Below are 115343 nucleotides of genomic sequence, written 5' to 3' on the forward strand. Positions count from 1 at the left end.
AGCAAGCGGTGGTAGAATCGCGAGTGGAAGAAACACCTGTACAGCAAGTGGTAGTAGAACCGCAAGTGGAAGAAAAGCCAATGCAGCAAGTGGTGGTAGAATCGCGAGTGGAAGAAACACCTGTACAGCAAGTGGTAGTAGAACCGCAAGTGGAAGAAAAGCTAATGCAGCAAGTGATGGCAGAATCACGAGTGGAAGAACAACCAGTGCAACAAGTGACAGTAGAACCACAAGTAGAAGAACGCCCAGTGCAGCAAGTAGTGGTAGAGCAAGTACAAAAGCCAATTTCAAGTACGGAAGTACAAGAGAAAGCATATGTTGTAAATCAAAGAGAGAACGATATGCGAAATGTATTGCAAACACCACCGACATATGCAATTCCGCCATTAACATTGCTATCGATTCCGCAGCAAGCAGCGTTAGATAATACAGAATGGTTGGATGAACAGAAAGAATTATTAGATACAACGTTTAATAATTTCCATGTTGGCGCACATGTTATTAATGTATCGCAAGGTCCAGCAGTAACTCGTTTTGAAGTACAGCCAGACCCGGGTGTGAAAGTAAATAAAATTACAAATTTAAGTGATGATATTAAATTAAGCTTAGCAGCGAAAGATATTCGTATTGAAGCACCGATTCCAGGGAAGAGTGCGATTGGAATCGAAGTTCCAAATAAAGAAAGTAAGCCAGTATTTCTTCGTGAAATTTTAAGAAGTCCTGTGTTTACAAAGAGCGAATCACCGCTTACGGTTGCGCTAGGGCTTGATATTTCAGGAGATCCAATTGTAACGGATATTCGAAAAATGCCACATGGACTTATTGCGGGTGCAACAGGTTCTGGTAAAAGTGTGTGTATTAACGCAATTTTAACGAGTATTTTATATAAAGCGAAACCACATGAAGTGAAGTTAATGTTAATCGATCCGAAGATGGTTGAGCTTGCACCATACAATTCTGTTCCGCATCTTGTCGCACCTGTTATTACGGATGTAAAAGCAGCGACAGCAGCATTAAAGTGGGCGGTTGAAGAAATGGAGCGCCGTTATGAATTGTTTGCACACGCAGGTGCTCGTGATTTAACTCGTTACAATACGATTGTAAGTGAGCGAGAAATTCCGGGAGAGACATTACCTTATATCGTTATCGTTATTGACGAGTTAGCTGACTTAATGATGGTAGCACCTGGTGATGTTGAGGAAGCGATTTGTCGTATTGCACAAAAAGCACGTGCTTGTGGTATTCATTTATTAGTAGCGACGCAGCGTCCATCTGTAGATGTTATTACAGGTTTAATTAAGTCAAACATTCCAACGCGTATTGCGTTTACTGTATCATCTCAAGTTGATTCGCGTACGATTATCGATATTGGTGGCGCGGAGAAATTACTTGGCCGCGGTGATATGTTATTCTTAGGGAACGGTACATCTAAGCCTGTTCGTGTACAAGGTGTATATGTATCGGATGATGAGATTGAAAAGACAGTTGATCATGTGAAAAAGCAAATGAAGCCGAATTACTTATTTAAGCAAGAGGATTTATTAGCGAAAACAGAACAGGCTGAGTCGGAAGACGAATTGTTCTTTGATGCATGTCAATTTGTTGTAGAACAAGGGGGAGCGTCCACATCTTCTGTACAGCGAAAATTCCGCATCGGTTATAATCGCGCGGCACGTCTCATTGAAGAGATGGAATCGCAAGGGATTATTTCTGAGGGAAGAGGAACGAAACCAAGAGATGTCCTTATTTCTGAGGATGAATTCGCTGCTATGCAGGAAACAAATGTATAGTAAACGGTTTTGCTGTATACTAAGAGAAAATGTTGGATAGTAAAGTAGGGAGTAAAGCGACATGAAAGAAATTGAATTAAAATTAAAAGGTGAAATAAATAGACTAACAAATAGAACATTTAAATTTGACGAACGCGTTGGAGAAGGTTGGTTCTCTGCCGTTTACTTTTTAAAGACTAGAGAAATCATTGAAGAATTTCGCCCGAAAAGTGTTGTGACGATGCAATTTTTCCAAAAGGAAAATGCAGTTCTTTGTGGAACAGATGAAGTGATTGCATTGCTACAAACATTCGCTAAAAATCCTGAGGAACTTGAAATTAACTCTTTAAAAGATGGCGATAATATTAGTCCGTTTGAAACAGTGTTAACAATTCATGGCCCTTATGAAAATTTCGGATTTTTAGAAGGTGTCATTGATGGGATTTTAGCTCGTCGTACATCGGTTGCGACAAACGTATATAACGTTGTCCAAGCTGCGCGTAGCGTAGATAAAGAAAAACCGGTTATTTTCATGGGAGACCGTGACGATCATTATACACAACAAGCTGGTGATGGTTATGCAGCATACATCGGAGGTATGAGCGCACAAGCGACGCATGCGATGAATGAATGGTGGGGCAAAAGTGGTATGGGGACAATGCCTCACGCATTAATTCAAATGTTTAATGGTGATGTTGTGGAAGCGGCGAAGGCATATCATAAGAAATTCCCAGAAGATGAACTAGTTGTATTAATTGATTACAACAATGATGTCATTACAGATGCACTTCGCGTAGCGCGTGAATTTGGATCAACATTAAAAGGTGTACGTGTAGATACGTCACGCACGATGATTGATCAATACTTCATTCGTCACCCAGAAGTACTTGGAACATTTGATCCACGTGGTGTAAACCCATCGCTTGTATTCGCACTTCGTAAAGCTCTTGATGAAGAAGGATTCCAGCATGTAGACATCGTTGTAACCGGTGGATTTGATGAGAAGCGTATTCGTGAATTTGAAGCTCAAAACGTACCTGTTGATATATACGGAGTAGGAAGTAGCTTATTAAAAATGAATATTGGCTTTACTGGTGATAACGTAGAATTAAATGGAAAACCAGAAGCGAAAGCTGGTCGTAAATATCGTCCAAACCCACGTTTAGAGCGTGTTCAATTAGAAAAAAGAGAAGATATGTAAAAGAGAGAGAAACTGATAGGTGATTGACCCTATCAGTTTTTCTGTTATCATAGTATAGCGGCTTCTTTTTTGCTATAATGGATTTGTTATGGACATAAAAAAGAAGTACGTACGAGTTTATCCTGATAAGTGAAGGGAAGAATAACTTCACTACATCAAAAATGTATGATGATTACCAAAATAAGAAAAGATTCATATACTGTCTTATAGATAGGCCGTTGTATTAGTTCGAAATGTTGGAGGTTCTTTAAGATGACAGTTTACCATTTTGTAGGAATTAAAGGAACAGGAATGAGTTCATTAGCGCAAATTCTTCATGACATGAAGCATACTGTTCAAGGGTCTGATTATGAAAAGCGTTTCTTTACACAAACAGCGTTGGAAAAGCGTAATATCTCGATCCTTCCTTTTGATAAAAGTAATGTAAAAGAAGGACAAGTGATTATTGCAGGAAATGCATTTCCTGATACGCATGAAGAAATTGTAGCAGCAAAAGAATTAAACATCCCAGTACATCGTTACCATCACTTCTTAGGTGATCTTATGAACCAATACACAAGTGTTGCTGTAACTGGTGCGCATGGAAAAACATCAACAACTGGTTTGTTAGCCCATGTAATGCAAGGTGCACACCCTACATCTTACCTTATTGGAGATGGAACAGGGCATGGGGTAGAAAATAGTAAGTATTTTGTATTTGAAGCTTGTGAGTATCGCCGTCATTTCTTGTCTTACAATCCAGACTATGCGATTATGACAAATATTGATTTTGATCATCCAGATTATTTCACAGATATCAATGATGTATTCAGTGCATTCCAAGAGATGGCATTGCAAGTGAAAAAAGGCATTATTGCATGTGGAGATGATGAAGAACTTCAAAAAATTCAAGCGAAAGTACCTGTTATTTTCTATGGATTTGGAGAAGATAATGATTTCCAAGCACGTAACATTCAAAAGAGAACAGATGGTACTATTTTCGATGTATTTGTTCGTAATACGTACTATGACACGTTCAAAATTACAGGATACGGCAACCACAGCGTATTAAATGCATTAGCAGTAATTGCGCTTTGCCATTATGAAAACGTTGATGTAGAAGCAGTTAAGCATCAACTAACAACTTTTGAAGGCGTAAAACGTCGCTTTAATGAAAAGCCGATGGGAGAGCAAGTTATTATCGATGACTACGCACACCATCCGACAGAAATTAATGCAACGATTGAAGCAGCTCGTCAAAAACATCCAGAGCGTGAAGTTGTCGCTGTATTCCAGCCACACACATTCTCACGTACAGAAAAGTTCTTAGATGAGTTCGCTGAAAGCTTAAGTAAAGCTGACCAAGTATACTTATGTGATATTTTCGGATCAGCACGCGAAAACAAAGGTGAATTAACAATCGAAGATCTGCAAAAGCGTATTGACGGTGCAGAACTGATTACAGATACAACAACGGATGTATTAAAGAAACATAAAAACGGCGTTCTCATTTTCATGGGCGCAGGAGACATCCAAAAATTCGAAGCAGCTTACGTAAAAGAAGTTCAAGTTGCAGAGAAGTAATAGAAAAGACGCATAGCTTAGCTGTGCGTCTTTTTTTGTTGTGTTCGATATATTTTAAAAAGCGTTGAGCTGTTGATATTGTTTATTCTTTTTGTATAGTTGCTTTAATAAAAAGATATATAGTGAACTAAAAAGTACATATCCAATTAAATAATAGAATGAAAACATATCGAATTGTTTTGTTATGATGATGCGAATTGCGAAAAAAGTAAACGGAAGGGCGATTAAAAGCCTTGAGCTAATGGAAATTATTGTTTTAAAGTATTTTAATAAGTCTGTATTCCAATGGTTTTCTCTACAGATGAACCAAATGTTACTTGCTATAAAAGCTAGTACAAATGGCAAATTAGCTGAAATATTGATGAAGCCTAGTACAATAGGCACTGATAGAGCGCCAAGTGGACCGATAGATAGGCCAGAATAATATTTAATAAATGTATTTGTAGATTGCTGTGCTTCTTCAATAACGCCTGTATATTCTACTGCAATTTCCTTTGCTAATTCTTTTGGAGGAAGAAATTCTTCAATCACTTGTGAAGGAATGGCTTCTAATGGTATTCCTTCGCTTTCTTTACGTAATGCATTTTCATATAAATCGGATTTGATTTCTAGCACATGTTGTTCTCTTGCTGGCGTAGGTAATTTCATTAAACCTTTGTGAAGGTCATGTAAGAAAGAAGCTATGAGTTCATTTGCAAAGAATTGTTCTTTGTTCATTTTTTATCCTCTCCTTTAGCTAGTAACATTAGAGCTTGATACACGGCATCATAATCATGTAAGCGATTATGTAAAATTTCTCTCCCTTCGTCTGTAATACGATAGTATTTTCTTTTTGGGCCATCACCAGACTCTTCCCAATAGGAAACAGCCCAATTGTTTTTCGTGATTCGATTTAATATAGGATAAATCGAGCCATTGGGGATATGAAATACAGGGATTTCTTGTAATGCACTTGTAATTTCGTATCCGTACATAGGTTGTTTACCTATTAAGGACAAAATAGCGAGATCAAAAACACCTTTACGTAATTGAATTATAAAATTATCATTTTTTTCCATACTTTAACTATATATGATTCATATCTAGATATCAATCATATATAGTAGTTGTTCATATATAAAATTTAAAATAAAGTGTGAATATTTAACAATTTACATCTGTAAGTGTTAGAATAATAAGAAAACTAAAAGGGAGCTAAAAAACATGTTCACACTTCAAGTAGACGATGAAATCGAATTACAGTTATTAGAGAAGCATCATAAAGAGGAACTATATCAATTAATAAACCAAAACCGTAATCATTTACGAAGATGGCTTCCTTGGGTGGATGGGATGAAATCTGCTGGTGCGTATGATGAGATTTGTCCGATGTGGTTAAAGAAGTTTGCAGAGGGAGACGGTTTTGAAAGTGGCATACGCTATAAAGGAAAGCTTGTTGGGATGGTAGGCATTCATCCGGTAAGTTGGGGGAAGAAAGCGGCGAGTCTCGGATATTACCTTGCAGAAGATGCTGGCGGGAAAGGCATTATGACGCGTAGTGTGAAGGCTGTACTTCACTATGCATTTGATAATTTAAAATTAAATAAAATGGAAATTAGATGCGGTGTTGAAAATGTGAAAAGCCGTGCTATTCCAGAGCGTTTAGGATTTAAGTTAGATGGTATTTTAAGAGATGATGAATGGCTATATGATCATTTCCATGATATCGCTGTATATAGTTTACTAGCTTCAGAATGGAAGGAGATTCGATGAACGAGAAGATACGCATTATTCCGTATGAAAGTGCGTTTCAAGATGAAGTAGTAGATCTTATCGTTCATATTCAGCAAAAAGAGTACAATGTTCCCATTACGAAAGAAGAGCAGCCAGACTTACTTGAAATAGAAACGTTCTATCAAAGAGATTATGGAAACTTTTGGGTTGCAACTCATAATGGGAAAGTAGTTGGAACAGTAGCTTTATTAGATATTGAGAATCAGCAAGTAGCGCTAAGAAAAATGTTCGTGAAACAAGAATTTCGCGGAAAAGAGTGGGGTGCATCACATAAGTTGCTCCAAACAGCAATTTCGTGGGCTGAGAATAAAAAGCTGAAAGATATTTACTTAGGAACGACAGTGAAGTTTTTAGCCGCGCATCGCTTTTATGAAAAGAATGGTTTTGAAAGTGTTGATATAGAAGATTTGCCAAAAAGTTTTCCAGTGTTACAGGTGGATAAGAAATTTTATAGATATATTGTTTAAGAAGGTCATTCCGAAATGGCCTTTTTTTATGAACTAAAATGGAAAAAGTGGTGTAATTTAGGTTAGGGGTGCGTGTATGAACATTCCGATTCAAAGAAGTAAATCGGTAGTCATTTTCGTTTGTCTCACGTTAGCTTTTATGTTTGTATATCCGCTCGTCATGATTATCGCAAATAAAGAACAGTGGATGTCAGCGTTAATTGGAATGGGTTTATGCTTCCTTGTAAATGTACCACTCGTTTGGGAAGTATTTATTAAACAGCATAAAGTAGAAAATGGTGTATTAAAGTATGGTATTTTAAATGACGATATCGTATTGAAAGAGATAAGAATCATTCGCCAAGTTGGGAAAAATCTTGAAATTACGACGAATGCGTATAAAGTACATATGGTTGCGATGCCGCAAGATATGAATGAATTTTTGGGGCTTATTGAGAAAGAGAATCCAAATGTAAAAATAGAAATGGCAGGTAAGAAATGAAATATGTAAAACCTTTGTTTTGTTTGGAAATATTGCTGGTGATTGTTATTTGCACTAGGGGATATATGAAATGGGATCTGCCCTTATATGTACCGATATTAATAGGTACTATTGCAGTGGCGCTTTTATATTATTTTCATTTTTAGCAAACAAAAGGTGAGAAAAGTAGCTCTATGTAGTACAGGAGGATTAAAAATGAAAAATAAGAAAATGAGTTTTAAAGTGCCAGAAGGTGTGGCGAAAGATTTATTACAGTATTAATAGAAAAACGCTCGGAGAACATCCCGAGCGTTTTTATTATTATTTTAAGTTCTCTGGATTTAAAGCTTCTAATTCAGGCACAACGAAGCGTCCGTCTTTACGGATTAGTACGTCGTCGAAGTAAATTTCGCCGCCGCCGTATTCAGGGCGCTGGATGCATACTAAATCCCAGTGAATGTTCGAGTTGTTGCCGTTCCATGCATCGTCGTAAGCTTGTCCAGGAGTGAAGTGGAAGCTGCCATCGATTTTTTCATCGAATAGGATGTCTCCCATTGGATGTAAGATGTATGGGTTTACGCCGATTGCGAACTCACCAACGTAGCGTGCACCTTCGTCTGTATCGAAAATTTTGTTAATGCGTTCTGTATCGTTTGCAGTTGCTTCAACGATTTGACCGTTCTCAAACTTAAGTTGTACATTTTCAAATGTATAACCGTTGTAAGGAGATGGTGTGTTGTAAGAAACTGTACCGTTAACAGAATCGCGAACTGGTGCAGAATATACTTCACCGTCTGGAATGTTTAAATGACCAGAGCATTTAATAGCTGGAATGTCTTTAATAGAGAATGTTAAATCAGTTCCAGGACCAGTTAGGCGAACTTTGTCTGTTTTATTCATTAATGTAACAAGGCTATCCATCGCCTTATCCATTTTGCCATAGTCTAAGTTACAAACTTCGAAGTAGAAGTCTTCGAAAGCTTCAGTGCTCATTTTAGCAAGCTGCGCCATAGAAGCATTTGGGTAGCGAAGCACAACCCAGCGTGTTTTCGGAACACGGATGTCTCTATGAACTTTTTTACCAACTGTTTGACCGTGAATTTGCATTCTTTCACTTGGTACGTCAGCTTGTTCGTTAATGTTATCGCCAGAGCGAAGACCGATATAAGCGTCCATATCTTTCATTACGCTTGCTTCATATGCAGCGATTTGTTCAAAATGTTCTTCAGTAGCACCCATTAATAAAGAGCGATCTACTTGATGATCTTTTAAAGAAACGAATGGGAAACCACCAGCTGCATATGCTTCTTTTACAAGTGCAGTTACAAGTTCTTTTTGTAAGCCAAAGTTTTCAATTAATACTTTTTCGCCTTTTTGTAAGCGGATAGAGTAGTTAATTAAATTGTATGCTAACTTTTCAATGCGTGGATCTTTCATATGTAAAGCCTCCCTACTAATTATGTATCCTCCTCTATTGTAACCTACTTAGTGGAATTTGTTGAATCATTTATGTTAAAGTTAACGAATAAGTATGAAAATTCTAATGAAAAGATAGGGATTAGAACGAAACGGAAAATGATTGTATAATAGGAGAAAGTAAGAAAAAGATAAAGGAAGTGATGAAATGCAAGTTCTTTTATATGTAAGTGCGGCTATTATCGCGGTTGCTTTCGCTGTATTAGTAGTGTATGTATGCAGAACGTTGTTATCGGTTCAGAAGACGTTAGAAAACGTTGCAAGCACGTTAGAAGGTTTAGAAAAGCAAATGCAAGGGATTAGCGTAGAGACGGAGCAATTATTACATAAAACAAATGCGTTAGCTGATGACATTCAACAGAAGTCACAATCGTTAAATAAAGTAGTATCTGGTGTAGATGGAATTGGAACGACAATCCATTCTTTAAATACGAAACTTCGTAATGTATCAGAGTCTGTTACGGACGAAATTGAAAATAATGCGGATAAAGTAGCGCAAGTTGTACAGTGGAGTAGCGCAGCAATTGAAGTATACAACCATTATCGTGCGTCAAGACAAGAGAAAAAGGTTGAAAAAGAAGAGCGTAAATTAGAAAGACTTGAGAAAAAAGCTGAAAAGAAAGAGAAGCGCTCTAAACTTCGTATGAGAGGTGAATCGTGATGAATATGACAAAAGTTGAAACAATTGAAGAGCTTGAAGTATTAGTAGAAAAAAACGAACCTTATGTTCTTTTTAAACATAGTACGACATGCCCGATTAGTCATGGTGCCTATACAGAATTTCAAGCGTATTGTAGTGAAGAAAGAGCGGTACCAGCGTATTACTTATACGTACAGGATGCGAGAGATGTTTCGAATCGTGTTGCGGAGCAGTACAGCATTAAACATGAATCACCGCAAGTGTTATACATAAAAGATGGGATGGTAGTATGGAATACGTCTCATTGGAACATTAAAAAAGCCGCTTTAGAAGAGAATATTAAGTAAAAAGAAGCAAGCTAAAGGTGCTTGCTTCTTTTTTTTGTTTTTGTTGAAATATATTTAATGGTACACTGTTATTAGTTCAAATTAAATAACTAGATTGTTGAAAGTAGGTTTTAAGTAATGAAGAAAATGGCATTATCCTTCGCGGTCGTAAGTTTATTACTAGGAGCTTGTAGTAATGATACGATTAGTAAGAAGGATGAAGTTATACAGAAAGATACGAAAGAAAAAAGTATGATTCCGAGAACTGCTGTTTCTAAAGATTATTATAGAACTGTAATTCCTTTAAAAGAACAAAAGGTTATCAATACAGCTAATATAAAAACAAATTCTAAATTAGATTTAGCAGAGTATGAAAATGGTTTAATGAATATTGCAAAAGAGAAATTTGATACAGAAAATCACGTACTACAATTAAATCAGTATATCCCTGAGAAGTTAGTTGATGAGCTAGTCGCGAAAGTGGAAGCGCCAGTTTTGACAAATATTATAGAGCAAGACTATTTCGGGAAACAGAATTCAAATGAATTAAGTTTATCTGGTGTTGTGATTGGGTTAGCAATGTCGTCAACTGTATCAAATGAAGAAGCAATGTCTAAGGGTACTGAAGTTGCTGGACAACTTATAGAAGCTATCAATAAAAATGACAAGTATAACAAATCTCCAATTACGTTTGCGATCTTTAAGCAAGAAAGTACGAGTTCTTTAAAAAATGGTACATATATTGCTAGTGCTACCGTTCAAAAGAACGATACGAATCTTGGAAATTGGAGTACAATCGATGAGCAAGCATATTCATATCCTTCTGATGAATTTACAAAAACACATGGAGAAGATAATACAAAAATAACTGAATTCGCTGAGGCAATAAAAAAGTTTTCTTCTGGAGATTACATTCCAGTCAATGCTAAAGTGTCTTATAAGAAAAATCAAATGGATACATTAAATATGAATATTGTTATTAAATATAATGGTAAAACAGAATTAATGGCTCTTACCCAATTGGCTGCTCAAAGTATGTTAGAAAAATTACCTAAAGATGCGAAAGTACAATTGCAGATAAAGTCCGAGAATAAAATTGAGGCAATTATTATAAAAGAGAAAAACAGCGATAAACCGTTCGTTTCCTTCTTGTAAAAAAAGACAGTGCTTAAACTGTCTTTTTTTATTGGAAATGCTTTTATGAAGGGTAAGCCAAATAAAATTCCAAAAAGTAAGAGGGAAATCATATGAACTTAAAAGATTTAAAAAATAAACATATTAAGTATGATTGGAAAACTATTTTTGTAGGCATCCAAGGAAATTATTTTAGTAAAGACGTTATTTCTGATTATGCGGTAGAATTGATGGGAATTGGTGATGAAAGCGGGTTTGTTAGTGAACTTACATGGGGAGTCTCTAATGAAGATTTAAGTAAGGTGTTGTTAGAAATAAAAACTAATTATTTTCCTCAATTAGATGAAGAAAGCACAATATTAATAGAGGAGAAAAGAAAACTAATATTTGTTTGTTTATCTGAAATAAAAGAAAGATGTAAAGAAGATAATGAATTATTAAATGAAATTGCAGAGTTTTATGGAAAGCATCACTACCCAGAAGATATGGTGAGTTTTGTTAATTATATGCCTCAAGAAGTTCCAACTACGAAAGAAGATATAGTAAATAGGTTTGAAAAATTTTTAAAATTAGAGGAATCGAGATTTAAATGCTAATATATACAAAATATCAATAAATAGATCGTGACTTACAATTAGTTTCTGAAACGGGAAGGTAAGTTATGCTATATGTAGTCGCAGAGAATAATAATGGACCATTTGAAGCCTAGATGTTATAACATACTTTCCAAGCTCGTTTAGAGTCACAAGAAGATACGATTGTTGAAATTAATGGTGATGGAAACCTGCTTTTTATTATGGGACCATGCACAGTAGAAAGTTATGAACAAGTACATCAATTTTCTGAAGCAATGAAAAATCGATGTGTAATACGCTTCATGTTTCCGCTGTGCCGATTTTAAAGAAAGACACATATTTACATCTGTCTTTGTCGATATAACGCATTCTACAGGGCGATGTGACTTTCTATTGCCAGCTCAAATCCAGAGCACATCAAATGACTATCATTGTCGTTTTCTGTCGGTAAGTCGATATAATTGGAAAATCGCTCATATATTTTGAGTTGCGGTCGATATATTTGAAACATCTCTAATATAAATTTCATTTACTAATGTACCGCTTAAAATAAGGTTTCTACATATGAGATATCTATATTTTTACAAAAAATGCCCTTTTTTTCATAAAAAATACGAAAATACGAGAAAAGAAGCGAATTTTTTCGAAACTTTTGCGGGAAAATATTGTATGAGCCTGCGTTTTTATCGTATCATTAGTAAAAGGAAGAACTCGGGACGATTGGTGGCATCTGCAAATAGAGTTGATGTCTTTTTTTCATTCAAGTAACCGATACATAAAAATAGATAACAAAAATAGAAGGAGTGTGCGATGAGATGAACGTAACAATATATGATGTAGCGCGTGAAGCGAACGTTTCAATGGCTACCGTATCACGCGTTGTGAACGGTAACCCAAATGTAAAGCCTACAACAAGAAAGAAAGTATTAGAAGCAATTGATCGTTTAGGATACCGCCCAAATGCGGTAGCACGTGGACTAGCAAGTAAGAAGACAACTACAGTAGGTGTTATTATTCCTGATATCTCAAATACGTTTTATGCAGAACTTGCTCGTGGAATTGAAGATATCGCAACAATGTATAAATATAACATCATTTTAAGTAACTCTGACCAAAACAAAGAGAAAGAGTTCCATTTATTAAATACGATGCTTGGAAAGCAAGTGGACGGAATTGTTTTCATGGGTGAAGATATTACAGACATTCACATTGAAGAATTCAAAAAGTCTCCAGTACCAATCGTATTAGCAGCGTCATTTGATGAGCAAAATGAAACGCCATCAGTAAATATTGATTATACACAAGCAGCTTACGACGCAATGAAGCACTTTATTGAGCAAGGACATAAGCGTATCGGTTTCGTCTCTGGTCCTTTCATTGATAAAGCGGGAAGCGCGAAGAAGTTACAAGGTTATAAAAAAGCTTTAGAAGAAGCAGGTATTTCATATGATGAAAATCTTGTAATCGATGGAGATTACACATATGATTCAGGTATCGAAGCATTTGAAAAGCTTTGGAGCCTTGATGAGAAGCCAACAGCGATCTTCGTATCTTCTGACGAAATGGCACTAGGTGTAATCCATGCAGCACAAGACGCTGGATTAAACGTACCAACTGATGTAGAAGTACTTGGTTTCGATAATACACGCCTTGCATTAATGGTTCGTCCACAGCTTTCAACAGTTGTACAACCAATGTATGATATCGGTGCAGTAGCAATGCGTCTATTAACAAAGTATATGAATAAAGAAAAAGTGGAAGATCACACTGTTATCTTACCTCACCGTATCCAATTTAGAGATTCAACGAAGTAAGTATAAAAAAGCTCACAGCGATTGCTGTGAGCTTTTATTCGTATTCAGGATAGTATTTTTGTACGACTGTATCTACTGTTTCGTTTTTCTTAACGTGTAAAAATCTTCCGTATAACTCTTTTCCAGTTTCAAATGGTGTATCGTCTAATTCAAACACATGCAACACTTTTCGAAACGTCCATGTGACTTGCTCACCGTACACATTGTCGTACGGTTCTTCAGATTGCATAGCTATTTTTTCACCTAGTTCATAAGCTTCTTCTAAACTGTTTGCTGTAACAAGAATAATACTTTCTTCAAAAAGTGTATTTTGATTTTCTTCATAATGCTCATCAATTTTCGTGGGATCAGGCTCACCAGAATGAACAGATTCAAACAATAACTTTACAGCGTACATATTATGCTGCATGTTTCACTCTATAAATAATACTTGCGACAAGTGAAGCAGGTATTGTAAATACGTTACTTTGATAATGATAGTGTATTTGAGATTCTTCATAAGACATATTGTCGTATAGTTCGTTTTGTGACATGTTCATTTTTTTCTGCTTTGTCTTGAGCATTTTAATATAGTTATACTGTATTGGGACGAGAATGATGAAATAGGCTAATACGATTAGTGAAATCCAAATCATTATGAACACTCCTTTATAAAGAATATTTATATATGGTAATTATATTAATTAACTCTAGAAATATCTATTTATTTCTAACGTTCAAATTCCTTTCCAAAATGCAAAAAGTTCTTCAGGACTTCGTAAGTTATGTTCAAGGCATGTTTGTGCAGTACGTTTAAAACTTTGTATTAGTTGTTCTAATCTAGAAGGATCGTATTGTTTCACATTGCCCGCAATAATAGTTTCATCCTTGTCTAAGTTAAGTGATATTTTTAGCAAAGTTATATTTGTTTCTAATTGCACAACTTCAATATAAAAAAACTTTTTGTCTAAGTCGATTGTAATATAATCGAATCGCTCTACTTGTTTAAAGTATCCTACAATATCATCTTCCAATTGAAATCCTCCCGAGTATATAGCTTATCTGGAAGACTTCTCTATAGATTGTATGATTCCTTGTTATATGTCACATAAGTGCAAATTTAACTATTGTAGGGCAATGTCATGTATAATAGAAAGAAAAGGCTTGTGAGGGGGGAGAAGAGATGATCGTTCTTTGGATAATTACGCTTTGTATGACTGCTATTTTTGCATATATGACGTTAAAACAAAATGGCTTAAAGCGATTAGTTCCAGGAAGTATTCTTGCAGGAATTGCCCTTATCACGTATGTAATTTCTATTTTTATTGAAAGTGTATCAGTGGACATGAGCACGAGTTTAATGTTCATCGGTATTACACTGTTTGCAGGTAGTATTATGGTACTTATGGTTGCAGGTATCATTTTATTTATTCATATGAATTCGGAAACGTTATAGCATATAGAAAAGGCATGTCCCCTTGGGACATGCCTTTTTATCCGTTCAATTATGCTCTATCTTTAGAAGAATTTTGTTGTTTTAATAAGTCTCGAATTTCGCCAAGAAGTTCTTCTTCTTTTGTTGGTTCTGGAAGTTCTTCCTCTTTTTCTTCTTCTTCTCTTTTAGAAGTTAGTTTGTTGAATACTTTAACGAACATAAAGATAGCCGCTGCAATAATTAAGAAATCAAAAATAGTTTGGATGAAGTTACCATACATAATAGATGATTTACCGAATGTAATTTTTAAATCTGTAAAGTCAACGCCACCTAATACCATACCAAGTAATGGTGTGATGATATCTTTTACTAAAGAACTAACGATTTTACCGAATGCAGCACCGATTACAACCCCGACAGCTAAATCGATTACATTCCCTTTGAAGGCGAATTTTTTAAACTCGTTCCACATGTGTTAATCCCATCCTTTCCACGATTCAATATGAAATTTATAATTCCTATCAACATATTCTATAGAAATTTGCGACAGAAATAAAGGGGAAATGGGAATGAAAGTAAATTCTGAAAAATGTATCCGTTTTAATTTTTATTTACATCATCTAGTAGAGATTGCAGCAGTTGCTGTGTTTTTAATCCTTCTAATCCATCTACAACAGGCTTTGTATCTCCTTGTACACATTCAATAAAATGATGAACAGCATCTTCAAAACCGCGTTGTTTTAACGTTGTATCCCATGATGGTGAACCAATTTGAGAAACTGCATTTTCCTGCTCAACTTCAAATGTGTTCATATTTTTTACGCGAATGATTTTCCCTGTCGTTACAAGTTCAATTTGCTCTAAATTTGTACCAGCATGGCGATGCATCGCAGTAGAAAGCAACAGTCCACTTGGCGTTGTATATGTATGATGTCCGTAAAGAAGTTCATTCTTTTCATTCATTTGCATCATATTATGAACGACGTTAAGATCATCGTTAGCTAACCAGCGAGCAGTATCTACAATATGTAAGTAATCATCTAACATAGTAAAGTCGTACGTATATGGCCCGACTTTATTTGTGCGGTGCTTTTCAATTCGAACCCATGAAATATTATGAGTTTGCTCTTTTGCCGCAACGTACATAGGAACGAATCGGCGATTAAATCCGACCATTAATTTTCGGTTATGTTTTTCGCTCAACTCGACTAGTTTCTCAGATTGTTCTACTGTAGCTGCTAGCGGCTTATCAACATAAACGTCGATTCCTTTTTTCAGAAGTTCAGAAACGATTTCATAATGTGTAGCAGTTGAACTATGAACGAAGATTGCATCGCATTCTGAAGCTAACGTTTCAATAGAATGAAAGTCTTGAATGCGGTATTGCTGGCAAACTTGTTTTCTTTTCTCAGCGTTAGGTGTAAACGCCCCTACAAAATTCCAATCTGTTTCTTTTGTAAGTGTTGGAAGATAGGCCTTTTGCGCAATACTTCCAAGTCCAATCATCCCAATTTTAGGTTTGTTCATGTGTATTCCCACCCTAGTAATAGTAATGTAACGGGTTAAATGTAGCATAGGGTGGGGGAGGAAGGCAAAAAATAGCCTTTTACTTATTCCCTTCTAACAAAATCTTCTCTATCTCTTCAAAATTATGAGCGCGAGCATGCTCTAGCGGGGTAACGCCATCGTTGTCGGGAATATTTACATCCGCACCGTGCTCAATAAGAAGGCGAATGACTTGTTGTTGTGTTTCGTTTCCGTTACTTAGTACGATCGCTTCCATTAAAGCGGTCCATCCGAGATTATTTACATGGTTAACATCAACAGATGTCCGGGTGAGGAGTTCGTTAATAACATCGATATAGCCATGTTCTGAGGCAGGGATAAGAGCTGTTCCGCCGTAACGATTCGTAAGTGATGGATCTGCGCCAGCATCAATCGTTAGTTTTAAAATATGTAAGTAACCTTCTGCACCGGCGTATAGAAAGGGATTGTTTTTCATATCGTCTTGGATATTTACGTCAGCACCTGCTTCAATAAGCGCTTTTGCAGTTTTTACATCATTTTTGTATGTAGCAATCATAAGAGGAGTACGTCCTTTACTGTCCGTTATATTTATGTCAGCCCCTTTTTTGAGTAACGATATAACAGTATTCGTTTCTTGTTTCTCAGTAGCTGCTAGTAGCGATGTCTCCATGTTTGTCATCTCCTTTTTAACTTCTTGTTCTTGTGAGCAACCTTGCAAAAAAATTACGCAACAGATCATACTTACTGTTTTTTTGAACATGGAATTTCAACCTCCTCATTTCAACTGTAAAAGAAGAACATTAAATTTTTATAAACTGACGCTAAAATTACTATAAAATCGCTTGAGTATTTGAACATATATTTTTATGCTTAGGAATAACAAGGTTTGTTAAAGTGAGGATGTAACATATGTCTATTAAAACAAGATTTTTATTCTCTTATATCGCTGTTATTCTCGTTTCCATCACGCTCATATTAGTCGCAGGATTTTTAATTGTTTTTTCCATAACAGGAGACTTGGAATCAGTGAAAAATTTCTATAAAAGTTCCTATATTCAAAAGCCGCTTACGCCAGAAGAAGAGAATACGTATATTGAATTGAAATTAGCGGCAAAGAAAAATCAATCACAACTATTAGATGAATCGTTCGTTTCATCACTTGAAAAAGAAGGTGTGAAAATAGTTGTAAGAAAGGGAGAAACCATTTCTTATGCTACAAAAACATTTGAAAGTGTATCTTTAAAAGAAGCCCTTCCGAAATTTGAATCAGCAAATATTAATAGTCGTGGTACAACGGAACTAGGCGATACATTTTATCGATATGTAAAATTTGATTTTTATTTTCCCGGAGATGAAGAAGGGAGTATATTTGTACTAAAAAGACAAAGTTCATTTGTAGATCTTACACAAAAGTTATTTCCGATTTTGTTCGTAGCGCTTTTACTGTTAGCTATTTTGCTTATTGGATTATTAAGTTATCTCGTCTCAAGAAGTGTAATAAAACCAATCTTTGTATTGAAAGATGCGACTGAGAAAATAAAAGAAGGTGATTTAAATTTTCAAATTCCAGTTACATCGCATGATGAAATCGGGCAATTAAATCAAGGATTTGAAGAAATGAGGAAGAAGTTAAAAGAATCGATTGAAGTGCAAACACAGTATGAAGAAAATCGAAAAGAGCTCATTTCAAACATATCTCATGATTTAAAAACACCAATTACTTCTATTATCGGATATGTGGAAGGTATAAAAGATGGGGTAGCAAATACGCCAGAAAAAATGGATAAGTATTTAACGACCATTCATACGAAGGCAAAACATATGGATACACTCATTGATGAGCTCTTTTTGTTTTCGAAGCTAGATTTGAATCGAGTTCCCTTTCAGTTTGAAACGATAGAATTAAACGTGTTTATGCAGGAATTATTAGAAGAGATGCAGATGGATTTAAGTGAGGAAGGTATAGAAGTACATTTACAATTACATTCATCACCACTATATGTAACGGCCGACTGCGAAAAGATAAATAGAGTGATATCCAATTTAATTCATAATAGTGTGAAATACATGGATAAAGAAGAGAAGAAAATTACTGTAACAGTATTGAGTGATAACGATACTGTTATTGTGAAAGTAATGGACAATGGATCAGGTATAGAAGCTGATACATTGCCGTATATATTTGAGCGGTTTTATCGCGCAGAGCAATCGCGAAATTCTAACACAGGTGGAAGTGGACTTGGCTTAGCGATAGCGAAGCAAATTATTGAAGAACATGGCGGGGAAATTTGGGCGGAAAGTAAGCTTGGGGAAGGTACAAGTATTTTCTTCTCATTGAAAAAAGTACAGGAATGTGGTGAATAGAATGAAGAGAATTTTACTAGTAGAAGATGAAATAAGTATTGCAGAATTACAGCGAGATTATTTAGAAATTAGTGATTTTCAAGTCGATGTAGAGCATTCCGGAGAGACAGGTTTACAAATGGCTTTGCAGGAAGATTATGATTTAATTATTTTAGACATTATGCTTCCGAAGATGAACGGTTTTGAAATTTGTAAACAAATACGTGCTATAAAAGACATTCCGATTTTACTTGTTTCAGCAAAGAAGGAAGATATAGATAAAATTCGCGGACTCGGTTTAGGGGCGGATGATTATATAACGAAACCGTTTAGCCCGAGTGAATTAGTCGCAAGGGTAAAAGCGCATATTTCTCGTTATGAAAGATTATCAGGAAATGTGAGTAAGCAACGCGATACGCTATACATTCACGGGATTTCTATTGATCAGCGAGCGAGAAAAGTTTTTATAAACAATGAAGAAATCGCGTTTACAACGAAGGAATTTGATTTATTGACATTCTTTGTAACGCATCCAAACCAAGTATTAAATAAAGAACAGTTATTTGAACGTATTTGGGGACTAGACTCAGCTGGCGATTTAGCCACTGTCGTTGTTCACATTAGAAAGCTACGTGAAAAAATTGAAAGAGATCCTGCTCACCCGCAATATATTGAAACGGTGTGGGGAGCTGGTTATCGTTTTAATGTGTAATATACCTGCCGAGTAATTGGCAGGTTTTTTATGTTATTTGAACGAAAGGAAATAATAGGTAATTCGTGTTAAAATATAAAGAAAGATAAAACATAGTTGAGCATGAGAGGGCGTGCTACATTTTGGGAGATACATTAAAAGATAATAAATCACACAAGGCTTTAAAAATCGGGACTAATATTATACTTATCTTATTAATTATTGGTGCAATACAAATGTTTTATGATGAAGATTATACAAATGATCATTTTGGTTGGTTATTTATGATGGTCTTTTTTGCAATTAAAATAGTTTCTAGTTTTCTAATAAGTTTAAAAGAAGGAGATAAAAAGGCAGTATTTATTGATTTAGGTTTGGTGATTTTGTGTGTTCTTCTTTTAATTGTTACTAGTTGAAATATTTCTTTTGAAAAAAGCTCATAGTCTTATAGAGACTGTGAGCTTTCCTTAATAATAATGGTACTAATGTAACGATTTATAAAATGTTCGAGTAGTAGAAGTAAACTGAGCAGTTTCTTCCAAAAAGGGATAATGGTTACTCTCCTCAAATGTCACAAAGATAGAATTACGTATACCCTTATGTATCTCGATAGAATATTGAATCGGGCACTGTACATCATGTCTTCCGCATATAATAAGAGTCTTTGTTTGGATGGAAGGTAAATGATCTCTTAAATCAAATGATGGATATTCATTGACGAAAACGTTCATCCGGCTAGCGGACATAGTTTTTTCGATTGGTTTACAAAAATAAGAGTTGTAGTTTTCGGGTTTATGCAGTGATAATTTTGTTCTCTCAGTAGATAGTTCTTTTCGCTCTTCACTTGTAAGGTGAGGGCGTTTCAAGTTTTCTATGAGTTGTTGCATATAATGAAACTTTGGATGTGCTGGGTGATAAATGCAAAATGGTGTTTCGGTATAGTTACTTGCTGCGGCTCCAACGATGACTAATGATTGTAAAGAATTTGGATACGTAATTGCGTATAGAAGTCCAAGCATACCACCTGTTGAGTGGCCAGCGAAATGCCATGTTGGAAGTTGTAAAGCTTCTCGTATAGCTTCTAAATCGTGAATCGTTTCAATCATACGTAATTCTTTTTCTGGATTAGCTTTTACAGAGTTACCAGCGTCTCGTAAATTAATGAGGAATACACGATGCGTAGAAGTGAAAACATCCGCAAAGTAATCACCCGTTTCATTAAATTGTGAATAGTGATGTGTAATACAAAGTGGTTCGCCATTTCCTTTTGTAAAAAGCTCGAATGTGCCACGTTTCGTGTGAATCATTTTTTGCTTCCACATAATATCACGACCTTTTCTCATAAAAGTTGTACCACTTAATTATGAAATAAAATATATCAGCGATTATCAAAATATATCGACTTACCGATAGAAACCGACAATAAGTAAAAGGAGGCTATTCAAAAACGAGCCTCCTTTTCGTTTAGTACAGAGATTTTTTCATATTATTCCGAATAATTTCAAGGGATTTCGCTACAGTTAATGCATTCTTTTCTTCAATTTCTGGTTTGCGAGGGATAGGTTTATACATGTTGTCTGGATCTTCCCATGTGAGGGGAAGTTCTGTTTCGGCTTGTCCTTTCCAAGCGTCAATCCATTCTGGAGGGAGATAACCTGAGATGTTTTGGATGTTGTTCATTTCGAGCCAAATGAGTGCCCAAGCTCTTGGGACGACGCGCCAGTGGTCATAGCCACCGCCGCCGACAGCAATCCAGCGACCTTCGCAATATTCGTTAGCGATTTCGCGAGCGAGCTTCGGTATTTCACGGTAAATATTCATCGTTGCGCAAAGGTGTGTAAGTGGGTCGTAATAATGTGCGTCAGCACCGTTTTGCGTTAAAATAATATCCGGCTTAAAGTAGGCGGCAACTTCTTTTACGACAGTTCGATAGGAATCTAAGAAAGATTCGTCTTCTGTAAAAGCATCGAGTGGAACGTTAAAAGAATAACTATAGCCATTGCCTTGTCCGCGTTCATTTACAGCGCCAGTTCCAGGGAATAAATAGCGCCCAGTTTCATGTAGTGAAATGGTGCATACGTTAGGATCGTCGTAAAAAGACCACTGTACACCATCACCGTGATGAGCATCTGTATCAATATATAAAACACGTAAACCGTATTTCTTCTGAATATATTTCATAGCGATGGAACTATCGTTATAAATGCAAAAACCGGATGCCTTGCCGCGGAAGCCGTGATGTAAGCCGCCTCCTAAGTTAAGCGCGTGTTTTACTTTCCCGGAAAGAACAGCATCGACAGCAGTTAATGTACCGCCAACGAGTAATGCACTTGCTTCATGCATATTTGGAAACATCGGTGTATCTTCTGTTCCGAGTCCATATGTCATCGCAATTGATTTTTCTAATTTACCTTCTCCAGCACGTTTTACCACATTTATGTACTCCTCTGTATGAACGTAGGCAATCTCTTCATCTGTAGCCATCCGTGGTGAGATGATTTGAGAAGGAGAGATAAAGCCACCCTTTTGTAATAAATCATACGTAAGTGTGACGCGCAGTTGGTTAAAAGGATGATCAGGGCTAAACGAATAGCCCCGAAAGTCATCCGAATAAATAAACGCGCTACTCATGCTTGCATCCCCATAATGTTCGGCCATAATACGCGGTAGCCTTCTGCTTCAAGTGCATCGATCACTTTTAACGGATTCATCGTTTGAATGCGGAAAACGAGTACTTTATCATTCTCATCTTTTGCTGGATAGACGAGAACGCTCACGATATTAATTTGTAACTCACTAAAAATGGCAACGACTTTCCCGAGAATACCAGGTTCGTTTTTTACTTGAATTTCAATTTGTGAACTCGGTTGATGTGCTCCTGTTAATTTCACTAACGTGTGTAGCACAGTAGATTCAGAAATGATTCCAACTAACTTTCCAGCCTTTGTAACAGGAAGACAGCCAATTTTATTTTCAAAAAATAAAGTAGCAATTTCCTCAACGAAATCGAGAGGATGGCAAGTCATAACAGGATGTTTCATAATAAGTTCAAGTGGTTGCTTCAGCATATCGAGTGAAACTTGTTCATCTAAAATAGACGGACTTGCATCTCTTACATCCCGATCAGAAATAATGCCTACGACATGATTATTTTGATCGACAATTGGAATGTGCCGAATGCCTTTCGTACGTATCGTTCGGATTGCTGTTTCGATTGTATCGTTTGGATGTAATGTCACCACATCTTGATTCATAATTTCTTCTACAATCATTCCAGTTGCCCCCTTTATTAATACATAAAACGATTGTGAAAACGTAGACGATCAAATGCTTGAATAGATTCCGTATCAACGCGTTTACCGATGCGGACCATTAAACAGTTAGCAGGATGCGAACAAATTTCAGGATCATCTGTAGCCATCCATTGTAATCCACCAGCATTCATCATTTTTTCCATTACTTTTCGGTACTCCCAAACATTTAAGCCTGTTTGTTTTAAATCCCAGTGCCAATAATATTCAGTCGTCAATATAATGTAATCTTCCATATAATCGTCCATCATTGAAACTTCTAATAAGTTCTTTCCAACAGCGCAACCGCGGAAGGCAGGGACAACTTCAATCGCCCCAAGTTCAATTAAGTTTTCCATTTTTCCTTCTGACCATCGTTCAAGTGGATCAGGATACAAGTATGTAACATATCCAACAATCGTTTGGTCATGTCTAGCAATAATGAGACGAGCTTCTGGCAATTTAGAAATTTCGACAATTGCTTTATATTGCTGCTCGGCAGGACGAAACGCAACTAAATCTGGATGGAATTCATACATTTCTAAGTTATGTGTAGAGACAGGACCTTCAATAATTAAAGTGCCCTTCGCTGTTTTTAAATTTCTAGCATTATATATTTTTTTATGAATCAATGTATTGCTCACCACCTTGAGGGTTTGTGAATCTATTAATATCGTACTTTATAATATATGCGATGTGAATCGAAATTTGTCATTAAAAATTTGTCTAAAAATCAACAAATATACTGAAAATTTTAAATAATGTTATTATAATAGATAATAGAATACATAGGAGGGGGATGTAAAGTATGAAAGTAGAAACGCTTCCTGTCATTAAAGGAGAAAATAATTTGCCGAATTATGATGAGGCATACGCGAATTTTAACTGGGAAGAGGTTAATAAAAACTTTACTTGGAATGAGACAGGCCGAGTAAATATGGCGTATGAGGCAATTGATAAGCATGCGAAATCCGATCGAAAGAATAAAGTAGCCCTTTATTATCAAGATGGATCGCGAAAAGAGAAGTATACATTTAAGGAAATGAAGGATTTTTCTAATAAAGCAGGAAACGTCCTGAAAAATTATGGCGATGTAGAAAAGGGCGATCGCGTTTTTATTTTTATGCCGCGTTCTCCAGAATTATATTTCGCACTTCTTGGTGCAGTGAAATTAGGGGCAATCGTTGGTCCGCTATTTGAAGCATTTATGGAAGGCGCAGTTCGCGATCGTTTAGAAGATAGCGAAGCAAAGGTGTTAATTACAACGCCCGAATTGCTAGAGCGCGTACCATTAAATGATTTACCAGCTTTAAAAACAGTCTTCCTTGTTGGAGATAATATAGAAGAAGGCGGTAAAACGGTAGCGTTCAATCCTTTATTTGAACAAGCTTCAAAAGAATTACATATTGAATGGTTAGGCCGTGAAGACGGTTTAATTTTGCATTATACGTCTGGTTCTACCGGTAAACCAAAAGGTGTTCTACATGCGCAGAACGCAATGGTTCAGCACCATCAAACGGCGAAATGGGTATTAGATTTAAAAGAAGACGATGTATATTGGTGCACAGCTGATCCAGGCTGGGTAACTGGAACGGCTTACGGTATTTTCGCACCGTGGTTAGTTGGGGCATCAAATGTTGTTTTAGGTGGCCGCTTTAGTCCAGAAGCGTGGTATGAAGCGCTGCAAGATTACGGTGTAACAGTTTGGTATAGTGCACCGACAGCGTTCCGTATGTTAATGGGAGCTGGACAAGACGCAATTAAAAAATATGATTTATCACAAGTTCGTCACGTATTAAGCGTGGGTGAACCGTTAAATCCAGAAGTAATTCGCTGGGGTATGAACGCATTTGGACTTCGTATTCATGATACGTGGTGGATGACAGAAACAGGTGGACAAGTTATTTGTAACTACCCTTGTATGGAAATCCGTCCAGGTTCAATGGGGAAACCAATTCCAGGTGTGAAAGCAGCGATTGTTGATAATGAAGGAAATGAAGTGCCTCCATACACAATGGGTAACTTAGCAATTGGTAAGGGTTGGCCAGCGATGATGCGTGGAATCTGGAATAACAAGCAAAAGTATGAATCTTACTTTATGCCGGGAGATTGGTACGTATCGGGTGACTCTGCTTATATGGATGAAGATGGATACTTCTGGTTCCAAGGACGCATTGATGATGTAATTATGACGTCAGGTGAGCGCGTTGGTCCATTTGAAGTAGAAAGCAAATTAATCGAGCATGCTGCTGTTGCAGAAGCTGGTGTAATTGGTATTCCTGATCCAGTGCGCGGCGAAATCATTAAAGCATTTATCGCGCTTCGAGCAGGATACGAACCATCTGATGAATTAAAAGAAGAGATTCGTCAATTTGTAAAGAAAGGCCTAGCGGCTCATGCAGCGCCAAGACAAATTGAATTTAGAGATAAATTACCGAAAACGAGAAGTGGTAAAATTATGCGCCGCGTATTAAAAGCGTGGGAATTAAACTTACCAACAGGTGACTTATCAACGATGGAAGATTAAGAGAGGAAGGTCTGAACGAAACAACGTTCAGACCTTTTTTTATGTTATTATAAACTTATATATATAAGTTGTAGGGGGATAGTATGATGAAAACAGAAAAAGAAAAGATGATACTTGGGGAAATGTACATACCAGCTAATCCTGTTTTGATTCAAGAGAGGGAGCAAGCTCGTATATTAACGAGAAAATTAAATGATACGCCAGAAGTACAATTAAAAGAGCGTAGCGAAATCGTAAAAGAATTATTCGGAACGACTGGAGATAACATTCATCTTGAATCTTCTTTCAGATGTGATTACGGCTATAACATTCACGTGGGTGAAAATTTTTACGCGAACTTTGACTGTATCATTTTAGATGTATGTCCAGTAACAATCGGAGTGAACTGTATGTTAGCGCCAGGTGTTCATATTTATACAGCAACACACCCGCTTGATCCAGTAGAGCGCATAAGTGGATCAGAATACGGAAAACCAGTTACAATTGGTGATAACGTATGGATTGGTGGGAGAGCGATTATTAATCCGGGTGTAACAATTGGAGATAATGCGGTCATCGCATCTGGTGCTGTCGTAACGAAAGATGTGCCGGATAATGTAGTAGTTGGTGGGAATCCTGCGAAGATTATTAAAAAAATTAAATAATATTTGAACGAAGCGCCTTCCTCGTCTGTATATATTTATGAAAGAATAGATGAGGGAGGCTTTTATATGTCTAATAAATTACTTCTTGCTTTTGCTTTACTTGGAATTATAGTCGTATTTTCTTGTGGTCTTTTCTTACCGATGCCAATCGGATTTAAAGTATCAATGATTACAGCTGGGGTCATGATGATTGTTATGTTTTCAATCATCATTCCGTTTGATAGAAAACATATAGTACGGAAACATGGATATAAAATTGATTTTACAAAAACAAAAGTGTATTTTCGCTGGAATGTATTTGATACGATTTCGGCTTGTCTTGCGGTGTATGCATGTATATGTGTGCAGGTATTAAATATTTTAGTTTCAACAGGCCATACAATACAAAACCCGTATGTTCAATTTTTTACGAATCAATCGCAAGTATGGATTATTGTCGCAAGTGCATATTTAATTTCCCGTATTTCATTAACGTTAAAAGGAATAAAGGAGATCAAAAATTATGGCGCAGATTGGGATTGAGGAGGAACTCATGCTTGCGTATCAAAGTGGAGATAAACAGGCGGGAGAAAAACTATATGTTTTAATCAAACCAGCGCTATACACATTTTTGTATCGATTTAACCGAGATGAACAATTAAGTATCGACCTTGTGCAAGATACGTTTTTGACGTTAGAGCGTAAGAAACATATGTATGAACCTGAAAAAGGCAAAATAAAAACGTATTTATTTCAAATTGGTTATCGTCTTATGATTAATAAATTAAATAGAAGAAAAAAGTGGCGTACGCTTTTACCATTTTTAGTGCCGATTCAGGAAAAAGAATTTTCTCACGAAGATCGGCTCACCGTAAGAGAAGCAATTTTGAAAGTTCCGGAAGAGCAACGAGCTGTCCTTATTCTTTCTTATTATCATGATATGCAGCAAAAAGAGATTGCGGAGATACTAAATATTCCGATTGGAACAGTGAAATCGAGACTCCATAACGGGATAAAGAAATTGAAACAATTGCTGGAGGTGGATGAAATTGAGCGAAAATCCCTTTAAGAGTGAATATAAATTAAAGCAGCATTTAGATAGTGATCATGTAGAAATACCAGATTTTCCAAAAACGGTCAATCGCTTCGATCGATTAATTGGCTTTCTTGGTTCTCCAGCGAAAGACCCTGTGGAGGCGACGATTGGGAATGATTTATCGGTTGTGTTTCACGTATCGTTATTAGTTGGGGTTCCAATTCTTTCTCTTGTTACGATACTCTTTGTGACGTTGTAAAGGGTTGGTAAGAAGAGAAATCCGACCCTTATTTGACACGCCTATATAAATGATGGTATAAAGAAAAGTATATGAATAATTGAGCGTGGAAAGGGAGAAGTAGTGATCATTTCCCTGTTTTAGAGAGCTGATGGTCGGTGAAAATCAGCACATAGATGATCGCGAATTACGCCCCTAGAGCATCTTTTTTCGATTGAATTGTATTCAAAAGGGAAAAGACGGTGCTAAGCCGTTATGTAAATAAGGTGGTAGGCTTTTTTGGCCTGCAACTAGGGTGGTAACGCGATAATCAAAATCGTCCCTTATTTCAAGGGGCGATTTTTTTATGTTTTCAACCTTCACGCCAGTAATGAACTTAAAGGAGAGTATGTAGGATATGGGTATTTTACAAGATCTTGAATTTCGCGGTCTAATTAATCAGCAAACAGATGCTGAGGGACTTGAGCAATTATTAGAAAAAGAAAGCGTTAAATTATACTGTGGTTTCGACCCGACAGCGGATAGCTTACACATCGGTCATATGTTACCAGTATTAATGTTACGTCGTTTCCAATTAGCTGGTCACCAACCAATCGCACTTGTTGGCGGTGGTACTGGTATGATCGGTGACCCAAGTGGTAAAAAAGCAGAACGTACATTAAATACGAAAGATACAGTTGCTTACTACACAGAAAGCATTAAAAACCAACTTTCAAACTTCTTAGAGTTTGAAAACGTGGACAACCCAGCAACAATGGCTAACAACTATGACTGGCTTGGTAACTTAGATGTCATTTCATTCTTACGCGATATCGGTAAAAACTTCGGTTTAAACTATATGTTAGCAAAAGATACAGTAGCATCTCGTTTAGATACTGGTATTTCATTCACTGAGTTTAGTTATATGATTTTACAATCATACGACTTCTTAAACTTATACCAAAACCATAATTGCCGCTTGCAAATCGGTGGTAGTGACCAATGGGGTAACATTACAGCTGGTCTTGAATTAATCCGTAAATCAGAAGAAGATGCGAAAGCATTCGGTTTAACAATTCCACTAGTTACAAAATCTGACGGTACGAAGTTTGGTAAAACAGAAGGCGGAGCAATTTGGTTAGACCCAGAGAAAACAACTCCTTACGAGTTCTACCAATTCTGGATTAACACAGATGACCGCGACGTTGTTAAATACTTAAAATACTTCACATTCTTATCTCATGAAGAAATTCTTGAGCTTGAGAAGCAAGTAGCTGAAGCACCAGAAAAACGTGCAGCACAAAAAGCATTAGGTTCTGAAATGACTAAACTTGTTCACGGCGAAGAAGCATTAGAGCAAGCGATTAAAATTTCAGCTGCATTATTCAGCGGTTCTGTAGCAGAACTGACTGCAAGCGAAATCGAACAAGGATTCAAAGACGTACCATCTGTAGAACGTACTGCAGAAGATACAGTATTAATCGACTTACTTGTAGAAAGCAAAATTTCTCCATCAAAACGTCAAGCACGTGAAGATGTAACGAATGGTGCAATCTACGTAAACGGTGAGCGTACACAAGCATTAGACTATGTTGTAACAGAAAACGACCGCATCGAAGGTAAATTCACAATCATTCGCCGCGGTAAAAAGAAATATTTCTTAATTCGTTACTAATCAGAAGCGAATATAAAACAAATAGTACCCCGAATTGCAGGCTGAAAAGTTTATGATTCGGGGTTTTTATGTATGAATTTAGATTACCTTACGAGTTCTTGTAAATAGAATATGAAGAATTAATACGAGCATATAAAGTAGACTAATAAGCATAACAATAAATGCTGTTGGATAAAATTTTGCTGCATATATAAAGAAATCGATTTGATAAATATCTTGGTAATTTGAAACGGTACCTTTAAAGTAATTCGTAAACTTAGCGCTATATTTCCATTCATCAGGATAATCTATTAAATTACTCCCCTGATACCAACTCATAAGTGCTGAAGTAATAAACAACATAAATGAACTTCCGAGTTGAACCATTTGGTTTATTGTCAAAAAGAATCCACCTCCTATTTTATGGTTATTATAGCGTGCATTCATATTTCTGTAACCTTTTTGTTGTAATCTCCTTTTCGAGTTCATACGGAAATCACATGTAAGCGGTATGATAAATGTATAACAACTAGAAAGGAGTGGTAAAACAAAATGTCACTAGAAGCGCTTATTATTTTTTCTTTGCTAAACGCGGGTCAGCTTGCAGAGAATTCGAAGGTGGATGTACATAAAGAGCAGAAAGATGCTTATGTATATGTTCAGAAAGAGGAAAATAAATAATTTTATTTTATATATAACGAAAAAAGCCAATCCACAGGATTGGCTTTTTGTCATTAACGAGAGTAGAACTCTACGATTAATGCTTCGTTGATTTCAGCTGCTAACTCAGAACGCTCAGCGTGACGAGTGTAAGTAGCTTCTAATTTATCAGCATCGAAAGTTAAGTATTCTGGTACGAAGTTGTTAACTTCGATCGCTTCTTTAACAACAACAAGGTTGTTAGATTTTTCGCGAACGCTGATTGTTTGACCAGGTTTTACACGGTAAGATGGGATATCTACGCGAGCGCCATCAACCATGATGTGACCGTGGTTTACTAATTGGCGAGCTGCGCGACGAGTGCGAGCTAAGCCCATACGGTAAACTAAGTTGTCAAGACGAGCTTCAAGAAGGATCATGAAGTTTTCGCCGTGCTTACCAGGCATTTTACCTGCTTGGTCAAATGTGCGACGGAATTGACGCTCAGTCATGCCGTACATGTGACGAAGTTTTTGTTTCTCTTGTAATTGTAAACCGTATTCTGAAAGTTTCTTACGTTGGTTAGGACCGTGAGGACCTGGTGCGTAAGGGCGTTTTTCTAATTCTTTTCCTGTGCCGCTTAGAGAGATTCCAAGACGACGAGACAGTTTCCAAGCTGGACCTGTATAACGAGCCATAGTTGACTCCTCCTTTAAAAATGTTTTTATTTACGTAAAATAAAAACAGACGTAATCGATATTTACGGGCATTTTGTTTTCATGTACCTTCGCTCCAGCAGCAGGGAGTTACGAGATACACCTCCGTAGAGGAACAAAATACAAACGATAAACTCACATTACAAGGCTGCCTTTTTATTTTACACAAACGCTATTATATCTTTTACCTAGAGTTTCGTCAAGTAAGTACGTTTTTGTTTTATGCATATAAATTTTGGAAATGAACAAGAAGGAATTTAAAACGATATAAAAGAAGTGATAGAAACACAAATAAAACGCTTACATAAAATGTAGTAAAAAATGTTCATTAATTTTTTGTTGATGAATATGCGGCAGTAAAAACATAAAAGGGGATGTTTTTATGAAAAAGAAGCATATGGAGACAGCGTTAATTCATCATGGGTATACATCTGAGGAACATAAAGGAAGTTTAACACCACCTTTATTTCAAACGTCTACATTTACATTTGAGACTGCGCAGCAAGGAGAGGCGAGTTTTGCGGGAGTGGATCCATCTTATATTTACTCAAGACTTGGAAATCCAACTGTAAAATTATTTGAAGAACGTATGGCTGTGTTAGAAGAAGGAGAAGAAGCACTTGCTTTCGGATCCGGTATGGCAGCTATTTCTGCAACGTTAATTGGCTTTTTAAAAGCTGGAGATCATATTATTTGTTCAAATGGATTATATGGGTGCACGTACGGATTTTTAGAAGTGTTAGAAGAGAAATTTATGATTACGCATTCGTTTTGTGATATGGAGACAGAGGCTGATATTGAAAATAAGATTCGTCCAAATACAAAGCTTGTTTTCGTTGAAACACCGATTAATCCAACGATGAAATTAATCGATTTAAAACAAGTAATTCGGGTTGCGAAGCGAAATGATTTACTTGTTATTGTTGATAATACGTTTTGTTCACCTTATTTACAAAGACCGCTTGAACTTGGTTGTGACGCGGTCGTTCATAGTGCGACAAAATATATTGGCGGTCACGGTGATGTTGTAGCGGGTGTAACGATTTGTAAAACGAAAGCGTTAGCTGAAAAAATTCGCCCGATGCGAAAAGATATTGGCGGTATTATGGCTCCGTTTGATGCGTGGTTATTGTTACGTGGATTAAAGACGCTAGCGGTAAGAATGGATCGTCATTGTGATAATGCAGAAAAAATTGTATCGTTCCTAAAAAATCATGATGCGGTAGAAGGTGTTTGGTATCCAGAAGGGGAGTTAGCATCTCGCCAAATGAAACGGGGCGGCGGTGTGATTTCTTTTTCAATTAAAGGCGGAAAAGAAGAGACGCAAACGTTTATCAATGACCTTCACTTTATTACGATTGCGGTAAGTTTAGGGGATACAGAAACGTTAATTCAGCATCCGGCAACGATGACGCACGCTGCGATTCCAGCTGAGTTAAGACAGGAAATGGGTATTTATGATAATTTAATACGTTTATCTGTCGGTTTAGAATCGTGGGAGGATATCGTTTCTGATTTAGAGCAAGCGTTAAAGAAAATATCTACTGTTAGTAATCAATAAAAAAAGAGCTAGCTATCGGTTTCGTACGTGATGTACGCAATTGATAACTAGCTCTTTTCCTTTTACATATGTTTTAGGAGTGTTTCCACAAACTTTTCTAAATAGCGCTGATCTACTTCGTCGAATCGATTTTTTTCAGGACTATCAATATCAAGTACACCAATGACAATTCCTTCTTTCACGATTGGTACGACGATTTCTGAATTTGAAGCACTGTCGCAAGCGATATGTCCAGGGAATTGGTGAACGTCTGCTACAAGCTGCGTTGTTTTCGTTTCAGCTGCAACGCCGCAAACGCCTCGTCCAAATGGAATGCGCACGCAAGCAGGCATTCCTTGGAATGGTCCAAGAACAAGCTGATTTCCTTCTGTTACATAAAAGCCAACCCAATTTACACGGTCTAAAAATTGGTTTAATAATGCGGACGCATTTGATAAATTTGCGACTACGTTTAATTCGCCAGTTAATAACGCATCCAGTTGTTTAATTACCGTCTCATATTGTTCTTCACGAGATCCTGCATAACTTTCTTTAGTAAACATGGAAACAGCTCCTTTTTTATCGAGATGTGTAAAATATTAGCAAAATACGATGTATTTCACATGACTTTGTCGATAGAAAATTAAAGGAATTTGTCTTAAAAGTCAAGAAATTTAAACTATAGCTGTTCAGTGAGAGGAAGTGAGCGCATGAAACAGACGAAACAAAAAGTAATTGATGCGGCAATATCGTTGTTTAACACAAAAGGTTATGATGGAACGTCGGTGCGAGACATTGCAAAGCGAGCGGATGTGAATGTAGCGAATATTTCATATTATTTTGCTGGAAAGCAAGGCCTATTAGAGCAGCTTATTACTGATTTTTTAGAAGGGTATATTCATGTGATTGAAACGTCCTTTGAACAGAGGGAATATTTGTCGGCTAAAGATGTGATGGTGCAAATGGTGCGTGGGATTTTACGATATCAATTTGAAAATAGGGAACTGACACGTTTCTTCTACCGAGAGCTTTCACTGGATACGACATTAATTCGCGAAGTGATGACCGTTTATTTTTCTAAAGAAAGATATTATATAGAGCAAATCATAAAGCAAGGACAAATGAAACGAGAGTTTAAGAAGGTATCTTTTACAATGTTTATGACGCAATTAAAAGGCATGATGAATATGCCGTTCTTATATCCGCAATATATATCAGAAGTGCTGCATTCTTTTCCATCTGAGACATTTTTCTTAGAAATGTACACGAAAGAAATTGAGCAATGGATGGAACAAACATTATGTATAACGAATATGTATCAAGAATGGCCAAGAGCTGTTCATATGTGAAAAATCCCCACCTAACGAACTGAGGTGGGGATTTTTGTGCTTTCTTTTCTTTGCCATACATTGTTGCATAATAGCGCGATAATTGTTAATGAAGCTCCAGTAATTTCGATTTTGTCGACTGTATAACCTCGAAAGATGGAACCGATAAGTGCAAGTACAGGAACTAAATTCATAAATAATATGCCGTTAATAGATGAAATATAGCGATTTCCTGTGTTCCAGCAAAATACAGCGATAACACCTGCAATGATCGACATATAAAGGAGTTCAAAACGAACGTTCATAATTGTACGAAGTGACGGCACAGTAACGATGTTTGTATAAGTGAAGAAAGTGACAATAACGATGAGTGAAATGGAGCCGAATAAACAAGTTAACGTCGTATATCGAAGTGGTGACCAAGATTGAAAACGGGCACCGCCGTTCGTGTAAATCACCCAGCAAGTAACGCCGCATAGCATAAGTATATTTGTTGAGAGGTGACTTGCAGCTCCAAATAATAAGTGTATATTTCCCTTTGAAATGACAAGCATAACACCGAGCAATGCAACGAACATACAAAGGAAGGTGTAGTTTTGTGGGCGTTTGTTTTTTGTTACCCACTGCAATAATAAAGCGATGAGCGGCATAAGAGATTGAATCATTGCGGCATGGATGGCTCCAGCAGGTCCGGCAAGTTGTTGACCGTAAAAAATGAGAAAACCATATCCAGCGAAACCAACAGTTCCGTAAAAAAATAAAGAAAGTGTTCTTTTTTCTAAGCGGAGTGAAGTTTTCCCTTCAGTAATGAGTAGCAAAATAAGAAAAATAATAGCTGCTGATCCGTACCGGATAGTTGTGAAGAAGAACGGATCGATAAACTGCAGGGCATTTGCCATGACAGGAAACATAAACCCCCAAGCAGTGACGGCAAGTAAGCATAGGAGGGATCCAAGTAGTATTTGTTTTTTATCCAAGAGTATCTTTCCCCTTTACATTTCGTTATAGTAAGTTGATGAAATAAGTATAAAGAGCAATTGTTTATAGAAGGAAATATCGATTTTTTATGACAGTTATAACTTTTTGTTAGAGGTGTGTACGATGGATTTGGAGGCAGTACGATCGTTTATTGAAGTAAAGAATACGCGAAGTTTATCAAAGGCGAGTAAGATTTTACATATTTCTCAGCCGGCGCTTAGTAAACAAATTCAAAGGTTAGAAGCGGATTTAGAGGTTATTTTACTGAAGCGTTCCGCGCAAGGAGTGGAATTAACAGAGGCTGGAGAGTTATTTATAACAAGAATGTTACCGATTTTGGAACGCATACATGAAGTGAAAGTCGAAATGAAGAATTTTCAAGAGAAGCGGAAAATTTCTATAGGCATATTGCCCAGTTTAGCAGCACATTATATATCAAAATGTAATGATGTATTAGGTGACGGGTTCGAAGTGGAATGGAAAATTGAGCATACGAGAGTATTAATGGGACTCTTTAAAGAACGGAAGATTGAAGCGATGTTCATCGATTCAGTAGTAGAAGACACTACGTGTATAAAAGAAATACGAGAAGAAAAAATTGTTTGTGTCGTTTCAAATGATCATCTTTATAAGGAGAAGACAGTAATCCGAATGGATGATTTGCAAAATGAAAAGTTAATCGTATATCCAGAAATTTGTGATGTAAGAAAAATGATTACGAATACGTTTCATGGGATAGGTGCGAAACCGATCATTGCATTTGAAACGTCTTATACAGAACCGATGCTTGCGATGGTCGGTGCTGGACTTGGTATCACGTTACTTCCAGAAATGTCAGTAGGGCAAGCGGTAAGGCAAGGAAATGTGCATGCGATTTCTATTGAACCACCACTTGTACGCAAAATTTATTTCGCATCTCATATGGAAGAAGGCCCTTTATTACATTCATTTCATGATGAGAGGTAATCCAAACGGAATATTGAGAAAGATTACAATTGCATTGAAAGAAACATGAAATTTTAAAAAAAACTAGGTCAAAAACAAGCCATTACATGGTATGATTAGTACATTGTTAGTTGTTAAATATGGGGGAATTCCCTTTTTATACATAATGCCTTCCATTTCATAAACGGAACGGACAAAAAAAGAGATATAACTAGGAGGCTTTTTTGCATGGATTCTATCCTGACGATCGTTATCATTGTAGTAAGCTCTATTCTAGTGCTGCTCATGATAGAGCTTGTGATAAGAAATCGTTCATATAAAGATATTGAAGCACTTGAGCAGTGGAAACAAGAGATAAAAGATAAACCCGTAGCAGATGAACTAAAACGGGTAAAAGATTTAAATATGACGGGTCAAACAGAAGAACTGTTTGGTAAATGGCGTGAAGAATGGGATGAGATTGTATCAACAACCCTTCCGAAAGCCGACAAAGATTTAGCGCAAGCGCGAAAATTCGCCTCGCAATTCTCCTTCCGAAAAGCAAAGCATGCGATGAATGAATCCATAAGTGGTTTAGATGACGCTGATAATCGTATTACAGACATTTTAAATGAATTACAGCAATTGTTAGAAAGCCATGAAAAAAATAGCTCGGAAATTGAAGAGTTACGTGATACATATCGTAGTATGAAGAAGAGTGTTCTTGCTCATAGACATATGTATGGAGCAGCAGAGCAGAAAATTGAAGAGATGCTAGACGCTGAATCTGAGAAGTTCAAAAGCTTTGAAGAAGCGACAAATAATGGTGACTATTTAAAAGCGAGAGAAATTGTTATTAGTTTAGAAGAAGGTTTGGCAGATTTAGAAATCATTATTCACCAAATTCCAGATTTATTGGTAGAGTGTCAAGCGACGTTACCAGTTCAGCTGGAAGATTTATTACACGGACATAATGATATGGTAAGACAAGGTTATGTATTAGAGTATTTAGAAATCCCTAAAGAAGTTCGCGATATGAAGAAACAACTACAAACATGTTTAATGGATATACAGGAGCTTCACATAACGGAAGCGGCTGAAAAAGTAGAAAACTTAAAAACGAGTTTAGATGGCTTCTATGATCAACTAGAACAAGAAGTACATGCGAGACATTATGTGGAGCAAAAAACACTTTCTGTTTATGAAGACTTAGAAGAAATTCGTACTGAAACGATTGAAACAAAAGCAGAAACACAGCTCGTGAAACAAAGTTATCAGTTACAAGATAAGGACATCGAGTCTCAAAAAGTAATTGAAAAGCAAATGCACATTTTAATGAAACGTTTTGAAATGCTACAATTACGCGTTGCTGAACAAGATATTGCCTTCTCTATCATTCGTGAGGAACTAGAAGAGGTTTATGAGCAATGTGAAACATTAAAAGTACTTCATGCGGAATATAAAGAAATGCTGCAAACGATGCGCAAAGAAGAATTTGAAGCACGCGAGAAGTTGCAAGAAATGCGAAATACTATTTTCGAAACGAAACGCTTTATGCAAAAGTCGAATTTGCCAGGTCTTCCGGAAAGTATTATGGAAGATTTAAAAAGAGGGCAAATGGCAATGCAAGCTGTATATGAGCAATTAGAAGTGAAGCCGTTAAACATGAATGCTGTAAATAGCAGTTTAGAAGAAGCATACACAACTGTTAATGGTGTAGCTGAAATGACAGAAGAGTTAATTGGACAAGCGTATTTAGTTGAAAAATTAATTCAATACGGTAATCGTTACCGCAGTCATGATGAGAACCTTGCAGAGAGCTTAAATTATGCGGAGAAATTATTCCGTGAATATCAGTACGATGCAGCTTTAGAACAAGCGGCTTCTGTACTAGAGCAACTTGAGCCTGGCGTTGTTCAAAAAATAGCTGAATATGTAGACAATGAACAAACCCTTTCATAAGGGTTTGTTTTTTTGTGTAATTTTGCAGGCGATGTTGCTATAATGAATAGCGGAATACAGTAAGGTTATTCGTTTTAAAATATAACGGAACCTTTTAGTAGTCTTAGCGTAATGACACGTATTTGTGATATGATTATATGATGTGACAGCGCTGAAAGGGGAAGAACGATGATCTATTTTGATAATAGTGCGACGACAAAGCCATATCCAGAAGCTCTTCAATCGTACGTAACGGTTGCAGGGAAATATTTTGGAAATCCTTCTTCTATTCATTCGCTTGGAGGAGAGGCAGAGCGTCTATTAACACAATCAAGAACAATTGCAGCGCAGCTTCTTCACGTTAAACCTTCTGAGATTATTTTCACATCAGGTGGAACGGAAGGGAATAACCTTGCGATTAAAGGGATAGCGATGAGGAATCGTTCGCGCGGTAAACATATCATTACAACAAATATTGAACACGCGTCTGTGTTTGAAGCATATAAACAATTAGAAGATCTCGGTTTTGATGTAACATATTTACCGGTTAATGAGCATGGTGTTGTATCGGTAGAGGATGTAAAACGAGCACTTCGTGAAGATACGATTCTTGTGTCAATTATTCACGTGAACAACGAGACTGGAGCAATTCAGCCTGTTGCTGAAATTGGAACGTTATTATCGAATTATCCGAAAATAAGATTCCATGTGGACCATGTACAAGGGATAGGAAAAGTACCGCTTAATTTATATGCTTCTCATATTGATCTTTGCTCAATATCTGGACATAAATTCCACAGTGTAAAAGGGACGGGTCTTCTTTATGTACGTGATGGCGTAAGGTTAGATCCAATTTTATCAGGTGGTCAACAAGAGCTGAAGTACCGCTCTGGTACAGAAAACTTACCTGGCATTGTAGCGATGGTGAAAGCACTTCGCATGACAATGGAACAAGTGAAAGAAAAGGTAGCTCATTTGCAAAGCTTACAAGCAGAGCTTGTTCGTTTCTTTAAAGAGATGGAAGACGTAACGATCAATACGTCGCTTGCACACGCAGCACCGCACATTTTAAATGTATCATTTGTAGGTTTAAAACCAGAAGTGGTCGTTCATGCTTTAGAAGAACACGGTGTATATGTATCAACGAAATCTGCTTGCTCTTCAAAAGCAAATGAAGTGAGCAGAGTGTTAGTGTCAATGGGAGTACCGCATGCGGCTGCTGCAAGTGCTATTCGCATTAGTTTGTCCCCAGAAAACACGATGGAAGAAGTAAAGCAATTTGAAGGTATTGTGAAAGAAACAATGCCAAAATTATATGAAGTGATGAGGTAAAGGAATATGATGACATATGAATATATTTTAGTTCGTTATGGAGAAATGACGACTAAAGGAAAGAACCGTTCTAAATTTGTAAGCACATTAAAAGATAACGTGAAGTTCAAACTGAAAAAATTCCCAAATATTAAAATCGATGCAACGCATGATCGTATGTACATCCAATTAAATGGTGAAGATCATGAAGCGATTTCTGAAAGATTGAAAGATGTATTCGGTATTCATAAGTTTAACTTAGCGATGAAAGTACCATCAGAATTAGAAGATATTAAAAAAGGTGCATTAGCAGCTTTCTTACAAGTAAAAGGCGATGTGAAAACATTTAAAATTACTGTACACCGTTCTTATAAGCATTTCCCGATGAGAACGATGGAATTATTACCTGAGATTGGTGGACACATTCTAGAAAATACTGAAGATATTACGGTAGATGTTCATAATCCAGATGTAAATGTACGTGTAGAAATTCGCAGTGGTTACAGCTACATCATGTGCGACGAGCGTATGGGAGCTGGTGGTTTACCAGTTGGCGTTGGCGGAAAAGTAATGGTACTTCTTTCTGGTGGTATTGATAGCCCAGTAGCAGCGTACTTAACGATGAAACGCGGCGTATCAGTGGAAGCAGTTCACTTCCATAGCCCACCTTTCACAAGCGATCGCGCGAAACAAAAAGTAATCGATTTAGCACAAGAGCTAACGAAATACTGTAAACGTGTAACACTTCACCTTGTTCCATTTACAGAAGTGCAAAAAACGATTAATAAAGAAATTCCATCTAGCTATTCAATGACAGTTATGCGCCGTATGATGATGCGTATTACAGAGCGTATCGCTGAGGAGCGTAATGCACTTGCAATTACGACTGGTGAAAGTCTTGGACAAGTAGCAAGCCAAACGTTAGATAGTATGCATACGATTAACGAAGTAACAAACTATCCAGTTATTCGTCCACTTATTACGATGGATAAATTAGAGATTATTAAAATCGCTGAAGAAATCGGCACATATGATATTTCAATTCGTCCATACGAAGATTGCTGTACAGTATTCACACCAGCAAGCCCAGCAACGAAACCGAAGCGCGAAAAAGCGAATCGTTTTGAAGCGAAATACGATTTCACACCATTAATCGATGAAGCTGTAGCAAACAAAGAAACAATTGTATTACAAACGGTAGAAGTAGTGGCGGAAGAAGAAAAATTCGAAGAACTTTTCTAAAACCATAAATTACCATATATAAAGCGTGTATGAAGTCATGTTATTTATCACACTCTATACTCACAAGGAGGTGATATAACATGTCACGTAGCACAAATAAATTAGCGGTTCCTGGTGCTGAATCAGCATTAGACCAAATGAAATACGAAATCGCTCAAGAGTTTGGTGTACAACTTGGAGCAGATGCAACAGCTCGCGCTAACGGTTCTGTTGGTGGTGAAATCACTAAACGTCTAGTTTCACTAGCTGAGCAACAATTAGGCGGTTACCAAAAATAATCCCATATAAGATGGCTTAGAAAGAGCGGGTTCTCCCGCTCTTTCTTTTTGTTGTTTGCATTGTTATACATTCATTTCGACATAGATATAAAAAATTTGTCAAAAGAAGAGGGTTCAAAATAGACAGAAAATTCTTTATTATATAAGGGAGGCATAAAGAAAAGAGGAGGATGTTTATGAAGAGAGAAGAATTGTTGGCACCGCCGTCTTATAATTTAGTTTCTGAAATAGAGAAATATACAGGTGATAAAGAGAAGCTTGCTTTAATTTGGCAAGATGATAAAGGGAATAGACGAGAAGTTACATACGCTGAGCTTATGCAAGGTGCGAACAAAATTGGAAACGCTTTTATAAAGAGTGGTCTGCAAAAAGGGGACAAACTTCTCATTATGATGCCGCGTTTAATTGAAGCGTACATGACGTATATCGCTGCGATTAAAGCAGGATTCGTCGTAATTCCTAGTTCGGAAATGTTACGCAAAAAGGATATCGAATATCGCATTGGCCACGGGGAAGTAAAAGCAATTGTAAGTTATGAGCCGTATATTGGACAGTTTGATGACATAGAAGCGATGGAATCTCTTCAAAAATTCGTTCTGAGCGAGCAGTCAGTAGATGGATGGATTAATTTAAAAACAGCGTTAGAAACAGAAAGTGACCTGTTAGAAATGGCGAAGACAGATAAAGAAGATATGGTCTTTTTATCTTACACGTCAGGAACGACAGGAAATCCAAAAGGTGTTGTTCATACACATGCGTGGGCATACGCTCATTTACGTACGAGCGCTCCAAATTGGCTCGGAATTGAAGAGAATGATGTGGTGTGGGCAACGGCTAGTCCAGGCTGGCAAAAGTGGATTTGGAGCCCGTTTTTAGCAACACTAGGATCAGGGGCAACAGGATTTGTATATCACGGTAAGTTTGAACCGAAAACGTACCTGAAATTATTAGACGATAATAAGGTGAATGTGCTCTGTTGTACACCGACTGAGTATAGATTAATGGCAAAGGTAGAAGATTTAAGACAGTACAATTTAGAGGCGTTACATAGCGCTGTATCCGCAGGTGAGCCGTTAAATAGAGAAGTCATTGAAACGTTCCAAAAGCACTTTCATATTACAGTAAGAGACGGCTATGGGCAAACGGAAAATACATTGCTTGTTGGTGTAATGAAAGGGATGGATATTAGACCAGGATCAATGGGGAAACCAACGCCAGGTAACCACGTTGATATTGTAAATGAGGAAGGTATTCCAGTGAAAGTAGGCGAAGTTGGTGATATTGCAGTTCACATTGAAACGCCGGCCCTCTTTAAACAATATTACAAAGACGATGAGCGTACAGCGATGCAATTCCGCGGTGATTATTATATTACAGGTGATAAAGCGAAAAAAGATGAAGACGGCTATTTCTGGTTTGAAGGGCGGGGTGATGATATCATTATTAGCTCTGGTTATACAATCGGGCCGTTTGAAGTAGAGGATGCACTTGTAAAACATCCTTACGTAAGAGAATGTGCGGTTGTCGCAAGTCCTGATGAAATTCGCGGGAGTGTCGTGAAGGCATTTATCGTATTAAGAGAGAATATAGAAAAGAACGAAGAAACATTAATTCCAACACTCCAACAACACGTCAAAGAACTTACTGCACCATATAAATACCCTCGCAAAATTGAATTTGTAGATGAACTACCAAAAACGATTTCTGGAAAAATTCGCCGTATTGAGCTTAGAAAACAAGAGATGGAGATTCCTTCAAAATAATTCCGAAAATAGTTGAATGAACTGTAAAGCATATGATAACATAAAAACGAACGCAAGTTCGATTTTATAAACTAAAAAAAGAGGTGTCCGTATGATTTTAGGTATTAATCCGTACTTAGTTTTAGATGGTAGTGGGCAAGAAGCTGTACAGTTTTATAAAGAGGCGTTAGATGCAAAAGTAGAAGTCATGCAAACTTTTGGTGACATGCCTGAAAATCCAGAATATCCGATTCCAGCTGAAGCGAAAGAGCGCGTTTTACATGCTACTTTAAAAGTTGGTAATACGGACCTTATGATTTCTGATACATTCCCAGGTCAAGGGCATGCAATCGGATCTCAAGTAACAATTGCAATTCAAATTAGTAATGCAGAAAAAGCAAAAGAAGTATTCGAAAAGTTACAAGAAGGTGGCGAAGTTATTATGCCACTTCAAGAAACGTTCTGGAGCCCAGCATACGGACAACTAAAAGATAAATTTAGCATTGAATGGCAAATTACAACGTCTACTACTGAACAAAAATAATTTTTGGAAAAGTACCATTTTTAATCGAAATGGTGCTTTTTATATATGAACGAATTTCGTAGACTAAAGAGAAAAGGGGGATAAGCATATGGGAGAAATTTGGTATGGCGGCACCATTTACACAATGCGAGAAGAGAATGAAAAAGTAGAAGCTATTTATGTTGAAAACGGTATGATTGTTGATGCTGGGAGTAAGGAAGAGCTAGAAAATCGATATTCAGACGTAAAGTTGTTTGACTTAGAAGGGAAAACAATGATTCCAGGTCTCGTTGATAGTCATATGCATCTTATTGGGCATGGAGAGAGGTTACTTCGTCTAGATTTATCAAATTGTACATCTTACAGTGAAGTGCTGACTCTTGTTCGGAAACGAGTAGAAGAAGCCCCAAAAGGTTCTTGGATTATTGGAGAAGGCTGGAATGAAAATAATTTTACAGATACAAAGCAAGTTCATGTACGCGATCTAGATGAAATCTCTAAAGAACATCCAATTTTATTAAAGCGAGTTTGTCGTCACGTTACATGGGTGAATTCATACATACTGCAAGAAGCGAACATAACAGAAATGACGCAAGATCCGAAAGGCGGGAAAATCGGCCGGGATTCATCAAATATGTTAACAGGGCTTTTATATGAACAAGGGCAAGAGTCAATTAAACATGTGCAGCCAGCAATTGATGAAGCTTATTTACAAAGAGCTTTGCAAACAGCGATTAAAGACTGCTGGCAATATGGTCTCGTTGGTGGGCATACGGAAGATTTAAATTATTACGGTGGTTTTAGAAAAACGCACAATGCGTTTTCTCATGTTATAAAGGAACTGCCATTTAAAGCACATTTACTCGTTCACCATGAAGTAGCACATGAACGAAAAGAATATGAAAATGAGCATTATATTGAATTTGGGGCGATGAAAATTTTTTCTGATGGTTCTTTTGGCGGAAGAACAGCTTTATTAAGTGAACCGTATGAAGATGCGCAGGAAACAAATGGAGTTGCAATCTTTTCACGCAAAGAGCTTGCGGAGTTAGTGAAAAAGGCACGAGACTTACATATGCCAGTTGCGATTCATACAATCGGTGATTTATCGCTTGAATATGTCATTGATGCACTTGAGTTATATCCACCAGCAGAAGGATTACGCGACCGCATTATTCATTGTCAGCTCGCTCGTGAAGAGTTGATTGAGAGAATGAAAAACTTGCAAGCCATTATTGATATACAACCAGTTTTTGTTTCATCAGATTTTCCATCAGTCATTGAAAAACTAGGTGAGCATCGTCTTCGTTATGCGTACGCGTGGAAGACGTTACTGGAAGCGGGATTACACTGCAACGGTGGATCTGACGCACCAATTGAACAAGTGAATCCGTTTTTAGGTATATATAGTGCTGTTACACGCAGAAGTTTTATTGACGGTGTATGTTATATGCCGGAAGAGAGATTAACGGTATATGAGGCTGTCTCGTTATTTACAACAGGAAGTGCCTATGCAATCGGAAAAGAAGCGAAGCGAGGACAAATTACAAAAGGATATGAGGCAGACTTTACGATAGTAGATCGCAATATTTTTGAAATAGAAGCGGAAGAAATAAGAGAAGTACAAGCAGCGATGACTGTAATTGATGGGAAGATTGTGTATAGGAAAGACGCGTGAAAATATATCGACTTACCAACAAAAGCTAACAATAGTGGCCGATAGCGAGAAAAATAAAAAACCGCCAAATTATGGGGTTTCATAATTTGGCGGTTTTTTCATGCTATAAAAACGTTCTCTGTACTTTTTCCCAGAAGGAATTGTTTTTTAATTTAACTGTTTTAATTTGTTTATCGCTTAAGCGTACAACAGCTTTTTCTACTTGTTTAATGCTAAGCGCTTCATTATCCAAACCGATAACAGGATAATCATTACCGTCTGGTCTTAGTTTTAAAGTTAGTGTACGTTCGTGATTTAAAATGAACGGTGAACCGAGCGTACGGTATGTGTTGTTATTTAATGATGCTAGTTCGCTTACTTGGAAGCATGGGATAAGTGGGTCAACAACCGCACCATGTAATGATTTATTGTAAGCTGTACTTCCTGTTGGGGTAGAAACGACTAAACCGTCCCCTCTAAATGTTTCGAAATGTAGATTATCAACGTGAACATCGACAACGAATGTTTTAATGATGCTAGAACGTAATGAGAACTCATTTAAACAATGGAAAGATGTACCGTGATCTACATCTACTTGAATTGTTGGGTATTTTCGCACTTCAATTTCATTTTTTGTAATTTCTTGAAGGGCTGTATCAACGTGATCAATATGGAAATCGCAGTAGAAAGAAGTTTCATCTTTCGTAGAAATCCCTGCGTATAAGCAATCTTCTCTAAAACCAGTTTTACGAACGGCTTGTAAGAAAGTTGCATCATCTCCAACACTGACGATAGCGTTTGCATTTTTTGGATGATCTAATATGGTAAATCCATTCTCTTCTAAAATACGATAGATTGGTTTCATTTTTTCAACGAGTGTTGCTTTGTCATCACCATAAAAGAAAAATAAATTGCGACGATCTGCCATTATGTATCCCTCCACTGCAGTTAAATTTTCTGTTCTTCGTGCTACATACCTTCTTGAAGATATGTTCAAATAATATATTTCGATATAAATTGTCAAAATACCTTTTTATTTTTAGAAAAATTTTTATATTCAATCTTATGGAATTCTGTTTAATGATGAATAAACTTGTCGATAATGGGTACGGAGTGAAAGGATGATACGTATGAAGTGGTTCGTAATTGGAATAATAATTCTTCTCGTTTTTATTTTGCTTATACTATTGTCGAAAATAAAGCTTAAAGTGACATTTTTATATTCAGAAATGGAAAAGCAATGTTTGTTTCAAGTGAAAATATGGATGATTCGATATACATTCGATGTGTTGGAAAGAATTGAAAAGCAACAGAAAAAGACGGGACAAAAGATCAAGAAAGCTGAAGAGGATGGCGGATTAGATAATAAAATTATAGCGCAACTGGATAGTATGGGAGAGCTGATAAAAAAGCTGCAAGAAGTTCATACTATTGTTAAAGATTTTCTCAAACGAGTGAAAATCAATGGTTGGAAGTGGCACACGCAAATTGGTGCAGGTGATGCGGCTAGTACTGGAATTGTCACTGGATATGCATGGGGGACAAAAGGTATGGCTGCTGGAGTTGTAGGACAATATATGCATATTGTAGATGTACCAGAATTTGAAATTACTCCTGTTTTTCAAGGAAAAGGATTCGCGTCAAGATGTGAGTTAACCGCATCTTTTCGCATGTTTCGTGCTATAAAAACAGGAATCAAATTAATCGTATTTATGAGAAGACAAAGATCTGGTACGACTGAAAAATCTGTTCAAGCATAGGGGGGATATAGAATGGACCATCCAATTCAAGGTTTAATGACAACCGCAATGCAGCATTTAAAACAAATGACTGATGTAAATACAATTGTCGGTGATCCGATTAAAGCGGCAGATGGAAGTGTAATTCTTACAGTTTCAAAAGTTAGCTTTGGGTTCGCCGCTGGTGGAAGTGAATTTGGTAAAATAGAACATTCAGGCCGTCATCCATTTGGCGGGGGAAGTGGTGGAGGAGTTTCTATTAATCCTGTTGCTTTTCTTGTTATAAATGGAGAAGGTGTAAAAGTGTTGCATTTAGATAAGCAAACACACGTCATCGATAAAATAATTGAATTAGCGCCACAAGCTGTTGATAAAGTGAAAGAAATGATGGATAAACGAAAAGAAGACGATCCTGAATTTCAAATTTAACGAATAAAGAAGCTAATCAATGGGTTAGCTTCTTTAATTTTTTTGTAAATAAAGCGATTTTATTTGCATTATCGATAGGGACAAACTATCATTTACATTGTACATATTTTGTTTAAATAAGGGAGGATTTTCAAGTGGCAAACGTAACTTTTAAAGGTAACCCAATGACTTTAGTTGGAACAGAAGTTAAAGTTGGCGATCAAGCGCCAAACTTCCAAGTGTTAGCAAATGACTTATCTCCAGTAAGTTTAGAAACATACAAAGGCGAAGTAAAATTAATTAGTGTTGTACCTTCAATCGACACAGGTGTGTGTGATGCACAAACACGTCGTTTTAACCAAGATGCAGCAGGTATTGAAAACGCGAAAGTATTAACAATTAGCGCTGACTTACCATTCGCTCAAAAACGCTGGTGTGCAGCAAACGGTTTAGAAAATGTTGTAACACTTTCTGACCACCGTGACCTTTCATTCGGTGAAGCTTACGGCTTAGTAATGAAAGAGCTTCGTTTACTTGCTCGTGCAGTATTCGTAGTAGATAGCAACGACAAAGTAGTTTACGCAGAGTACGTAAGCGAAGGTACAAGCCATCCAAACTATGAAGCAGCATTAGAAGCAGCTAAATCGGCAAAATAATGTGAAGGAAGATGACCTCTTTGTAAGAGGTCGTCTTCTCTCGTATATTGCTATATGGAATCGATATACGAGAGAAGACGTTACATCATACATCACTAAAAAGGGAGCTCTTAAAAAGAGGTCGCTTTTTCTTTTGGGAAAAAATCAGATTATGGTATGATATAAGTTATGTGTAAAAGAGAGAAGGAGGAATGTACGTGAGTCAGACAGTAGAAACATTATTTTCTATTTTTGATTCTTCTGCGGTAGTTTTACGTAAAGAATTAGATGTAACATATTTAGAGGCGCTTGTAGAAACAGGTGATAACTTGTTTGAAGGAGCGATTTTACAAGAGGAATTATCTGAATCAGCAATTGAAAGGCTGAATCGTGAATATAGTACGTTTAATGAAGAAACATATAAAGGTGAAGAAATTCGTAAAGCATTTCAATTAGCCATCTTAAAAGGAATGAAAGAAGGCGTACAAGCGAATCACGAAATGACGCCTGATGCAGTTGGAATGTTCATGAGCTACTTATTCCATAAATTTATGCAAGGTCAAAACGAAATTACTGTGTTAGATCCTGCAATTGGAACAGGTAACTTAATGACTACAGTGTTCAATAGCGCCAAAGAAGGACTAACAATGAGTGGATTTGGTGTAGAAGTGGATGAAGTGCTAATTAAACTTGCTTTAGTAAATGCGAATTTACAAAAGCATGCAATCGAATTCTTCCATCAAGATGGACTAGCACCACTTTATATCGATCCGGTTGATGCAGTCGTTTCAGATTTACCGATTGGTTACTATCCAAATGAAATCGGTGCAAGTGAATATAAGTTAAAAGCAAATGAAGGAATGTCGTATGCACATCACCTATTTATTGAACAAAGTGTGAAACATACGAAAGAAGGCGGGTACTTATTCTTCTTAGTACCGAACTTCATTTTTGAAAGTGATCAAGCACCAAAACTACATGCATTTATTAAAGAAACATGCTTTATTCAGGGGTTATTACAGCTACCTGTTTCCATGTTTAAAAACGAGAAAAATGCAAAAAGTATATTTGTTCTCCAAAAGAAAGGCCCTAGTGTAACAATGCCAAAACAGGCGTTATTAGTGGAGTTACCTAAATTCTCCAACATGAAGGCGATGGAGGACATTATGGACCAATTAAATACTTGGTTTGCAACGCATAAATAAGGCTAGGTATATGTAACAGGGTTAGTAATTCATGTAGTACAGTTTTATATGATATGTCATATTTTTAAATATATACTAGATTAAACTGAATTTTTTTGAAATCTGTAATATATATTTTTTCTTGGTGTTACAATTTTTTCACTTGAAATATATGTCGGACGATGTTTAAATTAAAATCGTGAGTATAAAATTTGCTAATGATGAAACGTTTTCATATGTAGTAAATTTGATCAGATAAAATCGAGCGGTTTGTGGACAGATCCACACAACTACCAAGAGAAAAAGGGGCGAAAGACTAGATGTCAAAAATCATCGCGATTAACGCAGGAAGCTCTTCCTTAAAATTCCAATTATTTGAAATGCCAAGTGAAACAGTATTAACAAAAGGTTTAGTAGAACGTATCGGTTTAGAAGATAGTATCTTCACTATTACTGTAGATGGCGAAAAACAAAAAGAAGTTACAAATATTCCAGATCACGCAGTAGCAGTTAATATGCTTCTTAACAAATTAACTGAAAACGGAATCGTTAAGTCTCTAGATGAGATTGGCGGTATCGGTCACCGTGTTGTTCACGGCGGCGAAAAATTTGCTGACTCTGTTTTAATTACTGATGAAGTATTAGCTGATATCGAAGAATTAAGCGATTTAGCACCACTTCATAACCCAGCAAACATTGTTGGTATTAAAGCATTCCAAGAAGTATTACCAAACGTACCAGCAGTAGCAGTATTCGATACAGCATTCCACCAAACAATGCCGGAATCTGCATTCCTATACAGCTTACCATATGAGTACTACGAAAAGTTCGGCATCCGTAAATACGGTTTCCACGGAACTTCTCATAAATACGTAACTGAGCGTGCGGCTGAATTATTAGGTCGTCCACTTGAAAGCTTAAGCTTACTTTCTTGTCACTTAGGTAACGGTGCAAGTATCGCAGCAGTAGAAGGCGGTAAATCTATCGATACTTCTATGGGCTTCACTCCACTTGCTGGTGTAACAATGGGTACACGTTCTGGTAACATTGACCCTGCGTTAATTCCATACATCATGGAAAAAACAGGCCAAACAGTAGAAGAAGTAGTTAGCGTATTAAACAAGAAGAGTGGTATGTTAGGTCTTACTGGTTACTCTAGTGACCTACGTGACATCATTGCGAAAGAAGAAGAAGGCGACCACCGTGCGAAAGTAGCACTTGATGTATTCGTAAGCCGTATCCACAAATACATCGGTTCTTACACTGCTCGTATGAAAGGTGTAGACGCAATCATCTTCACAGCTGGTGTAGGTGAAAACAGTGCAATTATTCGTGAGCGCGTATTAGAAGGCCTTGAGTACATGGGCGTATACTTCGACGTAAAACGTAATAACGTATTTGGTGAAGAAGCATTCATCAGCTTCCCGCACTCTCCAGTAAAAATTATCGTAATTCCAACTGACGAAGAAGTTATGATCGCTCGTGACGTACTACGTCTTGGAAACATTGGTTAATATATGAAAAGAAAGACGAGATCCTATAGGATTTCGTCTTTTTTCTTTTGGATATAGTTTAAAATTCCATCTGGATATAGTACTTTTTCCTTCTGAATAAATGCTGTAATGGGGATCCATTTCGCATACGATACGGTTTGTTCATCTTGTATATTCAGTGTTTCCGTTTCATATAGTGACACGTCTAATAAACGTAAAGAATATAGCTGAATGATTTCATGACCAATTTCTTCATTAAGATGAAAAATGTTTTCTAGGCATCCTACATAATTGGTGATTTCCACTTCTGTATGAAGCTCTTCTCTAAATTCACGAATAACGGTATGTGCTGATTTTTCACCAAGTTCAATTGAACCGCCAAGAGGCCGGTAATATGTTTCATCGGCTGAATGATATTCTTGTACGAGAACACGCCCGTGATGTATAGCAAGACCAAAAGCTTTTGCACGTGGATACATATACAATCACTCCTTATTTCTTTTGTATAAGGATGATTATAATGTATTGCGTAATAAAACGTGTCGTGTATTTAAGAATGTGGTCGAATTACGATGCCATTAAATAAGTCATTCCAAAATGCTTCATTGTACTGAAATACATCCATAATAGGGCATTTTATAACGCAAATATGCTGTAGTCCCCAATCTTCTTCTACAACAGTAGGTACATCCGCAGGAATCAGTAACAGGACGGAGAAGGTATGTTTTACTATTTGAGATAAAATTTGTTCCAAAGAACGTGCTTCTTCGTAGGTTCCTCCAGTTCGAATGAACAATGTAGATTGTGCCGTTTCAATTGCTGTTAGAAAACGATGAATTCGATGCTCATAGTTTAACTTAATTTCTGTATAAGAAGGCCAAGAAGTTGGTGTGTTTACATCTGTTTTAAAGTCGTGGCAAGAGTCGATTTCATATAGATTATCACGGAGTCTTAGTTTTGCACCATCATCCCAAAATGAGATGAAGGATAAGTTTTCGAACTTTAAAAAACGGTCAAATCGATTTTGTAATAATACATTCACTTTTTCTAATGAAGGGCTTAGCATAAAATCGATAACACCAAAAAATGGTGATAATTCGAATTGATATAAAGCCCAAGCAGGCCAGCAGTTTTGTCCTAAGCTGAATACTGCATTATAGTTTTGTTTTAGATTGGATAGATTCATGTGAAGTATCTCATCCTTTTTGCTATTATTTTATGTCACTCATAAAGGGTACGTGAAAAGAGATATACAAGCATATTTGCAAAGAATAAGCAGAAATATGTTACAATAGAAAAAAATCGAACGAGGTGGTTGTTACGATGCGATCGAAGCGAGAACAAGCCATTTTAGACAATATAAAAGAATGGGAATTGCAATTGGTTGAGCAAGAAGCGACAGATTTTCAAAAAATGTTTGATAAATGGGTACATACTACAATTGCGAAATTACCTGAGAAAAAACGAAAAGATTTCTTTACAAAAGCAGATGGATGGCTCTTTCATTTGCATGCATTGATTCAAAGTTCACAATCACAATTAGATGCGCGTAATCGTATTTTAGGAACGTCGAGATTATTTGATGAATCGATTGAGCAACTAGAGGACTTAAAAGAATTATCTATTGATCAATTAACATACATAGCAGAGCAGCAAACAGCACGACATCGCTTATATTCATTCGTACAAGGCGGAGCAACGGGTGCTGGAGGGTTATTATTACTAACAGCTGATTTCCCGGTTATGATTGCGTTAAATGTGAAGGCTGTCCAACTTATTGCCACATCATTTGGGCATGATGTGAACAAGCCTTATGAAATGATGCTTGCATTAAAGGTCTTTCATGCGTCTTTACTACCAGGAAGACTTCAGCAATACGCATGGTACAATTTACTGCAAGAACTAGAGCAAGAGGATTCGTTCTTCTATGAAGGAGACGAAGCGGTGTTACAACCAGCTTCTACTGAAGTTGTGTTAAAACAAATTTTAAAAACATTTTCGATCTATGCTCTTCGTCGCAAATTGTTCCAAGGAATTCCGGTTATTGGAATGGCAATCGGGTCTACTGTAAATTATCGTTTAACAAGAAACGTTACTGAATTTGCAAATAGATTTTATCAAGTGCGCCACATAGTCGAGAAGGAAAAAAGAGCATAAAAAAAAGCGAGAGGCTGAAGCCTTTCGCTTTTTTAATTTGTTGCATGCTTTTTGGACATTGGAATAGATACTGGTTGCTTTTCTTCTGCTTTTTCTGTTTTTGGATAATAAATTAAATCCAATGTTTTTGCCTGTACGGCAATCGAAAGAATAGTAAAAGCAATTTCTGTCCAATTTAAATAATATAATGAAAGCGCAAGAACAATCGCGTCAAAGACGAAGAAAATTTGACCAATTGTAAAACGAGTTCGTTTACTTAATACAATTGTTAAAATGTCGTCTCCGCCGGTTGCACCGCCAAATCGCAATATAAAACCGAGTCCAATACCAGCTAATGCACCGCCAACTACTGCAGCTATAAATAAATTATTTGATAAATCGACCGTAAATGGAGAATAATTTTCCATAAGAGAATAAAATACTCCGAATGAAATCGAACCTAGAAATGAATAGCCAACCATTTTTCTACCTAAAAATGAAGCACATAGTAAAATAATTGGGATATCCATCATTACAGTTGAAATAGATGGTGAAATATCATAAAAATTTTGGATGAATAGTGCGATACCTACAAAGCCACCTTCTGTTAAGTGGTTTTGAAAGTGAATGTGATATAGCGCTGCTGCTAAAATAAATGAACCGATTAAAACCATAAAAATTTCTTTAATAATTTGTCGACTTTGGATGTTCCTCATCGTTATTCCTTCTTTCCGTAGTTAGTAGTCCTTTTTGTGTTGTAAACTAACTACGAGCTCACATGTAGCTTCAGTTAGTTTACGAAAAAAACTAACTACGCTATATGTCGCTGAAGAAATAACGAATAATCCTCTCGTCCATCAATTCTCCCTACCTTCGTTTTAGTTTAAGTCTTAAAACGACTAAACAAAACGTGGAGTAGGATTCTTCATTTAGCAATCCTGCTCTTCTTTGTTTTGTTTAGCTAGTAACAATTAAGTCCTAAACAAAACGCTATGTGTAAGAAGAGTCTTTTTTTTGCCAAATTATCCTTCGGGCAATCATAATTTCCCCACTCTCGTATTTTTTTCGCTAGACCAAAGTATCTGAGCTGAAAAATACGCTACGTGTATGATTCGTCAATACGATGCCACATGCTCCTTCGAGCGATCATGATATCAAAATCCCTTCCTTCAAGATTTATATTATTATATCATACTTTCAAAAAATGTATGCGGATGGAAACCGACAATAAACGGAGGAAATCTACAAAAATTGTTATGTTTAAATATTTTTGTAGAAAAGCCTAAGTTATTTCGGAGAATTGGACAGTTTTTTTTAAGTTTGTCCAATAAGTAAAAAAGAAGAGTTTTTATTCAGTTGTATTTTTATCATCACTTTTATCTTTAAAAAACGCATCCCAGCTAATTACACTTAAAAAAGTTAAAGCGATAATAACGAAAGCGCGCATAAGTTTGAACCTCCTTTTGTACATAGTATATGAATCATTCGCTTTGGAATGTGTCATTTTTTTACAAGTCTTAACTATTATGAGATTATATTAATATAGATAGATGAAGGGGAGAGTGGAGGCATGCTAAAAGAAATGTTTAAAAGAAAAGAATTAATATGCGTTTCATGTCAGAAAAAGATTCAATATGAAGAAGAGCTCGTTGCTTTTGTAAAGTTGCCGAAAGAAAGAAGTATATTAGTTGGTCCATTTGATGTATGTTTGGCAAAAACAGCACAAGAAATATATTGTAAATCGTGTTACGACAAAAAAGCATGACCCAAAGTAATTGAGGGGCATGCTTTTTTCATTGGTGTGCTTTCCCCTCAGATACATTTTGAGTGAGTCGATACCAAAGCCAAAGGTCATTAATGATGGAAGCGAGATCGGCAATTTCTGAATTCAGTTTGCAAGAAATTTCAAAGTCTTCTTCGTTATTTAAATGATGCTGTTTTGTATTAATAGAGTGCTCGAGTTCTTTTATGCGATCAGGAATCTTTCCACGAACTTGTTCCCATTTTAATAAAATAGCATGCTGCATTTTTTCGGGGATACTTTCCCAGTCTGCTTGTAAATGTGGAATTTCAATTCCTAGATGATCATCGTATAAGAAATACTTTTCCATAAGTTCACCCCCGTTTTCCTGCTTATATTGTACATGAAAACAGAAAGAAGCTCGACGAAATTGTTTGAAAAAATTTGAAAATGACTCTTGATACATTTTGTAAAAGGTGTTAAAGTGTGAATTATTATAAAAGAAAATGAATATTTATTCTTTAGGGGGATGCAAAATGGAGAAGAAAAAAGTGGTATTAGCATATTCCGGAGGTCTTGATACTTCCGTTGCAATTAAATGGTTACAAGAGAAAAATTATGATATTATCGCGCTTTGTTTAGACTTAGGGGAAGGTAAAGACTTAGCATTTGTAAAAGAAAAGGCACTTTCAGTAGGTGCAATTAAATCATATATGATTGATGTTCAAGAAGAATTTGCAAATGAATATGCATTGATGGCGATGCAAGCACACACGTTATACGAAGGGAAATACCCTCTCGTTTCAGCGTTATCACGCCCACTTATCGCGAAGAAATTAGTAGAAATTGCAGAACAAGAAGGGGCGACTGCAGTTGCACATGGATGTACAGGGAAAGGGAATGATCAAGTTCGTTTTGAAGTTTCTATTCAAGCGTTAAATCCTTACTTAGAGGTGATTGCTCCTGTACGTGAATGGAAATGGTCACGTGAAGAAGAAATTGCCTATGCAAAAGAAAACAATGTACCAATTCCGATTAATTTAGATAGCCCATTTTCAATCGATCAAAACTTATGGGGACGCAGTAATGAATGTGGCATTTTAGAAGATCCATGGGCAGCGCCACCAGAAGATGCATATGAGATGACATTGGCATTAGAAGATACACCGAATAAACCAGAGTTTGTAGAAATCGGTTTTGAAGCAGGTGTACCAACTACTTTAAATGGCACTGCATATCCACTTTCAGAATTAATTAAAACGTTAAATGCACTTGCTGGAAAACATGGCGTTGGACGTATCGATCACGTAGAAAATCGTCTTGTTGGTATTAAATCGCGTGAAGTATATGAATGCCCAGCAGCGATGACATTAATTACGGCGCATAAGGAACTTGAAGATTTAACACTCGTAAAAGAAGTAGCGCATTTTAAACCGATGATTGAGCAGAAAATAACAGAACTTATTTATAACGGTTTATGGTTCTCACCTTTAAAACAAGCGCTTAACGCTTTCTTACAAGAAACACAAAAGAATGTAACAGGTACAGTGCGTGTGAAATTATTTAAAGGCCATGCGATTGTAGAAGGACGTAAATCTGAGTACTCTTTATACGATGAAAAATTAGCAACATATACTGCCCAGGATGAATTCAATCATGATGCAGCAGTTGGATTCATTTCATTATTCGGTTTACCGACGAAAGTATACAGCCAAGTAAATCAAAAGAAGGTGGAAGCGTGAGCAAACTTTGGGGCGGACGTTTTACAGAAGAAGCGGAAGCATGGGTTGAAGAGTTCGGAGCATCCATCTCCTTCGATCAACAATTAGTAAATCAAGATATAAACGGAAGTATTGCACACGTAACGATGCTAGCAAAGCAAGGCATCGTTACGAAAGAAGAAGCTGAGAAAATAAAGATAGGTCTTCAATATTTATTAGAAGAAGCGAAACAAAATAAATTGTATTTTTCAGTTGAAGCGGAAGACATTCATTTAAATATCGAAAAGATGTTAATTGAAAAAATCGGTGAAGTAGGCGGGAAACTTCATACTGGGCGAAGCCGTAATGATCAAGTGGCGACTGATATGCACTTATATTTAAAAGAAAAAGTAGAACATATTATAAAAGCTACAAAACAATTGCAAACTGTTCTTGTTCATCAAGCAGAAAATAATATTGAAACCATTATGCCTGGTTATACGCATTTGCAGCGTGCGCAGCCAATTTCATTTGCGCATCATATTCTCGCTTACTTCTGGATGTTAGAGCGTGATGTGAATCGTTATGAAGATTCGTTAAAGCGTATTAACATGTCGCCATTAGGAGCAGGAGCGTTAGCAGGGACAACATTCCCGATTGACAGAGAATATAGTGCGGAGCTTCTTGGGTTTAATGGAATCTATGAAAATAGTTTAGATGCAGTAAGTGATCGTGATTTCATACTGGAGTTCCTAAGTAACTCCTCTATGCTCATGATGCACTTATCACGCTTTTGCGAAGAACTTATTTTATGGAGTAGCCAAGAGTTTCAGTTTATTGAAATGAGCGATCAATACGCAACGGGAAGCAGCATTATGCCGCAAAAGAAAAATCCAGATATGGCGGAACTTATTCGTGGTAAAACAGGCAGAGTATACGGTAATTTATTTAGTTTACTTACAGTCATGAAAGGATTACCGCTCGCTTACAATAAAGACTTGCAAGAAGACAAAGAAGGAATGTTTGATACTGTAAAAACAGTAGAAGGGTGCCTTCATATTATGGCAGGCATGTTAGAGACGATGACTGTCAACAAAGAAAAGATGGGGCAAGCTGTAACCCAAGATTTCTCTAACGCAACAGAAATTGCTGACTACTTAGCAAGTAAAGGACTACCATTCCGTCAAGCTCATGAAATTGTTGGGAAGTTAGTGCTATACTGCACACAAAAAGGAATTTATTTATTAGATGTACCACTTGAAACGTATAAAGAAATGAGCTTGTTATTTGAAGAAGATTTGTATGAAGTTCTTTCACCGTATGCCGCTGTAAAGCGCCGTAATAGTGCTGGCGGGACTGGGTTTGAACAGATTGAAAAAGCTTTGGAGAAGGCGAAGGGATTAGTTGGAGAGTTTGTAGGAATTAAATGATGTATATAGAAGGTAAGGTGCTTTTTATAGAAAGCACCTTACCTTTTTGTATTTAGATTTTTACAGGAGTATTTATCATTTCATAATTATTTTTCATAATCATAAAATGATGTTTCTCATGTATCGCTAATAGCTGAATAGATTGAATCAAATTAGGGTAGTGAGCAATTGGATCTAAAAATACGATATGCCCTGCAATATTTTCTTCTATATTTTGAACGAGCTTTTTTATTTCATCTGTTTCACGTGCAAGTAATTCTTCTAATTCAGTTACATTCATAGAGTGATAAACTTTTTTTGAGGGAATTAAAATCAAAGGTGCTTTCATTCCTTTACCATGCTTTTCTTTATATTCGGCATAAATGTCATGTATGTCAGTTGCAAATGGGGCATTTTTTCTTAGCTTTGCATAAGGGATAAGAGTGAGAGAGAATTTAATTGCTACTTTGAGCATCTTTGCAATTAAATATAAGTGATAAAAATGTTCACCAATAGACCATTTTTTGTCCTCTTTCCTATGCCATAGTTGTTCTTGTGAGAGTGAATGGAGATGAGGAAGGAACTCGTTTCTTTGTACATGTAATGTATGAAAATGTTTTGAGATATTTTCAGATTTCATATTTTCGCATCCTCCACACTTTTTCCTAATTATAACATTTTTATATGGATGTAAGTAAGCCTAGAGCAATCTGCTCTAGGCTTACAATGTATCGATTAATCGTACTTATGTCGATCTTCCGTAATTCGAATATACTCAATATCCATCAAATCTCGCAGCAATGCACCATTACTTAGTTCCACGCCATGTTTCTCTTTAAAATGAGTACGGATCATATCTAGCATTTCGAGTTCTTTCCCATTCACATCTAAAATAATACGTTCAGAATCATCCATGTAGCATCCTCCTTTTTTAAACATATATATTTTGTCCGTCTATTTCTAAAAAATGTATGTTAACCTAAAGTTAGGAAATAAGAAAGGGATGGAAAATGAGACGTATTTATTCTATAGGGTTAATTTTGTATACGTTAATTGTATTACACGCTGCATTCCCAAATATCTTTTCATTTGAGGATGTAGAAATAGTACACATGGGGATATTTATCTTTATTCTATTTGTAGTAGATTGCTGTATTTCGATATGGCTTTCGAAAAGAAAACATGTACAAGATAAAAAAGAAATGGAACGAAAAAAGAGAAAACGTTCATTTTGGATAACAACGTATTGTTTTTCTTTAGTGATCGCTGCCGCTTTTTTTAGTGAGCATGTTCCATTAGAGAGATTAAATATTGGATTTGGAGCGTTCGTATTTGCATACTATTTTTTCATGCACTTTCTTCCTTATATGAAAGAAAAGCGAGGAGAAGAGGAAGATCCACTTGTAGGAGAAGCGAGAGAAAAAGAGCATAAAAGAATAGAAGAAGATATACAGAAACTTGGAGAACAAAAATGGTATTTGAAATCTAAAATCATATATGTTCTTTGCTTTATTACGCCGCCAATTGGTTATTTGTATGTATTCTGCCTTCGTAAAAAAATGACAGAAGATGCAAGGCAATCTTATTTAACGGTAGCTACGATTATGATGGCATTGTGGTCTTTGAAGTTTCTTCCGCCTTATGTATTGGCAATTACTGTTGTTATTGTGGCTTGTCTTGTATTTATAGTGAAATATGTGAAATGAAAAACACCAAGCCCATGTGGACTTGGTGTTTTATTTATAAATTAAAGCTCACCTTGCTCCTCATCACCACGAACAACAAGGACATCGCATTTCGCATAGCGAATAATATGTTCAGAGACGCTACCAATTAGGAAACGCTCAACAGCATTTAAACCAGTTGCACCACACATAATTAAATCTACTTTATGGTTTGGAGCGATTTCTTTTGAAATTTTTGATTTAGGATTACCAAATTCTAATACAGTTTCAATTTTTTCAAGGCCAGCTTCAAGAGCAGTTTTTTTGTAGTCTTCTAATAAGTCTTCTGCAAATAGATTGGCACGTTCAGCAATTGCACGGCTATAAGCTTCTACTGCTGAGTATGCTTTTACATCAACGATATGAGCAATAGTTAATGTTGCATTGTTGCGTTTTGCGACTTGAATTGCTTTTTTAAAGGCTTTTTCTGCTTCTTTAGAACCATCCACCGCGATTAAAATATTTGTATATGTATTATTCATAGTAAATTCCTCCCAATCATTTTTATTACCGTTTACAACTTTATTATAAAACAAATTTTGGTAATGTGCTTATCGGAAACGTTACAGAATTTTGAAAACTTTATTTCAATTCATTTTAGTTGTAATTGGTGCGAGAACTTGTTACATATGAAGTATAGCAATTTAAAAGGAGGCATGTTTGTGAGACACGCGCTCATTACAGCCGGTACGAAAGGTTTAGGAAAGCAAGTAACAGAAAAGTTATTGGCTAAAGGTTATTCAGTAACAGTAACATATCATAGCGATATAGCTGCTATGGAAACGATGAAAGAAACATATAAAAATATGGAAGAGCGTCTACAATTCGTGCAAGCGGATGTCACGAAAAAGGAAGATTTACATAAAATAGTAGAAGAAGCGATAAGCCGTTTTGGCAAAATTGACTTTTTAATTAATAATGCTGGTCCATATGTATTTGAACGAAAAAAGTTAGTCGATTATGAAGAAGACGAATGGAATGAAATGATTCAGGGTAATTTAACAGCGGTATTTCATTTGTTGAAACTTGTCGTTCCAGTTATGAGAAAACAGAACTTTGGCCGTATTATTAATTACGGATTCCAAGGGGCAGATAGTGCACCGGGATGGATTTATCGTTCAGCTTTTGCTGCAGCGAAAGTAGGACTTGTTTCATTAACGAAAACAGTTGCTTATGAAGAAGCTGAATATGGTATTACTGCAAACATGGTATGTCCTGGTGATATTATTGGTGAAATGAAAGAAGCGACAATTCAAGAAGCACGTCAGTTGAAAGAACGTAACACACCAATTGGTAGATCTGGAACAGGTGAAGATATCGCAAGAACGATTTCGTTTTTATGTGAGGACGATTCCGATATGATTACCGGTACAATTATTGAAGTAACTGGTGCGGTAGATGTTATTCATAGACATCGATAGAGCAAAATAAAGTGAAGTTTCGAATAATTGGACAGTTTATCCTGCACGCTGAGAGGTGCGGATAATACTGTCCTTTAATGTAATATTAAATCTATCGGAAAACTTGTATTATTTTTTGTCAAATATTGAGATATTATGTTAAAATATAAGAGCGTAGAAAGCGCTTTAAAAAATGATTCAGGGGTCATTTCATAACTCAAGGGGGAACTTATAATGCGTATCGGTATTCCAACAGAAATTAAAAACAATGAAAACCGCGTGGCAATGACGCCAGCGGGAGCTGTACATTTAGTGCAAAATGGTCATGAAGTTTTTGTTCAAAAAGGAGCAGGTATAGGATCAGGCTTTACAGATGAAGAATACGTACAAGCTGGTGCGAAACTTGTTGAAACTGCTGAAGAAGCATGGAATCAAGATATGGTTATGAAGGTAAAAGAGCCAGTTGCAAGTGAATACGGTTATTTCCACGAAGGTTTAATTTTATTCACATACTTACACTTAGCTCCAGAACCAGAATTAACGAAAGCATTAATTGATAACAAAGTTGTATCAATTGCATACGAAACAGTACAATTAGAAAACCGTTCACTACCATTACTTGCACCTATGAGTGAAGTAGCTGGTCGTATGTCTGCACAAATCGGTGCACAATTCCTTGAGAAAAACAAAGGCGGTAAAGGTATTTTACTTGCAGGCGTTCCAGGGGTAAAACGCGGCAAAGTAACAATTATCGGCGGTGGTCAAGCTGGTACAAACGCAGCGAAGATTGCAGTAGGTTTAGGTGCAGATGTAACAATCATCGACTTAAGTGCAGAACGTCTTCGTCAACTAGATGACATTTTCGGTAACCAAGTAAAAACGTTAATGTCTAATCCATACAACATTGCAGAAGCTGTAAAAGAATCTGACCTTGTGATTGGTGCGGTATTAATTCCAGGTGCAAAAGCGCCAAAACTTGTAACAGAAGAAATGATTCAATCAATGGAACCAGGTTCTGTCGTTGTAGATATCGCGATTGACCAAGGTGGTATTTTCGAAACAACTGACCGTATTACAACTCATGACAACCCAACTTACGAAAAACATGGCGTTGTTCATTATGCAGTTGCTAATATGCCAGGTGCGGTTCCACGTACATCAACTCTTGCATTAACAAACGTAACAGTACCATATGCAGTACAAATTGCGAACAAAGGCTACAAAGATGCTTGCCTAGGCAACACTGCATTATTAAAAGGTATTAACACATTAGATGGCTATGTAACATTCGAAGCAGTTGCAGAAGCTCACGGCTTACAATACGCTGATGCGAAAGAGCTTCTTGAAAAAGCTCCTGCTTTATCATAATAGAGATATATGTAAACCCCTCCTTTTGTAAGGAGGGGTTTTTTACTTGGGTTAATTGTCTAGTTTCTTTACGATTCTCAATCCGAACATCATTGTAAAGAAAAGAATGCCGAATAAATAATACAAGGCATACTCAACTCGTATCATCGAATTTTTGTCAGTGATATATAAAATAAATAGTATCGCAGAACCGATTAAATGAGAGAGGCCGAAAATTTGCGCCATAAGTTTTAAACTCATCTTCTCGATTCTTTCATCCATTTCAGGTAATGGATATTTTTCGGGATCGTTCTTTTTTTTCTTAAAGAATATCCGTTTCACTACGAATAGTATCAAGGCTAAGAGTATGTATACACCAGCGAATAGAAGGACAGAACTAATTTTTTCTTCATCATTACTATTGAAATAAAGAAAAGTTGAACCTAACAATAAAATGGTAAGATGCGAAATGAATTCTTGATTAAAAGTGTTTTTCATTTTTTTTCCTCCCCAGTTTTATCTAATTGAAATAAATCTTCTACTTTACAGTTGAAAAACTCACATAATTTCAATGCTAATTCTAAACTCGGGTTGTATTTATTCTTCTCGATAGCGATGAGGGATTGTCTAGTAATTTGAACAGAGGAAGCTAATTGTTCTTGGGTGATGTCTCTAACGACGCGGAATTGTTTCACCTTATTTTTAATCAAATATACAAAGTCTCCTTTTTGTAAATTTGTTACATTTATTATATCCATTTTTAGGTAATAAGTAAATGAAACTTTACAAAAAGTAAATAAAACTTTACGTGAAATATAGCTTGTTAAAATGTTATTTTTTGTGATAATTTGGAATTAAATGAAAAAAGAAGTCGGAAGAGGAGAGTCAATGGGGAGCAAAAAGAGGAAGAAAAAGCAAGCTAAAAGACAAAAGTATATAAAGAAAAAACAGGAACAGAACATACCTCTTTCAAAAAAAGTAGTCATTATGATAGAGAAAACATTTCGGTATATTTGTATGGCTCTGTATGTGATTTTGTGTATGTATTCATTTGGAGTGTTTTACAGTTTTGAGATAACCCCCAATATTATTGAGAGCATTCTAGAATTTACACTTGTCGTAATAGAATTAGTCTTATTCGGTATATTCTTTCATAAAGTATGGCCTAGTCATGAAAGTAAGAAAGATAAGCAAAGAAAAATGAGAAAAAAATTTTCATATGCTTCAAGCTCATCAAGTGGATTTGGTGACTACAGTAGCAACGATTGTAGCAGCTCAAGTGCTAGTGGAGGAGATTGTGGAGGTGGTGGAGACTAAGCTAGTTTTTCAGAAGAACGACTAATGAAAGGGTGAGACGGAATATGGGGACTGTGAATTTATTAGAATTAACAAAGGACATTCAAGATCAACATAAAAACTTCGTCGTTTCAAATGTGAATAGTCATTGCTTACGAATCGCTGTATTTAATGGTGAATACGATTGGCACTATCATTCTAATTCGGATGAATTATTCATTGTACTAGAGGGAGAATTACTTATTGATTTTGAAGATGGAGAAACAGCGGTTTTAAAGCCGAATGATTCTATTTTAATTCCAGCGTGTACGATTCATAGAACGAGAGCATTAAAGAGAACGGTAAATCTTTGTTTTGAAAATATAGAGGCGGATACGATTAAAGTGGAGCAATTATGAAAAAATTATCTGTAGCCGAGTATAGAAAAATCCTTCCGATTTTAGAAAGTAATACAACAACGACGACGTTTGCTTATGCGGTATGTGACCAAATGATAGATGGTGAGATTTTTGCCAACGAGAAGTTAACAGCAGGATTAATTCGTACAGCTAATGGTATCTATTATTTATTTGGTGATACGGATGATCAAAATTATAACGAAGATCTATTTGCGTATTTAAAAGTGGCTATTGAAAAAACAGAGAAGAGATTTACACTCTTCACTTCAATTGAAGAGTGGGAAATAATGATTGAAGGGCGTTTTAGTAATGTACTTCGGAATATGCCGCGAATGAAATTCCAAAGAGAAATTTCTGAAGAGAGAAAACGAGATGCAAGCAAAAATACATATGAAGTGAAGCGTATTGATAAAAGTGATATAGAACGAAGCAATGAATTTACAGAGGAGTATTATAAAGAATATTGGGGATCAAAAGAGCTGTTTTTAAACGGTGGTTTCGGATTTTGTATAGAACAAGATGGGATGATTGTAGCTGAATGTGTTTCGATATTTAGCGGGAATGGATTTGCTGAAATTGATATTGTGACGCATGAAGCGTATCAAGGAAAAGGATTAGCACAAGCTGTTGCAACACGATTTATTGAACATTGCATGCAAAATGATATTACACCGTGCTGGGATTGTTATGTAGAAAATATTCCTTCGCAAAAACTAGCTAGTAAATTAAGTTTTTATAATCCAATAGGATACAGATTGTTTGTACGGAAGAAAACGGGGGAATAAAAATGAATGTGGAGTTAACGAGATTCAAAGTGAAACAAGGTAAAAGTCATCGTGTAGATGAATGGATGCAGCTTCTTAATGACAATATGAAAGAAGTGCTTTTGACATTAAACGACGAAAAGATGTATGTAGAGACAATTTTCCGGGAAATAAGAGGTGGAGAAGAGTACTTATATTGGTATTCTGTGCAAGGAGAAGGCGGGGCTCTTGTCGAAAATTCTCATCATGAAATTGATAAAAAGCACTTAGCGTTTTGGTATGAATGTATTGATGAAGAAGTACAATCTGTTGATATGAAAACAGAAGTTGTTATGATTCAAGATGTTGTGAAGGACGCGATGAAATAGTAGAATAGTATTTTTGAGAGAAGCACATCAAAATAGATGTGCTTTTTTATTTTGAAAAATTTAAGAAAAGCTGTATTTAGATATCTTTAAGTAAAAATAAGGGGGAATATCAAAAGTATTTTAGGGAAAACTATAATGAGATGAAAAACTTTGTAGTAAAAGACTTACAAATATACGGTGTAGTCGTAACAGGAAAAACAGAAGATTTACAAAGTTTACAAGGAGCACCATATATTAAGGCTGCTGTTAGAGGTGTAACAGTTGAGAAATATTGATTACAAGAGATTAATGTGAATAATCAGAAAATTTATGTTATAATATGGGAAAAGGAGGTTCATATGAGGCAAATACATGGAGCAATTTATATTTACATAACAATATTTTTCGTGGCGATATCCTATGGATTAGGGCACGTGTATTCGCATCCTATACTAACTTTTTTAAGCGGAGCATGTATGGCGTTTGCGCTTCTTGTCCATCTTTTCTCAGTTTGGATCGTGAAATTTCAATTAAATATTAGTGAAATAGAAGAAGGCACTTTTTAAGTGGCCTTCTTTTTTAATAATATTTTGGAAGCTCTTGGAGCAATTTTTCAATTTCGCATTCGGTTTCTTCACATATAGACAGTGTACGTAGTCTGAAGAATAAGCTGCGCAAGAAAGATTTAATATTTCCGTATAGGTACTCGTATGATTGAATATGTAATGTTTGTTTTTGGACTTGTAATTGAGCTACTAAATCATGAAGGGCTAATATGAGTACCTCTTCTTTTAGACCGTTTTGGAGCATTGCAACAATCGGATAAACGATACGTTCATCTTCTTCATATTTGTAATAGATGGAATGAACACAAACTTTGTTTAATAAAGTTTGTAGTATTTCTTCGTAATATAAAGTTTCCAGTTTAGGACTACGGACAAGCGCCTCAAATGTATCAGAAGCATGAGCGATACTATGTGCCCAGCCGTGGTCTTGCACATATCCGCGGAAATCATGCTCGTGGTTCATATATAGAATTAATTGATCTTTTACAGTTAAAATATCATTCTGCGATAAGAAATTATATTTTGTATCAGTATCAATAATGAGCGCGATTAATAATGTTGAAAATGCGCGGGTAAATACAGTATCTTCATCATCTGAATGAATTTTATACAATAAATATTTTTCACTAATGCTTTCTAATAATAATCTCTGTAAGTGTGTATGTGAAATGTAGTCTTTGTTGATGAGATGATAAAAAGTAGAGTAAATAAGTTTGTCTCTTAAATAGCTATCCGTAACACCGATATGTTTAAGCATATTGGAACTTAAAGAATCGATGTTAATTGTGTTATCCATTATGTAATTATTATTACGAATTTCTTCTAACTGTTGTTGTAACATATAAACCTCCTGTTTTAGAAAATTCTGTATTTTTATAATATAATAAGAGGAATAAATAGACAATAAATAAGTGCTTTTGAATGGAGGGGCATGATGAAGAGAGCATTATTCTTTTTCATTAGTATTTTCTTTTTAGGAAGTTGTTCGCTTTGGTATGTTACTTTTTCTAGCGAGAGCAAAAGTTGGACGGGACAATATAAGGGCCATATTAAGGACGACAGTGAAGATGGAATGTTTACGTTTCAGTATAATGGCGGAGATGGAAATACCGAATTTAAAAACTTAGAGATTACTATTAATGAAACCTTTCGTACGATGACACAAACGTCAGAAGTTCATAAAGGAGCAAGGATTGAAATGAAGTCGTCTTGTGTAAGTTGTGCGCCCCTATCCAAAGATGAACCGATAGAGGTTGTGATTAAATGGGATGATAAGTATGAGGAGAAGATGGTGTTAAATTTGAAATAGCCTAGAGTGAGGAGTTAAAAATGAATAGGCATATGAAAAAATTAATGTTTTTAAGTGTATTTCTAATCATATTATCAGCGTGCACTACAAAACAAGTAGAGGTAAAAAAAGTACCTGAAGAAGGGTATATTATAGTAAGAAATGATACGGTATTTTTCGTCAGTGATAAAACGTTTGAAACGAAAGTAGAGTTACAAAATTATATAGAACAACAAATGAATAAAGAGTATCCATCACATATAGTTTTGAGCTTTAAAGATAAAGGTGCATATAAACTGTTAAAAACAGGGGATAAAATAAAAGTATGGGCCTCTCAAACGCTTGAAAGTTATCCAGTGAAAATGATTGTAGAGAAATTTAAAATAGTAGAGAAATAGAAAAAAGGCAGCAATCACGCTGCCTTTTTTCTTATTTCACAAATTGTAATTCTTTCGGGAATTTCGTTAAAATTTCTGATCCGTCTTTTGTGATGTAAATATCATCTTCAATACGAACGCCACCTACGTTTGGTACGTAAATACCTGGCTCGATTGTGAAGACCATACCTTCTTTTAATGGAGACTCGTTACCAGCTTTTACATCTGGATATTCGTGTACGCTAATTCCAAGTCCGTGACCAAGGCGGTGTGGGAAGAAGTCGCCGTAACCTGCATCTGCGATAACAGAGCGAGCAGCGTTGTCGATTGCGCCAAGTGTAACACCAGGTTTACATGCTTCAACCGCTTGTAGTTGTCCAGCAAGTACAGTGTTATAAATACGAGTTTGCTCTTCAGAGATGTCACCAAATGCTACTGTACGTGTAATGTCAGAGCAATAACCATCAATGATTACGCCTAAATCAAATAGTACGAAATCGCCGCGTTTCATTTTGTTTGCACCTGGAATACCGTGTGGAAGAGCAGAGTTTGCACCTGCTAATACCATCGTATCGAATGACATTTTATGTATGCCTTTTGTTTTTAATTCGTGTTCGATAATTGCTAATACTTCTAGCTCGCTACGATCTTCTTTAATTGCATTTACACCAACCTCAACAGCATAGTCCGCCATTTTAGCTGCTTTGCGTAAAATAGAAAGTTCTTTTTCATCTTTAATTAAACGAAGTTCACGAACTTTTTCCTCAGCTGATTTGAACGCTGCATTTGGGAATAGTTTTGTTAATTCTTCGTAACGTTCTACGTTTAAATGTTCTTTTTCAATTGCAACTGCGTTTGCATTGATGCCGCGGTCTTTAATTGCTTTTGCAATCATATCCCATGGTCTGTCAGTATCAGTAAATCCGATAATCTCATGTGCCCAGCCAGCGTTACGTGCTTGGCCTTCTTCCATTTTAGGGCAAATTAAAATAGGCTCTTTTTCTTGGAATACAAACATACCAAGAAGTCTTTCGTGTGGTTCACAGTGGAAGTTTGTCATGTAGAAGACGTTCGGTGTAGAAGTTAAGAACGCGGCTTCTACGTTTTTTTCTTTTAGCCATTGCATTAAATTTTCTAATCTAGCATTCATCGATTGGCACCCCCGAGATATTTAATTACAAATATAACTTTACATCGTAGGAAAGTGTTATGACAAGTAAATCGATGTTAGAAAAGACAGGGAATTGAAAAATCATGTAGAATAAAAAGTGAGAATGTGAATAGGGGGGAATGTAATAATGAAAGTATCTTATCATGGGCATTCAGTTGTAAAGATCGAAACGAATGGAAAAGTGATTTTAATTGATCCATTTTTAACGGGCAATCCGAAAACAGATTTAAAGGCTGAAGATGTAAAAGTAGATGCGATTCTTTTATCGCACGGGCATGGTGATCATGTTGGAGATACAGTAGAGCTTGCAAAGAAAAATAACGCAGTTGTTGTGGCACCATTTGAACTAGCGACATTTTTAAGTTGGCAAGGTGTAAATACACATCCGATGCATATTGGTGGTTCGCATGAATTCGACTTCGGAAAAGTGAAGTTTACACAAGCATTCCACGGTTCTAGTTATATTGATGAAGAAAATAAGAAGATTACATATACAGGTATGCCAGCAGGTATTTTATTTACAGCAGAAGAGAAAACTGTGTACCATGCAGGAGATACTGCTCTATTCTCTGACATGAAATTAATTGGGGAATTAAATAACATTGATGTAGCATTCTTACCAATTGGTGATAACTTCACAATGGGACCAGAAGATGCTGTTTTAGCAGCGACATGGATTCAGGCAAAAACTGTTGTGCCGATGCATTACAATACGTTCCCAGTAATTGAACAAGATCCATATCAATTTGTAGAAAAGCTACAAAAATGTACAGGGAAAGTATTAGAAGCTGGAGAAAGTATTACACTATAGAAAAGAAACCCTTCATTTGAAAAGACAAGTGAAGGGTTTTTTATGTGTGTAGGACAGCTTTTAAAGGTTGTACTTGTTTTGATGATTCTTTTCTTTTGAGAAGTGGCTGTTCAGGTGTTTCATTCAATTCCATTGCAACTTTTTTCCCGTCTACGAAAGCTAAAAATACAGCACCTACAACTTCTAATAATTTTTTCATCATGTATTCGCTCCTTTGTTTCATTTCTTGTCTTCATTGTATCTTGGAGCGGCTGGACAAACTATCGAACGAGATGACAATACCATTACATTGTTGTAATAGACGAAGTAGTATAATGTAAGGCGTATTTTGTTATAAAAAAAATAGTACAGACATACAAAGAGAGAGTGTAACAGTTTTGAAAATATAGTATACTGAAAATACAACACATGAAGAATTTAGGGAAAAGAAAGTATGGTGAAACCATTTGGCTACCAAGCATAACCAAATTTTAGAACATATTAATGGCCTGCCAGTAGGGCATAAAATTTCTGTAAGGCAAATTGCAAAAGATTTGAGTGTAAGTGAAGGTACAGCTTACCGTGCAATTAAAGATGCAGAAAATAAAGGATATGTTAGTACGATTGAACGTGTCGGAACAATTCGAATTGAACAAAAGAAGAAAGAGAATATTGAAAAGCTGACATATGCAGAAGTCGTTAACATTGTCGATGGTCAAGTACTTGGGGGCAGAGAAGGACTACATAAGACGTTAAATAAATTCGTAATTGGGGCAATGAAATTAGAAGCGATGATGCGCTATACAGAAGCTGGGAACTTACTTATTATCGGTAACCGTACGAACGCACATCAATTAGCGTTAGAAGCCGGAGCTGCGGTATTGATTACGGGTGGATTTGATACGGAAGATCATGTGAAGAAATTAGCAGATGAATTAAAACTGCCGATAATTTCAAGTAGTTACGATACATTTACAGTTGCAACGTTAATTAACCGTGCGATTTACGATCAGCTTATTAAGAAAGAAATTGTACTCGTTGAAGATATTTTAACGCCAATTGAAGAGACATTATATTTAAAACCAAATGATACAGTACAGCAATGGCATGCGTATAATGAAGAGACGATGCACGGAAGATATCCAATTGTTGATGAAAATAAAAAGGTATTAGGTATTGTAACTTCAAAAGATATGATTGGTGTTGCGAAAGAAACACCAATTGATAAAGTGATGACAAAACATCCAATTACGGTAAATGGAAAAATGTCTGTCGCAGCTGCGGCACGTATGATGGTATGGGAAGGTATTGAGTTACTTCCTGTTGTTGATGAAGGAAATAAACTGCAAGGTATTATTAGCCGTCAAGATGTACTTCAGGCATTGCAAATGATTCAGCGTCAACCACAAGTCGGTGAAACAATCGATGATATTGTAACGAATCAATTCATGACGCCGAAAGAAGCAAAAAATGAACATCTATATCAATTTTCAGTGACGCCGCAAATGACGAATTCAATCGGAACGTTATCTTACGGTGTATTCGCAACAATTGTGACGGAAGCAACGAATCGCGTTATTCGTGCGCAAAAGAAGAGTGATTTAATTGTTGAGAACTTAACAATTTATTTCGTAAAACCAGTTCAAATTGACAATGTTGTATCGGTTCATCCGAAAGTATTAGAAATTGGACGTAAATTTGGTAAGGTTGATGTAGAAGTGCATCATGAAGGTAATGTTGTCGGGAAAGCGTTACTTATGGTGCAGTTGATCGATAAATAAAAAGATGGAGCAAGCCGCTTTGGTTTGTTCCATTTTTTTATTTAAAAGGATAGAAACAAAAAATAAATAGCGTATCATTTCATAGTTATAATAAAAGACTAAAAAATTTGAAGATGTGGAAATGGAATAGCGATAAGGAGGAAGGGAATGGACGGAATCATTTTCTTTTTAGTGGTCGTATGTTTCATCATTATGCATGTGTTAACGCATAGAAGGATGAATGCTATTAAAAAGAGGCTGTATTTTGTAAGTGTAACTCTTGCTAGTGTGGGCGCCTTTATTCCTATATCAGGAGAAAATGAGCCGGATTTTCTTTACTTTGGTATACCAGCTGAAACGTTTGTTTATTATGGCGGATGGGAATGCTGGTTTAATCCATTAGGTTTTTTCGTTAACTTTATTTTGTTTTATTGGGTTTTGAAGTTAATAATTAAGCTATGTAAGAGTTCGGGTAGAGAAGTGAAAAAATAGAAGGATATGTATCAATGTGGATAGAAAATTAGTTGTTAATCGATTACGCTACTAATCGTTAAGAGATAACAATCGTGTAATTGGATAGGGAAACGATGCTTCACTATATGAACTAGGGGGAGAAGAATGGATTTTTACATTACAGAGCAGTTATGTAAGCAATATAATTTAAATAGCCTTACGAAAGTTTCATTGTTGCATGGGGGAGAAAATCAAACATATATATTCGAATCGGACAAAAATAAATTTGTAGTGAGGCAGTATAGAGAAGGACGTTATACAGCCGAGCAAATAGAGGCTGAAATACATTGGTTAATAGCGATGCAAAAACAAATGTTAGTACCAGAAGTAGTTGTAAATACAAATGGTGATTGGATTACATCTGTTATGAAAGATGAGAGAAGTATTCAGTATTTTGTTGTCTTTAAGTTTATAAACGGAAATGAAATTTTAGAACCAAGGGATAGGGACTATGAAAAACTTGGGTCACTAATGCGAATATTTCATGAAAAAACAAATGAAGTGCTCAAAAGAGTGCCGCAAACTTGGAGAGGTTACGAAAGGCCTATATATAGTGAGCAAAAGATAATCCACGAGCCTTTACAGCGATTACTAAATGCTTCATTTCTATCGCATGCGGATAAGCATAAATGCATGAAAATTGCAGAAAGAATACAAGAACTCACAAATTCAACTCAACTAGGAGAAAAACAATTTGTTCATGGGGATATGCATTTTGGTAATGTTCTTGTAGACAAAGAGGATTGGTATTTACTTGATTTTGATGAATGTGGATTTGGGTATAAAGAGTTTGATATTGGTGTTCCGAGATTACATTTAATTGCTTCGGGACAGTTAGAAGATGTATGGGGGAATTTCATAATGGGGTATGGAGAAAATATTTCAGAACCAGCCATTCGACTTGGGACTGCTTCAAGAATCTTTTATATGGCTGGAAAAATACCATTAAGGCTTGATATTGAACCTATTAGAAAAGATCCTGGCACTTTTATTCGCCGATATATTCATTATGCGGAAGAGGAATTATGCGGGGAGACAATTGCTTGATAAAAAAACAGAATATTAATTCATTTAGATTCTAGACTGTATTATAATTTGATTGTAAGAAAATGGATTTCTGGAAGGTGGTATGCATTATGTCATCAACAGTACTCTTTTTTGGTAGTATCGCACTATTTTACTTCCTTGTGATGATACCGTTTCAATATTTATACTTACAAGGTTTACATGAAAAAAAGAAAAAAACAGGATTACCTCAGCGAGAGCTACATGAAAAAATGTCTTTTGAGGAAGAACAATTACATTTCCACGTACAAGGGAATCTCTTTAATATACCGTCTGCGTTTGTTGCATATATGATTTTAAAAGGTAGAGGACGTAAAAAAGCATCACAATGTTGATGCTTTTTTATGTTACTTCAGACAGATTCAGCTTCTTCCACTGCTAATGGTAAGAAATGTTTATATTGGCGAAATCCATTAAATATACTCGCGCTACCAAATAGAATAAATAAGACACCAACGATAATACGAGCGGTTGAAAGGTCTAAAAAGAATTGGTTTATCCCGAAAAATAAGACGAATGAACCGAGAGCCATTGCAGATTTTCCTGAGAGCCAACCTTTCTCCATTGGGCGGTTTGTACGAAAGTATTTTGTTTTGTAGAAGAGGTACAACATAAATGAGACGATAATACAGAAGACTAATACTGGCATAATGCACACTCCCATCGCAAAAATAATAGTGGAGAAAAAAGAAATATCTAAACTTTCTAATTTTTATTATAAAGCAATTGTTCGCATGTATGAAATACTTTCCGTTATAATGAAAGATAAAGTGAAGAAGTTGAGTAAAAAGGAGATTATACATATGCATGAGCAAATTTTAGGAGCAATTAAAGAGTTTGATACAATTATTATTCACCGTCATGTGCGTCCAGATCCAGATGCGTTAGGTTCACAAGGCGGTCTTAGTACAATTCTACAAGAATCGTTTCCAGAGAAAAATATTTATACGGTTGGGTACAATGAACCGTCACTAGCATACTTACGAGTAATGGATGATATTGAAGATAGTGTATATGAAAATGCACTTGTTATCGTATGTGATACTGCGAACCAAGAACGTGTTGACGATCAACGCTATGCAAAAGGGAAGATGTTAATTAAAATTGACCATCATCCGAATGAAGATCCGTACGGAGATATTGCGTGGGTAGATACGACAGCAAGTTCTACAAGTGAAATGATTTATGAGTTTTACAGTTATGGAAAAGATAAAGGATTACAGATAACGAAAGAAGCAGCACGTCTTATTTTAGCAGGGATTGTTGGAGATACAGGTCGTTTCCTATTCCCAAATACAACAGCGAAAACACTTCGTTACGTGAGTGAGCTTGTTGATATGGATGTGAAATTCACAGATTTATACAATGAAATGTATAAGACGAAAGAAAAGATTGCTCGTTTAAACGGCTATATTTTACAAAACTTTACGATGGTAGCAGAAGGAGCAGCTTACATTAAATTAACGAAAGAAGTATTAGAAAAGTTTGATGTACTTCCTTCTGAGGCTTCTGGCGTTGTTGGAGCACTTGGCAATATTGATGGATTAAAGGCGTGGGTTCTATTTTTAGAGGAAGATGACGTGATTCGTGTTCGTCTTCGCTCAAAAGGACCAGTGATAAATAAATTAGCAATGCAATATAATGGCGGAGGGCATCCGATGGCTTCTGGTGCAAAAGCATCTTCTTGGGAAGAAGCGGATCGTCTTTTTTCTGATTTACGTGAGCTGTGTAAATCAGAAATTATATAATAAACCAAAAAGAAGGAGCGGCGCTAAAGCCTTCCTTCTTTATTTTTCTTTCTCTATAGCAATGCTAATTTCGAGCACGGTATCAAAAGATATTGTATCGACTTTAAAACGGTATAGTCGATCGTAATGTTTGTACGTCTTGTTTTCAATTACCTTTTTGAGTAGGTCTTTATTTTTGGCGATACTTTGTATGTTTTTCGTTAAAAGATGCTGGAGGTCATTATGGATAGAAGTAGTCATATTTTCGAGTGTAAGATTGTCTAAATCGTATTTTTCTCGATTGATTATTTTTATTTTAATCTCTTGAATAGTTAAGAGCCGTTTATTTTCAGTGTTCAATTTTTCTTGATCTTCGAGAAGGACGTGGAGCTTTGCTTCTTGTTTTTCTATAATTTCTTTTTGTTCTGCTATTTGAATAGCTTGTTCTTCTTGAAAAACACCGTATATGTACAAAAAAATAAACCAGCTCAATACACCTCCAACAGCAGCACCAGCTAAAACTAAATACCATCTTTTTGCTGTATTGGCACTTGGTACTCTCATGCATGTTCCTGCGTTAGCCATTTAATAATAATAAGACCAGTTTGCATACCACCCGTTGCGAAAAAAATAAGGAGAATTTGTTTTACGATATCTTTCATATCCCCGCCAAAGAAACTTCTTTCAAAGCTATAAAAAGTATCAAATGTTCCGCCAATCGCTGCGACGAGTGCCCAAATCCTTAAATTTTGGGCGAATTGATTAATGTAAGTTAGAGTTGGTTTTCCGATAAGAAATGCACCAAAGCCACCAATTAATGAACCACCGAGTATAACCCCAAAGGCAATAAAATAACTAATAATAAGCAGAGAGAAAAAAGTGTGTTCTCTTACATCCATCGTCATTCCCCTTTCTTCTTCATATATATGGACAAAGTATAAGAAGTATGTTTTGATTTCCGCTTTCCTCATCACCTATAATAAAAGTAGTCAAATTGGTAAAGAGAGGGTACAACAGTGAAGTTTGTGCATTTACAATGTCAAACCGTTTTTAGTTTATTAAAAAGTGCTTGTAAAATTGATGAGCTTGTAGTCAGGGCGAAAGAACTTGGTTTTTCATCACTCGCCATTACGGATGAAAATGTTATGTATGGCGTTATTCCGTTTTATAAAGCATGTAAGAAACATGGTATACAGCCTATTATCGGCTTAACAGCTTCTATTTTTAGTGAAGAAGACGAAAAATCTTATCCGCTTGTTTTACTTGCTGAAAATGAAATAGGTTATCAAAATTTATTAAAGATTTCTAGTAGCATTATGACGAAGTCAAAAGAAGGTATTCCGAAAAAGTGGCTTGCCCATTATGCGAAAGGATTAATTGCTATTTCACCAGGTAAAGATGGGGAAATTGAACAATTATTATTAGAAGACAAAGAGAGTGAAGCTGAAGAAGTAGCTCGCATGTATCAAAGTATGTTCGGCAATTTTTATATGAGTTTGCAGCATCATGCGATTCAAGATGAACTGCTTTTACAAGAAAAGCTGCCTGAATTTATTAATAAGGTAAATGTTCCAGTCGTTGCAACGAACGATGTACGCTACATCAACCAAAGTGACGCACTTGTTCATGAATGCTTATTATCTGTTGAAAGTGGAACGAAAATGACTGATCCAGATAGGCCGAGGCTGAAAACAGATCAATATTATTTAAAGTCAACGGATGAAATGGAAGCACTATTTTCGCATACTGAGGAAGCGATTCAAAATACAATAAAAATCGCAGAAAGTTGCCAAGTAGAAATTCCTTTCCATGTAAATCAATTACCGAAATTTCCTGTTCCAGCTAACGAGACGAGTGATATGTATTTACGCCGCGTTTGTGAAGAAGGGTTGCAGAAACGTTATGGTACGCCAAAAGAAGTACATATAAAGCGTTTGAATCATGAATTAAATGTGATTTCTAGTATGGGATTTAGCGATTATTTCCTCATCGTATGGGATTTCATGAAGTATGCGCATGAAAATCATATTTTAACAGGACCAGGGCGTGGATCGGCGGCTGGCTCACTCGTTTCTTATGTATTAGAAATTACAGACATTGATCCGATTGAATACGATCTATTATTTGAACGATTTTTAAACCCCGAACGTGTGACACTTCCAGATATTGATATCGATTTTCCAGATATAAGACGTGATGAGATGATTCGATATGTGAAAGATAAATATGGTCAGCTTCGTGTAGCTCAAATTGTAACGTTCGGGACGTTGGCAGCAAAAGCGGCAATTAGAGATATTGCGCGTGTAATGGGGCTTCCGCCGCGAGATATTGACATATTCTCAAAACTTATCCCATCAAAGCTTGGTATAACGCTAAAAGATGCATATGAGGAATCCCAATCACTCCGTGAGTTTATACAAGGAAACCTTCTGCATGAGCGTGTGTTTGAAATTGCAAAACGTGTAGAAGGCTTACCACGTCATACGTCTATTCATGCAGCTGGCGTTATTATGAGCCAAGAGCCATTAACCGGAAGTGTTGCGATTCAAGAAGGGCATAACGATGTGTATGTTACGCAATACCCAGCTGATGCATTAGAAGAACTTGGGTTGCTCAAGATGGACTTTTTAGGATTACGTAATTTAACGTTACTTGAAAATATTATAAAGTTTATCGTGGAAAAAACGGGGACAGAAATTGATATAAGAAGTTTACCACTTCAAGATGAAAAGACGTTCCAATTGTTAGGTAGAGGGGATACAACAGGTGTATTCCAGCTTGAATCAGGTGGTATGCGAAATGTACTTCGCGGGTTAAAACCGAATGAATTTGAAGATATTGTTGCTGTTAACTCGTTATATAGACCAGGACCGATGGAACAAATTCCGACCTTTATTGAATCAAAGCACGGAAAAAGAAAAATTGAATATTTACATCCGGACTTAAAGCCAATTCTAGAAAGAACATACGGTGTCATTGTATACCAAGAACAAATTATGCAAATTGCATCGAAGTTAGCGGGATTCTCGCTTGGAGAAGCAGATTTATTACGCCGTGCAGTCAGTAAAAAAAATCGTGATATTTTAGATCAGGAACGTAAGCATTTTGTGCAAGGTTGTTTACAAAATGGTTATGACGAGACGTCTGCAGAGAAAATTTACGATTTAATTGTAAGATTTGCAAATTATGGTTTCAACCGAAGTCACGCGGTAGCTTACAGTATGATTGGGTATCAACTTGCCTACTTAAAAGCGAATTATCCGCTGGAATTTATGACCGCACTATTGTCGAGTGCAATTGGAAATGAAGATAAGATTGTGCAGTATATACGAGAAACGAAGCGAAAAGGTTTCCATGTTTTGCCTCCATCTCTTCAGAGAAGTGGTTACAATTTCCAAATAGAAGGTAATGCGATACGCTACAGTCTACTTTCCATTCGAAACATCGGAATGGCTACAGTGACAGCTTTACTCGAAGAACGAGAGAAAAAAACGTTTGAAGATTTATTTGAATTTTGTCTTCGCATGCCATCAAAGTTTGTAACAGAGCGAAATTTAGAAGCGTTCGTCTGGTCTGGATGTTTTGATGATTTTGGTGTTTCGAGAACGAATTTGTGGAAAAGCCTTAAAGGAGCGGTAGAGTACGCAAATCTTGCGCGTGATTTAGGAGATGCTGTTCCAAAATCAAAATACGTACAAGGAGAAGAGCTCTCTTTTATTGAACAGTTAAATAAAGAAAAGGAAGCACTAGGTTTTTATTTATCAAGCTATCCGACAGCGCAGTATGTGAAGTTAGCGAAAGAATTAGAAATTCCATCTCTCGCTCAGGCGATGCGGTATAAGAAAAAGGTACAAAGAGCGATCGTGTATATAACAAGCGTAAGAGTGATTCGTACGAAAAAGTTGCAGAAGATGGCGTTTATTACATTTTGTGATCAAAATGATGAAATGGAAGCAGTTCTTTTCCCTGAAACTTATATACATTTCTCAGACAGGTTACAAGAAGGAGCAATTGTTTTAGTTGACGGTATGATTGAGCTTAGAAATCATAAGTTGCAATGGATTGTAAATGGACTATATCCGTTAGAAGAAATGGATGTGTATGAAGAAAAGAAAGATGCATCTGTTTACGTGAAATTGCCGTCTCAGTACGAGAAAAAGCAGTTAAATCAAGTTACTAAAATATTGTTTGACTATTCGGGTTTTGCGAAAGTACTAATTTATTATGAAAAGGAACATAAAATGGTACAATTATCACGAAGTTTATCGATTCATCCAAGTGAAGAATGTTTAGGAGCACTTCGTGAAATTGTCGGGGAAGAAAATGTGGTTGTGAAAATATAATGGACAATTTCCCTACACTTCGATTATTATAGTAGTAGTGTTCGTGGTCAGACCACTTGGAGAAATTGATATCAGCTAGAATAATTTGAGGAGAGTGGATAGTTTGTCAACACTTCGTGAAGAAGCACTTCACATGCATAAAGTGCATCAAGGAAAATTAGAAACTGTATCAAAAGTAAAAGTAGAAAATGCAAAAGATTTAAGTCTTGCATATTCTCCAGGGGTTGCAGAGCCTTGTAAAGAAATTTATGACGATAAAAGTAAGGTATATGAATATACGATGAAGGGAAATATGGTAGCAGTTGTGACTGATGGAACGGCTGTACTTGGTCTTGGTAACATTGGACCTGAAGCATCTCTTCCAGTAATGGAAGGTAAAGCTGTACTATTCAAGAGCTTTGCTGGTGTAGATGCATTCCCAATTGCCTTAAATACAAACGATGTAGATAAAATCGTTGAAACTGTAAAATTAATGGAGCCAACTTTTGGCGGCGTTAACTTAGAGGATATCGCAGCACCAAACTGCTTCATTATTGAAGAACGTTTGAAAAAAGAAACAAATATTCCTATCTTCCATGATGATCAACACGGAACAGCTATCGTAACAGTAGCGGGTCTTGTGAACGCGCTAAAACTAGTTGGAAAGAAAATGTCTGACATTAAAGTTGTCGCAAATGGCGCAGGTGCAGCAGGTATTGCAATTATTAAACTTTTATATCGCTATGGTGTACGCGACATTATTATGTGTGACCGTAAAGGCGCGATCTATGAGGGGCGTCCTACAGGTATGAATCCGGTGAAGGATGAAGTTGCAAAATATACAAATAAGAACCGTATTGAAGGTTCTTTAGCTGATGTTGTACAAGGTGCGGACGTATTCATTGGTGTATCTGCAGAAGGTGCATTAACAGAAGAGATGGTTCGTACAATGAATGACAATGCAATTATTTTTGCAATGGCGAATCCAGTTCCAGAAATTATGCCAGAATTGGCAAAAGCAGCGGGCGCAGCTGTTGTTGGAACAGGTCGCTCTGACTTCGCAAACCAAGTAAATAATGTACTAGCGTTCCCTGGTATTTTCCGCGGTGCACTTGACGTACATGCGACACAAATTAACGAAGAAATGAAGATGGCAGCTGTACAGGCTATTGCAGAGCTTGTAGCAGAAGATGAGTTAAATGCAGACTATATCATTCCAGCACCGTTTGACGCGCGTGTAGCGCCTCAAGTGGCAGCTTACGTTGCGAAAGCTGCAATGGAGACAGGAGTAGCTCGCCGTCAAGTAGATCCAAATGAAGTTGCTGAGAAAACAAAACAATTAGCGCTGATTGGTAAAGAATAAGCGAGGAATTTCCATTGACATCATCAAATACAAAAGTATATCTCGAAATTGTAAAGAAAATCCGTTCCATTATGGAAGAGGATGGATTGGTAGCAGGGGATCGTTTACCGTCTGAGCGTGAGTTAAGTTCACGTTTAAATGTAGGGCGTTCCTCTGTAAGAGAAGCGTTGCGTGCTTTAGAACTGGTAGGATTAATTGAAACGAGACGTGGTGAAGGGACGTTTATTCGAAACTTTTACGATAACGGTCTTGTACAATTGATTGCGCCGTTCTTGCTGCAAGATGAGAAAACAATTCGTGATTTATTACAAACAAAACGATTGCTTGAGAAAGATATGATTCGAATTGTATGTAATTTACCGAAAGAAACGTCTTCTAAAGTGCTAAGTAAATTACATCAAGTACTTGAAGGAAATGAAAATTCGATTCCGACGCTTCATCAAACGTTCTTTAAAACACTTATTGAACAAGTCGATAATTATTTACTATATCGCATTTGGATGATCGTAAATGATTACGTATCAACTCTTTCTTGTAAAGTTTCAGGAGATTCTATCGATATGTATAGAAAGCTTTACGCTACTTTGGAAGGAAAACAAGAAAATGATGCACTAAAAATTTACGATGAATTAGTAGAGAATATACAGTTTCACTCGTAATGTATAAAATTTGTCGAAATGACCATGACACGTTATGACAAACATTCTATCGCGTAGCGGTTAAAGTTAAACGTAAAGAGTGAGGTTATTAGACAGATTGAGAAGATAAGGCTAACATCAAACTTTGGTGTTAGCCCAATTTTCTTCTTACGCTAACCTTAGCTCTCAACGAAGGGGGTCAAATTGTGCTAAGAGATTTATTCGTGAAAAAGAAAAAGTACGCTGCAATACCTTCAGAACAAGTACGAAAAGATGTACCAGATGGCGTTATGACAAAATGTCCGAAATGTAAAAAAATCATGTATACGAAAGAGCTTCTAAAAAATTTAAAAGTATGTGTGAATTGTGGATATCATCACCCTATGAATGCAGGGGAACGTCTTGATAGTATATTGGACGAAGGGTCATTCCGTGAGTATGACAAAGAAATGGTTTCATTAAATCCACTCGAGTTTCCAGGATATGAAGAGAAACTAGAGAGCGATCGTAAGAAGACTGAATTGAACGAAGCGGTTGTAACTGGTGAAGGAACAATTGATGACATGCTTGTTGTTGTTGCAGTAATGGATTCTCGTTTTCGAATGGGGAGTATGGGCTCTGTTGTAGGAGAAAAAATTGCCCGTGCGGTTGAAAAGGCATACGACTTACAAGTTCCATTTATTATCTTTACTGCTTCGGGTGGTGCCCGTATGCAAGAAGGGATATTAAGTTTAATGCAAATGGCAAAAACAAGCGTAGCTTTGAAAAAGCATAGTAATGCAGGAGGATTATTTATTTCTGTTATGACTCACCCAACGACGGGCGGGGTTTCAGCGAGTTTCGCTTCACTTGGTGATTATAATCTTGCAGAACCAGGGGCACTGATCGGATTTGCTGGTAGACGTGTAATTGAACAAACTGTGCGTGAGAAACTACCGGAAGATTTCCAAACGGCAGAATTCTTACTAGAACATGGTCAATTAGATGCTGTGGTGCATCGTGATGATATGAGAGAATCGCTTCGCAAGATTTTAGAAGTTCATCAAGGAGGGGAAATGGCTGTATGGCAGAGCTAGAATTTGAGAAACCAGTTGTTGAGCTAAGAAATAAGATTCGTGAACTGAAAGACTATACGAAAAACAGCCAGATGGATTTCAGTGAGGAGATTCGTATTTTGGAAGACAAGCTAGAAAATTTAGAGGAAGATATATACGGCAATATGAAAGTATGGGACCGTGTTCAAATTGCTCGTCATGCAGAACGACCGACAACGCTCGATTATATTGAGCACTTATTTACTGATTTTTTTGAATGTCATGGAGATCGTCTATTTGGCGATGATGCAGCGATTGTCGGCGGCATTGCGAAGTATAAAGGGATGCCTGTAACTGTAATTGGGCATCAACGCGGAAAAGATACGAAAGAAAATATTCGCCGTAATTTTGGGATGCCTCATCCAGAAGGATATCGAAAAGCACTGCGTCTCATGAAACAAGCGGAAAAGTTTAATCGTCCTATTATTTGTTTCATCGATACGAAGGGAGCTTATCCTGGTAAAGCTGCTGAAGAACGTGGTCAAAGTGAAGCTATCGCTCGCAATTTATTTGAAATGGCAGGCTTAACAGTACCTGTTATTTGTATCGTTATCGGCGAAGGTGGTAGTGGTGGCGCGCTAGGTCTTGGAGTAGGGGATTACATTCATATGCTAGAAAATTCCACTTATTCTGTTATTACACCAGAGGGTGCAGCGGCAATTCTTTGGAAAGATGCAGGAAAAGCAAAGGAAGCTGCAGAGGCGATGAGAATTACAGCAGCAGATTTGAAAGAATTAGGTGTAATTGACGAAATTATTCCAGAGACAAAAGGTGGAGCGCATCGTAATATTTTAAAACAGTCAGAAAATATAGACTTAATGATTCGAAAAACTTTTGAACAATTAAACGGAATTTCGAAAGATGAATTAATCGAAAAACGTTATGAAAAATATATGAAAATTGGGCAAGTTTCGTTTTCAAACGCTTCCATTTGGATAAAATAAGAAAAGCGTGCGTTCCACTTCGCGAATGCACGTTTTTATTATGAAAAGACACATCTTCTCCATTGTATTTTTATATTTTTTCGTGTTATTTTATTATAAGGCAAATAATCTTTATGAGGTGAGTACAAATGAAACGTATTGGTGTATTAACAAGTGGTGGAGATTCACCTGGTATGAATGCTGCCATTCGTGCAGTTGTTCGTAAAGCGATTTTCCATGATATTGAAGTATATGGTATTTACCATGGATACGCTGGATTAATTTCTGGTCATATTGAAAAATTAGAACTTGGTTCTGTTGGCGATATTATCCACCGCGGTGGTACAAAATTATATACAGCAAGATGTCCTGAGTTTAAAGATCCAGAAGTACGACTAAAAGGTATCGAGCAATTAAAGAAACACGGTATCGAGGGACTTGTTGTTATTGGTGGAGATGGTTCTTACCAAGGCGCTAAAAAATTAACTGAACAAGGATTCCCATGTGTTGGTGTACCAGGTACAATCGACAATGATATCCCTGGAACAGACTTCACAATTGGTTTCGATACAGCTTTAAACACTGTTATTGATGCAATTGATAAAATTCGTGACACAGCTACATCTCATGAACGTACATATGTTATCGAAGTAATGGGACGTCACGCTGGTGATATCGCATTATGGGCTGGTTTAGCTGATGGTGCGGAAACAATCTTAATTCCAGAAGAAGAGTATGACATGGAAGATGTTATCGCTCGTCTGAAGCGTGGTAGTGAACGTGGTAAAAAACACAGTATTATCGTTGTAGCTGAAGGTGTTGGAAGTGCAATTGACATCGGTAAGCACATTGAAGAAGCAACAAACTTTGATACTCGCGTAACTGTATTAGGTCACGTACAACGTGGCGGATCACCAAGTGCACAAGACCGTGTATTAGCAAGCCGTCTTGGTGCAAGAGCAGTTGAATTGTTAATTGCTGGTCAAGGTGGACGTTGTGTAGGTATTCAAGATAACAAACTTGTTGATCATGATATTATCGAAGCGTTAGCTCAAAAGCATACAATCGATAAAGATATGTATCAATTATCTAAAGAATTATCCATCTAATCGGCGTAATGTCGGATATTTGGGAACGGTTTCATAATTTTCGGAGGTGCAATATGCGTAAAACTAAAATTGTATGTACTATAGGTCCTGCTAGTGAAAGTATTGAAAAATTAGAGCAATTAATCGAAGCAGGTATGAACGTTGCTCGTTTAAACTTCTCTCATGGTAGCCATGAAGAGCACGGTGCTCGTATTAAAAACATTCGTGAAGCTTCAAAGAAAACTGGTAAAACAGTTGGTATCTTACTTGATACAAAAGGTCCAGAAATCCGTACTCACGACTTCGTAGACGGACAAGCTGAGCTTGTAACCGGTGCAGAAGTAGTTCTTTCTACTGAGCAAGTATTAGGTACTGCTGAGAAGTTCTCTGTATCTTATGCTGGTCTTTATGACGATGTAGACCCAGGTTCTCGCATTCTAATCGATGATGGTCTTATCGAACTAGAAGTAATCGAAAAAGCTGACGGAAACATCCGTACAAAAGTTCTTAACAGCGGAACTGTAAAAAATAAAAAAGGTGTTAACGTACCAAATGTAAGCATTAAGCTTCCTGGTATCACTGAAAAAGACGTAAAAGATATCATCTTCGGTATCGAGCAAAAAGTTGATTTCATCGCAGCTTCATTCGTACGTAAAGCGTCTGACGTATTAGAAATTCGCGAATTATTAGAAGAGCATAACGCTCAGTACATCCAAATCGTACCAAAAATCGAAAACCAAGAGGGTATCGATAATATCGATTCAATCTTAGAAGTTTCTGACGGTTTAATGGTAGCTCGTGGTGATATGGGTGTAGAAATTCCACCAGAAGAAGTACCTTTAGTACAAAAACGCCTAATCAAAAAATGTAACGTGTTAGGTAAACCAGTTATTACTGCGACACAAATGTTAGATTCTATGCAACGTAACCCACGTCCAACTCGTGCGGAAGCAAGTGACGTAGCTAACGCAATCTTCGATGGTACAGATGCAATCATGCTTTCAGGTGAAACAGCTGCTGGTCAATACCCAGTAGAAGCAGTAACAATGATGGCTAACATTGCAGTACGCGTTGAAAAATCATTACAATACGAAGATATGTTCAAAAAACGTATTAAAGAGTTCACTCCAACAATTACAGATGCAATTAGTCAATCTGTTGCGCATACAGCACTTGCTCTTGATGTAGCTGCAATCGTAGCTCCAACAGAAAGTGGATATACTGCGAAAATGATCTCTAAATATCGTCCAAAATCTCCAATCGTAGCTGTAACATCTGACGAGCAAGTAGGACGTCGTCTTGCACTTGTTTGGGGTGTACAAGCATTTATGGCTGGAAAACGTGCAGCGTCTACTGACGAAATGTTAGATACTGCAATTCAAACAGGTATGGATGCAGGTCTAATCGGACTTGGAGATACTGTAGTAATCACTGCTGGTGTACCAGTTGCTGAAACTGGTACAACAAACTTAATGAAAATCCACGTTGTTGGTGAAGAAGTTGCTAAAGGACAAGGAATCGGTCGTAAAGCTGCAAAAGGTAAAGTAGTTGTAGCAAAAACAGCTGCTGAAGCTGTAGCGAACGTAAACGAAGGTGATATCCTTGTTACAACAAGCACTGATAAAGATATGATTCCTGCAATCGAAAAAGCTGCTGCTCTAGTTGTAGAAGAAGGCGGTTTAACAAGCCATGCGGCTGTTGTAGGTGTATCAATCGGTATTCCTGTTATCGTTGGTGTAAACGGCGTAACAGCAACTTTAAAAAATGGCCAAGAAGTAACAGTTGATGCAGCACGCGGAATTGTTTATAATGGACATGCGGAAGTGCTATAAGTAATACGGAGAGAAGGATCGGAGTCCTTCTCTTTTTTTTACACAAAAATGAGATATAACTAGCTTGAGGCGTCTGAAATTGCTTTTAAAAGCTGTTTATTAGGAAGTTTAATAAGAAAGTGTATTCGATTTTAATGTGGTGTATATGGGCGTTGTGAGGGCGTTTAAAGTGATTGTATATGGAAGGAGTGTAGAACTATGAAGTGGTTACTATTGTTGTTTATTTTAATACCGGCGATTGAGATTACGGTCTTAATTGGATCGAGTCATGTAATAGGTTTATGGTCTACGTTCGCTATGATTGTATTTACGGGTGTTGTAGGTGTGTATGTAGCGAAAAGACAAGGGTTTAAAGTGCTTGGAGAGATTCAATCTAAGTTGAATCGAGGGGAAATGCCAGGAGGGGCAGTGCTGGATGGTATTTTTATCTTTGTAGGAGGGATTCTTTTAGTACTTCCTGGATATGTAACGGATATAATGGGCTTTATCTTCGTTATCCCTGTGACGAGGGCTTTGTTGAAGCCATTTGTTATGAAGTGGATGGAATGGAAGTTTAGGAAGAACTCTACTATTATTGTGCAGAAATAGTGCTTAGATTATCGCAATCTAAGCACTATTTTTTTTGTCTGCAAAAAGATGAAGGGATGGTTAAAGGGCTGAATCGAACTATCGATAAAAGCCTGATTGGTGAAGATTAATAATGAGTGGGGGGCAAAATCCTTAAGTTAAAGTTTTATTTGTTCGGTTGGATATGTGATAGGAGGAGTTATTAGCTCTTAATGGATGTATTGTGAGAGAAAAATTCTGAACTTAAGCTTATTTGTGTGCATGAAAAGAATTAATTAGTGTGGAAAAGTTAAATGAGAGTAGTAAACAGCTTAGTTTAAGTCTAATTCATGTTATTTTGTATATTTATTCATTTACATAAAAAGTAATAAATGTAAGTAATAATTATAAAAATAATAGAATAAATATGTAAAAAATACCTCGAAATATACATTTTCTATGCAAAAAACAAGAGAACTATCCTTTTTGGGGGTGCCATTCTCTTGTTGTATGTGATGAGTATGAAAAATAAGTACAAGGAATAATCAGTGGGAAATTCCCACTGATTATGTGTAAGTTTTTGTTGTATATGAATTAGAAACTATTATTTTGAAGGTGAGCCTTTAATATATTTCCACAAATCATGGAATACACGAGCTTTGTGCAATGTATTAAGTAATACTAAGGTGACTGGGCCGATGATTAATCCTAAAAAGCCAAAGAGTTTAAAGCCGACAAATAGAGCGATCAGTGTTGCTAATGGATCGAGGCCAATATTAGAAGAAAGTACTTTAGGCTCCATAATTTGTCTTTGGACAATCACGACGATGTATAAAATGAGAAGACCAATGGCGAAAGCAGTGTCGCCAGTGAAAAATACGTATATAACCCAAGGAACGAAAACAGCTCCTGTTCCTAAATATGGGAGTAAATCTACAACCCCTGTAATAATCGCGATAGTAATGGCGTATGGTACGCGTAATATTAACAGTCCGATTAGTACAATAACAGTTGTCATAGATACGAGTGTAAGTTGTGCTTTAACAAAACCGAATAAAGCTTTTCTTAAATCGACAAAAATTGTTTTTCCATAGCCATGAACACGGTTGGGTAAAAATTTTCTTACTTTCTGAGCGAGACGATGCCAATCGTAACTAATGAAGAAAGTGGCTAATAAAACGAATACAAGCACAGTTAAAGTTGTTGGTAATGCACTAATGAAATTTGTTAATCCGCTTATAATAGCGGTTAAAAGTTCTTTCATTTGCGTCGTTGCTTCTGTTCCTAAGTTTTGAATGTTTTGTGTAATCGTATAGCGCTGTGGTTCCCCAAGATGATTAAATTTAGAAATTAAATCATCATAGAGAGGCATAATATGATTAAGTGCAAATTGCTGAGCGAATGCAACGATATCCGGAAATTTTACTGTAACAAGTTGTAGTAAGTATGTTGTAGCAGATATGGCTTCTGTTACAAGGTATGTAACGAGTCCGACGATAGCTCCGAATACGAGAATTAAGCTAACGAGTACTGCGAGTGCGCGAGGAAATTGTAGTTTTTGATTAAGGAAATTGACGACAGGATTAATCAAATAAGCAAATGCGAAAGCGATAATAAAAGGGTAGATAAGTCCTGACATATACAGTAATGCATAGAACCCGGCTACCGTCGCTACAATGACGAATATGAGTCGCAATATCATATATAGTAAGTTTCGATTCAAAGATGTATACCTCCCATTCCAATTTGGATTATCCTAATTCGTTCAACTTATAACGAGTGTGCCCCACTGATTAAAGTTTCGCTTTATGTTATAGTGGAATGATGGATTTTTCCTGCTTTTTCAGTACGTGAGTGACTGGGAAAGCTTGGTGTTGATGCTTCTACTATATGGTAAAAACTTCATTTTCTCTTCTTTTTATTTTACCTGTTTCTTATTAGAAAAGAAAGGAGAGACGACCGTTTTTAAAAATGTATACGTGCTTACATTTTTGTGGTGAAAGTCTCAGTTTGTCGTTTTAAAATACATAAAAAATGAAGTGGTTTATGTTGAATAGGCATCGATATAGCATGTATAACGATAGGTTTAAAGGTATTTTTGTTTGGAAATGAGTTCATTATTTTCAGAAAGGAAGTGTAAACATGATTAGTCAGTCAACGTTATTTTTATTCATACTACTTATTATAGGACTTATTGCGAAAAACCAATCGTTAACTGTAGCTATTGGTGTGTTATTTTTATTGAAATTTACGTTTCTAGGAGATAAAGTCTTTCCGTATTTACAAACGAAAGGAATTAACCTTGGTGTTACGGTTATTACAATAGCAGTACTCGTACCGATTGCGACGGGGGAAATAGGTTTTAAACAACTTGGAGAAGCAGCGAAATCGTATTATGCATGGATTGCTTTAGCTTCAGGGGTAGCGGTTGCTTTGTTAGCGAAAGGCGGCGTACAATTATTGACGACGGATCCTCATATTACAACTGCGCTCGTTTTCGGGACAATTATAGCGGTTGCTTTATTTAATGGAGTTGCTGTAGGCCCGTTAATTGGGGCTGGAATTGCCTATGCAGTGATGAGTATTATACAGATGTTTAAATAAGGAATTTTATAGTAATATAAAAATTTTGAATTCTTTCTGTTCACAAAAGTCAGATAATTGTTTATAATAGGATTAGAAACTTTGAAAAGTTACATAACAGCCGAGACTTTACACCAGATAAAATAAAAACAACATAAAACAATTTTATAATGATATTGTTTTATGTTGTTTTTATCATAAAACTCTTCGGAATTCATTTTCCTCACTAACTTGTTGTTTTGAGCGTGAGGATTCGGGGAGACATTCACGCTCATGCTTTCCATGTAGACAATGGACATAAGAGGGGAACATCGCAACAAATTTGCATGAACGTGCATTTTGCTTGCCTAAAGAGTGAACGGGCGTTCATAATTCAAAAGGGAAGCAAATAGATATAAGGAGCAAGGTTGGGAGAATTTTCAGGAAAAGGAGAGAATGTCATGACTGTTATTCGAGGTTTAGAAGGGGTAGTAGCAACAACATCATCTGTGAGCTCTATTATTGATGATACATTAACTTATGTTGGGTATAATATTGATGATTTAGCGGAGAATGCTACATTTGAAGAAGTAGTGTACTTATTATGGCATCGCAAGCTTCCTAACGAACAAGAACTAGCGAAATTTAAAGAGATTGTATCGGAATACTATAAAGTACCAGGTGAAATTTTAACATATTTGAAACAAGTAGATTTAAAAATCGCACATCCGATGTCTGTTTTACGAACTGCAATTTCCATGCTATCATTATACGATGAGAGCGCTGAAATTATGGATGAAAAGTCCAATTATTTGAAAGCGGTTAAATTACAGGCTCAAGTGGGAACTTTAGTTGCTGCTTATGCAAGAATTCGTAAAGGTTTAGATGTTGTTGAGCCTAGAAATGATTTATCATTAGCTGCAAACTTCTTGTACATGTTAAATGATCGCGAGCCAAATGAAGTTGAAATTGAAGCTTTTGATAAGGCGCTTGTACTTCACGCAGATCATGAGTTAAACGCTTCTACATTTACTGCGCGCGTTTGTGTAGCTACACTTTCAGATGTATATTCTGGTATTACAGCAGCAATCGGTGCGTTAAAAGGTCCTCTTCACGGCGGGGCAAATGAAAATGTAATGAAGATGTTAACTGAAATTGGCGAAGAAGAAAATGTAGAATCATATATTCATAATGCTCTTCAAAATAAAGTGAAAATCATGGGCTTTGGCCACCGTGTATATGAGCAGGGTGATCCACGTGCAAAACATTTACGTGAAATGTCCAAGAGATTATGCGTGCTTTTAGGAGAAGACAAATGGTATAATATGTCTATCAAAATTGAAGACATTGTAACAAAAGAAAAAGGTCTTCCACCAAATGTTGATTTCTATTCAGCTTCTGTATACCATTGTTTAGGAATTGACCATGACTTATTTACACCTATCTTTGCAATTAGCCGTATGTCAGGCTGGTTAGCTCATATTCTAGAACAATATGAAAACAACCGTTTAATCCGTCCACGTGCTGATTATAATGGACCAACACATCAAGTGTACGTTCCAATTGCACAACGATAAGCGAAAAACACTATTTTGATAGTGAAAATACGCTTTTAAAAGTCTGATTTTTTCGGAAAGATGTAATGATTAGAATATTTTAATTTGACTAACGGTTTGAACTGAGGGGTGATTCCCTCAGTTTCATACATATGAAATTTCAAACATGGGGGTTATCACATTGACGACAGGTGAAAAAATTACTGTAACTAATGGTGTTATGAATGTACCAAACAATCCGATTATTCCATTTATTGAAGGAGATGGAATTGGTCCTGACATTTGGGCAGCTGCATCACGCGTACTAGAAGCGGCAGTTGAAAAAGCTTATGATGGTGAGAAGAAAATCGTTTGGAAAGAAGTGCTTGCAGGGGAAAAAGCATTCAACCAAACAGGCGAGTGGTTACCAGAAGAAACTTTAAATTTAATTCGTGAGTATTTAATCGCGATTAAAGGTCCACTTACAACTCCAGTTGGCGGTGGTATTCGTTCTCTAAACGTAGCACTTCGTCAAGAATTAGATTTATATGTATGTCTACGTCCAGTTCGTTATTTTGAAGGTGTTCCTTCACCTGTAAAACGTCCGGAAGATACTAATATGGTTATTTTCCGTGAAAATACAGAAGACATTTACGCTGGAATTGAATATGCACAAGGATCTCCAGAAGCAGAAAAAGTTCTTGCTTTCTTAAAAGAAGCAATGGGTGTTAATAAAATCCGCTTCCCAGAAACATCTGGTATTGGTATTAAACCAATCTCAGAAGAAGGGACAAAGCGTCTTGTTCGTGCTGCGATTCAATATGCAATTAACGAAAAACGCTCTTCTGTTACATTAGTTCATAAAGGAAACATTATGAAATTTACAGAAGGTGCTTTCAAAAACTGGGGTTACGAAGTAGCGGAACAAGAATTCGGCGACAAAGTATTTACTTGGGCTGAATATGATCGTATCGTTGAGAAAGATGGTAAAGATGCAGCGAATAAAGCGATGGCAGACGCTGAAGTGGCTGGAAAAATCATCGTAAAAGATTCTATTGCAGACATCTTCTTACAACAAATTTTAACTCGTCCACGTGAGTTCGATGTTGTTGCAACAATGAACTTAAACGGAGACTACATCTCTGATGCACTTGCTGCACAAGTAGGTGGAATTGGTATTGCACCTGGTGCAAACATTAACTATGTAACTGGACATGCTATCTTTGAAGCTACGCACGGTACAGCTCCAAAATATGCAGGTTTAGATAAAGTAAACCCATCTTCAGTTCTTCTTTCTGGTGTATTATTATTAGAACACTTAGGATGGAACGAAGCTGCGAAATTAGTAACTGCTTCTGTTGAGAAAACAATTGCTTCAAAAGTAGTAACTTATGATTTCGCACGCTTAATGGAAGGTGCAACAGAAGTGAAATGTTCTGAGTTCGCTAATGAACTTATTAAAAACATGGATGTAGCGATAATCAAAAACGCATAATTAAAGCGGGGGGGTAAATTATGACAATCAAACGCAAGAAAGTTTCAGTCATCGGTGCAGGATTTACAGGAGCAACAACAGCATTCTTATTAGCACAAAAAGAACTTGCAGATGTTGTATTAGTGGACATTCCACAACTGGAAAATCCAACAAAAGGGAAAGCGTTAGATATGTTAGAAGCGAGCCCAGTACAAGGTTTTGATGCTAACATTATTGGAACATCTGATTACGCAGATACTGCTGATTCTGACGTTGTTGTGATTACAGCGGGTATTGCGCGTAAGCCTGGTATGAGCCGTGATGATTTAGTAGCAACAAATTCTAAAATTATGAAAAGTATTACGCGCGACATTGCAAAACATTCACCAAATGCGATTATTGTTGTATTAACAAATCCAGTTGATGCAATGACATATTCTGTATTTAAAGAAGCAGGATTCCCGAAAGAGCGTGTTATCGGTCAATCGGGCGTATTAGATACAGCTCGTTTCCGTACATTCATCGCACAAGAATTAAATCTTTCTGTGAAAGACATTACAGGATTTGTTCTTGGTGGACACGGTGACGATATGGTACCTCTTGTACGTTATTCTTATGCAGGTGGCATTCCGTTAGAAACGTTAATTCCGAAAGAGCGTTTAGAAGCAATCGTAGAGCGTACCCGTAAAGGTGGCGGCGAGATTGTAGGCTTATTAGGCAACGGTAGTGCATATTACGCACCAGCTGCTTCTTTAGTTGAAATGACAGAAGCAATCTTAAAAGATCAACGCCGTGTATTACCGGCTATTGCGTACCTTGAAGGAGAATATGGTTATAGCGACCTTTACTTAGGGGTACCAGTAATTCTAGGTGGTAACGGAATTGAAAAAATTATTGAATTAGAACTTCTTGCAGATGAAAAAGAAGCGTTAGATCGCTCTGTAGAATCTGTACGTAATGTTATGAAGGTTCTTGTTTAATAATTAAATATAAGTAGAAAAAGATTCGGGGCCCCGAATCTTTTTCTACTATATATGTAAATGTTTTTTTGAAATAATATGAAAACGCTATCATTTTTTGTATCCTATAATGAAACTATAGATTTATACTATACATTGCCCTCATCATAGTAAATTTCGGATCAGGTATCGCTTTTAGTAGGATAATAAGGTGAAAAAATCGGAGGGGGTTGTAACATGTTAAAGAAAAAAGTTCAAATTGGTCGTAAAATGGATGAAATTACAGTAGGAGAGAAATTATCTATCACTGAAAAAATTGAGGATAAAGATTTGTTATTGTACTTAGGGTTAACGAATGATGCCAATCCATTATATATTCAGCATGATTACGCATCCCAAACTCCGTATGAAAAGCCGATTGTACCAAGCATTATGCTAACTGGAATGATTACAACGGCAGTTACGAAATATTTACCAGGTCCAGGTAGTCATATTACGAGAAAGGACCTTACGTTCGTGAAGCATGTTCACCATTATGAAACGTTACAAATCCATTTTGAAGTTGTGGCTGTTTCTGAGGAGGAACATACAATTGATATGCTTGTATCTGCTCATGATGAAAAAGGGGATACTGTTGTGAAAGGCTCATTAACAGTAACGCCACCTTATAAATCAGTCTCTATTATGGAAAAAGCATTAGATAATTTTTAAAACATGAAAATATGAATAGCGCTAGCATACCTTTCATAAAGGAGCTAGCGCTATTTTTAGTTAAAGAATCCCTCTTTGAACCCTTCAGCAAAATCTGAACACCCCGTTTTAATCGTATCCCAGCTCGGTACGTTAAAAGTAAGGAAACATGTTACTAATAAAGTTAAAATAGGTAGTAATATTCGCATAATAGCTCCTTCATCAAATTTATTTATATATTAAAATTAATAATATATAGATTGGTAATTAAAGTCAATTAAAGGGGTGTTTTTTTAAGGTGAAGTGGAAGAGAGAAGACGTTATCTTTGAAACGATGAGAGAAGCTGAAGTGTGGGCAGACGGGGTTGCGAATGAAATGTATGGAAGACTATTTGATGGATATGAAACGCTAGATTATAAAATAGCGTATGCTCTTTCTTTTTTTCTAGCGCAAAATCGAGAATTCAATATTCATACGGAAGTAGAATGGAATGAAAATATAGATGTGTATAAAGTATGGATAACAACACGTTAATGGAAGTGAATGAGTAATAACAATGGCACAATCTGAATCCATGAATAGACAATTATATTGAGAGGGACCTTGTTTTCTAGTATGATGAGAATAACGGGGAAAATACTAGGATGAAGAAGGTTTCAAGTCTATAACTTGGAGGAAAAGAATGAACAATCGTATTTTAGTAGTTGATGATGAGGAATTTATCTTAACTTTAATTGAATTTAATTTACAACAAGCTGGGTTTGAAGTGATAACAGCGATGGATGGAGAAATGGCGCTTCAAAAAGCGACAACAGAACGCCCAGATTTAATTATATTAGATTTAATGCTTCCAAAAATGGATGGTATGGAAGTGTGTAAAGAATTACGATTGCAGCGCGTTATGACGCCAATTTTAATGTTAACAGCAAAAGATGATGAATTTGATAAGGTGTTAGGTCTTGAACTTGGAGCAGATGATTATATGACGAAGCCATTTAGCCCAAGGGAAGTTGTTGCACGTGTGAAGGCAATCTTACGCCGTACGAAATTACAACAAGAAGAGCAAGTTACAGAAACGTCAGATGAAGAGAGCATCACGATTGCTGAACTCAAAATTTTACCAGAGTTTTATGAGGCTTATTTCCAAGGAAGAAAGCTTGAATTAACACCAAAAGAATTTGAATTACTTGTTTATCTTGCGAAAAATAAAAGTCGCGTATTAACGCGTGATCAATTATTAAGTGCTGTATGGAATTATGATTTTGCTGGTGATACACGAATTGTTGACGTTCATATTAGCCATTTGCGCGATAAAATTGAAAAAAATACGAAAAAACCGACGTACATTAAAACGATACGTGGTTTAGGATATAAATTAGAGGAGCCAAAAGGGGATGAATAAATTTCGTTCCAGGCTTCTTTTTACATTTGTTTCTCTTATTGTTTTTATTTTAGTAGGACTAGGTTTACTGCTGGAAACTGTATTTGAAAACTACTATATAGATCACGCAAAAGAGAGAATGGTAAAAGAGACAGAGTATGTTGCTGTATTAGCAGAAGAACAAGGTTTTGATGATGTTTTAAAAAATCCGTACGTATTTGAAAAGTTAGAAGAAAAAATATCAGCTTCTATTATATTTTTGGATGAAAAAAAGAATGTTCAATATAGCGGAGGAGAACAGTCTGCGTTTAGTCAAGGGGTAATGAAAGAGCTTTCTTCTGAAACAACGAAACAAAGAAATAAAGTCATTACGAAAGAAACAGATCAAAATAATGAATTTTATCATGCGGTGTTCGTTCAAGATGTAGCAGGGAAACAAGGGTACATTTTGGTGAAAAGTACAATTGAGCCTTTGAAAGCTGTTCATCAAAAAACGTGGGGATTATTAATTATCGGATTTGTTATTGCGTGTCTTGTAGTCGTATTTTTAGGTATGAAAATTACAGGGCAATATATTAGGCCGATTGAATCTGTTACGAAAGTTGCTATCGAATTAGCGAAGGGTAATTATAAAGCACGCGCTTATGAAAGTCATTCGGATGAAACAGGAATGCTAAGTAAGGCAATTAATATTTTAGCTCGTAATTTGCAAGAGATGACACTTGAGCAAGAAATGCAACAAGATCGTCTGCATACGCTAATTGAAAATATGGGAAGTGGAATGATTTTAATTGATAGCCGCGGTTATATAAACCTTGTGAATCGTTCGTATAAGGAGACTTTCCACGTAACAGATGAAGAATATTTAGATCGTTTATATTATGAATCGTTTCATCATCCAGAAATTATAGAGCTTGTGGAAGAAATCTTTATGACAGAAGTGAAAGTGCGTAAACAAATGTTATTGCCGCTTGGAATTGAGCGGAAGCATTTTGAAGTATATGGAGCACCGATTATCGGGACGAACCATGAGTGGAAAGGGATTGTCCTTGTATTCCATGACATTACTGAGTTAAAGAAATTAGAACAAATGAGAAAAGACTTTTTAGCGAATGTTTCTCATGAACTAAAGACACCGATTACTTCTATTAAAGGTTTTTCAGAAACGCTCTTGGACGGTGCTATGGATAATAAGAAGTTCTGCGAACATTTCTTACACATTATTTTAAAAGAAAGTGAACGCATGCAAGGGTTAATTGAAGATTTATTAGATTTATCAAAGATTGAGCAACAAGGATTTAAATTGAGTATGGGGACCGTTGATATGAAGGGACTTCTTGAAGACATTCATATGGTGCTTGATAACAAAGCGGGAGAAAAAGAAATCTCTTTACAAGTAAATACGCTAAAACGAGTCTCTGTCATTGGAGATCCAAGTCGTTTGAAGCAAATCTTTATTAATTTAATTAATAATGCAATCGTATATACGCCGGCTGGAGGCGTTGTTTCTGTAGAATTAGCAGAAGATAAATATAATGCTTATATAAAAGTTTCGGATACTGGAATTGGTATTAGTAAAGATGAAATTCCGCGTATTTTTGAACGCTTTTACCGAGTGGATAAGGCGAGAAGTAGAAATACTGGTGGTACAGGCCTTGGATTATCGATTGTAAAGCATTTAGTCGAGGCGCATCACGGTACGATTACAGTGGATAGTGAAGTTGGGGAAGGGACAACATTTACAGTTGTTTTACCAAAATCAGCAACTGAAAAATAGGATGAAGGATGTTTACAATATATTAACAATGGCTTAATTAAATATTAATAAAGCTCTGTTAATATAATACATGAAAACCCCTTCATCCAAGGAGTAATTTTGGACGAGAATAGTTATGCTGTTCTCGTCACTTCCCTTTTATATTAGTAAACGTTTTTATATATGATAGAAAATAGCCGTTATTTCTCTTCTCTCTATTAGTCATGTTAATATAGAGAGAGGAAAGGAACGGTTTTTTTCTGTGAAAAAAATCATTTCAAATTTGCATGGGGAGGTTTCTGATTTGGAAAAAAAGGTCGTATTAGTAGATGGTAATAATATCGCGTATCGTGCTTTCTTTGCACTACCGCTTTTAAATAACGACAAAGGTATACATACGAACGCAATTTACGGTTTTACAATGATGTTAATGAGAATATTAGAGGAAGAAAAACCGACGCATATGTTAGTAGCGTTTGATGCGGGGAAAACGACATTCCGTCATAAAACATATAGTGATTATAAAGGAGGACGTCAAAAGACTCCACCTGAATTATCAGAGCAATTCCCGTTTATTCGTGAGATGCTAGATGCATTCAATGTACCGCGTTATGAGCTTGAAAATTATGAAGCGGATGACATTATGGGAACGTTAGCGAAAGAAGCGAGTGAACAAGGAGCAAATGTAAAAGTTATTTCAGGAGATAAAGATTTACTTCAACTTGTTTCTGATAACACACTTGTATGTATTCCTCGAAAAGGGATTACAGAAGTAGATGAATATACGAAAGAAGCTTTATTTGAGAAATACAGCTTATCACCAAAGCAAATTATCGATATGAAAGGTTTAATGGGAGACCAATCAGATAATATTCCAGGTGTACCAGGAGTTGGTGAAAAAACTGCGATTAAATTGTTAACACAGTTTGGAACGGTTGAAGAAGTGTATGAAAATATAGATCAAGTAAGCGGGAAGAAATTAAAAGAAAAACTGGAAGCAAATAAAGACCAAGCCCTTATGAGTAAAGATCTGGCAACGATTATTACAGATGCGCCGATTACTGTGCATGTGGATGATATGGAGTATAAAGGGTATGAAGCAAGTGATGTCATTCCGATGTTTGAGAATTTAGGGTTTACATCTCTTTTAAATAAATTAGGTGTTACGCCAGAAGAAACGGCCCCAGCTGAATTAGATGATATTACATTTGATATTGTGGAAGAAGTTACAGATGAGATGCTTCAGCAAGATAGTGCGCTTATTGTTGAAGTGCAAGAAGATAACTATCATAAAGCAGACATTCAAGGTTTCGGTATTCAAAATGAAAATGGCTGTTATTTTATTCAAACAGACATCGCTCTTAAGTCAGACGCTTTTAAAGAGTGGCTTGCAGATGGAGAAATGAAAAAGCATACATTTGATGCGAAGCGTGCGATCGTTGCACTGAAATGGAACGATATAGATATGCAAGGAATTGATTTTGATCTATTAATCGCTGCTTATTTACTTGATCCAGCTGATACGGATAAAGATTTCCGTACTGTAGCGAAAATGAAAGAAACGCATGCTGTGAAATCTGATGAAGAAGTTTACGGAAAAGGTGCGAAGCGTGCTGTTCCAGAGCTAGAGATAGTAGCGGAGCATGTAGCTCGTAAAGTGCATGTGTTATACGATGTAAAGCAAACATTCGTTGAAGAGTTAGAAAAGAATGAGCAATATGAACTGTTTACCGAGTTAGAATTACCACTTGCACGTGTATTAGCTGATATGGAAGTGAAAGGTGTAAAAGTTGATACAGAGCGTCTTCGTAATATGGGGGAAGAGCTTGCAGGTAGATTAAAGGAAATGGAACAGGAAATTTATAAGCTTGCGGGAACAGAATTTAATATTAATTCACCGAAGCAACTTGGTGTTATTCTGTTTGAGAACTTAAACTTACCAGTTATTAAAAAGACGAAAACAGGTTATTCTACGTCAGCTGATGTACTAGATAAGCTGATGGATCACCATGAAATTATTCCAAATATTTTACATTACCGTCAATTAGGGAAACTAAACTCAACGTATATTGAAGGTTTATTAAAAGTTGTACATGAAGACACATCTAAAATCCATACTCGTTTCAATCAAGTATTAACGCAAACGGGCCGATTAAGTTCAACGGATCCAAACTTGCAAAATATCCCGATTCGATTAGAAGAGGGAAGAAAGATTCGTCAGGCATTCGTTCCATCAGAAGAAGGATGGATTATGTACGCAGCGGATTATTCACAAATTGAACTTCGTGTATTAGCTCATATTGCAAATGATAAAGGGCTAGTTGACGCGTTCCAACATGATATGGATATTCATACGAAAACAGCGATGGATGTATTTGGCGTTGAAAAAGATGAAGTGACTTCAAATATGAGAAGACAAGCGAAAGCTGTTAACTTCGGAATTGTATATGGTATTAGTGATTATGGTCTTTCACAAAACTTAGGAATTACAAGAAAAGCAGCAGCGGAATTTATTGAAAAGTATTTAGAAAGTTTCCCTGGTGTACAAGAATACATGGATGACATCGTAAAAGATGCGAAACAAAAAGGATATGTGGCTACATTATTAAATCGCCGCCGTTACATTCCGGAAATTACGAGTCGTAATTTCAATTTACGTAGCTTTGCTGAGCGTACAGCTATGAATACGCCAATTCAAGGTACTGCAGCAGATATTATTAAAAAAGCGATGATTATTATGGCAGATCGTTTAGAAGAAGAAGGATTACAAGCGCGTCTTCTTCTGCAAGTACACGATGAATTGATATTTGAAGCACCAAAAGAAGAAATTGAAAAATTAGAGAAGCTTGTACCAGAAGTAATGGAGCATGCAATTGAACTCGCAGTTCCGCTAAAAGTTGATTATTCTTACGGTCCAACTTGGTACGACGCAAAATAAGGAAGTGATGAGATGCCTGAATTACCAGAGGTTGAAAACGTCAGACGGACACTTGAAAATCTTGTAACAGGAAAAACAATTGAGGATGTCATTGTTACATATCCAAAAATAGTAAAACGACCGGATGATGTAGAAATCTTTAAAGAAATGCTTAAAGGCGAGAAGATTGAAAATATAAAGCGAAGAGGAAAGTTTTTGCTTTTATATGTAACGAATTATGTTATTGTTTCACATTTGCGTATGGAAGGTAAGTTTTTATTGCATCAAGAGGATGAGCCAATTGATAAGCATACGCACGTCCGTTTCTTATTTACAGATGGAACGGAATTACATTATAAAGATGTGAGAAAGTTTGGGACGATGCATCTCTTTAAAAAAGGTGAAGAGTTGCAGCAAATGCCTCTTGCTGACTTAGGTCCGGAGCCATTTGATGCTGAATTGACACCACAGTATTTACAAGAGAGATTGCAAAAAACAAATCGCAAAATAAAAGTTGTATTATTAGATCAACGTCTTTTAGTGGGGCTTGGAAATATATATGTAGATGAAGTTTTATTCCGTTCTCAAATTCACCCAGAGCGAGAAGCATCGTCTTTAACAGCAGAAGAAATTGAGCGGATTTATGAGGCGACTGTTACAACGCTAGGCGAAGCAGTAAAGCGTGGCGGTAGTACAATTCGAACGTATATTAACTCGCAAGGGCAAATTGGTTCGTTCCAGGAACTTCTAAATGTATACGGAAAAAAAGGAGAACCGTGTGTAACTTGCGGTACGATATTAGAAAAAACAGTTGTTGGCGGAAGAGGAACGCATTACTGCCCGATTTGCCAGCCAAGAATATAGAAAAGAGATAACATCGGATAGGCATTTGTCATATACATACAGCAGAGCTATGTATAAGGGAGGAGCTTACCGATGTACCTTTATTTATCTCTTATTTTATTAGCTTTTACATTAAGCTTAGATAGCTGTAGTGTAGGGCTAACATATGGTTTAAGAAGTGTAAGAATTCCACTAAGATCAATTATAATTATCGGGATGTGTTCAGCGGCTGTTATGCTTGTTTCAATGGGAATTGGACATATGATCGCGAAAGTATTTTCACCTGTTATCGCAACGCGTATCGGTGGGCTTGTTCTTATTGGAATCGGAATTTGGGTATTATACCAATTTTTTCGAAGTGAGAAAAAAGAAGAACAGAAGCAAGAGGAGAAAGTTTGGAAATTAGAAATTGCTTCACTCGGGCTAGTGATTCAAATTTTACGGAAACCGACTGTGGCAGATTTTGATAAATCAGGGACTATTTCTGCAGGAGAAGCATTGCTTCTTGGTATCGCTCTTTCTATAGATTCGTTCGGTGCCGGAATTGGTGCATCTTTATTAGGGTATGCCCCTGCTATGATGGCGGTATTAGTTGCGGTTATGAGTTCTTTGTTTTTATTTATTGGAATGAAACTTGGAACGGTTTTATCAAATATGAAGTGGTTACAAAAATTTACATTCCTGCCTGGGGTATTACTCATTATTATTGGAATTTGGAAAATGTAAGTATGGGCGTGGAACATTAGTTTCGCGCCTTTTATATTGTGAGGAGGACTATTATGACAGTAGTAATTGGATTAACAGGAGGCATTGCAAGTGGAAAAAGTACAGTGTCTCAAATGTTTCGTGAACTGAGTATACCAGTTATTGATGCGGATATTATTGCAAGAGAAGTTGTAGAGCAAGGGAAACCAGCATATAACAAAATAGTAGAAGTGTTTGGAGCGGAAGTATTACAAGGAGATGGAGAGCTGGATCGTCCAAAATTAGGAAGTGTTGTTTTCTATAATGAAGAAAAACGATTGCAGTTAAACAAAATTGTTCACCCTGCAGTGCGTGAGGAAATGAATAGACAAAAGGAAATGTACATAAAAGAAGGTGCGCAAGCGGTTGTGTTAGATATTCCTCTCTTATTTGAAAGCAACTTAACAAGTCTCGTTGACCGCGTATTAGTTGTAGCAGTTAAGCCGCATACGCAATTAGAGCGTTTAATGAAACGAAATAATTTTTCAGAAGAAGAAGCAACAGCACGTATTCAATCTCAAATGCCGTTAGAAGAAAAAGTGAAACATGCAGATGAAGTGATAAATAATGATGGCACAATTATGGGAACGAAAACACAATTACAGGTGATTTTAAAGGATTGGAACATTATTGACTAAAAAATTGTGAAATTAATGAAAATGCTTAGTGACATATCCCCTTTTTGTGTTATACTATTATTGGGATTGGAGATAAATAGTATAACGCATTCAAGGGGGATAACATATTATGACTCGTGTGGCAATTAATGGATTTGGACGTATTGGGAGAATGGTATTTCGTCAGGCAATAAAAGAAAGCGCATTCGAAATTGTAGCAATCAATGCAAGCTATCCATCTGAAACGTTAGCACATTTAATTAAATATGATACAGTTCACGGCAAGTTTGACGGAACAGTAGAAGCATTTGAAGATCATTTATTAGTTGATGGGAAAATGATTCGCCTTTTAAACAACCGCGATCCAAAGGAATTGCCTTGGACAGATCTAGGTGTTGAAGTTGTAATTGAAGCAACTGGTAAATTTAATTCAAAAGAAAAAGCAATTCTTCATGTTGAAGCTGGAGCGAAAAAAGTTATTTTAACAGCGCCTGGTAAAAATGAAGATGTAACAATTGTAGTTGGTGTGAACGAAGACCAATTAGATATTACAAAACATACTGTTATTTCAAATGCATCTTGCACAACAAACTGTTTAGCGCCTGTTGTTAAGGTGTTAGATGAGCAGTTTGGAATTGAAAACGGTTTAATGACGACAGTTCACGCTTATACAAATGACCAAAAAAATATTGATAACCCACATAAAGATTTAAGAAGAGCACGTGCTTGCGGACAATCAATCATTCCGACAACGACAGGTGCTGCGAAAGCGCTTGCAAAAGTTCTTCCGCACTTAAACGGAAAACTTCATGGTATGGCACTTCGTGTACCAACACCAAACGTGTCTCTTGTTGACTTAGTAGTAGATGTAAAACGTGATGTGACAGTTGAAGCTATTAATGAAGCATTCAAAACTGTTGCAAACGGTGCATTAAAAGGTATTGTAGAATTCAGCGAAGAGCCTTTAGTATCTATTGACTTTAATACAAATACACATTCAGCTATTATTGATGGTTTATCTACAATGGTAATGGGTGATCGCAAAGTAAAAGTACTTGCTTGGTATGATAACGAGTGGGGCTACTCTCGTCGTGTTGTAGATCTTGTAACGTTAGTTGTTGAAGAATTAGCGAAACAAGAAAATGTGCAACATATTTAAGTGAATAAGGGAGAGGGCAAGTGAATATTTGCCCTCTTTTTTTTATTTTTTTCTGAAAAGGAAAAAAATTATATGGGTATATTTTTGGAAGTGGACATACCACGAAACGTTGTGATTACTGTATTTGTGAATCATTTATTTTTTTTAGGGAAAAGTAAAGAGGAAAATATGACAGAAAATCGAAAAAACTGTTGTTGCAAAATGAAAATAAACAAAGTATACTAACACTCGTAAACTTAAGAGCTGAGGTACGTAGTCACTACTTAAAGGGTTAGGACCTCTCTGGACTAACTTTCCCCCGTGGTAGTGGAGCAAGCCAAATTGCAAATTAGTTTTCAATTCGAACAGTTAGAATAAATTTACAAGGGGGAACTGTAGAATGGATACTATGGATACGATGGGTCGTCACGTGATCGCTGAACTTTGGGATTGCGATTTCGACAAGCTTAATGACATGCCGTATATTGAACAATTATTTGTGGATGCAGCACTAAGAGCTGGTGCTGAAGTGCGTGAGGTAGCTTTCCATAAATTTGCACCACAAGGTGTAAGTGGAGTAGTAATTATCTCGGAATCACATTTAACAATTCATAGCTTTCCGGAGCACGGTTACGCGAGTATTGATGTTTATACTTGTGGGGATCGTATTGATCCAAATGTTGCTGCAGAATATATTGCAGAAGGTTTAAACGCGAAAACGCGTGAGAGCATCGAGCTTCCTCGAGGCACTGGTAGCTTCGAAATTAAGCAGAGAGAAACAAAAGCTCTTTAAAAAAGAACATAATTGATTTAAAATGTAAAGAGGTGTATAATGCACCTCTTTTTTAGTTTATAAAAAAGGGAAAATATAACGTACTCGTTAGTTGAATAAATGGAGCTCTTACGAATAAGGTAGCATTCCATCTACCATCTTATTTTCGAAAATGAGGTGGTAAAATAATGCGCTTCAACTTAAAGTGGTAAGAGAGTTAGAATGAGTTATATAATAATGTATATATATTGTCAGATGAAGTAAGTAGAGAAAAATAAAGAGTATAGTGTAAAGGAGTGAATATATTGCGTTGTCCATCCTGTTCTCATAATGGTACAAGAGTGTTAGATTCGCGTCCGGTAGACGAGGGGCGCTCTATTCGAAGAAGGAGAGAGTGTGAAAGCTGTTTAAGCCGCTTTACGACATTTGAAAGAGTAGAAGAGTCACCTCTTATCGTTGTAAAAAAAGAAGGTACACGAGAAGAGTTTAATAAAGAAAAGATTTTACGCGGGTTAATTAAAGCGTGTGAAAAAAGACCAGTATCTTTAAGACAATTAGAAGAAGTAACTCAAAGTGTGGAACGTGAACTTCGTAATTTAGGTATATCAGAAGTGAAAAGTGATATGATTGGTGAAATTGTTATGGAAGAACTGCGTGATATCGACGATGTTGCCTACGTACGTTTTGCTTCTGTATATCGCCAATTTAAAGATTTAAATGTATTTATTGAAGAATTAAAAGATATACTGCAAAAAGAAAGAGAGTAGAATTTGTATTGTATTCTCTTTACATACCGTAAGTAATGAGATAAGAGAGCTAGAAGCGAAAGCTAATAGCTCTTTTTCGCTAAGAAATTATATAATGAAGATTGAATGAAGTAGAGGATAGATTGGATGAGAGAAAGGAAAAGCAAGAATGGAAAAACAGTCATGGATGGAGCTATTGCCGATTGATCGTTATAAAGTAAGTGCGAAAGGGTTATTGCATAATTACGACCGAAAAGTGTTAACGATGTTGTATCAGCCGTTAATAGGTAGTAGAGCTTTTAGCTTGTACATGACGCTATGGGGAGAGTTAGAGCAAGACCGTGTGTTTGGAAAAGAGAATACGCATCATTCCCTTATGGTGACCATGCAAATGCAACTTCCCGAAATATATGAGGAACGAGTAAAGTTAGAGGCAATTGGGCTTTTGAAAGTATATATTAAGAAAGAAAAAGATATTCGAATGTTTATATATGAGCTGCAACCACCTTTATCTCCGAAGCAGTTCTTTGATGATATTGTTTTAAGTATCTTTTTATACAATCGATTGAGTCGGACAAAATATAATCAAGTAAAGCAATATTTCTTAGAAGAAGAATTTGATTTTGTATCTTATGAAAATGTTACGCGTTCTTTTAATGATGTGTTTGGTTCGTTTAATCCAGGACAGCTTGAGCATGCGCAGGAAGACCTTCGTATTCCAAAAGCGACAGCAATGCCAAGTAATGAAAAGGGAGACACTCCGAAAGTTTGGAATGATTTCTTTGATTTCTCCTTATTTGTAGATGGCTTGTCCGCTCTTGTTCCTAAAAAGGCGATTACAGATCAAGTGCGAGAATGTGTCATTACACTTGCTTACGTGTATGATGTAGATGTGTTATCAATGCAAAACATCGTTCTTGGTGCGGTGACAGAGATGCAGACAATTGATATCGAAAGGCTTAGAAAAGGAGCACGTGATTGGTATCAGTTCGAAAACGGTCAAGCGTTACCTGTATTAAGTGAAAGAGTACAGCCTCACGCTGCACGTATGATGAAAGAGAAAGAGCCTTCTACGCAAGAAGAGATGTTAATCAAACAGTTAGAGGAAATCTCACCAAAGCAGTTATTGAAAGAAATCTCTGGCGGTGCAGAGGCAACGAAAGCTGACTTGCAAATCGTTGAAGATGTAATGATCAATCAAAAATTAACACCAGGTGTTGTGAATGTACTTATTTATTACGTTATGCTACGCTCGGATATGAAACTTGCGAAAACGTATGTGGAGAAGATTGCGGGGCATTGGGCACGTAAAAAGGTCGGTACAGTAGCTGAAGCAATGGCATTAGCGAAAGAAGAGAATCGTCAATATCAAGATTGGGCTGAGACTAAGAAAAAAGGTCGTACGTCGAAGAAAACGGTACGACAAGAAATGGTACCAGATTGGCTGAAAGAAGAGCCGAAAGAACAACCGAAAGAAACAGTGAAGAAAGATGTAAGTAAGAAGAAAGATGCAAGTACGTTAGATGATGAACGAAAACGACTAGAAGAAGTGTTAAAAAAATATAAGCGTGATTAATAGAAGAGAATGAACGCTCTTTGAGGTGAGAAAATGGAGCATATTCAAAATTCATTTGCAAAGTTAATGGAAAATGAAAATTTTAAAAATAGATATGAAGTATTAAAGGCGGAAGTAATGGCACATCCGCGTGTGAAAGAATTTATAGACGAACATCAAGGTGAAGTGACAACTTCTATGATTGAGCGCAGTCTTGTGAAATTATACGAATATATTGGACAAAGTGTAGGTTGCGCGGATTGTCCGGATTTAGGTTCGTGTAAAAACATGCTGCAAGGATATGAGCCAAAGCTCGTTATCCAAGGGAAGATGATCGATATTCAATACGATCGTTGCGTTAGAAAAGTAGCATATGATGAGAGAAAGAAATATGAAAAGCTCGTTCAAAGTGTATATATGCCAACTGACATTTTACAGGCAACGATGGAAAACTTAGATCCATCAGATTTAGATGCACGTATTGATGCAATTGGTGCAGCTAATGAATTCCTAAGTACATATGAACCTGGTAAAAAAGTACAAGGTTTATATTTGTACGGTAAATTTGGTGTAGGGAAAACGTATTTGTTAGGAGCAATTGCGAATGAGCTTGCTCGAAAGAAAATAAGTTCGATGCTCGTATACTTCCCTGAATTTTTACGTGAAATTAAAAGTTCGATTCAAGATAATTCAATTGGGGAAAAGATTGATGCGGTGAAACGCGTACAAGTTTTAATGTTAGATGACATTGGAGCGGAAGCGATGTCAAGCTTTGTGCGTGATGATGTGCTTGGTGCGATTTTGCAATTCCGTATGTTAGAAAACTTACCGACGTTCTTTACGTCTAACTTTGATTTCAAGGAATTGGAACATCATTTAACGTATACACAACGCGGTGAAGCAGAACAAATGAAAGCAGCGCGTATTATGGAACGAATTAAATATTTAGCGAAGCCAATTCCAATTGGCGGGAAAAACCGACGTCATAAGTAAAGAGCAAGCTGAGAAGCTTGCTCTTTTTTGTATTAAATGCTTTTCGAAGTAGTTGAATTGTAAAATGTTATTGAAAATTCCTAGTAGCTTGTATCATTTTTTTCTCCCTCCCTTAATATATATAAAATTAGCAAGCCATATCGAGAGGATTTTCTAACGATAAGAAATGTAATTCTACTAAGAGTGAACTTCACGCGGAACAGACTCTTATAGGATTTGTAACGTATAGATACAGTCCTTTAGAGCAGGGATAAAAGGGGGGACAAAAGTGATTGAAATTTGCTTCGAAGAAAAAAATGATGCTATGCATGTATATAGACAACTACTGAAAAGAGCGGAACTGTTATATAAGGAAACGAGTGTGTATTTACAGGAACAAAAAGTGGTGATTCATATACCAGTATGTGAATCGAATTATATTGAAAAGATTTTATTGCCAGTAATGGTATATTTCATTGTGAATGTGAAACAAAATGAGTGGATATATACAATATTAAAAGAGAAGTTCTTTTATGAAGAAGAGGAAGAGTGTCATCAAATATTGCATATGGCACATGAGATTTTAAAGGGAAGAAGAAAAGGGATTGCTCGTGAATTAACGCGTCACACATTTGAATCATATATTAAAACTTCTTTAAATAACTGGCTTTGTGATCCGCTTTCGTTCTCGTTTTCATCATATGTTCGTTTTCGCCTTCGTACATATAGGGAAATGGTAGCTAAGCTTGCTGAAGTGTCAATTGATGAGTATAAGTTGGAACAAGAATATCAAATGTTTATTGAGACACTAAGACAACAAGTGCGTAGCCGGAAATCACGTTTGTCCTGCGTGCATCTTATTTTTGATGAAAGCTTTATTTTCTATGATGATAAAGGTAGACGTTTAAAACAGGAGAAATTGGTTCAATATATAGATGAGGAATTATTGAAGCAAAAGGATGTATATATTGATACGAAAGTAATTGCGCCACTTCTCTCTATTTCGCCGAAAAAAATTTATTTATACACGAAAGAACAAGACCATAATATGATTATTACTTTGCGAAATGTATTTCAAGAACGGGTACAATTACATGGATTACATGAGTTTGAGCGCAATGTGAAAAATTTAAAAAATAAAGGTAACGCCCTTGATTTTCTAAGTTTTTGAGCATATAATTACCTACATAAATGAAATATATTGAAATGTCATGATGAGGACATGAGTAGTTTTCTACGATTTTCAGAGAGGGAAGCCTTAGGGTGTGAGCTTCCTAGTACGGGATTATTACTTACCACCTCTAAACTTTAGCAGTGAACGTTTTTTCTAGTAATTGCTAACGGACAACACCGTTATGTTGAACTTGAGCAATTAACAATAAGGTTAATTGGAACAAGGGTGGAACCACGAATTCAACACTCGTCCCTTTTTACGGGATGAGTGTTTTTTATTTTGACAAAAAGAGGAGTGACCAGTGATGGCAGATGTAGTTAAAATTACTTTCCCTGATGGAGCTGTGAAGGAGTTTCCAAAAGGCGTAACAACTGAAGAAATCGCAGCTTCTATTAGCCCAGGCTTAAAGAAAAAAGCTGTGGCTGGAAAATTAAACGATGAGATGATCGATCTTGTTACACCAATCGAAGAAGATGGTGCAGTTTCTATTATTACATTAGATTCTGAAGATGGCTTATACATTTTACGCCACTCAACAGCCCACCTTTTAGCGCAAGCGTTAAAACGTTTATATAAAGATGTTAAGGTTGAGCTTGGCATTGGTCCAGTAATTGAAAATGGCTTCTACTACGATATTGATATGGAAGAAGCAATTACAGTTGAAGACTTCAAAAAAATCGAAAAAGAAATGCAAAAAATTGTGAACGAGAACTTAGAAATCGTTCGTCATGAAGTACCACGTGCAGAAGCAATTCGTCGCTTTGAAGAAATCGGCGATGAGTTAAAATTAGATTTAATTAACGACCTTCCAGAAGATGCGGTTATTTCAATCTATGAGCAAGGCGAATTCTTCGACCTTTGCCGTGGTGTTCACCTTCCATCTACAGGGAAAATTAAAGTATTTAAATTATTAAGCGTTGCTGGTGCTTACTGGCGCGGCGATAGCAATAATAAAATGCTACAACGTATTTACGGTACTGCATTCGTTAAGAAAGCAGAATTAGATGAGCACTTACGTATGCTTGAAGAAGCGAAAGAGCGCGATCACCGTAAATTAGGTAAAGAATTAAAACTATTTACTAATAGCCAAAAAGTAGGACAAGGTTTACCACTTTGGTTACCAAAGGGTGCAACTATCCGCCGCATTATCGAGCGTTACATCGTTGATAAAGAAGCAAGCTTAGGCTATGATCACGTATACACTCCAGTACTAGGAAGCAGAGAGCTTTATGAAACTTCTGGTCACTGGAACCACTACCGTGATGGTATGTTCCCATCAATGGAAATGGATAATGAAGAGTTAGTTCTTCGTCCAATGAACTGCCCTCACCATATGATGGTTTATAAAAACGATATTCACAGCTATCGTGAATTACCAATCCGTATTGCGGAACTTGGAACAATGCACCGTTATGAAATGTCAGGTGCGTTATCTGGATTACAACGTGTACGCGGAATGACTTTAAACGATGCGCACATTTTCGTTCGCCCAGATCAAATTAAAGAAGAGTTAAAACGTGTTGTAAACTTAACTCTAGAAGTGTACAAAGATTTCGGTTTAGAGAACTATTCATTCCGTCTATCTTATCGTGACCCAGCTGATACTAAAAAGTACTATGCTGATGATGAGATGTGGGAAAAAGCACAAGGTATGTTAAAAGAAGCTATGGATGAAATGGGTCTTGATTACTATGAAGCTGAAGGTGAAGCAGCATTCTACGGTCCAAAACTTGACGTTCAAGTTCGTACTGCTCTTGGAAAAGACGAAACACTTTCAACTGTACAATTAGACTTCTTACTTCCAGAACGCTTTGAATTAGCTTACGTTGGTGAAGACGGTAAACAACATCGTCCAGTTGTAATTCACCGTGGTGTTGTATCAACTATGGAACGTTTCGTAGCCTTCTTAATTGAAGAATACAAAGGTGCATTCCCAACTTGGCTAGCTCCAGTTCAAGCACAAGTAATTCCAGTTTCTCCGCAAGTACATTTAGACTATGCGAAGAAAGTACAAGATGAGTTACGCCGTGCTGGTATCCGTGTTGAATTAGACACTCGTGAAGAGAAAATTGGTTACAAAATCCGTGAAGCGCAAATGCAAAAAATTCCGTACATGCTTGTAGTAGGTGACAATGAAGTAACTGAAAACGGCGTAAACGTACGTAAATATGGTGAACAAAAATCAGAAACAATCGCATTAGATGCTTTTGTTGATATGATTAAAGTAGAAGGAAAACGATAAGAAAAAGCCGCGGTATACCGCGGCTTTCTTATGTATTATAAAAGAGAAAAATTAGAAAAAATAACCAAACAATACTTATCGTAAAAAAGTATTGCAAGTATGTTAGTTGTTTGTTACAATATTTCTTGTTGTTAGTAAAACACATAGCGTCTTCTTGACAGACGTCATGTCCTATGATAAACTCATCAAGGATAATAGAATATTGTTTTGTGGAACAAGTAGAAGCACCCGCTTCTCACCTGATGGACGCATTCGCAGTTTACAGGTAAATGTATTTCTTACTTAAGATTTTACAAGTGTGGGTGTCGTATGCCCGCACTTTTTTTGTCGGGTTCTATGACTACAAACTATGTTCTGAGAAAACCTTGGAGGTGGCTTACTATTAGCAAGGATATGATGATTAACGAGCAAATTCGTGCACGTGAAGTACGTTTAGTTGGTGCAAATGGCGATCAACTTGGAATCAAGTCTCGTAATGACGCTTTAGACTTAGCTGCAAATCTTAATCTTGATTTAGTATTAGTTGCTCCAAATGCGAAACCGCCAGTATGCCGCATTATGGACTACGGTAAATTCCGCTTTGAGCAACAGAAGAAAGAAAAAGAACAGCGCAAAAATCAAAAAGTAATTAGCATGAAAGAAGTTCGTTTAAGTCCAACAATTGATGAACACGACTTTAACACAAAACTTCGTAATGCTATCAAGTTTTTAGAGAAAGGCGACAAGGTTAAAGCGTCAATTCGCTTTAAAGGACGTGCCATTACTCATAAAGAAATCGGTCAACGTGTTTTAGATCGCTTCTCAGAAGCTTGTGCTGAAGTTAGTACAATCGAATCTAAGCCTAAAATGGAAGGACGCAGTATGTTCTTAGTTTTAGCACCGAAAAACGATAAGTAATAGATAGAGGAGGAAATACCTATGCCTAAACAAAAAACTCATCGCGGCGCTGCAAAGCGTTTCAAAAAGACTGGATCAGGTAAACTGAAACGTTCTCACGCTTACACAAGCCATTTATTCGCTAACAAATCTACAAAAGCTAAACGTAAACTACGTAAAGCTGGTGTAGTAAGCGCTGGTGACTTCAAACGCATTCGTCAAATGCTTGACAACTTAAAATAAGTTCGGCTGATATATAGAACAATTAGGAGGTAATATTATGCCAAGAGTAAAAGGTGGTACAGTTACTCGTCAACGTCGTAAAAAAGTAATTAAATTAGCAAAAGGTTACTACGGTTCAAAAAATACATTATTCAAGGTTGCTAACCAACAGGTTATGAAATCTCTAATGTATGCATTCCGTGACCGCCGTCAAAAGAAACGTGACTTCCGTAAATTATGGATTACACGTATCAACGCAGCAGCTCGTATGAATGGTCTTTCTTACAGCCGCTTAATGCACGGTCTTAAAAATGCTGGCATCGAAGTTAACCGCAAGATGCTTGCTGACTTAGCTGTTCATGACGAAAAAGCTTTCGCTGAATTAGCAACAGTTGCAAAAAACAACATTAACTAATTAATTAGTTGAAACCTTAGAAGATTTTTCTTCTAAGGTTTTTTGTTTGTATACAAAGAGAGATATGACAAAATCAATATAAAAGCTATAGCAATATAGAAGAATATACATATGAAGCCAGGAGAATCCTCCTGGCTTTTTTTAATTCTATCTCTTTGGAAAGAAGAGTATCTTTCCTACCTGAAACGACACTGCTATAATGGAAAGATGATATGGAACTTTCATCAGATAAAATAAAATTTTTTATTAGTGGACAATCCACGTATAATGATTAACTGCCACCAATCGGAGTGGACAATCTAATATTGATGACTGAAACGTATTTGTAAATTAAGGACAAGCTATTTTGTAAAGAGGTAAATGGCTGACTTATTAATAAGAGACGAAAAATAATAATGAACTTTGAGATGAAACAACATTGTTGCGTATAATGCGATGTTGGAGGAGGACAATAGAATGGACTTACTACAACTATTTAAATTACAAAAAGAATTAGATGACCGTATTGTGAAGGAGCATGACTTACAACCGAAAAAGTTGTTAAAAGAAAAAATGTTAGCTCTTCTTGTAGAAATTGGAGAACTTGCAAATGAAACACGTTGTTTTAAATATTGGAGCAACAAACCAGCATCAGAACGTGAAGTGATACTAGAAGAATACGTAGATGGTTTACATTTTATTTTATCAATCGGAATTGATTTAGGTATTGATAAAAATTTCCTATTCTATAAGTGTGCACAGACGAATAAAACACAAGTAGAAATTTTCTTAGACACATATGCGAAGGTAATTCGTTTTACAGATCAACCATCTATTACGAACTATATTGAATTATTTACAAGCTACCTTCGACTTGGACAAGCGCTTGAGTTTGAACAAGAAGAGATCGAAAAGGCATACTTAGATAAAAACGAAGTAAATCATCAGCGTCAAACACAAGGATACTAAGTTAATTTTTGAATATTTCAATTTCCTTTTGTATAATGAAGTGACTGAAGAAAAAGGAGGGTGTTGGCAATGACAAAATTAGACGAGACATTGACAATGCTAAAAGAATTAACAGATGCACGTGGTATTGCGGGTAACGAGCGTGAACCACGCGAAGTAATGAAGAAATATATTGAGCCGTTCGCGGACGAACTTTCTACTGATAATTTAGGAAGTTTAGTTGCGAAAAAAGTAGGGGAAGAAAACGGCCCGAAAATTATGGTTGCAGGTCACTTAGATGAGGTTGGCTTTATGATCACGCAAATTGATGACAAAGGTTTCCTTCGTTTCCAAACAGTTGGTGGCTGGTGGTCACAAGTTATGCTTGCACAGCGCGTGACAATTGTAACACGTAAAGGAGATGTAACAGGTGTAATTGGTTCAAAACCACCGCACATCTTACCTCCAGAAGCGCGTAAAAAGCCAGTTGAAATTAAAGATATGTTCATTGATATTGGTGCTTCTAGCCAAGAAGAAGCAATGGAGTGGGGCGTACGACCAGGAGATCAAGTTGTACCTTACTTTGAATTCCAAGTGATGAAGAATGAAAAAATGTTACTTGCAAAAGCATGGGATAACCGAATTGGTTGTGCAATTGCAATTGACGTATTAAAACAATTAAAAGATGAAAAGCATCCAAACGTTGTATACGGCGTAGGGACTGTACAAGAAGAAGTTGGTCTTCGTGGTGCGAAAACATCTGCAAACTATATTAAACCAGATATCGCGTTCGCAGTAGATGTTGGTATCGCTGGTGACACACCTGGTGTAACGTCAAAAGAAGCGCAAAGTAAAATGGGTGATGGACCACAGATCATTTTATATGATGCTTCTGTTATTGGTCATACAGGTTTACGTGACTTTGTAGTTGATGTTGCTGATGAATTGGAAATTCCATACCAATATGATTCAGTAGCAGGCGGCGGAACGGATGCAGGTGCAATCCATATTGCTGTAAATGGTATTCCGTCTATGGCCATTACGATTGCAACGCGCTACATCCATTCTCATGCAGCAATGTTACATCGTGATGACTATGAAAATGCAGTGAAGTTAATTGTAGAAGTTATTAAACGTCTTGATAAAGAGGCTGTACATAACATTACATTTAATTAATAGAAAAAGCGAAGGAGGTGCTCCTTCGCTTTTTTACGTTTTAAAAAGGTCTCTCTAACCCTGCCGCAGTATGAGCTCCTAAAATAATTAAACGAGTTAATTGCATAGCCATAAAATGCGGGGTATATATCATTCCTCTTTTTAACCATGACATAATCATCCCGATATGAGCTCCTGTTACATAACTAATCAAAATATCACGAGGAACCATCAGATCTTTATCATCTGGTTGTGAAATAGATAAACTTAATGTTAAATGTGTTTGTATCGTTTTCATCATTTTATAAGAGTAGTTTCCAGCAGCTTTGTCACCAAGCATAACGTTATAGAAGTTCACATTTTCTGCGATATGCTCGAACAAAGCTAAAAACGTCGGATGTGGTGAATCAAATGTAAGTTGAAACTCTTCTTTATTTCTATTTTTGGGTTTAATAACTTCAGTTAATTTTTCTAACATTTCTTCGATGCTTTTGTCTAGTAAGTCATATTTATCGTGGTAATGGCTATAAAACGTAGCACGATTTACAGGAGCACGTTCTGCAATATGTTGAACAGTTACATCGTCAAATCCTTTTTCGCCTACTAAAGCGACAAAAGCATCCTGTATGAGTTGTCTCGTCCGTTTTACACGTGGATCATTTGTATTTTTAATAGACATTTTTACTTCCCCTCGTTTAATTTTCTATACTTAAACAACATATTGGTATTATATTGTTGTTTAAGCGACATTTCATACGTAAATTGTCGGTTGTAGATTCGAAATAATTATTTATAATTATAAACGATAGTCCTTCAGAAATCAGCACCGCTCGCAGGTAGATAAATTTCGATTTACACCGCAGATGGTGTGATTTTTTTGTTTAAAAGTTAATATAATTAACAATTAAACAGTCTAAACAATAAGGACGTAAATAGTTTAGAAAAAAATTATATGCGATATAAGGAGAGGAATGCAATGAATCAGTTTCGAAGAATGGTGATTATTAACGTTATCACATTAATTGTACTAGTTGGCGGCGGTATTGGCGGTTACTACTATTACAATCAAGCAGAAAATTACTTAAAAACAGACAATGCAAAAATTGATGGAAAGGTAATTCCGATTGCATCACCAGTAGCAGGTAAATTAACTGACTGGAAAGCTGAAGTAGGTAAGAACTACAATGAGAACGATAAATTAGGCGCTGTTACTGTAGCGGCAGCAAATGGAGAACAAACAGTAGATGTAACAATTCCACAAAATGCAACAGTTGTACAATCAAACGCGACGACAAATGCTTTCGTTGGAGCAGGTAGCCCAATTGCTTATGCATTTGATATGAACAATTTATGGGTAACAGCAAACATTGAAGAAACAGATGTTGACGATGTACAAAAAGGTCAAGATGTAGATGTGTATGTAGATGCATACCCAGATACAACGTTATCAGGAAAAGTAGAGCAAGTTGGATTAACAACAGCGAACACATTCTCTATGTTACCATCAAGCAACGCAACAGCGAACTATACGAAAGTAACACAAGTAGTACCAGTTAAAATTTCTTTAGATCATAGTAAATCAGTAAATATTGTTCCTGGAATGAATGTGTCAGTTCGTATTCATAAGTAAGGGGGAGATGAGATGTCCTCAATTGCAATTGCAGGATATGCACTATTTTGTATAATCGTCTTCTTCCTTGTAAATCGTCTTTTACGAAAGAAAAAAACGAACGTGGGAGAAGAACAAGTCCCAGCCGTAAATAAAATAGAAGTAAGTAAGGTAGAAACAGAAGAGAAAGAAATTGAACGAGAGCAAGAATCGAAAATTTCTAATGTAGTTGAGTTAGAAACAGGAAAGCAAGAAGAAGTAAAAGAAGTGCCGAAAAAACAAATGTCTACACCTGTAGAGAATGTGAACGTAAAAGCAGTTGTAGCTGTATTAATTCTCGGCATGTTCGTTTCTATTTTAAACCAAACAATCATTAATGTTGCATTGCCTCCGTTAATGAATGAATTTAACGTATCAACTTCAACAGCACAATGGTTAATTACAGGTTTCATGCTTGTAAATGGTATTTTAGTACCGATTAGTGCCTTTTTAGTTTCACGATTTACGTATCGTAAATTATTCGTAGCAGCAATGTTATTCTTCACGGTAGGATCTATCATTTGTGCTACTTCCGGAAACTTTACGATGATGATGACGGGCCGTGTTATTCAAGCGGTTGGTGCGGGTATTTTAATGCCGGTTGGTATGAATATCTTCATGACGTTATTCCCGCCTCATAAGCGCGGAGCGGCGATGGGGTTACTAGGTGTAGCGATGATTTTAGCTCCAGCTATTGGACCGACTGTAACAGGTTGGGTAATTGAAAATTACAGCTGGAACTTAATGTTCTATGCGATGTTTATTATCGGTTTAATTATTACGTTCCTATCTTTAAAATTCTTTACACTAGCTCAGCCAGTGTCTAAAACGAAATTAGATATATTTGGTGTTGTTAGTTCAAGTATTGGACTAGGAAGCTTATTGTACGGATTTAGTGAAGCTGGAAATAATAGTTGGACTAGCGCAGAAGTTATTATTTCACTTGTTATCGGTGTAATTGGTTTAGCGCTATTTATTTGGAGAGAGTTAACAACGGACAATAAAATGCTTGATTTACAAGTATTTAAATACCCAGTATTTACTTTTACTTTAGTAATTAATGCAATCGTTACGATGGCATTATTCGGAGGTATGTTATTGCTTCCAGTATATCTGCAAAACATTCGTGGCTTTACGCCAATTGAATCTGGTTTACTACTTCTTCCAGGATCATTAATTATGGGGATCATGGGACCAGTAGCGGGTAAATTATTCGATAAATATGGCATTCGTCCATTAGCGATAATTGGATTGGCGATTACGACGTATGCGACATATGAATTTACAAAATTATCGATGGATACACCGTATAGCGTTATTATGACGGATTATATTATACGTTCAATTGGTATGTCATTCATTATGATGCCAATTATGACGGCTGGTATGAACGCGCTGCCGATGAAATTAATTTCTCACGGTACAGCAACGCAAAATACGTCAAGACAAGTAGCTGGTTCAATTGGAACGGCGATATTAATTACCCTTATGACGCAACAAACGACTGCTCACGTAGCAGATTACGGCAACATGTTAACAACTTCAAATCCAATTTTAGTTGATAAAGTACACGGCATGGGGCAAAGCTTAGCGGCCTTAGCTGGATCAGCGCAAGCAGGAGATGCTATGAGCACGCAACTATTATATGGACAAATTTCAAAGCTATCTGCAATTAACGGTATTAACGATGCCTTCTTAATTGCAACGATACTGGCAGGGATTGCTTGGGTGTTATCGTTCTTCTTACCATCAGGTAATAAACCAAATAGAAAAGCAGGGAATTAATTTCCCTGCTTTTTATTTTGGATATTATTAATAAATAAATGAGAAATAACGATCCGAATTATTGAAAAATGTTGAAGAAAGAGGAATTTGAAGTTGTTATAAAAGAGTAAAGAG

127 protein-coding genes, 2 pseudogenes and 3 other annotated features are annotated in these 115343 nt (G+C 36.5%); of the genes and pseudogenes, 93 read left to right on the forward strand and 36 right to left on the reverse strand.

The window, feature by feature from the left end:
- The 3 genes from AC3WTI_RS15375 to murC form a co-directional block, all read left to right on the forward strand.
- Positions 1–1790 (forward strand): DNA translocase FtsK (locus AC3WTI_RS15375; RefSeq protein ID WP_492304377.1); only part of this gene is annotated, 1790 nt, incomplete at its 5' end.
- Between the two features lie 61 nt (positions 1791–1851).
- A complete protein-coding gene (locus AC3WTI_RS15380; protein WP_087957220.1) occupies positions 1852–2970 on the forward strand; it encodes a nicotinate phosphoribosyltransferase in 1119 nt (372 codons plus the stop codon).
- A gap of 252 nt (positions 2971–3222) precedes the next feature.
- Positions 3223–4533 (forward strand): UDP-N-acetylmuramate--L-alanine ligase, encoded by a 1311-nt coding sequence (gene murC, locus AC3WTI_RS15385; RefSeq protein ID WP_000219466.1) that lies wholly within the window; start codon positions 3223–3225, stop codon positions 4531–4533.
- A 54-nt stretch (positions 4534–4587) separates the two neighbouring features.
- Here the strand turns inward: murC and AC3WTI_RS15390 are convergent, their stop codons facing one another.
- Positions 4588–5250 carry an HAAS signaling domain-containing protein gene (locus tag AC3WTI_RS15390; RefSeq protein ID WP_097840847.1) on the reverse strand — a complete coding sequence of 221 codons (663 nt, stop codon included), beginning with the start codon at positions 5248–5250 and terminating at the stop codon, positions 4588–4590.
- Positions 5247–5591, reverse strand: a complete 345-nt coding sequence (locus tag AC3WTI_RS15395; RefSeq protein WP_001971083.1) for a PadR family transcriptional regulator — start codon at positions 5589–5591, stop codon at positions 5247–5249. The genes AC3WTI_RS15390 and AC3WTI_RS15395 overlap by 4 nt, the downstream gene beginning before the upstream one ends.
- A 145-nt stretch (positions 5592–5736) precedes the next feature.
- Between AC3WTI_RS15395 and AC3WTI_RS15400 the strand changes: the two genes are divergently transcribed.
- The 3 genes from AC3WTI_RS15400 (at position 5737) to AC3WTI_RS15410 (ending at position 7254) form a co-directional block, all read left to right on the forward strand.
- On the forward strand, positions 5737–6285 hold the full coding sequence (locus AC3WTI_RS15400) for a GNAT family N-acetyltransferase (protein ID WP_087957218.1): 549 nt from the start codon (positions 5737–5739) through the stop codon (positions 6283–6285).
- On the forward strand, positions 6282–6773 hold the full coding sequence (locus AC3WTI_RS15405; RefSeq protein ID WP_097840846.1) for a GNAT family N-acetyltransferase: 492 nt from the start codon (positions 6282–6284) through the stop codon (positions 6771–6773). Before AC3WTI_RS15400 ends, AC3WTI_RS15405 begins: the two co-directional genes overlap by 4 nt.
- Before the next feature lie 76 nt (positions 6774–6849).
- Positions 6850–7254, forward strand: coding sequence for a PH domain-containing protein (locus tag AC3WTI_RS15410; protein WP_097840845.1), 405 nt, complete (start codon positions 6850–6852; stop codon positions 7252–7254).
- Positions 7255–7554: 300 nt separating this feature from the next.
- Here AC3WTI_RS15410 and AC3WTI_RS15415 read toward each other — a convergent pair whose 3' ends face one another.
- Entirely contained in the window at positions 7555–8670 is a 1116-nt protein-coding gene (locus AC3WTI_RS15415; protein ID WP_000654739.1) for an aminopeptidase, read from the reverse strand.
- Between the two features lie 187 nt (positions 8671–8857).
- Between AC3WTI_RS15415 and AC3WTI_RS15420 the strand changes: the two genes are divergently transcribed.
- From AC3WTI_RS15420 to ccpA, 6 genes and pseudogenes are all read left to right on the forward strand, one after another.
- On the forward strand, positions 8858–9370 hold the full coding sequence (locus tag AC3WTI_RS15420; protein WP_097840843.1) for a DUF948 domain-containing protein: 513 nt from the start codon (positions 8858–8860) through the stop codon (positions 9368–9370).
- Positions 9370–9696, forward strand: a complete 327-nt coding sequence (gene ytxJ, locus AC3WTI_RS15425) for a bacillithiol system redox-active protein YtxJ (protein ID WP_048531822.1) — start codon at positions 9370–9372, stop codon at positions 9694–9696. The genes AC3WTI_RS15420 and ytxJ overlap by 1 nt, the downstream gene beginning before the upstream one ends.
- 117 nt (positions 9697–9813) lie before the next feature.
- On the forward strand, positions 9814–10830 hold the full coding sequence (locus tag AC3WTI_RS15430) for a CamS family sex pheromone protein (protein ID WP_097840842.1): 1017 nt from the start codon (positions 9814–9816) through the stop codon (positions 10828–10830).
- A 92-nt stretch (positions 10831–10922) separates the two neighbouring features.
- Complete coding sequence (locus AC3WTI_RS15435; protein WP_087957213.1) at positions 10923–11405, forward strand: DUF2247 family protein; 483 nt, start codon at positions 10923–10925, stop codon at positions 11403–11405.
- A 65-nt stretch (positions 11406–11470) separates the two neighbouring features.
- Positions 11471–11671: pseudogene (locus AC3WTI_RS15440) on the forward strand (bifunctional 3-deoxy-7-phosphoheptulonate synthase/chorismate mutase); the annotation flags it as partial.
- A 528-nt stretch (positions 11672–12199) separates the two neighbouring features.
- Positions 12200–13198, forward strand: a complete 999-nt coding sequence (gene ccpA, locus AC3WTI_RS15445; RefSeq protein ID WP_061657703.1) for a catabolite control protein A — start codon at positions 12200–12202, stop codon at positions 13196–13198.
- A 34-nt stretch (positions 13199–13232) separates the two neighbouring features.
- On the opposite strand, the gene AC3WTI_RS15450 is transcribed toward ccpA, so the two are convergent.
- The 3 genes from AC3WTI_RS15450 to dhp61 form a co-directional block, all read right to left on the reverse strand.
- Positions 13233–13595: a DUF4288 domain-containing protein gene (locus tag AC3WTI_RS15450; protein WP_142305828.1), complete on the reverse strand. Its 363-nt coding sequence runs from the start codon at positions 13593–13595 to the stop codon at positions 13233–13235.
- Position 13596: 1 nt separating this feature from the next.
- Complete coding sequence (locus tag AC3WTI_RS15455) at positions 13597–13833, reverse strand: DUF3949 domain-containing protein (protein WP_097840840.1); 237 nt, start codon at positions 13831–13833, stop codon at positions 13597–13599.
- Positions 13834–13914: 81 nt separating this feature from the next.
- Positions 13915–14211, reverse strand: coding sequence for a protein Dhp61 (dhp61, locus tag AC3WTI_RS15460; protein WP_097840839.1), 297 nt, complete (start codon positions 14209–14211; stop codon positions 13915–13917).
- A 149-nt stretch (positions 14212–14360) separates the two neighbouring features.
- Between dhp61 and AC3WTI_RS15465 the strand changes: the two genes are divergently transcribed.
- Positions 14361–14633, forward strand: coding sequence for a DUF3917 domain-containing protein (locus AC3WTI_RS15465; protein ID WP_097840838.1), 273 nt, complete (start codon positions 14361–14363; stop codon positions 14631–14633).
- 49 nt (positions 14634–14682) lie between these two features.
- On the opposite strand, the gene mscL is transcribed toward AC3WTI_RS15465, so the two are convergent.
- The 3 genes from mscL to AC3WTI_RS15480 all read right to left on the reverse strand — a co-directional run bounded on the left by mscL (position 14683) and on the right by AC3WTI_RS15480 (position 16899).
- The gene (mscL, locus tag AC3WTI_RS15470; RefSeq protein WP_061884675.1) at positions 14683–15084 is read right to left on the reverse strand and encodes a large-conductance mechanosensitive channel protein MscL; all 402 of its coding nucleotides are present in this window, start codon (positions 15082–15084) and stop codon (positions 14683–14685) included.
- A 128-nt stretch (positions 15085–15212) separates the two neighbouring features.
- Entirely contained in the window at positions 15213–16139 is a 927-nt protein-coding gene (locus AC3WTI_RS15475; protein ID WP_097840837.1) for a Gfo/Idh/MocA family protein, read from the reverse strand.
- A 79-nt stretch (positions 16140–16218) separates the two neighbouring features.
- A complete protein-coding gene (locus tag AC3WTI_RS15480; protein WP_087957207.1) occupies positions 16219–16899 on the reverse strand; it encodes an ankyrin repeat domain-containing protein in 681 nt (226 codons plus the stop codon).
- Between the two features lie 149 nt (positions 16900–17048).
- Here AC3WTI_RS15480 and AC3WTI_RS15485 point away from each other — a divergent pair, with 149 nt between their 5' ends.
- From AC3WTI_RS15485 to AC3WTI_RS15495, 3 genes are all read left to right on the forward strand, one after another.
- The gene (locus tag AC3WTI_RS15485; protein WP_087957206.1) at positions 17049–18503 is read left to right on the forward strand and encodes a sensor histidine kinase; all 1455 of its coding nucleotides are present in this window, start codon (positions 17049–17051) and stop codon (positions 18501–18503) included.
- Between the two features lies 1 nt (position 18504).
- Complete coding sequence (locus tag AC3WTI_RS15490; protein WP_087957205.1) at positions 18505–19194, forward strand: response regulator transcription factor; 690 nt, start codon at positions 18505–18507, stop codon at positions 19192–19194.
- Positions 19195–19316: 122 nt separating this feature from the next.
- Entirely contained in the window at positions 19317–19589 is a 273-nt protein-coding gene (locus AC3WTI_RS15495) for a hypothetical protein (RefSeq protein WP_097840836.1), read from the forward strand.
- A 66-nt stretch (positions 19590–19655) separates the two neighbouring features.
- Here the strand turns inward: AC3WTI_RS15495 and AC3WTI_RS15500 are convergent, their stop codons facing one another.
- The 4 genes from AC3WTI_RS15500 to acuA form a co-directional block, all read right to left on the reverse strand.
- Entirely contained in the window at positions 19656–20516 is an 861-nt protein-coding gene (locus AC3WTI_RS15500; protein ID WP_142305826.1) for an alpha/beta fold hydrolase, read from the reverse strand.
- Positions 20517–20637: 121 nt separating this feature from the next.
- The gene (gene acuC / locus AC3WTI_RS15505; protein WP_253621655.1) at positions 20638–21804 is read right to left on the reverse strand and encodes an acetoin utilization protein AcuC; all 1167 of its coding nucleotides are present in this window, start codon (positions 21802–21804) and stop codon (positions 20638–20640) included.
- Positions 21801–22445 (reverse strand): acetoin utilization AcuB family protein, encoded by a 645-nt coding sequence (locus AC3WTI_RS15510; RefSeq protein ID WP_000634568.1) that lies wholly within the window; start codon positions 22443–22445, stop codon positions 21801–21803. Before AC3WTI_RS15510 ends, acuC begins: the two co-directional genes overlap by 4 nt.
- Before the next feature lie 17 nt (positions 22446–22462).
- Positions 22463–23095 (reverse strand): acetoin utilization protein acetyltransferase AcuA, encoded by a 633-nt coding sequence (gene acuA, locus AC3WTI_RS15515; protein ID WP_097840835.1) that lies wholly within the window; start codon positions 23093–23095, stop codon positions 22463–22465.
- A gap of 176 nt (positions 23096–23271) precedes the next feature.
- On the opposite strand from acuA, the gene acsA reads away from it, so the two are divergent.
- The 6 genes from acsA (at position 23272) to tyrS (ending at position 28541) form a co-directional block, all read left to right on the forward strand.
- Positions 23272–24990 carry an acetate--CoA ligase gene (gene acsA / locus AC3WTI_RS15520; protein ID WP_087957200.1) on the forward strand — a complete coding sequence of 573 codons (1719 nt, stop codon included), beginning with the start codon at positions 23272–23274 and terminating at the stop codon, positions 24988–24990.
- Positions 24991–25073: 83 nt separating this feature from the next.
- Positions 25074–25634, forward strand: a complete 561-nt coding sequence (locus tag AC3WTI_RS15525; protein ID WP_097840833.1) for a maltose acetyltransferase domain-containing protein — start codon at positions 25074–25076, stop codon at positions 25632–25634.
- Positions 25635–25700: 66 nt separating this feature from the next.
- Complete coding sequence (locus tag AC3WTI_RS15530) at positions 25701–26156, forward strand: hypothetical protein (RefSeq protein WP_097840832.1); 456 nt, start codon at positions 25701–25703, stop codon at positions 26154–26156.
- Entirely contained in the window at positions 26137–26682 is a 546-nt protein-coding gene (locus tag AC3WTI_RS15535) for an RNA polymerase sigma factor (protein WP_000057190.1), read from the forward strand. Before AC3WTI_RS15530 ends, AC3WTI_RS15535 begins: the two co-directional genes overlap by 20 nt.
- Complete coding sequence (locus tag AC3WTI_RS15540) at positions 26663–26908, forward strand: hypothetical protein (RefSeq protein WP_087957196.1); 246 nt, start codon at positions 26663–26665, stop codon at positions 26906–26908. Before AC3WTI_RS15535 ends, AC3WTI_RS15540 begins: the two co-directional genes overlap by 20 nt.
- 77 nt (positions 26909–26985) lie before the next feature.
- Positions 26986–27214, forward strand: a binding site (T-box leader).
- 70 nt (positions 27215–27284) lie between these two features.
- Positions 27285–28541 carry a tyrosine--tRNA ligase gene (tyrS, locus tag AC3WTI_RS15545; protein WP_000512075.1) on the forward strand — a complete coding sequence of 419 codons (1257 nt, stop codon included), beginning with the start codon at positions 27285–27287 and terminating at the stop codon, positions 28539–28541.
- A 78-nt stretch (positions 28542–28619) separates the two neighbouring features.
- Here tyrS and AC3WTI_RS15550 read toward each other — a convergent pair whose 3' ends face one another.
- Positions 28620–28922, reverse strand: a complete 303-nt coding sequence (locus tag AC3WTI_RS15550) for a YjdJ family protein (RefSeq protein WP_142286664.1) — start codon at positions 28920–28922, stop codon at positions 28620–28622.
- Positions 28923–29072: 150 nt separating this feature from the next.
- On the opposite strand from AC3WTI_RS15550, the gene AC3WTI_RS15555 reads away from it, so the two are divergent.
- On the forward strand, positions 29073–29201 hold the full coding sequence (locus AC3WTI_RS15555; RefSeq protein ID WP_000050944.1) for a hypothetical protein: 129 nt from the start codon (positions 29073–29075) through the stop codon (positions 29199–29201).
- Positions 29202–29254: 53 nt separating this feature from the next.
- On the opposite strand, the gene rpsD is transcribed toward AC3WTI_RS15555, so the two are convergent.
- Positions 29255–29857 (reverse strand): 30S ribosomal protein S4, encoded by a 603-nt coding sequence (rpsD, locus tag AC3WTI_RS15560; RefSeq protein WP_001970982.1) that lies wholly within the window; start codon positions 29855–29857, stop codon positions 29255–29257.
- Between the two features lie 400 nt (positions 29858–30257).
- Between rpsD and megL the strand changes: the two genes are divergently transcribed.
- The gene (gene megL, locus AC3WTI_RS15565) at positions 30258–31436 is read left to right on the forward strand and encodes a methionine gamma-lyase (protein ID WP_087957193.1); all 1179 of its coding nucleotides are present in this window, start codon (positions 30258–30260) and stop codon (positions 31434–31436) included.
- A 62-nt stretch (positions 31437–31498) separates the two neighbouring features.
- Here megL and AC3WTI_RS15570 read toward each other — a convergent pair whose 3' ends face one another.
- Complete coding sequence (locus tag AC3WTI_RS15570) at positions 31499–31978, reverse strand: GAF domain-containing protein (protein ID WP_087957192.1); 480 nt, start codon at positions 31976–31978, stop codon at positions 31499–31501.
- 147 nt (positions 31979–32125) lie between these two features.
- Here AC3WTI_RS15570 and refZ point away from each other — a divergent pair, with 147 nt between their 5' ends.
- Entirely contained in the window at positions 32126–32764 is a 639-nt protein-coding gene (gene refZ, locus AC3WTI_RS15575; RefSeq protein WP_087957191.1) for a forespore capture DNA-binding protein RefZ, read from the forward strand.
- A gap of 11 nt (positions 32765–32775) precedes the next feature.
- On the opposite strand, the gene AC3WTI_RS15580 is transcribed toward refZ, so the two are convergent.
- Positions 32776–33720, reverse strand: a complete 945-nt coding sequence (locus tag AC3WTI_RS15580; protein WP_097840831.1) for a DMT family transporter — start codon at positions 33718–33720, stop codon at positions 32776–32778.
- Between the two features lie 124 nt (positions 33721–33844).
- On the opposite strand from AC3WTI_RS15580, the gene AC3WTI_RS15585 reads away from it, so the two are divergent.
- From AC3WTI_RS15585 to AC3WTI_RS15620, 8 genes are all read left to right on the forward strand, one after another.
- Entirely contained in the window at positions 33845–34687 is an 843-nt protein-coding gene (locus AC3WTI_RS15585) for a LysR family transcriptional regulator (RefSeq protein ID WP_087957189.1), read from the forward strand.
- Between the two features lie 207 nt (positions 34688–34894).
- A complete protein-coding gene (gene ezrA, locus AC3WTI_RS15590) occupies positions 34895–36607 on the forward strand; it encodes a septation ring formation regulator EzrA (RefSeq protein WP_087957188.1) in 1713 nt (570 codons plus the stop codon).
- Between the two features lie 168 nt (positions 36608–36775).
- The gene (locus tag AC3WTI_RS15595; RefSeq protein ID WP_087957187.1) at positions 36776–37918 is read left to right on the forward strand and encodes a cysteine desulfurase family protein; all 1143 of its coding nucleotides are present in this window, start codon (positions 36776–36778) and stop codon (positions 37916–37918) included.
- A gap of 6 nt (positions 37919–37924) precedes the next feature.
- Positions 37925–39139 carry a tRNA uracil 4-sulfurtransferase ThiI gene (thiI, locus tag AC3WTI_RS15600; RefSeq protein WP_087957186.1) on the forward strand — a complete coding sequence of 405 codons (1215 nt, stop codon included), beginning with the start codon at positions 37925–37927 and terminating at the stop codon, positions 39137–39139.
- An 80-nt stretch (positions 39140–39219) separates the two neighbouring features.
- Positions 39220–39417 (forward strand): alpha/beta-type small acid-soluble spore protein, encoded by a 198-nt coding sequence (locus AC3WTI_RS15605; RefSeq protein ID WP_000091640.1) that lies wholly within the window; start codon positions 39220–39222, stop codon positions 39415–39417.
- A gap of 176 nt (positions 39418–39593) precedes the next feature.
- Positions 39594–41180 carry an acyl-CoA synthetase MbcS gene (mbcS, locus tag AC3WTI_RS15610; RefSeq protein WP_097840830.1) on the forward strand — a complete coding sequence of 529 codons (1587 nt, stop codon included), beginning with the start codon at positions 39594–39596 and terminating at the stop codon, positions 41178–41180.
- Between the two features lie 91 nt (positions 41181–41271).
- Entirely contained in the window at positions 41272–41703 is a 432-nt protein-coding gene (locus AC3WTI_RS15615; protein WP_000600354.1) for a VOC family protein, read from the forward strand.
- Positions 41704–41791: 88 nt separating this feature from the next.
- Complete coding sequence (locus AC3WTI_RS15620; RefSeq protein WP_087957184.1) at positions 41792–43360, forward strand: amidohydrolase; 1569 nt, start codon at positions 41792–41794, stop codon at positions 43358–43360.
- Positions 43361–43463: 103 nt separating this feature from the next.
- On the opposite strand, the gene AC3WTI_RS15625 is transcribed toward AC3WTI_RS15620, so the two are convergent.
- Positions 43464–44267 carry an NAD kinase gene (locus tag AC3WTI_RS15625; protein WP_048531725.1) on the reverse strand — a complete coding sequence of 268 codons (804 nt, stop codon included), beginning with the start codon at positions 44265–44267 and terminating at the stop codon, positions 43464–43466.
- A gap of 193 nt (positions 44268–44460) precedes the next feature.
- On the opposite strand from AC3WTI_RS15625, the gene AC3WTI_RS15630 reads away from it, so the two are divergent.
- The 5 genes from AC3WTI_RS15630 to ackA all read left to right on the forward strand — a co-directional run bounded on the left by AC3WTI_RS15630 (position 44461) and on the right by ackA (position 48819).
- Positions 44461–45099, forward strand: a complete 639-nt coding sequence (locus tag AC3WTI_RS15630; protein WP_492304378.1) for a DUF2953 domain-containing protein — start codon at positions 44461–44463, stop codon at positions 45097–45099.
- A gap of 12 nt (positions 45100–45111) precedes the next feature.
- Entirely contained in the window at positions 45112–45507 is a 396-nt protein-coding gene (ytfJ, locus tag AC3WTI_RS15635) for a GerW family sporulation protein (protein WP_000350002.1), read from the forward strand.
- A 134-nt stretch (positions 45508–45641) separates the two neighbouring features.
- Positions 45642–46142, forward strand: coding sequence for a thiol peroxidase (tpx, locus tag AC3WTI_RS15640; RefSeq protein ID WP_000024525.1), 501 nt, complete (start codon positions 45642–45644; stop codon positions 46140–46142).
- 197 nt (positions 46143–46339) lie between these two features.
- Positions 46340–47326, forward strand: coding sequence for a class I SAM-dependent methyltransferase (locus tag AC3WTI_RS15645; protein ID WP_142286665.1), 987 nt, complete (start codon positions 46340–46342; stop codon positions 47324–47326).
- A gap of 299 nt (positions 47327–47625) precedes the next feature.
- The gene (gene ackA, locus AC3WTI_RS15650; protein ID WP_087957180.1) at positions 47626–48819 is read left to right on the forward strand and encodes an acetate kinase; all 1194 of its coding nucleotides are present in this window, start codon (positions 47626–47628) and stop codon (positions 48817–48819) included.
- A 23-nt stretch (positions 48820–48842) separates the two neighbouring features.
- Here the strand turns inward: ackA and AC3WTI_RS15655 are convergent, their stop codons facing one another.
- Positions 48843–49277 carry an NUDIX hydrolase gene (locus AC3WTI_RS15655; RefSeq protein WP_097840827.1) on the reverse strand — a complete coding sequence of 145 codons (435 nt, stop codon included), beginning with the start codon at positions 49275–49277 and terminating at the stop codon, positions 48843–48845.
- A gap of 71 nt (positions 49278–49348) precedes the next feature.
- Positions 49349–49984, reverse strand: a complete 636-nt coding sequence (locus AC3WTI_RS15660) for a DUF1796 family putative cysteine peptidase (RefSeq protein WP_097840826.1) — start codon at positions 49982–49984, stop codon at positions 49349–49351.
- Positions 49985–50121: 137 nt separating this feature from the next.
- Between AC3WTI_RS15660 and AC3WTI_RS15665 the strand changes: the two genes are divergently transcribed.
- Positions 50122–50955: an EcsC family protein gene (locus AC3WTI_RS15665; protein ID WP_001256864.1), complete on the forward strand. Its 834-nt coding sequence runs from the start codon at positions 50122–50124 to the stop codon at positions 50953–50955.
- A gap of 32 nt (positions 50956–50987) precedes the next feature.
- Here the strand turns inward: AC3WTI_RS15665 and AC3WTI_RS15670 are convergent, their stop codons facing one another.
- Positions 50988–51650 carry a YitT family protein gene (locus AC3WTI_RS15670; RefSeq protein ID WP_087957177.1) on the reverse strand — a complete coding sequence of 221 codons (663 nt, stop codon included), beginning with the start codon at positions 51648–51650 and terminating at the stop codon, positions 50988–50990.
- Between the two features lie 854 nt (positions 51651–52504).
- On the opposite strand from AC3WTI_RS15670, the gene AC3WTI_RS15675 reads away from it, so the two are divergent.
- Entirely contained in the window at positions 52505–52699 is a 195-nt protein-coding gene (locus AC3WTI_RS15675; RefSeq protein ID WP_142286666.1) for a hypothetical protein, read from the forward strand.
- 28 nt (positions 52700–52727) lie between these two features.
- Here the strand turns inward: AC3WTI_RS15675 and AC3WTI_RS15680 are convergent, their stop codons facing one another.
- On the reverse strand, positions 52728–53045 hold the full coding sequence (locus AC3WTI_RS15680; RefSeq protein ID WP_087957176.1) for a radical SAM protein: 318 nt from the start codon (positions 53043–53045) through the stop codon (positions 52728–52730).
- Between the two features lie 166 nt (positions 53046–53211).
- On the opposite strand from AC3WTI_RS15680, the gene AC3WTI_RS15685 reads away from it, so the two are divergent.
- Both AC3WTI_RS15685 and argH read left to right on the forward strand, forming a co-directional pair.
- Positions 53212–54417 (forward strand): argininosuccinate synthase, encoded by a 1206-nt coding sequence (locus tag AC3WTI_RS15685; RefSeq protein WP_000412329.1) that lies wholly within the window; start codon positions 53212–53214, stop codon positions 54415–54417.
- Entirely contained in the window at positions 54414–55805 is a 1392-nt protein-coding gene (argH, locus tag AC3WTI_RS15690; RefSeq protein ID WP_087957175.1) for an argininosuccinate lyase, read from the forward strand. The genes AC3WTI_RS15685 and argH overlap by 4 nt, the downstream gene beginning before the upstream one ends.
- Positions 55806–55857: 52 nt before the next feature.
- On the opposite strand, the gene AC3WTI_RS15695 is transcribed toward argH, so the two are convergent.
- A complete protein-coding gene (locus AC3WTI_RS15695) occupies positions 55858–56424 on the reverse strand; it encodes a DinB family protein (RefSeq protein WP_097840825.1) in 567 nt (188 codons plus the stop codon).
- Positions 56425–56519: 95 nt separating this feature from the next.
- Complete coding sequence (locus AC3WTI_RS15700; protein WP_029440113.1) at positions 56520–56699, reverse strand: hypothetical protein; 180 nt, start codon at positions 56697–56699, stop codon at positions 56520–56522.
- Between the two features lie 95 nt (positions 56700–56794).
- Between AC3WTI_RS15700 and AC3WTI_RS15705 the strand changes: the two genes are divergently transcribed.
- Positions 56795–57490, forward strand: a complete 696-nt coding sequence (locus AC3WTI_RS15705) for a hypothetical protein (RefSeq protein ID WP_097840824.1) — start codon at positions 56795–56797, stop codon at positions 57488–57490.
- A gap of 41 nt (positions 57491–57531) precedes the next feature.
- Here AC3WTI_RS15705 and AC3WTI_RS15710 read toward each other — a convergent pair whose 3' ends face one another.
- Positions 57532–57990 (reverse strand): universal stress protein, encoded by a 459-nt coding sequence (locus AC3WTI_RS15710; protein WP_001066673.1) that lies wholly within the window; start codon positions 57988–57990, stop codon positions 57532–57534.
- Positions 57991–58137: 147 nt separating this feature from the next.
- On the opposite strand from AC3WTI_RS15710, the gene AC3WTI_RS15715 reads away from it, so the two are divergent.
- Positions 58138–58929 carry an SDR family oxidoreductase gene (locus AC3WTI_RS15715; RefSeq protein WP_087957234.1) on the forward strand — a complete coding sequence of 264 codons (792 nt, stop codon included), beginning with the start codon at positions 58138–58140 and terminating at the stop codon, positions 58927–58929.
- A gap of 213 nt (positions 58930–59142) precedes the next feature.
- Positions 59143–60276 carry an alanine dehydrogenase gene (ald, locus tag AC3WTI_RS15720; RefSeq protein WP_087957172.1) on the forward strand — a complete coding sequence of 378 codons (1134 nt, stop codon included), beginning with the start codon at positions 59143–59145 and terminating at the stop codon, positions 60274–60276.
- Positions 60277–60327: 51 nt separating this feature from the next.
- Here the strand turns inward: ald and AC3WTI_RS15725 are convergent, their stop codons facing one another.
- Both AC3WTI_RS15725 and AC3WTI_RS15730 read right to left on the reverse strand, forming a co-directional pair.
- Positions 60328–60753, reverse strand: coding sequence for a hypothetical protein (locus AC3WTI_RS15725; RefSeq protein ID WP_000799011.1), 426 nt, complete (start codon positions 60751–60753; stop codon positions 60328–60330).
- Positions 60750–61013 carry a helix-turn-helix transcriptional regulator gene (locus tag AC3WTI_RS15730; RefSeq protein WP_087957171.1) on the reverse strand — a complete coding sequence of 88 codons (264 nt, stop codon included), beginning with the start codon at positions 61011–61013 and terminating at the stop codon, positions 60750–60752. Before AC3WTI_RS15730 ends, AC3WTI_RS15725 begins: the two co-directional genes overlap by 4 nt.
- 130 nt (positions 61014–61143) lie before the next feature.
- On the opposite strand from AC3WTI_RS15730, the gene AC3WTI_RS15735 reads away from it, so the two are divergent.
- The 6 genes and pseudogenes from AC3WTI_RS15735 to AC3WTI_RS15760 all read left to right on the forward strand — a co-directional run bounded on the left by AC3WTI_RS15735 (position 61144) and on the right by AC3WTI_RS15760 (position 63626).
- Entirely contained in the window at positions 61144–61572 is a 429-nt protein-coding gene (locus AC3WTI_RS15735) for a hypothetical protein (RefSeq protein ID WP_087957170.1), read from the forward strand.
- A 44-nt stretch (positions 61573–61616) separates the two neighbouring features.
- Positions 61617–61949 (forward strand): cupin domain-containing protein, encoded by a 333-nt coding sequence (locus AC3WTI_RS15740; RefSeq protein WP_087957169.1) that lies wholly within the window; start codon positions 61617–61619, stop codon positions 61947–61949.
- Entirely contained in the window at positions 61946–62734 is a 789-nt protein-coding gene (locus AC3WTI_RS15745; protein WP_087957168.1) for a GNAT family N-acetyltransferase, read from the forward strand. Before AC3WTI_RS15740 ends, AC3WTI_RS15745 begins: the two co-directional genes overlap by 4 nt.
- 2 nt (positions 62735–62736) lie before the next feature.
- Positions 62737–63081 carry a DUF6176 family protein gene (locus tag AC3WTI_RS15750; RefSeq protein ID WP_087957167.1) on the forward strand — a complete coding sequence of 115 codons (345 nt, stop codon included), beginning with the start codon at positions 62737–62739 and terminating at the stop codon, positions 63079–63081.
- Between the two features lie 83 nt (positions 63082–63164).
- Positions 63165–63356, forward strand: a pseudogene (locus AC3WTI_RS15755) (anti sigma factor C-terminal domain-containing protein); the annotation flags it as partial.
- Between the two features lie 63 nt (positions 63357–63419).
- On the forward strand, positions 63420–63626 hold the full coding sequence (locus tag AC3WTI_RS15760; protein ID WP_048544386.1) for a hypothetical protein: 207 nt from the start codon (positions 63420–63422) through the stop codon (positions 63624–63626).
- A 13-nt stretch (positions 63627–63639) separates the two neighbouring features.
- Here AC3WTI_RS15760 and AC3WTI_RS15765 read toward each other — a convergent pair whose 3' ends face one another.
- Positions 63640–64467 carry a DUF2785 domain-containing protein gene (locus AC3WTI_RS15765; protein ID WP_087957165.1) on the reverse strand — a complete coding sequence of 276 codons (828 nt, stop codon included), beginning with the start codon at positions 64465–64467 and terminating at the stop codon, positions 63640–63642.
- Between the two features lie 93 nt (positions 64468–64560).
- Here AC3WTI_RS15765 and AC3WTI_RS15770 point away from each other — a divergent pair, with 93 nt between their 5' ends.
- A complete protein-coding gene (locus tag AC3WTI_RS15770) occupies positions 64561–64935 on the forward strand; it encodes a hypothetical protein (protein WP_142286667.1) in 375 nt (124 codons plus the stop codon).
- A 20-nt stretch (positions 64936–64955) separates the two neighbouring features.
- On the forward strand, positions 64956–65312 hold the full coding sequence (locus AC3WTI_RS15775; protein WP_087957163.1) for a DUF3221 domain-containing protein: 357 nt from the start codon (positions 64956–64958) through the stop codon (positions 65310–65312).
- A 31-nt stretch (positions 65313–65343) separates the two neighbouring features.
- On the opposite strand, the gene pepQ is transcribed toward AC3WTI_RS15775, so the two are convergent.
- Positions 65344–66441 carry a Xaa-Pro dipeptidase gene (gene pepQ / locus AC3WTI_RS15780; RefSeq protein ID WP_087957162.1) on the reverse strand — a complete coding sequence of 366 codons (1098 nt, stop codon included), beginning with the start codon at positions 66439–66441 and terminating at the stop codon, positions 65344–65346.
- Between the two features lie 148 nt (positions 66442–66589).
- Here pepQ and AC3WTI_RS15785 point away from each other — a divergent pair, with 148 nt between their 5' ends.
- Positions 66590–67273 carry a metal-dependent hydrolase gene (locus AC3WTI_RS15785; protein ID WP_097840823.1) on the forward strand — a complete coding sequence of 228 codons (684 nt, stop codon included), beginning with the start codon at positions 66590–66592 and terminating at the stop codon, positions 67271–67273.
- 40 nt (positions 67274–67313) lie between these two features.
- Here AC3WTI_RS15785 and AC3WTI_RS15790 read toward each other — a convergent pair whose 3' ends face one another.
- The gene (locus tag AC3WTI_RS15790) at positions 67314–67475 is read right to left on the reverse strand and encodes a hypothetical protein (RefSeq protein ID WP_097840822.1); all 162 of its coding nucleotides are present in this window, start codon (positions 67473–67475) and stop codon (positions 67314–67316) included.
- Positions 67476–67719: 244 nt separating this feature from the next.
- On the opposite strand from AC3WTI_RS15790, the gene AC3WTI_RS15795 reads away from it, so the two are divergent.
- From AC3WTI_RS15795 to AC3WTI_RS15810, 4 genes are all read left to right on the forward strand, one after another.
- Positions 67720–69033 carry a CBS domain-containing protein gene (locus AC3WTI_RS15795; protein ID WP_000201565.1) on the forward strand — a complete coding sequence of 438 codons (1314 nt, stop codon included), beginning with the start codon at positions 67720–67722 and terminating at the stop codon, positions 69031–69033.
- Between the two features lie 147 nt (positions 69034–69180).
- Positions 69181–69504 carry a hypothetical protein gene (locus tag AC3WTI_RS15800; RefSeq protein WP_087957160.1) on the forward strand — a complete coding sequence of 108 codons (324 nt, stop codon included), beginning with the start codon at positions 69181–69183 and terminating at the stop codon, positions 69502–69504.
- Positions 69505–69630: 126 nt separating this feature from the next.
- On the forward strand, positions 69631–70572 hold the full coding sequence (locus AC3WTI_RS15805; protein ID WP_253621653.1) for a phosphotransferase enzyme family protein: 942 nt from the start codon (positions 69631–69633) through the stop codon (positions 70570–70572).
- 89 nt (positions 70573–70661) lie between these two features.
- The gene (locus AC3WTI_RS15810) at positions 70662–70925 is read left to right on the forward strand and encodes a DUF3949 domain-containing protein (RefSeq protein ID WP_142286668.1); all 264 of its coding nucleotides are present in this window, start codon (positions 70662–70664) and stop codon (positions 70923–70925) included.
- Between the two features lie 17 nt (positions 70926–70942).
- Here the strand turns inward: AC3WTI_RS15810 and AC3WTI_RS15815 are convergent, their stop codons facing one another.
- Positions 70943–71239 carry a YtpI family protein gene (locus tag AC3WTI_RS15815; RefSeq protein ID WP_087957157.1) on the reverse strand — a complete coding sequence of 99 codons (297 nt, stop codon included), beginning with the start codon at positions 71237–71239 and terminating at the stop codon, positions 70943–70945.
- Positions 71240–71393: 154 nt separating this feature from the next.
- On the opposite strand from AC3WTI_RS15815, the gene AC3WTI_RS15820 reads away from it, so the two are divergent.
- Positions 71394–72338, forward strand: a complete 945-nt coding sequence (locus AC3WTI_RS15820; protein WP_087957156.1) for a DHH family phosphoesterase — start codon at positions 71394–71396, stop codon at positions 72336–72338.
- Between the two features lie 39 nt (positions 72339–72377).
- On the opposite strand, the gene ytrI is transcribed toward AC3WTI_RS15820, so the two are convergent.
- Positions 72378–72881 carry a sporulation membrane protein YtrI gene (gene ytrI / locus AC3WTI_RS15825; protein WP_087957155.1) on the reverse strand — a complete coding sequence of 168 codons (504 nt, stop codon included), beginning with the start codon at positions 72879–72881 and terminating at the stop codon, positions 72378–72380.
- Positions 72878–73291, reverse strand: coding sequence for a YtrH family sporulation protein (locus tag AC3WTI_RS15830; protein ID WP_142286670.1), 414 nt, complete (start codon positions 73289–73291; stop codon positions 72878–72880). The genes ytrI and AC3WTI_RS15830 overlap by 4 nt, the downstream gene beginning before the upstream one ends.
- Before the next feature lie 42 nt (positions 73292–73333).
- On the opposite strand from AC3WTI_RS15830, the gene dnaE reads away from it, so the two are divergent.
- From dnaE to AC3WTI_RS15870, 8 genes are all read left to right on the forward strand, one after another.
- Positions 73334–76660 (forward strand): DNA polymerase III subunit alpha, encoded by a 3327-nt coding sequence (dnaE, locus tag AC3WTI_RS15835; RefSeq protein WP_087957154.1) that lies wholly within the window; start codon positions 73334–73336, stop codon positions 76658–76660.
- Between the two features lie 133 nt (positions 76661–76793).
- On the forward strand, positions 76794–78002 hold the full coding sequence (ystJ, locus tag AC3WTI_RS15840) for an NADP-dependent malic enzyme (RefSeq protein WP_162014308.1): 1209 nt from the start codon (positions 76794–76796) through the stop codon (positions 78000–78002).
- 14 nt (positions 78003–78016) lie between these two features.
- Positions 78017–78661, forward strand: a complete 645-nt coding sequence (locus AC3WTI_RS15845; protein WP_087957153.1) for a FadR/GntR family transcriptional regulator — start codon at positions 78017–78019, stop codon at positions 78659–78661.
- A gap of 185 nt (positions 78662–78846) precedes the next feature.
- Positions 78847–79716 (forward strand): acetyl-CoA carboxylase, carboxyltransferase subunit beta, encoded by an 870-nt coding sequence (accD, locus tag AC3WTI_RS15850; protein WP_087957152.1) that lies wholly within the window; start codon positions 78847–78849, stop codon positions 79714–79716.
- A complete protein-coding gene (gene accA, locus AC3WTI_RS15855) occupies positions 79704–80678 on the forward strand; it encodes an acetyl-CoA carboxylase carboxyl transferase subunit alpha (RefSeq protein WP_048531636.1) in 975 nt (324 codons plus the stop codon). Before accD ends, accA begins: the two co-directional genes overlap by 13 nt.
- A 128-nt stretch (positions 80679–80806) precedes the next feature.
- Entirely contained in the window at positions 80807–81766 is a 960-nt protein-coding gene (pfkA, locus tag AC3WTI_RS15860) for a 6-phosphofructokinase (RefSeq protein WP_087957151.1), read from the forward strand.
- Between the two features lie 53 nt (positions 81767–81819).
- Positions 81820–83577, forward strand: coding sequence for a pyruvate kinase (pyk, locus tag AC3WTI_RS15865; RefSeq protein WP_060632499.1), 1758 nt, complete (start codon positions 81820–81822; stop codon positions 83575–83577).
- Positions 83578–83775: 198 nt separating this feature from the next.
- Positions 83776–84165: an FxsA family protein gene (locus tag AC3WTI_RS15870; protein ID WP_087957150.1), complete on the forward strand. Its 390-nt coding sequence runs from the start codon at positions 83776–83778 to the stop codon at positions 84163–84165.
- A gap of 562 nt (positions 84166–84727) precedes the next feature.
- On the opposite strand, the gene ytvI is transcribed toward AC3WTI_RS15870, so the two are convergent.
- On the reverse strand, positions 84728–85846 hold the full coding sequence (ytvI, locus tag AC3WTI_RS15875) for a sporulation integral membrane protein YtvI (RefSeq protein WP_001081377.1): 1119 nt from the start codon (positions 85844–85846) through the stop codon (positions 84728–84730).
- A gap of 419 nt (positions 85847–86265) precedes the next feature.
- Between ytvI and AC3WTI_RS15880 the strand changes: the two genes are divergently transcribed.
- From AC3WTI_RS15880 to AC3WTI_RS15900, 5 genes are all read left to right on the forward strand, one after another.
- The gene (locus AC3WTI_RS15880; RefSeq protein WP_000625507.1) at positions 86266–86727 is read left to right on the forward strand and encodes a DUF441 domain-containing protein; all 462 of its coding nucleotides are present in this window, start codon (positions 86266–86268) and stop codon (positions 86725–86727) included.
- 386 nt (positions 86728–87113) lie between these two features.
- Positions 87114–88262, forward strand: coding sequence for a citrate synthase (citZ, locus tag AC3WTI_RS15885; RefSeq protein WP_179192042.1), 1149 nt, complete (start codon positions 87114–87116; stop codon positions 88260–88262).
- A gap of 160 nt (positions 88263–88422) precedes the next feature.
- Positions 88423–89715, forward strand: coding sequence for an NADP-dependent isocitrate dehydrogenase (icd, locus tag AC3WTI_RS15890; RefSeq protein ID WP_142286671.1), 1293 nt, complete (start codon positions 88423–88425; stop codon positions 89713–89715).
- 20 nt (positions 89716–89735) lie between these two features.
- The gene (gene mdh / locus AC3WTI_RS15895) at positions 89736–90674 is read left to right on the forward strand and encodes a malate dehydrogenase (protein WP_000153232.1); all 939 of its coding nucleotides are present in this window, start codon (positions 89736–89738) and stop codon (positions 90672–90674) included.
- Between the two features lie 216 nt (positions 90675–90890).
- On the forward strand, positions 90891–91364 hold the full coding sequence (locus AC3WTI_RS15900; protein ID WP_000914178.1) for a MaoC family dehydratase: 474 nt from the start codon (positions 90891–90893) through the stop codon (positions 91362–91364).
- A gap of 56 nt (positions 91365–91420) precedes the next feature.
- On the opposite strand, the gene AC3WTI_RS15905 is transcribed toward AC3WTI_RS15900, so the two are convergent.
- Entirely contained in the window at positions 91421–91552 is a 132-nt protein-coding gene (locus AC3WTI_RS15905) for a hypothetical protein (protein ID WP_001970716.1), read from the reverse strand.
- 89 nt (positions 91553–91641) lie between these two features.
- On the opposite strand from AC3WTI_RS15905, the gene AC3WTI_RS15910 reads away from it, so the two are divergent.
- The 19 genes from AC3WTI_RS15910 to AC3WTI_RS16000 all read left to right on the forward strand — a co-directional run bounded on the left by AC3WTI_RS15910 (position 91642) and on the right by AC3WTI_RS16000 (position 111817).
- Complete coding sequence (locus AC3WTI_RS15910; protein ID WP_029440089.1) at positions 91642–91878, forward strand: hypothetical protein; 237 nt, start codon at positions 91642–91644, stop codon at positions 91876–91878.
- Positions 91879–92026: 148 nt separating this feature from the next.
- Positions 92027–92746, forward strand: coding sequence for a two-component system response regulator PhoP (gene phoP, locus AC3WTI_RS15915; protein ID WP_087957147.1), 720 nt, complete (start codon positions 92027–92029; stop codon positions 92744–92746).
- Positions 92739–94502: a sensory box histidine kinase PhoR gene (gene phoR / locus AC3WTI_RS15920; RefSeq protein ID WP_087957146.1), complete on the forward strand. Its 1764-nt coding sequence runs from the start codon at positions 92739–92741 to the stop codon at positions 94500–94502. The genes phoP and phoR overlap by 8 nt, the downstream gene beginning before the upstream one ends.
- A 283-nt stretch (positions 94503–94785) precedes the next feature.
- Positions 94786–97419, forward strand: coding sequence for a DNA polymerase I (gene polA, locus AC3WTI_RS15925; protein WP_142286672.1), 2634 nt, complete (start codon positions 94786–94788; stop codon positions 97417–97419).
- Between the two features lie 12 nt (positions 97420–97431).
- Entirely contained in the window at positions 97432–98262 is an 831-nt protein-coding gene (mutM, locus tag AC3WTI_RS15930; RefSeq protein WP_087957144.1) for a DNA-formamidopyrimidine glycosylase, read from the forward strand.
- Positions 98263–98334: 72 nt separating this feature from the next.
- Positions 98335–98967 carry a sporulation membrane protein YtaF gene (gene ytaF / locus AC3WTI_RS15935; RefSeq protein ID WP_087957143.1) on the forward strand — a complete coding sequence of 211 codons (633 nt, stop codon included), beginning with the start codon at positions 98335–98337 and terminating at the stop codon, positions 98965–98967.
- A 53-nt stretch (positions 98968–99020) separates the two neighbouring features.
- Positions 99021–99623, forward strand: coding sequence for a dephospho-CoA kinase (gene coaE, locus AC3WTI_RS15940; RefSeq protein WP_087957142.1), 603 nt, complete (start codon positions 99021–99023; stop codon positions 99621–99623).
- A 109-nt stretch (positions 99624–99732) separates the two neighbouring features.
- Positions 99733–100761 carry a glyceraldehyde-3-phosphate dehydrogenase gene (locus AC3WTI_RS15945; protein WP_000198979.1) on the forward strand — a complete coding sequence of 343 codons (1029 nt, stop codon included), beginning with the start codon at positions 99733–99735 and terminating at the stop codon, positions 100759–100761.
- A 388-nt stretch (positions 100762–101149) separates the two neighbouring features.
- Positions 101150–101533, forward strand: a complete 384-nt coding sequence (speD, locus tag AC3WTI_RS15950; RefSeq protein ID WP_002003660.1) for an adenosylmethionine decarboxylase — start codon at positions 101150–101152, stop codon at positions 101531–101533.
- Between the two features lie 284 nt (positions 101534–101817).
- A complete protein-coding gene (nrdR, locus tag AC3WTI_RS15955; RefSeq protein ID WP_001203687.1) occupies positions 101818–102279 on the forward strand; it encodes a transcriptional regulator NrdR in 462 nt (153 codons plus the stop codon).
- A gap of 148 nt (positions 102280–102427) precedes the next feature.
- Entirely contained in the window at positions 102428–103834 is a 1407-nt protein-coding gene (locus tag AC3WTI_RS15960) for a replication initiation and membrane attachment family protein (protein WP_097840820.1), read from the forward strand.
- Between the two features lie 33 nt (positions 103835–103867).
- Complete coding sequence (gene dnaI, locus AC3WTI_RS15965; RefSeq protein WP_087957140.1) at positions 103868–104806, forward strand: primosomal protein DnaI; 939 nt, start codon at positions 103868–103870, stop codon at positions 104804–104806.
- A gap of 268 nt (positions 104807–105074) precedes the next feature.
- Positions 105075–105956: a putative sporulation protein YtxC gene (gene ytxC / locus AC3WTI_RS15970; RefSeq protein ID WP_048531606.1), complete on the forward strand. Its 882-nt coding sequence runs from the start codon at positions 105075–105077 to the stop codon at positions 105954–105956.
- Positions 105957–105987: 31 nt separating this feature from the next.
- Positions 105988–106216 (forward strand) — a binding site (T-box leader).
- Between the two features lie 47 nt (positions 106217–106263).
- On the forward strand, positions 106264–108201 hold the full coding sequence (gene thrS / locus AC3WTI_RS15975; RefSeq protein WP_000786081.1) for a threonine--tRNA ligase: 1938 nt from the start codon (positions 106264–106266) through the stop codon (positions 108199–108201).
- A 210-nt stretch (positions 108202–108411) separates the two neighbouring features.
- Positions 108412–108532 (forward strand) — a sequence feature (ribosomal protein L20 leader region).
- 62 nt (positions 108533–108594) lie between these two features.
- On the forward strand, positions 108595–109098 hold the full coding sequence (gene infC, locus AC3WTI_RS15980; RefSeq protein ID WP_000973214.1) for a translation initiation factor IF-3: 504 nt from the start codon (positions 108595–108597) through the stop codon (positions 109096–109098).
- A gap of 21 nt (positions 109099–109119) precedes the next feature.
- Entirely contained in the window at positions 109120–109320 is a 201-nt protein-coding gene (rpmI, locus tag AC3WTI_RS15985) for a 50S ribosomal protein L35 (RefSeq protein ID WP_001125945.1), read from the forward strand.
- Positions 109321–109357: 37 nt separating this feature from the next.
- Complete coding sequence (gene rplT, locus AC3WTI_RS15990; protein ID WP_001138362.1) at positions 109358–109714, forward strand: 50S ribosomal protein L20; 357 nt, start codon at positions 109358–109360, stop codon at positions 109712–109714.
- 456 nt (positions 109715–110170) lie between these two features.
- Positions 110171–110662 carry a dUTP diphosphatase gene (locus AC3WTI_RS15995; protein ID WP_000365057.1) on the forward strand — a complete coding sequence of 164 codons (492 nt, stop codon included), beginning with the start codon at positions 110171–110173 and terminating at the stop codon, positions 110660–110662.
- A gap of 69 nt (positions 110663–110731) precedes the next feature.
- A complete protein-coding gene (locus AC3WTI_RS16000) occupies positions 110732–111817 on the forward strand; it encodes a M42 family metallopeptidase (RefSeq protein WP_087957139.1) in 1086 nt (361 codons plus the stop codon).
- Between the two features lie 40 nt (positions 111818–111857).
- Here the strand turns inward: AC3WTI_RS16000 and AC3WTI_RS16005 are convergent, their stop codons facing one another.
- Positions 111858–112475 carry a TetR/AcrR family transcriptional regulator gene (locus AC3WTI_RS16005; protein WP_000023655.1) on the reverse strand — a complete coding sequence of 206 codons (618 nt, stop codon included), beginning with the start codon at positions 112473–112475 and terminating at the stop codon, positions 111858–111860.
- A gap of 297 nt (positions 112476–112772) precedes the next feature.
- On the opposite strand from AC3WTI_RS16005, the gene AC3WTI_RS16010 reads away from it, so the two are divergent.
- Positions 112773–113426 (forward strand): HlyD family secretion protein, encoded by a 654-nt coding sequence (locus AC3WTI_RS16010; protein ID WP_087957138.1) that lies wholly within the window; start codon positions 112773–112775, stop codon positions 113424–113426.
- 12 nt (positions 113427–113438) lie between these two features.
- Positions 113439–115229, forward strand: coding sequence for a DHA2 family efflux MFS transporter permease subunit (locus tag AC3WTI_RS16015; protein ID WP_087957137.1), 1791 nt, complete (start codon positions 113439–113441; stop codon positions 115227–115229).
- The last annotated feature ends 114 nt before the right edge of the window (positions 115230–115343 follow it).

The sequence above is a fragment of the Bacillus sp. EB106-02-03-XG38 genome, assembly GCF_058792175.1.

Bases quoted from the DNA above. Each gene is read 5' to 3' on its own strand.
- AC3WTI_RS15995 (WP_000365057.1), top strand. From the start codon at position 110,171: ATGGACTTACTACAACTATTTAAATTACAAAAAGAATTAGATGACCGT.
- AC3WTI_RS16015 (WP_087957137.1), top strand. From the start codon at position 113,439: ATGTCCTCAATTGCAATTGCAGGATATGCACTATTTTGTATAATCGTC.
- accA (WP_048531636.1), top strand. From the start codon at position 79,704: ATGGCAGAGCTAGAATTTGAGAAACCAGTTGTTGAGCTAAGAAATAAG.
- AC3WTI_RS15760 (WP_048544386.1), top strand. From the start codon at position 63,420: ATGAGGCAAATACATGGAGCAATTTATATTTACATAACAATATTTTTC.
- AC3WTI_RS15570 (WP_087957192.1), bottom strand. From the start codon at position 31,978: ATGTTTACTAAAGAAAGTTATGCAGGATCTCGTGAAGAACAATATGAG.
- AC3WTI_RS15775 (WP_087957163.1), top strand. From the start codon at position 64,956: ATGAATAGGCATATGAAAAAATTAATGTTTTTAAGTGTATTTCTAATC.
- ackA (WP_087957180.1), top strand. From the start codon at position 47,626: ATGTCAAAAATCATCGCGATTAACGCAGGAAGCTCTTCCTTAAAATTC.
- mdh (WP_000153232.1), top strand. From the start codon at position 89,736: ATGACAATCAAACGCAAGAAAGTTTCAGTCATCGGTGCAGGATTTACA.
- AC3WTI_RS15420 (WP_097840843.1), top strand. From the start codon at position 8,858: ATGCAAGTTCTTTTATATGTAAGTGCGGCTATTATCGCGGTTGCTTTC.
- AC3WTI_RS15480 (WP_087957207.1), bottom strand. From the start codon at position 16,899: ATGTTCAAAAAAACAGTAAGTATGATCTGTTGCGTAATTTTTTTGCAA.
- AC3WTI_RS15655 (WP_097840827.1), bottom strand. From the start codon at position 49,277: ATGTATCCACGTGCAAAAGCTTTTGGTCTTGCTATACATCACGGGCGT.
- AC3WTI_RS15665 (WP_001256864.1), top strand. From the start codon at position 50,122: ATGCGATCGAAGCGAGAACAAGCCATTTTAGACAATATAAAAGAATGG.
- AC3WTI_RS15680 (WP_087957176.1), bottom strand. From the start codon at position 53,045: ATGGAAAAGTATTTCTTATACGATGATCATCTAGGAATTGAAATTCCA.
- AC3WTI_RS15790 (WP_097840822.1), bottom strand. From the start codon at position 67,475: ATGATGAAAAAATTATTAGAAGTTGTAGGTGCTGTATTTTTAGCTTTC.
- AC3WTI_RS15605 (WP_000091640.1), top strand. From the start codon at position 39,220: ATGTCACGTAGCACAAATAAATTAGCGGTTCCTGGTGCTGAATCAGCA.
- AC3WTI_RS15475 (WP_097840837.1), bottom strand. From the start codon at position 16,139: ATGAACAAACCTAAAATTGGGATGATTGGACTTGGAAGTATTGCGCAA.
- AC3WTI_RS15770 (WP_142286667.1), top strand. From the start codon at position 64,561: ATGAAGAGAGCATTATTCTTTTTCATTAGTATTTTCTTTTTAGGAAGT.
- AC3WTI_RS15735 (WP_087957170.1), top strand. From the start codon at position 61,144: ATGGGGAGCAAAAAGAGGAAGAAAAAGCAAGCTAAAAGACAAAAGTAT.
- coaE (WP_087957142.1), top strand. From the start codon at position 99,021: ATGACAGTAGTAATTGGATTAACAGGAGGCATTGCAAGTGGAAAAAGT.
- AC3WTI_RS16000 (WP_087957139.1), top strand. From the start codon at position 110,732: ATGACAAAATTAGACGAGACATTGACAATGCTAAAAGAATTAACAGAT.
- dnaI (WP_087957140.1), top strand. From the start codon at position 103,868: ATGGAGCATATTCAAAATTCATTTGCAAAGTTAATGGAAAATGAAAAT.
- AC3WTI_RS15625 (WP_048531725.1), bottom strand. From the start codon at position 44,267: ATGGCAGATCGTCGCAATTTATTTTTCTTTTATGGTGATGACAAAGCA.
- AC3WTI_RS15415 (WP_000654739.1), bottom strand. From the start codon at position 8,670: ATGAAAGATCCACGCATTGAAAAGTTAGCATACAATTTAATTAACTAC.
- AC3WTI_RS15435 (WP_087957213.1), top strand. From the start codon at position 10,923: ATGAACTTAAAAGATTTAAAAAATAAACATATTAAGTATGATTGGAAA.
- pepQ (WP_087957162.1), bottom strand. From the start codon at position 66,441: ATGAATGCTAGATTAGAAAATTTAATGCAATGGCTAAAAGAAAAAAAC.
- AC3WTI_RS15730 (WP_087957171.1), bottom strand. From the start codon at position 61,013: ATGGATATAATAAATGTAACAAATTTACAAAAAGGAGACTTTGTATAT.
- AC3WTI_RS15430 (WP_097840842.1), top strand. From the start codon at position 9,814: ATGAAGAAAATGGCATTATCCTTCGCGGTCGTAAGTTTATTACTAGGA.
- murC (WP_000219466.1), top strand. From the start codon at position 3,223: ATGACAGTTTACCATTTTGTAGGAATTAAAGGAACAGGAATGAGTTCA.
- AC3WTI_RS15660 (WP_097840826.1), bottom strand. From the start codon at position 49,984: ATGAATCTATCCAATCTAAAACAAAACTATAATGCAGTATTCAGCTTA.
- AC3WTI_RS15510 (WP_000634568.1), bottom strand. From the start codon at position 22,445: ATGATTGTAGAAGAAATTATGAATCAAGATGTGGTGACATTACATCCA.
- AC3WTI_RS15585 (WP_087957189.1), top strand. From the start codon at position 33,845: ATGGATTTGGAGGCAGTACGATCGTTTATTGAAGTAAAGAATACGCGA.
- AC3WTI_RS15615 (WP_000600354.1), top strand. From the start codon at position 41,272: ATGATTTTAGGTATTAATCCGTACTTAGTTTTAGATGGTAGTGGGCAA.
- AC3WTI_RS15525 (WP_097840833.1), top strand. From the start codon at position 25,074: ATGATGAAAACAGAAAAAGAAAAGATGATACTTGGGGAAATGTACATA.
- AC3WTI_RS15485 (WP_087957206.1), top strand. From the start codon at position 17,049: ATGTCTATTAAAACAAGATTTTTATTCTCTTATATCGCTGTTATTCTC.
- ccpA (WP_061657703.1), top strand. From the start codon at position 12,200: ATGAACGTAACAATATATGATGTAGCGCGTGAAGCGAACGTTTCAATG.
- AC3WTI_RS16010 (WP_087957138.1), top strand. From the start codon at position 112,773: ATGAATCAGTTTCGAAGAATGGTGATTATTAACGTTATCACATTAATT.
- AC3WTI_RS15880 (WP_000625507.1), top strand. From the start codon at position 86,266: ATGATTAGTCAGTCAACGTTATTTTTATTCATACTACTTATTATAGGA.
- AC3WTI_RS15705 (WP_097840824.1), top strand. From the start codon at position 56,795: ATGAGACGTATTTATTCTATAGGGTTAATTTTGTATACGTTAATTGTA.
- AC3WTI_RS15500 (WP_142305826.1), bottom strand. From the start codon at position 20,516: ATGAGAAAAGGTCGTGATATTATGTGGAAGCAAAAAATGATTCACACG.
- thrS (WP_000786081.1), top strand. From the start codon at position 106,264: ATGGCAGATGTAGTTAAAATTACTTTCCCTGATGGAGCTGTGAAGGAG.
- AC3WTI_RS15905 (WP_001970716.1), bottom strand. From the start codon at position 91,552: ATGCGAATATTACTACCTATTTTAACTTTATTAGTAACATGTTTCCTT.
- AC3WTI_RS15945 (WP_000198979.1), top strand. From the start codon at position 99,733: ATGACTCGTGTGGCAATTAATGGATTTGGACGTATTGGGAGAATGGTA.
- AC3WTI_RS15695 (WP_097840825.1), bottom strand. From the start codon at position 56,424: ATGAAATCTGAAAATATCTCAAAACATTTTCATACATTACATGTACAA.
- AC3WTI_RS15490 (WP_087957205.1), top strand. From the start codon at position 18,505: ATGAAGAGAATTTTACTAGTAGAAGATGAAATAAGTATTGCAGAATTA.
- ytaF (WP_087957143.1), top strand. From the start codon at position 98,335: ATGTACCTTTATTTATCTCTTATTTTATTAGCTTTTACATTAAGCTTA.
- mscL (WP_061884675.1), bottom strand. From the start codon at position 15,084: ATGTGGAACGAGTTTAAAAAATTCGCCTTCAAAGGGAATGTAATCGAT.
- AC3WTI_RS15715 (WP_087957234.1), top strand. From the start codon at position 58,138: ATGAAGTATAGCAATTTAAAAGGAGGCATGTTTGTGAGACACGCGCTC.
- pyk (WP_060632499.1), top strand. From the start codon at position 81,820: ATGCGTAAAACTAAAATTGTATGTACTATAGGTCCTGCTAGTGAAAGT.
- AC3WTI_RS15800 (WP_087957160.1), top strand. From the start codon at position 69,181: ATGGACGGAATCATTTTCTTTTTAGTGGTCGTATGTTTCATCATTATG.
- AC3WTI_RS15685 (WP_000412329.1), top strand. From the start codon at position 53,212: ATGGAGAAGAAAAAAGTGGTATTAGCATATTCCGGAGGTCTTGATACT.
- pfkA (WP_087957151.1), top strand. From the start codon at position 80,807: ATGAAACGTATTGGTGTATTAACAAGTGGTGGAGATTCACCTGGTATG.
- AC3WTI_RS15620 (WP_087957184.1), top strand. From the start codon at position 41,792: ATGGGAGAAATTTGGTATGGCGGCACCATTTACACAATGCGAGAAGAG.
- AC3WTI_RS15785 (WP_097840823.1), top strand. From the start codon at position 66,590: ATGAAAGTATCTTATCATGGGCATTCAGTTGTAAAGATCGAAACGAAT.
- AC3WTI_RS15805 (WP_253621653.1), top strand. From the start codon at position 69,631: ATGGATTTTTACATTACAGAGCAGTTATGTAAGCAATATAATTTAAAT.
- AC3WTI_RS15745 (WP_087957168.1), top strand. From the start codon at position 61,946: ATGAAAAAATTATCTGTAGCCGAGTATAGAAAAATCCTTCCGATTTTA.
- AC3WTI_RS15410 (WP_097840845.1), top strand. From the start codon at position 6,850: ATGAACATTCCGATTCAAAGAAGTAAATCGGTAGTCATTTTCGTTTGT.
- AC3WTI_RS15405 (WP_097840846.1), top strand. From the start codon at position 6,282: ATGAACGAGAAGATACGCATTATTCCGTATGAAAGTGCGTTTCAAGAT.
- phoR (WP_087957146.1), top strand. From the start codon at position 92,739: ATGAATAAATTTCGTTCCAGGCTTCTTTTTACATTTGTTTCTCTTATT.
- ytxJ (WP_048531822.1), top strand. From the start codon at position 9,370: ATGAATATGACAAAAGTTGAAACAATTGAAGAGCTTGAAGTATTAGTA.
- AC3WTI_RS15390 (WP_097840847.1), bottom strand. From the start codon at position 5,250: ATGAACAAAGAACAATTCTTTGCAAATGAACTCATAGCTTCTTTCTTA.
- ytrI (WP_087957155.1), bottom strand. From the start codon at position 72,881: ATGAGAGTACCAAGTGCCAATACAGCAAAAAGATGGTATTTAGTTTTA.
- AC3WTI_RS15820 (WP_087957156.1), top strand. From the start codon at position 71,394: ATGCATGAGCAAATTTTAGGAGCAATTAAAGAGTTTGATACAATTATT.
- AC3WTI_RS15535 (WP_000057190.1), top strand. From the start codon at position 26,137: ATGGCGCAGATTGGGATTGAGGAGGAACTCATGCTTGCGTATCAAAGT.
- AC3WTI_RS15675 (WP_142286666.1), top strand. From the start codon at position 52,505: ATGCTAAAAGAAATGTTTAAAAGAAAAGAATTAATATGCGTTTCATGT.
- AC3WTI_RS15670 (WP_087957177.1), bottom strand. From the start codon at position 51,650: ATGAGGAACATCCAAAGTCGACAAATTATTAAAGAAATTTTTATGGTT.
- ytfJ (WP_000350002.1), top strand. From the start codon at position 45,112: ATGGACCATCCAATTCAAGGTTTAATGACAACCGCAATGCAGCATTTA.
- thiI (WP_087957186.1), top strand. From the start codon at position 37,925: ATGATGACATATGAATATATTTTAGTTCGTTATGGAGAAATGACGACT.
- acsA (WP_087957200.1), top strand. From the start codon at position 23,272: ATGAAAGTAGAAACGCTTCCTGTCATTAAAGGAGAAAATAATTTGCCG.
- AC3WTI_RS15450 (WP_142305828.1), bottom strand. From the start codon at position 13,595: ATGTACGCTGTAAAGTTATTGTTTGAATCTGTTCATTCTGGTGAGCCT.
- rpmI (WP_001125945.1), top strand. From the start codon at position 109,120: ATGCCTAAACAAAAAACTCATCGCGGCGCTGCAAAGCGTTTCAAAAAG.
- AC3WTI_RS15630 (WP_492304378.1), top strand. From the start codon at position 44,461: ATGATACGTATGAAGTGGTTCGTAATTGGAATAATAATTCTTCTCGTT.
- AC3WTI_RS16005 (WP_000023655.1), bottom strand. From the start codon at position 112,475: ATGTCTATTAAAAATACAAATGATCCACGTGTAAAACGGACGAGACAA.
- AC3WTI_RS15750 (WP_087957167.1), top strand. From the start codon at position 62,737: ATGAATGTGGAGTTAACGAGATTCAAAGTGAAACAAGGTAAAAGTCAT.
- AC3WTI_RS15700 (WP_029440113.1), bottom strand. From the start codon at position 56,699: ATGGATGATTCTGAACGTATTATTTTAGATGTGAATGGGAAAGAACTC.
- speD (WP_002003660.1), top strand. From the start codon at position 101,150: ATGGATACGATGGGTCGTCACGTGATCGCTGAACTTTGGGATTGCGAT.
- infC (WP_000973214.1), top strand. From the start codon at position 108,595: ATGATGATTAACGAGCAAATTCGTGCACGTGAAGTACGTTTAGTTGGT.
- refZ (WP_087957191.1), top strand. From the start codon at position 32,126: ATGAAACAGACGAAACAAAAAGTAATTGATGCGGCAATATCGTTGTTT.
- AC3WTI_RS15870 (WP_087957150.1), top strand. From the start codon at position 83,776: ATGAAGTGGTTACTATTGTTGTTTATTTTAATACCGGCGATTGAGATT.
- AC3WTI_RS15380 (WP_087957220.1), top strand. From the start codon at position 1,852: ATGAAAGAAATTGAATTAAAATTAAAAGGTGAAATAAATAGACTAACA.
- AC3WTI_RS15765 (WP_087957165.1), bottom strand. From the start codon at position 64,467: ATGTTACAACAACAGTTAGAAGAAATTCGTAATAATAATTACATAATG.
- ystJ (WP_162014308.1), top strand. From the start codon at position 76,794: ATGCATAAAGTGCATCAAGGAAAATTAGAAACTGTATCAAAAGTAAAA.
- rpsD (WP_001970982.1), bottom strand. From the start codon at position 29,857: ATGGCTCGTTATACAGGTCCAGCTTGGAAACTGTCTCGTCGTCTTGGA.
- AC3WTI_RS15555 (WP_000050944.1), top strand. From the start codon at position 29,073: ATGTCACTAGAAGCGCTTATTATTTTTTCTTTGCTAAACGCGGGTCAG.
- AC3WTI_RS15400 (WP_087957218.1), top strand. From the start codon at position 5,737: ATGTTCACACTTCAAGTAGACGATGAAATCGAATTACAGTTATTAGAG.
- AC3WTI_RS15395 (WP_001971083.1), bottom strand. From the start codon at position 5,591: ATGGAAAAAAATGATAATTTTATAATTCAATTACGTAAAGGTGTTTTT.
- AC3WTI_RS15740 (WP_087957169.1), top strand. From the start codon at position 61,617: ATGGGGACTGTGAATTTATTAGAATTAACAAAGGACATTCAAGATCAA.
- AC3WTI_RS15810 (WP_142286668.1), top strand. From the start codon at position 70,662: ATGTCATCAACAGTACTCTTTTTTGGTAGTATCGCACTATTTTACTTC.
- megL (WP_087957193.1), top strand. From the start codon at position 30,258: ATGAAAAAGAAGCATATGGAGACAGCGTTAATTCATCATGGGTATACA.
- AC3WTI_RS15530 (WP_097840832.1), top strand. From the start codon at position 25,701: ATGTCTAATAAATTACTTCTTGCTTTTGCTTTACTTGGAATTATAGTC.
- AC3WTI_RS15725 (WP_000799011.1), bottom strand. From the start codon at position 60,753: ATGAAAAACACTTTTAATCAAGAATTCATTTCGCATCTTACCATTTTA.
- rplT (WP_001138362.1), top strand. From the start codon at position 109,358: ATGCCAAGAGTAAAAGGTGGTACAGTTACTCGTCAACGTCGTAAAAAA.
- mbcS (WP_097840830.1), top strand. From the start codon at position 39,594: ATGAAGAGAGAAGAATTGTTGGCACCGCCGTCTTATAATTTAGTTTCT.
- acuC (WP_253621655.1), bottom strand. From the start codon at position 21,804: ATGAGTAGCGCGTTTATTTATTCGGATGACTTTCGGGGCTATTCGTTT.
- AC3WTI_RS15710 (WP_001066673.1), bottom strand. From the start codon at position 57,990: ATGAATAATACATATACAAATATTTTAATCGCGGTGGATGGTTCTAAA.
- AC3WTI_RS15815 (WP_087957157.1), bottom strand. From the start codon at position 71,239: ATGCCAGTATTAGTCTTCTGTATTATCGTCTCATTTATGTTGTACCTC.
- tyrS (WP_000512075.1), top strand. From the start codon at position 27,285: ATGGGTATTTTACAAGATCTTGAATTTCGCGGTCTAATTAATCAGCAA.
- AC3WTI_RS15595 (WP_087957187.1), top strand. From the start codon at position 36,776: ATGATCTATTTTGATAATAGTGCGACGACAAAGCCATATCCAGAAGCT.
- AC3WTI_RS15900 (WP_000914178.1), top strand. From the start codon at position 90,891: ATGTTAAAGAAAAAAGTTCAAATTGGTCGTAAAATGGATGAAATTACA.
- ezrA (WP_087957188.1), top strand. From the start codon at position 34,895: ATGGATTCTATCCTGACGATCGTTATCATTGTAGTAAGCTCTATTCTA.
- ald (WP_087957172.1), top strand. From the start codon at position 59,143: ATGCGTATCGGTATTCCAACAGAAATTAAAAACAATGAAAACCGCGTG.
- AC3WTI_RS15960 (WP_097840820.1), top strand. From the start codon at position 102,428: ATGGAAAAACAGTCATGGATGGAGCTATTGCCGATTGATCGTTATAAA.
- AC3WTI_RS15465 (WP_097840838.1), top strand. From the start codon at position 14,361: ATGATCGTTCTTTGGATAATTACGCTTTGTATGACTGCTATTTTTGCA.
- phoP (WP_087957147.1), top strand. From the start codon at position 92,027: ATGAACAATCGTATTTTAGTAGTTGATGATGAGGAATTTATCTTAACT.
- AC3WTI_RS15455 (WP_097840840.1), bottom strand. From the start codon at position 13,833: ATGATTTGGATTTCACTAATCGTATTAGCCTATTTCATCATTCTCGTC.
- mutM (WP_087957144.1), top strand. From the start codon at position 97,432: ATGCCTGAATTACCAGAGGTTGAAAACGTCAGACGGACACTTGAAAAT.